At 35.4% G+C, this 115,343-nt stretch carries 87 protein-coding genes, 3 tRNA genes and 15 pseudogenes (2 of these 105 running past the window's edge); 46 read left to right on the top strand and 59 right to left on the bottom strand.

The genetic code is table 11. From position 1 onward, the window contains the following. The 3 genes in view from NL281_RS03775 to hflK are tightly spaced (at most 3 nt apart) and all read right to left on the bottom strand, a layout consistent with a single transcriptional unit that may run on beyond the window. Positions 1-701 carry the 5' end (the start) of a DegQ family serine endoprotease gene (locus tag NL281_RS03775; RefSeq protein WP_253303653.1) on the bottom strand. It extends 784 nt beyond the left edge of the window, so only the first 701 of its 1,485 coding nucleotides appear in the window; its start codon is at positions 699-701; its stop codon lies off the left edge, out of view. Between the two features lie 3 nt (positions 702-704). After that, positions 705-1,577, bottom strand: coding sequence for a protease modulator HflC (gene hflC / locus NL281_RS03770; RefSeq protein ID WP_253303652.1), 873 nt, complete (start codon positions 1,575-1,577; stop codon positions 705-707). A gap of 2 nt (positions 1,578-1,579) precedes the next feature. Continuing rightward, on the bottom strand, positions 1,580-2,617 hold the full coding sequence (hflK, locus tag NL281_RS03765; RefSeq protein ID WP_253303651.1) for an FtsH protease activity modulator HflK: 1,038 nt from the start codon (positions 2,615-2,617) through the stop codon (positions 1,580-1,582). Positions 2,618-3,049: 432 nt separating this feature from the next. On the opposite strand from hflK, the gene NL281_RS03760 reads away from it, so the two are divergent. The 3 genes from NL281_RS03760 (at position 3,050) to gpmI (ending at position 7,440) form a co-directional block, all read left to right on the top strand. Further along, a complete protein-coding gene (locus NL281_RS03760) occupies positions 3,050-4,612 on the top strand; it encodes an actin-bundling T4SS effector WalE1 family protein (protein WP_253303650.1) in 1,563 nt (520 codons plus the stop codon). Positions 4,613-5,814: 1,202 nt separating this feature from the next. Further along, positions 5,815-5,886 (top strand) — tRNA-Asn (locus NL281_RS03755). A gap of 33 nt (positions 5,887-5,919) precedes the next feature. Continuing rightward, a complete protein-coding gene (gpmI, locus tag NL281_RS03750) occupies positions 5,920-7,440 on the top strand; it encodes a 2,3-bisphosphoglycerate-independent phosphoglycerate mutase (protein ID WP_253303649.1) in 1,521 nt (506 codons plus the stop codon). Between the two features lie 39 nt (positions 7,441-7,479). On the opposite strand, the gene fabD is transcribed toward gpmI, so the two are convergent. Then, complete coding sequence (fabD, locus tag NL281_RS03745; RefSeq protein ID WP_253303648.1) at positions 7,480-8,460, bottom strand: ACP S-malonyltransferase; 981 nt, start codon at positions 8,458-8,460, stop codon at positions 7,480-7,482. A gap of 128 nt (positions 8,461-8,588) precedes the next feature. Between fabD and rpmE the strand changes: the two genes are divergently transcribed. The 3 genes from rpmE to NL281_RS03730 all read left to right on the top strand — a co-directional run bounded on the left by rpmE (position 8,589) and on the right by NL281_RS03730 (position 10,922). Next, the gene (rpmE, locus tag NL281_RS03740) at positions 8,589-8,792 is read left to right on the top strand and encodes a 50S ribosomal protein L31 (RefSeq protein WP_370274034.1); all 204 of its coding nucleotides are present in this window, start codon (positions 8,589-8,591) and stop codon (positions 8,790-8,792) included. 38 nt (positions 8,793-8,830) lie between these two features. Continuing rightward, a complete protein-coding gene (locus NL281_RS03735) occupies positions 8,831-9,625 on the top strand; it encodes an NAD kinase (RefSeq protein WP_253303647.1) in 795 nt (264 codons plus the stop codon). An 820-nt stretch (positions 9,626-10,445) separates the two neighbouring features. Beyond that, on the top strand, positions 10,446-10,922 hold the full coding sequence (locus tag NL281_RS03730; RefSeq protein ID WP_253303646.1) for a reverse transcriptase domain-containing protein: 477 nt from the start codon (positions 10,446-10,448) through the stop codon (positions 10,920-10,922). 54 nt (positions 10,923-10,976) lie between these two features. On the opposite strand, the gene NL281_RS03725 is transcribed toward NL281_RS03730, so the two are convergent. From NL281_RS03725 to NL281_RS03705, 5 genes and pseudogenes are all read right to left on the bottom strand, one after another. Beyond that, the gene (locus NL281_RS03725; RefSeq protein WP_253303703.1) at positions 10,977-12,065 is read right to left on the bottom strand and encodes an IS481 family transposase; all 1,089 of its coding nucleotides are present in this window, start codon (positions 12,063-12,065) and stop codon (positions 10,977-10,979) included. A 75-nt stretch (positions 12,066-12,140) separates the two neighbouring features. Continuing rightward, a pseudogene (locus tag NL281_RS03720) lies at positions 12,141-12,671 on the bottom strand (helix-turn-helix domain-containing protein); the annotation flags it as partial. Between the two features lie 65 nt (positions 12,672-12,736). Continuing rightward, positions 12,737-13,633: pseudogene (gene ltrA / locus NL281_RS03715) on the bottom strand (group II intron reverse transcriptase/maturase). 864 nt (positions 13,634-14,497) lie between these two features. After that, a pseudogene (locus NL281_RS03710) lies at positions 14,498-15,031 on the bottom strand (transposase); the annotation flags it as partial. Then, positions 15,016-15,174, bottom strand: coding sequence for a hypothetical protein (locus NL281_RS03705; RefSeq protein WP_253303645.1), 159 nt, complete (start codon positions 15,172-15,174; stop codon positions 15,016-15,018). The gene NL281_RS03705 and the pseudogene NL281_RS03710, both read right to left, overlap by 16 nt. Positions 15,175-15,347: 173 nt before the next feature. On the opposite strand from NL281_RS03705, the gene terL reads away from it, so the two are divergent. The 3 genes and pseudogenes from terL to topA all read left to right on the top strand — a co-directional run bounded on the left by terL (position 15,348) and on the right by topA (position 19,538). Further along, entirely contained in the window at positions 15,348-16,811 is a 1,464-nt protein-coding gene (gene terL / locus NL281_RS03695) for a phage terminase large subunit (RefSeq protein WP_253303711.1), read from the top strand. 90 nt (positions 16,812-16,901) lie between these two features. Beyond that, positions 16,902-17,000: pseudogene (locus NL281_RS09185) on the top strand (TomO hydrophobic C-terminal domain-containing protein); the annotation flags it as partial. A gap of 87 nt (positions 17,001-17,087) precedes the next feature. Then, positions 17,088-19,538, top strand: coding sequence for a type I DNA topoisomerase (gene topA, locus NL281_RS03690; protein ID WP_253303643.1), 2,451 nt, complete (start codon positions 17,088-17,090; stop codon positions 19,536-19,538). A gap of 178 nt (positions 19,539-19,716) precedes the next feature. On the opposite strand, the pseudogene trhO reads toward topA, so the two are convergent. Then, positions 19,717-20,352 (bottom strand): annotated as a pseudogene (trhO, locus tag NL281_RS03685) (oxygen-dependent tRNA uridine(34) hydroxylase TrhO); the annotation flags it as partial. Between the two features lie 1,128 nt (positions 20,353-21,480). On the opposite strand from trhO, the gene NL281_RS03680 reads away from it, so the two are divergent. Then, complete coding sequence (locus tag NL281_RS03680; RefSeq protein WP_253303642.1) at positions 21,481-23,079, top strand: ABC transporter permease; 1,599 nt, start codon at positions 21,481-21,483, stop codon at positions 23,077-23,079. 41 nt (positions 23,080-23,120) lie between these two features. Here NL281_RS03680 and NL281_RS03675 read toward each other — a convergent pair. Then, a pseudogene (locus tag NL281_RS03675) lies at positions 23,121-24,180 on the bottom strand (IS4 family transposase); the annotation flags it as partial. 71 nt (positions 24,181-24,251) lie between these two features. On the opposite strand from NL281_RS03675, the gene NL281_RS03670 reads away from it, so the two are divergent. Then, positions 24,252-25,340, top strand: a complete 1,089-nt coding sequence (locus tag NL281_RS03670; protein WP_253303703.1) for an IS481 family transposase — start codon at positions 24,252-24,254, stop codon at positions 25,338-25,340. Positions 25,341-25,350: 10 nt separating this feature from the next. Here NL281_RS03670 and NL281_RS03665 read toward each other — a convergent pair whose 3' ends face one another. The 4 genes from NL281_RS03665 to purE all read right to left on the bottom strand — a co-directional run bounded on the left by NL281_RS03665 (position 25,351) and on the right by purE (position 32,244). Further along, positions 25,351-26,130 carry a hypothetical protein gene (locus tag NL281_RS03665; RefSeq protein WP_253303641.1) on the bottom strand — a complete coding sequence of 260 codons (780 nt, stop codon included), beginning with the start codon at positions 26,128-26,130 and terminating at the stop codon, positions 25,351-25,353. A gap of 185 nt (positions 26,131-26,315) precedes the next feature. Then, positions 26,316-28,970, bottom strand: a complete 2,655-nt coding sequence (locus tag NL281_RS03660; protein WP_253303719.1) for a 2-oxoglutarate dehydrogenase E1 component — start codon at positions 28,968-28,970, stop codon at positions 26,316-26,318. 933 nt (positions 28,971-29,903) lie between these two features. Continuing rightward, positions 29,904-31,745 carry a DNA mismatch repair endonuclease MutL gene (mutL, locus tag NL281_RS03655; protein ID WP_253303640.1) on the bottom strand — a complete coding sequence of 614 codons (1,842 nt, stop codon included), beginning with the start codon at positions 31,743-31,745 and terminating at the stop codon, positions 29,904-29,906. Positions 31,746-31,752: 7 nt separating this feature from the next. After that, positions 31,753-32,244 (bottom strand): 5-(carboxyamino)imidazole ribonucleotide mutase, encoded by a 492-nt coding sequence (gene purE / locus NL281_RS03650; protein ID WP_006280351.1) that lies wholly within the window; start codon positions 32,242-32,244, stop codon positions 31,753-31,755. Between the two features lie 436 nt (positions 32,245-32,680). On the opposite strand from purE, the gene NL281_RS03645 reads away from it, so the two are divergent. From NL281_RS03645 to NL281_RS03600, 10 genes are all read left to right on the top strand, one after another. Next, complete coding sequence (locus tag NL281_RS03645; protein ID WP_010081926.1) at positions 32,681-32,977, top strand: helix-turn-helix domain-containing protein; 297 nt, start codon at positions 32,681-32,683, stop codon at positions 32,975-32,977. Between the two features lie 60 nt (positions 32,978-33,037). Continuing rightward, positions 33,038-33,445: a DNA-directed RNA polymerase subunit omega gene (gene rpoZ, locus NL281_RS03640; protein ID WP_007548528.1), complete on the top strand. Its 408-nt coding sequence runs from the start codon at positions 33,038-33,040 to the stop codon at positions 33,443-33,445. A gap of 28 nt (positions 33,446-33,473) precedes the next feature. After that, complete coding sequence (locus tag NL281_RS03635; protein ID WP_007548527.1) at positions 33,474-33,719, top strand: monovalent cation/H+ antiporter complex subunit F; 246 nt, start codon at positions 33,474-33,476, stop codon at positions 33,717-33,719. A gap of 6 nt (positions 33,720-33,725) precedes the next feature. After that, positions 33,726-34,013, top strand: a complete 288-nt coding sequence (gene mnhG, locus NL281_RS03630; protein WP_006279703.1) for a monovalent cation/H(+) antiporter subunit G — start codon at positions 33,726-33,728, stop codon at positions 34,011-34,013. Between the two features lies 1 nt (position 34,014). After that, entirely contained in the window at positions 34,015-34,542 is a 528-nt protein-coding gene (locus NL281_RS03625; protein ID WP_253303639.1) for a DUF4040 domain-containing protein, read from the top strand. After that, positions 34,535-34,954: a Na(+)/H(+) antiporter subunit B gene (locus tag NL281_RS03620; protein WP_006279705.1), complete on the top strand. Its 420-nt coding sequence runs from the start codon at positions 34,535-34,537 to the stop codon at positions 34,952-34,954. Before NL281_RS03625 ends, NL281_RS03620 begins: the two co-directional genes overlap by 8 nt. Next, the gene (locus NL281_RS03615) at positions 34,951-35,262 is read left to right on the top strand and encodes a cation:proton antiporter subunit C (RefSeq protein ID WP_006279706.1); all 312 of its coding nucleotides are present in this window, start codon (positions 34,951-34,953) and stop codon (positions 35,260-35,262) included. The genes NL281_RS03620 and NL281_RS03615 overlap by 4 nt, the downstream gene beginning before the upstream one ends. Before the next feature lie 138 nt (positions 35,263-35,400). Next, positions 35,401-37,344 carry an RNA polymerase sigma factor RpoD gene (gene rpoD, locus NL281_RS03610; protein ID WP_182319843.1) on the top strand — a complete coding sequence of 648 codons (1,944 nt, stop codon included), beginning with the start codon at positions 35,401-35,403 and terminating at the stop codon, positions 37,342-37,344. Positions 37,345-37,484: 140 nt separating this feature from the next. Next, complete coding sequence (locus NL281_RS03605) at positions 37,485-37,754, top strand: SGNH/GDSL hydrolase family protein (protein ID WP_253303638.1); 270 nt, start codon at positions 37,485-37,487, stop codon at positions 37,752-37,754. A gap of 150 nt (positions 37,755-37,904) precedes the next feature. Further along, a complete protein-coding gene (locus tag NL281_RS03600; protein ID WP_253303637.1) occupies positions 37,905-38,675 on the top strand; it encodes an SGNH/GDSL hydrolase family protein in 771 nt (256 codons plus the stop codon). A gap of 175 nt (positions 38,676-38,850) precedes the next feature. Here the strand turns inward: NL281_RS03600 and NL281_RS03595 are convergent, their stop codons facing one another. From NL281_RS03595 to carB, 3 genes are all read right to left on the bottom strand, one after another. After that, positions 38,851-39,234, bottom strand: a complete 384-nt coding sequence (locus NL281_RS03595; protein WP_253303636.1) for a hypothetical protein — start codon at positions 39,232-39,234, stop codon at positions 38,851-38,853. Continuing rightward, a complete protein-coding gene (locus NL281_RS03590) occupies positions 39,185-39,445 on the bottom strand; it encodes an IS110 family transposase (RefSeq protein ID WP_010082049.1) in 261 nt (86 codons plus the stop codon). Before NL281_RS03590 ends, NL281_RS03595 begins: the two co-directional genes overlap by 50 nt. Positions 39,446-39,821: 376 nt before the next feature. Then, a complete protein-coding gene (carB, locus tag NL281_RS03585; RefSeq protein ID WP_253303635.1) occupies positions 39,822-43,196 on the bottom strand; it encodes a carbamoyl-phosphate synthase large subunit in 3,375 nt (1,124 codons plus the stop codon). 171 nt (positions 43,197-43,367) lie between these two features. On the opposite strand from carB, the gene NL281_RS03580 reads away from it, so the two are divergent. Beyond that, positions 43,368-43,517, top strand: a complete 150-nt coding sequence (locus NL281_RS03580; RefSeq protein ID WP_253303634.1) for a WPE palindromic element domain-containing protein — start codon at positions 43,368-43,370, stop codon at positions 43,515-43,517. Between the two features lie 132 nt (positions 43,518-43,649). Here NL281_RS03580 and NL281_RS03575 read toward each other — a convergent pair whose 3' ends face one another. Next, on the bottom strand, positions 43,650-44,405 hold the full coding sequence (locus NL281_RS03575; RefSeq protein WP_182319884.1) for an SDR family oxidoreductase: 756 nt from the start codon (positions 44,403-44,405) through the stop codon (positions 43,650-43,652). Next, positions 44,392-45,207 carry a YihY/virulence factor BrkB family protein gene (locus NL281_RS03570; protein WP_006279712.1) on the bottom strand — a complete coding sequence of 272 codons (816 nt, stop codon included), beginning with the start codon at positions 45,205-45,207 and terminating at the stop codon, positions 44,392-44,394. Before NL281_RS03570 ends, NL281_RS03575 begins: the two co-directional genes overlap by 14 nt. Before the next feature lie 135 nt (positions 45,208-45,342). Here NL281_RS03570 and NL281_RS03565 point away from each other — a divergent pair, with 135 nt between their 5' ends. Then, entirely contained in the window at positions 45,343-45,663 is a 321-nt protein-coding gene (locus NL281_RS03565; protein WP_015589492.1) for a TrbC/VirB2 family protein, read from the top strand. 809 nt (positions 45,664-46,472) lie between these two features. On the opposite strand, the gene recF is transcribed toward NL281_RS03565, so the two are convergent. The 3 genes from recF to NL281_RS03550 all read right to left on the bottom strand — a co-directional run bounded on the left by recF (position 46,473) and on the right by NL281_RS03550 (position 49,653). Beyond that, positions 46,473-47,552, bottom strand: coding sequence for a DNA replication/repair protein RecF (gene recF, locus NL281_RS03560; protein WP_182319834.1), 1,080 nt, complete (start codon positions 47,550-47,552; stop codon positions 46,473-46,475). A gap of 16 nt (positions 47,553-47,568) precedes the next feature. Then, complete coding sequence (gene bcp / locus NL281_RS03555; protein WP_006279715.1) at positions 47,569-48,036, bottom strand: thioredoxin-dependent thiol peroxidase; 468 nt, start codon at positions 48,034-48,036, stop codon at positions 47,569-47,571. A gap of 189 nt (positions 48,037-48,225) precedes the next feature. Next, entirely contained in the window at positions 48,226-49,653 is a 1,428-nt protein-coding gene (locus NL281_RS03550; protein ID WP_209473279.1) for a sensor histidine kinase, read from the bottom strand. A gap of 65 nt (positions 49,654-49,718) precedes the next feature. On the opposite strand from NL281_RS03550, the gene NL281_RS03545 reads away from it, so the two are divergent. From NL281_RS03545 to NL281_RS03530, 4 genes are all read left to right on the top strand, one after another. Next, on the top strand, positions 49,719-50,894 hold the full coding sequence (locus NL281_RS03545; protein WP_155969393.1) for an aspartate aminotransferase family protein: 1,176 nt from the start codon (positions 49,719-49,721) through the stop codon (positions 50,892-50,894). Between the two features lie 14 nt (positions 50,895-50,908). Next, complete coding sequence (rimM, locus tag NL281_RS03540; protein ID WP_006279718.1) at positions 50,909-51,415, top strand: ribosome maturation factor RimM; 507 nt, start codon at positions 50,909-50,911, stop codon at positions 51,413-51,415. Between the two features lie 62 nt (positions 51,416-51,477). Beyond that, positions 51,478-52,044, top strand: coding sequence for an elongation factor P (efp, locus tag NL281_RS03535; RefSeq protein ID WP_006279719.1), 567 nt, complete (start codon positions 51,478-51,480; stop codon positions 52,042-52,044). Positions 52,045-52,052: 8 nt separating this feature from the next. Next, positions 52,053-52,751, top strand: coding sequence for an inositol monophosphatase family protein (locus NL281_RS03530; protein ID WP_182321100.1), 699 nt, complete (start codon positions 52,053-52,055; stop codon positions 52,749-52,751). Here the strand turns inward: NL281_RS03530 and hemA are convergent. From hemA to htpG, 3 genes are all read right to left on the bottom strand, one after another. Then, positions 52,743-53,945, bottom strand: coding sequence for a 5-aminolevulinate synthase (gene hemA / locus NL281_RS03525; RefSeq protein WP_253303633.1), 1,203 nt, complete (start codon positions 53,943-53,945; stop codon positions 52,743-52,745). The two genes, NL281_RS03530 and hemA, sit on opposite strands and share 9 nt — an antisense overlap. Before the next feature lie 64 nt (positions 53,946-54,009). After that, complete coding sequence (locus NL281_RS03520; RefSeq protein ID WP_253303632.1) at positions 54,010-57,249, bottom strand: host RNA manipulator TomO; 3,240 nt, start codon at positions 57,247-57,249, stop codon at positions 54,010-54,012. Between the two features lie 38 nt (positions 57,250-57,287). Further along, positions 57,288-59,183: a molecular chaperone HtpG gene (htpG, locus tag NL281_RS03515; protein ID WP_182309722.1), complete on the bottom strand. Its 1,896-nt coding sequence runs from the start codon at positions 59,181-59,183 to the stop codon at positions 57,288-57,290. Between the two features lie 284 nt (positions 59,184-59,467). Here htpG and NL281_RS03510 point away from each other — a divergent pair, with 284 nt between their 5' ends. Further along, positions 59,468-59,695: a hypothetical protein gene (locus NL281_RS03510; RefSeq protein ID WP_253303631.1), complete on the top strand. Its 228-nt coding sequence runs from the start codon at positions 59,468-59,470 to the stop codon at positions 59,693-59,695. Positions 59,696-60,910: 1,215 nt separating this feature from the next. Here the strand turns inward: NL281_RS03510 and ispH are convergent. Next, complete coding sequence (gene ispH / locus NL281_RS03505; protein ID WP_253303718.1) at positions 60,911-61,840, bottom strand: 4-hydroxy-3-methylbut-2-enyl diphosphate reductase; 930 nt, start codon at positions 61,838-61,840, stop codon at positions 60,911-60,913. A 20-nt stretch (positions 61,841-61,860) separates the two neighbouring features. Between ispH and NL281_RS03500 the strand changes: the two genes are divergently transcribed. Then, complete coding sequence (locus tag NL281_RS03500) at positions 61,861-63,705, top strand: peptidoglycan D,D-transpeptidase FtsI family protein (protein WP_253303717.1); 1,845 nt, start codon at positions 61,861-61,863, stop codon at positions 63,703-63,705. Between the two features lie 2 nt (positions 63,706-63,707). Here NL281_RS03500 and NL281_RS03495 read toward each other — a convergent pair whose 3' ends face one another. Continuing rightward, on the bottom strand, positions 63,708-64,016 hold the full coding sequence (locus NL281_RS03495; RefSeq protein WP_039963709.1) for a hypothetical protein: 309 nt from the start codon (positions 64,014-64,016) through the stop codon (positions 63,708-63,710). A gap of 225 nt (positions 64,017-64,241) precedes the next feature. Between NL281_RS03495 and NL281_RS03490 the strand changes: the two genes are divergently transcribed. Next, positions 64,242-65,330 carry an IS481 family transposase gene (locus NL281_RS03490; RefSeq protein ID WP_253303703.1) on the top strand — a complete coding sequence of 363 codons (1,089 nt, stop codon included), beginning with the start codon at positions 64,242-64,244 and terminating at the stop codon, positions 65,328-65,330. A gap of 64 nt (positions 65,331-65,394) precedes the next feature. Here NL281_RS03490 and elbB read toward each other — a convergent pair whose 3' ends face one another. Next, entirely contained in the window at positions 65,395-66,102 is a 708-nt protein-coding gene (gene elbB, locus NL281_RS03485; protein ID WP_022626165.1) for an isoprenoid biosynthesis glyoxalase ElbB, read from the bottom strand. A gap of 136 nt (positions 66,103-66,238) precedes the next feature. Here elbB and NL281_RS03480 point away from each other — a divergent pair, with 136 nt between their 5' ends. Continuing rightward, positions 66,239-67,204, top strand: coding sequence for a hypothetical protein (locus NL281_RS03480; RefSeq protein WP_253303630.1), 966 nt, complete (start codon positions 66,239-66,241; stop codon positions 67,202-67,204). Positions 67,205-67,360: 156 nt separating this feature from the next. Beyond that, on the top strand, positions 67,361-67,498 hold the full coding sequence (locus tag NL281_RS03475) for a hypothetical protein (protein WP_253303629.1): 138 nt from the start codon (positions 67,361-67,363) through the stop codon (positions 67,496-67,498). A gap of 44 nt (positions 67,499-67,542) precedes the next feature. On the opposite strand, the gene NL281_RS03470 is transcribed toward NL281_RS03475, so the two are convergent. The 7 genes and pseudogenes from NL281_RS03470 to ubiH all read right to left on the bottom strand — a co-directional run bounded on the left by NL281_RS03470 (position 67,543) and on the right by ubiH (position 74,826). Further along, positions 67,543-68,094: a 5-formyltetrahydrofolate cyclo-ligase gene (locus tag NL281_RS03470; RefSeq protein ID WP_155968432.1), complete on the bottom strand. Its 552-nt coding sequence runs from the start codon at positions 68,092-68,094 to the stop codon at positions 67,543-67,545. Beyond that, complete coding sequence (locus tag NL281_RS03465; protein ID WP_015589476.1) at positions 68,078-68,698, bottom strand: ferredoxin reductase domain-containing protein; 621 nt, start codon at positions 68,696-68,698, stop codon at positions 68,078-68,080. Before NL281_RS03465 ends, NL281_RS03470 begins: the two co-directional genes overlap by 17 nt. 103 nt (positions 68,699-68,801) lie before the next feature. Continuing rightward, positions 68,802-69,947 carry a SurA N-terminal domain-containing protein gene (locus NL281_RS03460; protein ID WP_253303628.1) on the bottom strand — a complete coding sequence of 382 codons (1,146 nt, stop codon included), beginning with the start codon at positions 69,945-69,947 and terminating at the stop codon, positions 68,802-68,804. A 184-nt stretch (positions 69,948-70,131) separates the two neighbouring features. Next, positions 70,132-70,222 (bottom strand) — tRNA-Ser (locus tag NL281_RS03455). A gap of 111 nt (positions 70,223-70,333) precedes the next feature. Beyond that, a pseudogene (locus NL281_RS03450) lies at positions 70,334-71,506 on the bottom strand (transposase). A gap of 106 nt (positions 71,507-71,612) precedes the next feature. Beyond that, a pseudogene (gene ltrA, locus NL281_RS09180) lies at positions 71,613-72,710 on the bottom strand (group II intron reverse transcriptase/maturase). A 964-nt stretch (positions 72,711-73,674) separates the two neighbouring features. Continuing rightward, positions 73,675-74,826: a 2-octaprenyl-6-methoxyphenyl hydroxylase gene (gene ubiH / locus NL281_RS03440; RefSeq protein ID WP_253303627.1), complete on the bottom strand. Its 1,152-nt coding sequence runs from the start codon at positions 74,824-74,826 to the stop codon at positions 73,675-73,677. Positions 74,827-74,999: 173 nt separating this feature from the next. On the opposite strand from ubiH, the gene NL281_RS08455 reads away from it, so the two are divergent. Both NL281_RS08455 and NL281_RS03435 read left to right on the top strand, forming a co-directional pair. Next, a complete protein-coding gene (locus NL281_RS08455) occupies positions 75,000-75,128 on the top strand; it encodes a hypothetical protein (protein WP_256437790.1) in 129 nt (42 codons plus the stop codon). 24 nt (positions 75,129-75,152) lie between these two features. Then, the gene (locus NL281_RS03435; protein ID WP_253303324.1) at positions 75,153-76,109 is read left to right on the top strand and encodes an IS5 family transposase; all 957 of its coding nucleotides are present in this window, start codon (positions 75,153-75,155) and stop codon (positions 76,107-76,109) included. A gap of 146 nt (positions 76,110-76,255) precedes the next feature. Here NL281_RS03435 and NL281_RS03430 read toward each other — a convergent pair whose 3' ends face one another. Both NL281_RS03430 and NL281_RS03425 read right to left on the bottom strand, forming a co-directional pair. After that, complete coding sequence (locus NL281_RS03430; RefSeq protein ID WP_253303197.1) at positions 76,256-77,425, bottom strand: IS4 family transposase; 1,170 nt, start codon at positions 77,423-77,425, stop codon at positions 76,256-76,258. Positions 77,426-77,811: 386 nt separating this feature from the next. Further along, positions 77,812-78,661, bottom strand: a pseudogene (locus tag NL281_RS03425) (IS630 family transposase); the annotation flags it as partial. Between the two features lie 468 nt (positions 78,662-79,129). Here NL281_RS03425 and prmC point away from each other — a divergent pair. Next, positions 79,130-79,969 carry a peptide chain release factor N(5)-glutamine methyltransferase gene (prmC, locus tag NL281_RS03420; RefSeq protein WP_010962305.1) on the top strand — a complete coding sequence of 280 codons (840 nt, stop codon included), beginning with the start codon at positions 79,130-79,132 and terminating at the stop codon, positions 79,967-79,969. Between the two features lie 164 nt (positions 79,970-80,133). On the opposite strand, the gene NL281_RS03415 is transcribed toward prmC, so the two are convergent. The 8 genes from NL281_RS03415 to NL281_RS03380 all read right to left on the bottom strand — a co-directional run bounded on the left by NL281_RS03415 (position 80,134) and on the right by NL281_RS03380 (position 88,330). Beyond that, positions 80,134-80,982, bottom strand: a complete 849-nt coding sequence (locus NL281_RS03415; RefSeq protein WP_253303626.1) for a P44/Msp2 family outer membrane protein — start codon at positions 80,980-80,982, stop codon at positions 80,134-80,136. A 121-nt stretch (positions 80,983-81,103) separates the two neighbouring features. Further along, the gene (locus NL281_RS03410) at positions 81,104-83,107 is read right to left on the bottom strand and encodes a type IV secretory system conjugative DNA transfer family protein (protein ID WP_077188467.1); all 2,004 of its coding nucleotides are present in this window, start codon (positions 83,105-83,107) and stop codon (positions 81,104-81,106) included. A 30-nt stretch (positions 83,108-83,137) separates the two neighbouring features. Further along, positions 83,138-84,130, bottom strand: coding sequence for a P-type DNA transfer ATPase VirB11 (gene virB11, locus NL281_RS03405; protein WP_010962302.1), 993 nt, complete (start codon positions 84,128-84,130; stop codon positions 83,138-83,140). 1 nt (position 84,131) lies between these two features. After that, the gene (locus NL281_RS03400) at positions 84,132-85,574 is read right to left on the bottom strand and encodes a TrbI/VirB10 family protein (protein ID WP_253303625.1); all 1,443 of its coding nucleotides are present in this window, start codon (positions 85,572-85,574) and stop codon (positions 84,132-84,134) included. Positions 85,575-85,590: 16 nt separating this feature from the next. Next, entirely contained in the window at positions 85,591-86,391 is an 801-nt protein-coding gene (gene virB9, locus NL281_RS03395; RefSeq protein ID WP_174525402.1) for a P-type conjugative transfer protein VirB9, read from the bottom strand. After that, a complete protein-coding gene (locus NL281_RS03390) occupies positions 86,378-87,058 on the bottom strand; it encodes a VirB8 family type IV secretion system protein (RefSeq protein ID WP_151807683.1) in 681 nt (226 codons plus the stop codon). The genes virB9 and NL281_RS03390 overlap by 14 nt, the downstream gene beginning before the upstream one ends. Positions 87,059-87,130: 72 nt before the next feature. Then, on the bottom strand, positions 87,131-88,213 hold the full coding sequence (locus NL281_RS03385; RefSeq protein WP_065094641.1) for a GTP cyclohydrolase II: 1,083 nt from the start codon (positions 88,211-88,213) through the stop codon (positions 87,131-87,133). A 29-nt stretch (positions 88,214-88,242) separates the two neighbouring features. Further along, positions 88,243-88,330, bottom strand: a tRNA-Leu gene (locus tag NL281_RS03380). 190 nt (positions 88,331-88,520) lie between these two features. Here NL281_RS03380 and NL281_RS03375 point away from each other — a divergent pair. Next, entirely contained in the window at positions 88,521-89,786 is a 1,266-nt protein-coding gene (locus tag NL281_RS03375; RefSeq protein ID WP_253303624.1) for a metallophosphoesterase family protein, read from the top strand. A gap of 27 nt (positions 89,787-89,813) precedes the next feature. Here the strand turns inward: NL281_RS03375 and dnaA are convergent, their stop codons facing one another. Next, the gene (gene dnaA / locus NL281_RS03370; RefSeq protein ID WP_010962298.1) at positions 89,814-91,196 is read right to left on the bottom strand and encodes a chromosomal replication initiator protein DnaA; all 1,383 of its coding nucleotides are present in this window, start codon (positions 91,194-91,196) and stop codon (positions 89,814-89,816) included. Between the two features lie 326 nt (positions 91,197-91,522). On the opposite strand from dnaA, the gene NL281_RS03365 reads away from it, so the two are divergent. Continuing rightward, positions 91,523-92,260: a type I glutamate--ammonia ligase gene (locus NL281_RS03365; RefSeq protein WP_006279775.1), complete on the top strand. Its 738-nt coding sequence runs from the start codon at positions 91,523-91,525 to the stop codon at positions 92,258-92,260. Between the two features lie 9 nt (positions 92,261-92,269). On the opposite strand, the gene NL281_RS03360 is transcribed toward NL281_RS03365, so the two are convergent. Both NL281_RS03360 and NL281_RS08450 read right to left on the bottom strand, forming a co-directional pair. Next, on the bottom strand, positions 92,270-92,833 hold the full coding sequence (locus tag NL281_RS03360) for a hypothetical protein (protein WP_253303623.1): 564 nt from the start codon (positions 92,831-92,833) through the stop codon (positions 92,270-92,272). A gap of 135 nt (positions 92,834-92,968) precedes the next feature. Further along, on the bottom strand, positions 92,969-93,103 hold the full coding sequence (locus tag NL281_RS08450) for a hypothetical protein (protein WP_256469397.1): 135 nt from the start codon (positions 93,101-93,103) through the stop codon (positions 92,969-92,971). Positions 93,104-93,281: 178 nt separating this feature from the next. On the opposite strand from NL281_RS08450, the gene NL281_RS03355 reads away from it, so the two are divergent. The 3 genes and pseudogenes from NL281_RS03355 to NL281_RS03345 all read left to right on the top strand — a co-directional run bounded on the left by NL281_RS03355 (position 93,282) and on the right by NL281_RS03345 (position 97,937). Beyond that, positions 93,282-95,696, top strand: a complete 2,415-nt coding sequence (locus tag NL281_RS03355) for an efflux RND transporter permease subunit (protein ID WP_253303622.1) — start codon at positions 93,282-93,284, stop codon at positions 95,694-95,696. Positions 95,697-95,886: 190 nt separating this feature from the next. Further along, positions 95,887-96,783 (top strand): annotated as a pseudogene (ltrA, locus tag NL281_RS03350) (group II intron reverse transcriptase/maturase). 65 nt (positions 96,784-96,848) lie between these two features. Then, positions 96,849-97,937, top strand: coding sequence for an IS481 family transposase (locus NL281_RS03345; RefSeq protein WP_253303703.1), 1,089 nt, complete (start codon positions 96,849-96,851; stop codon positions 97,935-97,937). Positions 97,938-97,971: 34 nt separating this feature from the next. Here NL281_RS03345 and NL281_RS03340 read toward each other — a convergent pair. The 4 genes and pseudogenes from NL281_RS03340 to NL281_RS03325 all read right to left on the bottom strand — a co-directional run. Beyond that, positions 97,972-98,158: pseudogene (locus NL281_RS03340) on the bottom strand (IS4-like element ISWosp8 family transposase); the annotation flags it as partial. 106 nt (positions 98,159-98,264) lie between these two features. Next, positions 98,265-99,362, bottom strand: a pseudogene (gene ltrA, locus NL281_RS09175) (group II intron reverse transcriptase/maturase). Positions 99,363-100,269: 907 nt separating this feature from the next. Continuing rightward, the gene (gene fsa, locus NL281_RS03330; protein ID WP_155968460.1) at positions 100,270-100,911 is read right to left on the bottom strand and encodes a fructose-6-phosphate aldolase; all 642 of its coding nucleotides are present in this window, start codon (positions 100,909-100,911) and stop codon (positions 100,270-100,272) included. A gap of 361 nt (positions 100,912-101,272) precedes the next feature. Then, on the bottom strand, positions 101,273-101,458 hold the full coding sequence (locus NL281_RS03325; protein ID WP_006280029.1) for a hypothetical protein: 186 nt from the start codon (positions 101,456-101,458) through the stop codon (positions 101,273-101,275). A 139-nt stretch (positions 101,459-101,597) separates the two neighbouring features. Between NL281_RS03325 and NL281_RS09170 the strand changes: the two are divergent. After that, positions 101,598-102,700: pseudogene (locus NL281_RS09170) on the top strand (IS3 family transposase). A gap of 480 nt (positions 102,701-103,180) precedes the next feature. Here NL281_RS09170 and folD read toward each other — a convergent pair. The 5 genes from folD to NL281_RS03290 form a co-directional block, all read right to left on the bottom strand. Continuing rightward, on the bottom strand, positions 103,181-104,059 hold the full coding sequence (folD, locus tag NL281_RS03310) for a bifunctional methylenetetrahydrofolate dehydrogenase/methenyltetrahydrofolate cyclohydrolase FolD (protein ID WP_155968464.1): 879 nt from the start codon (positions 104,057-104,059) through the stop codon (positions 103,181-103,183). Next, positions 104,043-104,618: a UbiX family flavin prenyltransferase gene (locus NL281_RS03305; RefSeq protein WP_038249916.1), complete on the bottom strand. Its 576-nt coding sequence runs from the start codon at positions 104,616-104,618 to the stop codon at positions 104,043-104,045. The genes folD and NL281_RS03305 overlap by 17 nt, the downstream gene beginning before the upstream one ends. Further along, entirely contained in the window at positions 104,611-104,877 is a 267-nt protein-coding gene (locus tag NL281_RS03300) for a DUF2312 domain-containing protein (RefSeq protein WP_010082293.1), read from the bottom strand. The genes NL281_RS03305 and NL281_RS03300 overlap by 8 nt, the downstream gene beginning before the upstream one ends. A 13-nt stretch (positions 104,878-104,890) precedes the next feature. Beyond that, complete coding sequence (locus tag NL281_RS03295) at positions 104,891-106,174, bottom strand: HlyC/CorC family transporter (protein ID WP_253303620.1); 1,284 nt, start codon at positions 106,172-106,174, stop codon at positions 104,891-104,893. An 88-nt stretch (positions 106,175-106,262) separates the two neighbouring features. Next, complete coding sequence (locus NL281_RS03290; RefSeq protein WP_253303619.1) at positions 106,263-107,441, bottom strand: aspartate aminotransferase family protein; 1,179 nt, start codon at positions 107,439-107,441, stop codon at positions 106,263-106,265. A gap of 275 nt (positions 107,442-107,716) precedes the next feature. Here NL281_RS03290 and NL281_RS03285 point away from each other — a divergent pair, with 275 nt between their 5' ends. The 3 genes and pseudogenes from NL281_RS03285 to NL281_RS03270 all read left to right on the top strand — a co-directional run. Then, positions 107,717-108,889 carry an NADH-quinone oxidoreductase subunit D gene (locus NL281_RS03285; RefSeq protein ID WP_253303618.1) on the top strand — a complete coding sequence of 391 codons (1,173 nt, stop codon included), beginning with the start codon at positions 107,717-107,719 and terminating at the stop codon, positions 108,887-108,889. An 882-nt stretch (positions 108,890-109,771) separates the two neighbouring features. Beyond that, a pseudogene (gene ltrA / locus NL281_RS09165) lies at positions 109,772-110,869 on the top strand (group II intron reverse transcriptase/maturase). A gap of 106 nt (positions 110,870-110,975) precedes the next feature. Further along, a pseudogene (locus tag NL281_RS03270) lies at positions 110,976-112,138 on the top strand (IS4 family transposase); the annotation flags it as partial. Positions 112,139-112,354: 216 nt separating this feature from the next. On the opposite strand, the gene ygfZ reads toward NL281_RS03270, so the two are convergent. Further along, complete coding sequence (ygfZ, locus tag NL281_RS03265) at positions 112,355-113,161, bottom strand: CAF17-like 4Fe-4S cluster assembly/insertion protein YgfZ (protein WP_253303617.1); 807 nt, start codon at positions 113,159-113,161, stop codon at positions 112,355-112,357. Positions 113,162-113,347: 186 nt separating this feature from the next. Between ygfZ and NL281_RS03260 the strand changes: the two genes are divergently transcribed. Then, entirely contained in the window at positions 113,348-113,629 is a 282-nt protein-coding gene (locus NL281_RS03260) for a co-chaperone GroES (protein WP_173862895.1), read from the top strand. Positions 113,630-113,729: 100 nt separating this feature from the next. Then, positions 113,730-115,343 carry the 5' portion of a chaperonin GroEL gene (gene groL, locus NL281_RS03255; protein WP_253303616.1) on the top strand. It continues 36 nt past the right edge of the window, so 1,614 of the gene's 1,650 nt are visible here — the first part of the coding sequence; it begins with the start codon at positions 113,730-113,732; its stop codon lies beyond the right edge, outside the window.

The raw sequence follows: 115,343 nt of genomic DNA, 5'->3' as shown, positions 1-115,343 counted from the left end.
GAGTTACCCCTATTAATTGCAGCATCAGTTTGAATAAATTCATTCATAGTGCCAATACTAATGTCCCTGGACCTTGCAGATATAATTCCTGTGCTTACAGAGCCACCCAAACCAAATGGGTTACCTATTGCCATAACCGTATCACCAACCCTTGCTTTATCAGAATCACCAAATGCAACAGAAGAAAGATCTTTGTCGGAATTAATCTTAAGCACAGCAAGATCAGTTCTTGCGTCATAGCCTAAAACTTCTGCTTTGAAATAAGTATTATCGTTCATAGTAACTGTGATATCTTTGGCGTTTTTAATAACGTGATAATTGGTTACTATAGTTCCACCTTTATCTATAATAAACCCAGAACCAAGCAACACCACCTCTCTGTTAACACTAGGGCCCCTATCCATAAAAAACTGATCAAAGTGCTCAAAAAACTCTCTAAAATCATCAAAAAAATTATTTCCTGGCATAGATGGAACTCTAGTTCTGCTGTTATTTTCTTGTTTGATGATTTGTTCGCTTGAAATATTTACAACCGCAGGAATGAGTTCTTCCACTAAATCGGCAAGTCCTTGATTACAGTTGCATGCAGTAGTGCTAGCATCAACGACCTTTTTTGCATTCCAATCAAACATATTAGCATACGAAGAAAACGCAATTAGAAAATATGCAAATATAGATAAAATAAATGCCTTACTTTTCATAAATTATTTCCATCCTTTATTTAAAATATCTAAAAAGTTATTGTTTGGTGAAAGTACAAATTTAGTATTATTTTCGGCAAATGATTTACTGTAAGCACTCATAGAGCGATAAAAGTTAAAGAACTCTTCATCAACTTTAAATGCCTCATTATAAATCCTAGTTGCTTCAGCATAACCACGACCCCTTATTTCATACGATTCTTTTACTGCACTGGAGATAATTTCCCTCTTTAATTTATCAGCTTTTGATCTAATTTCCTGCCCCGCTTGCTCTCCTTCTGCTCTAATTTCTTTTGCTTCTTTTTCTCTTTCAGTTTGCATACGGCGAAATATTGCAGAACTATTTTCTTCTGGTAAATCTGCTCTCTTAATTCTTACATCTATTATTTCTATGCCAAATTTTTCAGCTTCAGAATAAACTCCACGCTGAATCAACTGCATAACCTCTGATCTTTTTTCATTCAACAAACTAATCAACGAAAATCTGCCTATATTTTCTCTTATGTGTGCTTCTATAATCGGATATAATCTTCTAACCAGCCCTGATTCATTCCTCACAGCCTGGTAAAAAGTAACAGGATTCGTTATTTTATATTTTGCATACGCATCTACTATAATACGTTTTTGATCTGCAGTTATCACTTCTCTTGGAGTTTTGTCAGGACTTAAATCTAAAACTCTTTTATCAAGAAACTCTACACTATTTATGAATGGCAACTTAAAATATAAGCCACTTTCCCTAACATCCCTTACAACTTTACCCAGTTGTATAACTATTGCTTGCTTTGTTTCTTGCACAACAAATATTGAATTAGATAAAACAATCAATAAAACAACAAATATAGAAACAAAAACAATTTTAATATTACTACTCATGGTTATTTCCCTAAATTTGTAAGAGGTAAATAAGAAAACATACCTTTCAGATCATCAGTTACAACAACTTTGTCTACCTTACTGAAAATATTTTCCATAGTTTCAAGATAAATACGATTCTTAACGAGAGAAGGATTCTGTCTATATTCCTCATAAAGAGATAAAAAGCGATTTGCATTACCTTTTGCTTCATTTATTACTTCATTCTCATATGCCTCTGCATCTAGTTTTATCTTTATCGCTTCACCCTTTGCTCGAGGTACAATATCATTACTATAAGAATATGCTTCGTTTATAGTACGCTCTTTATCTGCACGAGCACTTTGCACATCTCTAAATGAGCTAATTACTTTTTCTGGTGGATCGATTTTTTTCATTTGGACAGATAAAATTTCTATGCCCATTTGGTATCCATCAAGAATTTGTTGTAATAAAATTCTGGTATCTCTGGAAATTTCGGCTCTCCCTTGACCTTCCAGTGCAAAAGAAATCGTATTCTTACCTATTATCTCCCTCATAGCACTTTCAGCAGCGTTTTTAACGCTTAAACCAGGTTGATGGTCCCGCACTTTGAATAAATAGTCCTTAGCATCTCTAACGCGCCACTGAATTTCGAAGTTAACGTTGACTATATTTTCATCTCCGGTAAGCATAACACCTTCACCGCGATCTGTATCTCGCCCATAAGAACTACTTACCCCAATTTCTTCACGATTTACCTCCTTAACGTTCACTTTAAAAACCTTGCCAATAGGGTAGGGGAAGTGATAACGCAAACCAGGTGTTTCCGTATTAGAATATTTACCAAAGGTAAGTTCTATACTTTCCTCACTAGGATGGACAATATAAAAGCCAGTGCAAGCATAGAACAGCAAAATAATGAAAATGATGAAATAAGGTTTTTTGCCCCTGTTTCTGGTTAATCCATTAAGAAAGAACCTTATATCAGATACAGCTTTACTTAAAATATCTTCATTATTAGGAGTTTTGTTCCCTACCGGTTTCTTTCCCAAATTCCAAGGATTATTCTCATCAAACATAATGATTGATTCTATAGTTAATACGCTAATATTACTCATCTTATAAGAAAATGCAAAACTATTTTATTTACAAATTAATTATCGGAGCGAAGGACATGATCATACACTTCCTTTTCCCTATGTAATATGGTCGATTCTACAGAATTTTCCGGTTTTTTTTTAATTCCTTATTGTCACTCTTTAAGTGCACTACGTCTTCGTGAAAATGGAAATGATAGCTGAATAATAAAACCATTATTATTAAAGTTATAACAGCCAAAAAGATGAGTGTTCTTTTTCTATACCTCATAAATGCTGCAGCTTCTTGACCTAATTTTCCACACTATCAAAAAACACGTCAAGCGAAATTATTTGAAGACAAATAAATACTGGCAATCAATTTAACACTAACTTAAGAATCAAGGAATACAATTATAATATATTTAATTAATAGTGAGGTTTAAAATGTCACATAATGAAAAAAATTCAAATTCTGTTGGAACTCAACAAAACCAACCAGAAGATAGTTTTGATTTGAATAAAACGATGCAAAATCTACCAAATTCAGATATTGCTAATGATCCCAAGAAGCTAAAAGAAAGAATTACTGACCTGTTAAAAGGGGATACAGAATTCTCTAAGATGAAACAAGGAGATAAGATTCTTGTAGTAAGTGCAGCAAGTGGATTATTTACGGCAGTACTACCACTTTTGGCAGTTGGTGCAACACTTGCTATACCAGGTGCTATAGTTGGTCTTGCTTTATATTTCGCTGTAAAAGTCGCTGTAAAAACAGTTCAATCTGGATATAAAGGGCTCAAATGGTCAGCAGAAAAAACAGTTGATGGGGCGAAATATACTGCCGAGAAAGTTAAGGACGCGTCAACATACGCTGCAGGAAAAGCAAGAGAAGGTTATCATTCAGTAAAAGGAGCTATAAGTTCTGTGGGAAAGGCAGCAAAAGAGGGAACTGGTGCTACGTTAGGAAAAATGGGGCGCAGTTTAAGTAATTTAAGTGAAAGTATGTCTAGTTTAGATGCCATCCCATATTCAACAGGTAACGAAGGTCAAACTGTTGTTTTGAAAACAGAAGAAAAAACAAGGAATTTCAATAGTGTAAAGGAGATGCTTATTAAGGAAGTTCTTGGAGACAAAGCCGTGAATAGCTCTGCTTTAACTAAGGAAATATTTTCTAAGCTGGGAGAAAAAATATTAGAGAAAGCTTATTCTGTTGATGGTCAATCAGGTTTCCAAAAGGACCAGTTGATCAACCGGTTGAAACAGCAAGTAGATTTTGTCAATAAGTTAGACGCTAAGAAGTTGCAAAATTTGTTATCTAAAGATAATAACAATCTTTATGAAATTTTCTCTGACTATCACGATGAAATTAAGAGGATTGTTAAAGAGTGCAAAATAGAGCATAAACTTTCTAACTCTATAGAGAACCTTAATAAAGTGGCAGGAAAGTATAGTATCAGAAAAGGTGCAACGCAATCTATTGAAAACAGCTTGTCAAAAAGCAGTTCACTAGATTCTGTAAGGACTGATAGTACAGAGCCACCTATAAAAGTAGGAAATAGTCGTTTTTACGTTGATACTCCTACTCCAATTGAGAATACTAATAAAACTGCAACAATAGGAGGAAGACCAGGAGTTGCACGACGTGGTAGTACTGGCAACCTTACTAGGGTAGGAACTCCAGAAGTACCAACTAGAAGTGCCTCATTGACTAACTTGAATGAGTTGAATGCATCTTCACAGAATTCTCTCAGTGAAGAGTTTGGCAGTAATCCTATTAGGGCGGATAATGAGGTCTGGTACGATGCTGTTACTACATTACCGGATAAAGGAACTCTAACTCGCAGTAATTCTATTGATAGTGGCATGGGTTCTGGTTCTTCTACGCCAAAGAAGCTGAGTCTTTCTTTAGATGACTTAAGTCTAGAAAAGCCTCGTACGTATAAGTCTGAGGTTCACATTAGTCTACAGCAGCCTGAAGTTACAGCTAGTAAGTAGCATAAACAAAACTACTTACTTTCTCCAAAAGGATGTTACTAATTGAGTAACATCCTTTTTTGTTTTTAAACTATAGAAAAATCCTAGATCCCAGCGGTATGCGTACAACCGTATGAACATTGTGATTTCTCTGCTAGGAAAGGTGTCATCCCAGTGCTTGACACTGGGATGGCTTTGTTGCATCGCTAGCTATGATGGATTAAAGATAAAAAAGGTGGAGAATATCAGTAGCTTATTATTCTGGTATTTATAACAAGAACGGTCAGTGAATACCTAAATTTGAGTAAAAGAAATTTCACTACCACTCACTAATCCGGCTAAAATTCAAGAATTTCAATGCTTTAGCTATTTTCAATAGAATTAAATTTATTAATATAAATAACAAATTACTATTCTTAAATTTGATCAGATTGATTGCAAAAAAACAAGATTTTCAATAAGTTGCTTATAATCCTAATTATAGTTAGCCTTTCATAAGTAGCGATGCAACAAAGCCCACTGGGATCCAGGTTGCTCACAAGCAAACTAGCATAGAAAGTGGTTACAACGTTTCCGATGAGATTGCAGAAAGGCTGGATCCCAGTGTCAAGCACTGGGATGACACCCTCCTAGTAGAAACGCTTTTGTAATTGCAACATTCGTGCAATCTTTAGCCATAAACATTAAGAAATTTACCAAATAAAAAAAAGGCAAAAGAAGCCCCGTGGTGGTTGGCTATTTACTATGTACTAAAATATCGGCGTTTTTTTTATTCTAAAACGCTTGATTAAGAGCGATTTAGCTGCTTTTAACTTGCAACTAACCTACACCGCAAGTGTTTAAGAAATTTACTAAGCAGGAAAAAAGGCAAAGAAACCCCGTAGTAGCTAGCATTCAAATTCTCCCTTGTCAATTTGACGTTTTTTGCTGTCTTAAACGCTTTGTAAGCGCGTTTCGGCTTATATAGGTAAAAACCCAGAAATTTTTAAAGACATGCGATGCACGTAGTGCGAAAAATTAAACATGAGACGCCAAATACCCTAAGTTTTTTGTCATTAACCTGCACAGATTGCGAAGATAAATAAATAGCTTCAGTTTCATGATAAGAGGGCTGGCGGAGTTTGTCAAGTAAGTTTTTTCGTTTCTGTGACCAGTTGGACTTAAAGTCTACACAAAAAACGTTTACAACCAACGTTCAACATGGTAAATTAAAAACGGTTTATTCCTCGGTAGCTCAGTGGTAGAGCAGTTGGCTGTTAACCAATTGGTCGCTGGTTCGAATCCGGCCCGGGGAGCGTTTCTCTGTGAAATTCTAGTGTTGATTTTATATGAACATTAAATCAGTGGTTTTATGTATACTAGATGGCTGGGGAAATGGAATAGAGAATAATAAATACAACGCTATCAGCAACGCAAATCCACCCTGTTGGCAATATATTAGCTCTAATTATCCAAAATGCAGTTTATCCGCCTGTGGAGCTGATGTGGGGTTACCTGGTGGTCAAATAGGTAATTCAGAAGTTGGCCATATGAATATTGGCAGTGGTAGAGTAGTAATGCAAAGCCTTCAGCGCATTAATCAAGAGATTGGAACAATAGAAAACAATGTAAATCTACAAAGTTTTATTAATGATCTAAAAAGTAAGAACGGAGTATGCCATATAATGGGATTGGTGTCCGATGGTGGTGTTCATTCGCATCAAAAGCATATTTCAACTTTAGCAAATAAAATATCACAGCATGGAATAAAAGTGGTGATACATGCATTTTTAGATGGCAGAGACACATTGCCAAATTCAGGAAAAAAATGCATTCAAGAATTTACAAAGAGTATAAAGGGAAATGACACAAGAATTGCTACTGTTTCTGGGCGTTACTATGCTATGGACCGTGACAACAGGTGGAAGAGAACAATCGAAGCTTATGAGGCTATCGCATTTGCAAAGGCACCTTGTCATGATAATGCAGTATCGTTGATTGATGAAAATTATCAAAATAACATAACTGATGAGTTTATTAGGCCCGCAGTAATAGGTGACTATCAAGGTATAAAACCAGAAGATGGAGTGCTGTTGGCTAACTTTCGTGCTGATCGAATGATACAATTAGCAAGTATTTTGCTTGGCAAAACAGATTACGCTAAGGTAGCAAAATTCTCTTCAATTTTAAGTATGATGAAGTATAAAGAAGATCTCAAAACTCCTTATATTTTTCCTCCTACTTCTTTCGCTGATACTCTAGGACAAACAATAGAAGACAATAAATTACGACAATTACGTATCGCCGAAACCGAGAAATACGCTCATGTGACTTTCTTTTTCAATTGTGGAAAAGAAGAACCTTTCTCTGGTGAAGAAAGAATACTCATTCCCTCACCAAAAGTTCAAACTTACGATTTGCAGCCCGAAATGTCAGCCTTCGAGCTCACAGAAAAGCTTGTAGAAAAAATTCACTCCCAAGAATTCGCACTGATAGTTGTAAATTACGCTAATCCTGATATGGTAGGGCATACAGGTAATATAAAAGCAGCCGAGAAAGCTGTGCTAGCTGTAGATGATTGTCTTGCGAAAGTGCTGAATGCTGTTAAAAAGTCAAGCAACACCGCATTAATTGTTACTGCAGACCATGGTAACGTGGAATGTATGTTCGATGAAGAAAATAATACACCTCATACAGCACACACTCTAAATAAAGTGCCATTTATTGTGTCTTGCGATAATCTAAAACTAAGAGACGGAAGGTTATCTGACATTGCCCCTACTATTTTACAGCTACTTGGAATTAAAAAACCAAACGAAATGACAGGCAGTTCGTTGATTTCTTGCATTACCCTCTGTCATTCCAGCTAGGCAGCGTTATGCACCGGAATGACATCAAATAGATGTGTTTTAACTTAATCCAACTTTTAAATTTTTCGCTGTTAGTACTAATGATTCATTAAAGAAGCTGTCAATATCACCAATACTATCTATATTTTTTGTACTGATAGATTGGTCAATTCTTTTGACCAAATTAGATAAAACTTTATTAGGGCCAATTTCAACAAATTTGTTAATGCCACGGCTTGACATATACAAAACCATTTCTCTCCATTTCACTCTGCTTACAACTTGCTTGGCGAGTAAAGTTTTTATAACTTTGGGATCACTCTCCTCTTTAGCTGTAACATTTGATATCAAAGGAACTATAGGACGGGTTATTTTAATACCCTTCAAAAACTCCAAAACTTTTTCATCAGCAGGTTTCATAAGAGATGAATGAAAAGGCCCACTAACCTGTAATTTAATTAGTTTCCTCACACTCGAGTTTTTGAATAAATCGGGTAACATTTCAAGAGCTTCTCTAGTGCCACTTATAACCACTTGTCCGCCACCGTTATCGTTTGCAATTTCACAAATTCCGTCAATTTGAACTGATTTCAATATATCTTCCACTTCATTTATCTCTGCTCCAAGCAACGCAACCATTCCGCCTTTACATTTCAGTGAAGCTTCATGCATTGCTTCGCTGCGAACTTTCAGCAGCTTGATTGCAGACTCAAGCGTTAACGCTCCTGCAGCACACAGCGCTGTATATTCGCCAACTGAATGCCCACAAACATATTTAACATTGTGATCAGTGAAAAGAGATTTGCCAAACACATGCTCCATAACACGTAGCATTGCAATTGATACTGCCATTATAGCTGGCTGAGCGTTTTCTGTAATGGTTAATTCTTCAATAGGACCGTTGAAGATTAAATGAGACAGCTTTCTACCCAATATGCTATCTACTTCATTAAATACTTGTCTTGCAACGGAAAACTCACTATATAAGCTCCTTCCCATTCCTACAAACTGAGAGCCCTGACCAGGGAAAGCGAAAATCATGATAACTATTATTTATTCCTTATTGAGTATAACATTTTATCTATTTTTTGTCAATATTTTAGAATAATGATTGACTTAGTGAATTAAGTTCACTAGAATATTAACTGACTAAAAGTTTATAAGCAACAATGAATTATCATAAAATTATTATAGTTATGACAGACGGTCGAGAGTTTGAAACTCGTTCCACTTATGGAAAGGAGGGAGACAGGGTAAAGCTTGATAGAGATCCTCTTACTCACCCTGCATGGACTGGAAGTTTGACAAGCGGGTCAGCAAGTAAAACTAGCAAATTAGCTAAGTTTAACGATAAATATGGAAGCATTTTCTAATTTTCCTCCTCTTTAAGTTTTAGAGAGTTTACTGAAGCATGCATAAATACAAAAATATAGGCTATGTTGCTTCTCCATCACCAAAGTCCCAGGAAGTATCTAAACTATTAAAGAAACTTAATTTTATCAATATAACAGAAGAAAATAAGTCCGAAATCGATCTATTGATAGTTATTGGCGGTGATGGCTTTATGCTACGCACCTTACATAATTACGTTATAGAAAACAAAAACACACACGTATACGGAGTAAACACTGGCAATGTTGGGTTTTTGATGAATAAATGCTTTAGCTGCAGTGAAGATTTAATTGATCATATAGAGCATGCAACTTCAACTCAGTTAACTTTGCTAAAAATGGAAGCAACAGACACAAGTGGCAAGAGATATCATTACATAGCAGTAAACGAAGTATACGTTTTTAGAAAAGCGAACCAAATAGTAGAGATGAATATTACTATCAACGATAAGCTAAAAGTAGAGAAATTTAGAGGGGACGGAGTAATATTATCTACCCCCACAGGCAGCACTGCATACAACTTCTCTGCCGGTGGCCCAATCTTGCCGCTAAATTCAAATTTACTTGCACTCACTTCTATCAATAGCTATTACCCAAGGCATTGGAATGGAGCGTTAATATCAAACGATACAATCGTACAAATTGACATTAACGACACAAAAAACCGTCCAGCACTTGTAGTATCAGATTACAAGGAGTTTCATAATATATCACAGATAAAAATACAAAAAGACCACGAAAACACAATAACTTTGCTTTTTGACAAAGATTACCCTCTGAATGAAAGGATCTTTGATAGACAATTTCTATACTAATAATGTATCTGTTCAGGCAATGGCGTCAACTTAAGGAAAAATATCAGCGATAGTGTATAAAATTTCTCTCTAAATTTTTTATCATTAAATTATCCAAAGAGTGCAATAAACAGCACTTTTGTTTCTGTTTTATTTCAATAAAGAAGTCTAAAATGTGTCCTTTTTAGGTGAAACATGCGTGCGCCAAGCAAAGTGCGTAAAGTCCAGTTGGTGAAAATCCAACCCAGGCAAAGCCTAGCCAGCAGGCTGGAACAAACCACTATGCTGCGTAAGGTAACGAGCGTAGTAAAGCTAGTGGAATGGACAACACAGGGTACAACGAAAGTGAAGGTATTGAGTCCCGAAATTCTCGATGTCATAGAGGTCGACACGTTGCATATAGTGGAAGACAGCAAGAAGGGTAACAATAGGGCAAGTTATCACTCACTCTATCGGGATCTGAGGCCGTATCACGTGTTGAGATGGAGTTTACGTAAACTTGGGAGATCCTTTGTATTCCTATTAAGGTACGTTGGAACAAGTCAACAAAGGCGAGTACTGACGGAAGATATAAAGGAAGTCGGACTGATTGATAGTACTCAGAGTGTGGGAAAGCCACATACAAGGGGAAGCGGTCAGCAATATAGTGACTGGTTTAGGAATTGCTATGCCAATACAACGGAGGTTGGAATAACGTGCAAAGAAAACTAAATCAGATAGCAGTAAGAGCCAGGCAAGATAAACGATTGAAATTTAATCGTTAATTCATCTGATAAACGCAGAGAATCTTGCTGAATGTTATAAAGAGCTAAAGCATAACAAAGCATGCGGTATAGACCAGGTGACAGTAGAAGCTTATGGAGAAAATCTTGAAGAGAAGCTCAACACTCTGGTGGATAGTATGAAAAGAAAGCGATATCAACCGCAACCAGTGAAAAGAGTATATATACCAAAAGCTGGAAGCAAAGAGAAACGCGGGCTTGGAGTACCGTCTACAGAAGATAAGTTAGTCCAGATAATGCTGAAGAAGATATTAGAAAATATTTATGAAGCTAACTTTCTGGATAACTCATATGGTTTTCGTCCTGGTAGAAGCTGTCATCAAGCGGTAAATGCACTAAATAAAGCAGTTATGTACAGACCAACTAACTATGTAGTAGAAGTTGATATCAAGAAATTCTTTGATAATGTCCAGCACAAATGGCTAATGAGATGCTTGAGAGAACGGATAACAGACCCAAACATACTGTGGTTAGTAAAACGATTTCTTAAGGCAGGAGTAGTCGAAGCAGGACATTATGTAAAAGACAAGACTTAATCTGACAGACAAGAATTAACTGTAAAAGACAAGACTTAATCTGACAGACAAGAATTAACTGACAGAAGAATTGAGGTAGTCAAAACTAATATCAGTCTCTTGTGTAATGCTACTAATATTTTTCTGAAAAGCAACATGTTTGCTATCAAGAAAAGTCTGCATAGGCGTCTTACCATAGCAATATTTACCTGAATGCGGTCTTGTTTCATTGTAAGAACGCAACCAATAATCAACATCAATCTGTAGACCTTCCAAAGAATTGTAGATTTTCTTTCTGAAGATAATATTGTAACACTCATCTTGCATAGTTCTATGAAACCTTTCACATATGCCATTAGTCTGTGGAGAATTGGCTTTGGTCCTAGAATGATCGATATTTTCGATTCCCAAATAAAGCTGATAAGCGTGATTTTCAGGCTTACCACAATACTCTGTTCCTCGGTCTGTAAGGATACGCAATAATGGCACATTTTGCTCATCAAAAAATGGTATCACTCTATCATTCAGCAAGTCAGCAGCAGTAATAGCCGTTTTGTCTGTATAAAGCTTGGCAAATGCTACTCGAGAATAAGTATCAATGAAGGTCTGCTGGTAGATTCTTCCTATACCTTTTATATTACCTACATAATAGGTATCTTGAGAACCCAAATAACCTGAATGTTCGGTGTCAATTTCACCATGTGCTTCTCTTTGTTCTTTAACTTTTTCTAAAGCTGCAAGTTGCTCTTCGGTTAATATAATTCCATCTTGAGCTACTTTTGCTTCCAGTGCTTTAAGTCTTTTCTTGAAAGTTTCAAGATCATTTCTCAGCCATATAGATCTCACTCCTCCCTGAGAAATTATTATACCTCTTTTTCTCAGTTCATTTGCAGCTCTTTCTTGCCCATATGCTGGAAATTCTGTTGCTATACCAATCGCTGCTCTTTCTATATCGTCGGAAACTCTATTCGCTAATAGAGGTTTTTTCTTACTTATCTCATGTAATGCTTCTTCTCCTCCATTTTCGTACAACTCTTTGAATCGATAAAATGTATCTCTTGAGTATCCCATCACTTTGCATGCTTGAGATACATTTCCTAGTTGTTTTGCTAGTTCTAATAACCCTAGCTTTGGTTTTAGTATTTTTGTTTGTATTGTACTCATTTCTAACACTCCTTTCTTTTATTATTTTATAACTTACTTTTTTAAAGTGTCAGATCAAGTCTTGTTTAATACATTTATATTACCTACATAATAGGTATCTTGAGAACCCAAATAACCTGAATGTTCGGTGTCAATTTCACCATGTGCTTCTCTTTGTTCTTTAACTTTTTCTAAAGCTGCAAGTTGCTCTTCGGTTAATATAATTCCATCTTGAGCTACTTTTGCTTCCAGTGCTTTAAGTCTTTTCTTGAAAGTTTCAAGATCATTTCTCAGCCATATAGATCTCACTCCTCCCTGAGAAATTATTATACCTCTTTTTCTCAGTTCATTTGCAGCTCTTTCTTGCCCATATGCTGGAAATTCTGTTGCTATACCAATCGCTGCTCTTTCTATATCGTCGGAAACTCTATTCGCTAATAGAGGTTTTTTCTTACTTATCTCATGTAATGCTTCTTCTCCTCCATTTTCGTACAACTCTTTGAATCGATAAAATGTATCTCTTGAGTATCCCATCACTTTGCATGCTTGAGATACATTTCCTAGTTGTTTTGCTAGTTCTAATAACCCTAGCTTTGGTTTTAGTATTTTTGTTTGTATTGTACTCATTTCTAACACTCCTTTCTTTTATTATTTTATAACTTACTTTTTTAAAGTGTCAGATCAAGTCTTGTTTAATACACTTTAAGTATTGACCACCAATCTTTAAGGTGAACTTTATTTCGGATCTTTTTCACCCATTCTTTGATTTCTTTAAGTTTTCTAGATAGATTTTCTTTCGAGGTTTTATGACCTACCATTACTCTACCTTTACGACTCCTTGTACCATAATGGGTGAATCCTAGAAAGTTGAAACTTTCCGTTTTTCGTTTCTCCCTTATTCCTTGTTGCCACTCCTTTTTGCCAAACTTTACTATTCTTGTTTTGTCTTCAGATATTTCCAGTCCAAATTTTCCTAGCCTTTGTTTCAGTGACTCTAAGAGTTCTCTAGCATCTTTTTCTCTTTCGCAGCAAATCAGGTGATCGTCTGCATACCTAACTAGCTCCATATAACCTTTAGATCTTAGCTTGAATTTCTTTTCAAACCACAAATCCAGCACATAATGCAACTATATATTAGCTAGTATAGGACTTACTATTCCCCCCTGAGGTGTGCCTAGTTCAGTTGCTTCATAATGTCCTGCTTCGACTACTCCTGCCTTAAGAAATCGTTTTACTAACCACAGTATGTTTGGGTCTGTTATCCGTTCTCTCAAGCATCTCATTAGCCATTTGTGCTGGACATTATCAAAGAATTTCTTGATATCAACTTCTACTACATAGTTAGTTGGTCTGTACATAACTGCTTTATTTAGTGCATTTACCGCTTGATGACAGCTTCTACCAGGACGAAAACCATATGAGTTATCCAGAAAGTTAGCTTCATAAATATTTTCTAATATCTTCTTCAGCATTATCTGGACTAACTTATCTTCTGTAGACGGTACTCCAAGCCCGCGTTTCTCTTTGCTTCCAGCTTTTGGTATATATACTCTTTTCACTGGTTGCGGTTGATATCGCTTTCTTTTCATACTATCCACCAGAGTGTTGAGCTTCTCTTCAAGATTTTCTCCATAAGCTTCTACTGTCACCTGGTCTATACCGCATGCTTTGTTATGCTTTAGCTCTTTATAACATTCAGCAAGATTCTCTGCGTTTATCAGATGAATTAACGATTAAATTTCAATCGTTTATCTTGCCTGGCTCTTACTGCTATCTGATTTAGTTTTCTTTGCACGTTATTCCAACCTCCGTTGTATTGGCATAGCAATTCCTAAACCAGTCACTATATTGCTGACCGCTTCCCCTTGTATGTGGCTTTCCCACACTCTGAGTACTATCAATCAGTCCGACTTCCTTTATATCTTCCGTCAGTACTCGCCTTTGTTGACTTGTTCCAACGTACCTTAATAGGAATACAAAGGATCTCCCAAGTTTACGTAAACTCCATCTCAACACGTGATACGGCCTCAGATCCCGATAGAGTGAGTGATAACTTGCCCTATTGTTACCCTTCTTGCTGTCTTCCACTATATGCAACGTGTCGACCTCTATGACATCGAGAATTTCGGGACTCAATACCTTCACTTTCGTTGTACCCTGTGTTGTCCATTCCACTAGCTTTACTACGCTCGTTACCTTACGCAGCATAGTGGTTTGTTCCAGCCTGCTGGCTAGGCTTTGCCTGGGTTGGATTTTCACCAACTGGACTTTACGCACTTTGCTTGGCGCACGCATGTTTCACCTAAAAAGGACACATTTTAGACTTCTTTGTTGAAATAAAACAGAAACAAAAGTGCTGTTTATTGCACTCTTTGGATAATTTAATGATAAAAAATTTAGAGAGAAATTTTATACACTATCGCTGATATTTTTCCTTAAGTTGACGCCATTGAGTGATCAGAGTAGACACCGTTACTGTATTTTACAGCTATGGCTTTTTTGTTGTTTATATTCAACATTACGTGCAATTTTCTCGTTTGCTCATAGCCACGATATTTTCTGTCAGTGCTATTTTCCTTGCTGTGACCAGGAGTGTTGTTGTATATACTAATTCCTGTACTGTCTATAGCAATTTCGATATCTTCCATATTATTTTTATCAATTCTGCAATCATTTATCTTAATATTAAGTTTCTTAAACCTTCTTGATGCTTGTGAATAGCTGATAACTGCCAAATCTCTTCCTATTTGTTGCAAATACCCTTTTATAAACCCGACTGTTTGTCTTAAACCAATTCTAAAGAAACTGACGATTATATGCACCAAAATCACAACTTTATCACTATAAATATAGTTGCCGCCCTGCATTTTTGGACAATTCTCGTACCAATTTTCTATGGCGTCATTGATATAACAAAAAATGCTTCCTCTTTCTTGGAGAAATTTGTTATATTCATGGCAGTTACTGACTCTCATTTTTTGTGGCATATTTTTTCTTCAACAGTTAAATGGCTATTTATAATGAATTTTGTCAGTAACTGCCAGTTCTTTTCACTTGAGCGATGCAACAAAGCCATCCCAGTGTCAGCTACTTGGATGACACCTTTGTGTTTGCATAGCTGTACAAACATTGTGATTTGAGAGCAATTTCCACAAGGGAGGATGTCATTCCAGTGCTTGGCACTGGAATCCAGACTTTATTATGCAGCCACTTGGTTGAAATTAAGTCTTCTGGATCCAAGTAGTCAAGCTACTCGGATGACAAGAAAGGGGCTACTTGGATGACATCTTTCAACATTATATCATGAACTTTCTAAAATTCATTGAACTGTGCTTTCAAACGGTGGTGCCGGGGTGTGAGTATAATGATTATCAGTATATAAAAGTCATAGCAGACAGACTTGAAGCGGCAAATGTTGGCAAAATGAGGCGAATAATATTCAATATGCCTCCGCGTTCAATGAAGTCCCTGTGCGCTAGTGTTGCGTGGCCCGCATGGATACTGGGAAATCAGCCAACTGCAAGAATAATAGTTGCAAGCTACTCTCGGCTGCTTAGCGAAAAGCACTCGCTCGATACAAGATGCATAATGCAGTCTAGTTGGTATAGAGAGCTGTTTCCAGAGGTAGGACTATCCAAAGATCAGAATACCAAATACAAATTTCAAACAGTGCAGAGAGGATACAGAATTGCAACGTCCGTTGGAGGGACGTTAACAGGTGAAGGTGGTGATTTCATCATCGTGGATGATCCACTGAGTCCCGCCCAAGCTTTGAGTGAAACGTTTAGAAAGCGTGCTACAAATTGGTTTGACCAGACTTTAGTAGCCAGGCTCAACAATAGAAAAAAAGGAGTAATTGTTCTTGTGATGCATAGGCTACATCAAGAAGATTTAACCGGGCACCTTCTCTCCAAACCGAAAAACATATGGAACCATACTTGTTTACCGATGATATCTGAAAATAAGGAGATTATCTATTCAATCAAAAAGCCAGCGCCTCCTTTTCTTGTTCCTGTCACCCGAGTAACTACAAATGAGTACAAAAGCTGGATTACAGCATCAAGTGCTAGAATGACACCACCCGTAATATTATACTCAAGAGAAGAAGGTCAGTTGCTATATCCCCTCGATGGAGGAAAAGAAGAAGTTGAGATGATAAAGGTTGAACTTGGAAGTTACGCTTTTGCTGCACAATATCAACAAAACCCTCTGCCACTTTCAAGTGGTATAATTAAACGAGAGTGGCTGAAGCGCTATAGAAATTTTTCTGATAGTCTCTCATATGTCACTCAGAGCTGGGACACTGCAGTTTCAACAAGCAGCATGAGCAACTTTAGCGTCTGCACCACCTGGACAAAAGTGGGCAATAAATTCTATTTACTCGATGTATATCGCGCAAAGCTTGAGTATCCAAAGCTTAAAGAGCAAGTTCTGTCACTAGCTGCAAGATGGACACCGCACGCAATTTTAATCGAAGCAAAAACAAGTGGTCAGCAATTGGTGCAAGAGCTAAAGACAAACAGTGATTTACCAATTATCGAAATAGTACCACATGATGACAAACTCACTCGATTTTATCAAATTGTTCCGATTATAGAGTCTGGCAAGGTTTTTCTGCCGCACCAAGCAGTATGGCTGAACGATTTTGAGTATGAGATTTTAATGTTTCCTGAAACTCGACACGATGATCAAGTGGATAGTACCGTGCAATATTTGCAGTGGGTGAGAGATAGTAGCTCTAGGGTCGCAGCTTTACGGGCATTGTGATTTGAGAGCAATTTCCACAAGGGAGGATGTCATCCCAGCGCTCCTTTTTTTGTCATGCAAGTAGCTGACACTGGAATCTAGCTTCTCGTTGCTGCTGCGATCATATACTATTGTAATGAGCCTTCAAAGTCACTTAAAAATAGCAACGTCCAAGGGTTTTCTGAAAAGGTCCCACAACCCGGTTCGTAAAATTCACAAGAACCATTAAAATATTTTTTTACTTTTCATTGTATATTTCTCAACATATTATCTTTAAGTACTAAAATAATTAACAATATGGCATTATTAATAGTTGAATCACCTGCGAAAGCAAAGACAATAGGTAAATATTTGAGTAAAGAGTTCAAAGTAGCTGCATCCTTTGGACATGTGAGGGATCTTCCAGCAAAAAACGGTTCTGTCGATCCGGATAATGATTTTGCTATAAAGTATGAAACCATTGAAAAAGCAGAAAAGTATATAAAAGAGCTAGTAAAAGCCGCAAGCAAAACATCAGATATATATCTTGCAACAGACCCAGACAGAGAAGGGGAAGCAATGGCTTGGCATGTGATAGAGACATTAAAAGAAAAGAAAGCAATCAGTAATGAAAACAACATTTATAGAGTAGTCTTTAATGAGATAACAAAAAGAGCAGTACAAGAAGCAATAAAAAATCCACGTGAAATTAATATGGATTTAGTGCGTGCACAACAAGCACGTAGAGCTTTGGATTATCTAGTTGGATTTAGTTTGTCACCACTGCTGTGGACAAAATTGTCGGGAAGCAAGTCTGCAGGGCGAGTGCAGTCTGTTGCATTAAAGATTATATGCGAACGAGAAGATGAAATTAGTAAATTTATAACACAGGAGTATTGGAGCATAAAAGCAGAAATGCAAAATAGCAAAGATGAGGCTTTTTTTGCTATGCTAAGCCACTATGACAATAAAAAGCTAGAAAAATTTGATATTAAGAATGAAGAAGAAGCAAAGAACTTAGTCAGGGAGATTGAATCAAGGCAATATGCTGTAAGCACAGTAGAACGCAAGCAAGTTAAGAGAAACCCGCTTCCTCCGTTTATTACTTCAAGTCTTCAGCAAGATGCAGTGAATAAACTGTATTTTAATGTGAAAAGTGTTATGCGCATAGCGCAAAATTTATATGAAGGTATCGATATTGGTGGTGAAACTGTAGGGTTGATAACTTACATGCGTACAGATGGGTTTCATATTGCAGATGAGGCTATAAACTCAATTAGAGGGTCAATTAAGTCATTATATGGTGATAAATATTTACCGCAGTCTCCTCGTAAATATGTAAAAAAGGTCAAAAATGCTCAAGAAGCACATGAAGCAATTCGTCCAACTGATATCAATAGAACGCCGGGTAGTATTAAGGATTACTTAACGCCAGAGCAATTTAAATTGTATGATTTAATCTGGAAAAGGACCATTGCAAGTCAAATGGAGTCGGCGATTCTTGATCAAGTGGTAGTCGAAATTAGTTCTACTGACCAGAAAGTAATTCTGCGAGCAAGTGGATCAAGTATATTCTTTGATGGTTTTTATAGAGTCTACCAAGATAACATGGAAGCCGAAAATGAAGGCCTGCTACCTGCCATGAAGGAAGGGGAAGCATGCAAGCTGATTTCAGTTGAGCCAAAACAACATTTCACTCAACCGCCACCTCGTTATAGTGAAGCAAGTATCGTTAAAAAAATGGAAGAAATCGGTATAGGTCGACCATCAACTTATGCAACAATTATTTCGGTATTACAAGATCGTGAGTACGTTTCATTGGATAGCAAAAGGTTTATTCCAAGCAGTCGTGGTAAAATCGTTACTATATTTTTAGAAACTTTTTTTCAGCGTTGTGTAGAGTATGATTTCACAGCACAAATGGAAGAAAAGCTTGATTTAATTTCAAATGGACATGCAGATTGGAAAAAAGAATTAGGCCACTTTTGGGTGCCATTTTTTGGTCATGTAAACTCTGTCAAGCAAATGACGCATGATGAAGTTTTCAGCGGCATTCACGATTTGGTAATCGATTGGTTTTGTTCAGAAGAAGGAAAAAAAGAGGTGAATACGAAATGTCCTGCTTGCTTAGGTGGCATATTGAAATTGAACTTTGGAAAAGCCGGGGTGTTTCTTGGATGTTCTAACTATCCTGAATGCAACCATACAAAAGAAATTACGGGCAGTAACGACAATTCAGAATATCCAAAAAGTTTAGGTATAGATGATATAACAAACCAAGAAGTGATGATCAAAAAGGGTCCTTTTGGACTTTATCTGGAGTTTAATAACGAGTTAAAAAAGAAAAAAACGGTTTCCATACCAAAAGATATAAATGTTAATGAGATTGATCTGAGCACCGCTACTCAGTTACTTTCCTTGCCAAAAGTAATCGGAGAACACCCTGAAACCGGAAAGGAAGTAAAAATAGGCCTTGGACGATTTGGATACTATATTTTCTATGATGGTAAATACTTTTCTCTTAAGAAAAGCTCCAAAGAGGTGCTGAATACAGAATTGAGCGAAGTTGTACAAATTATTGCAAACAGTCCACGCAAAGAGTTAAAATCTCTCGGGGTTAATGAAAAGGGAAAAGAAGTTTTTATCTGCAACGGTAGGTACGGATTCTATATAAAATGCGGTAAAACAAACGTTGCTTTGGGCAAGAGTGCAGATATTGAGAGTATAGATCTGGAGAAGGCTTTAGAGTTGATTAAGGGTAAGAAGTAGACTTCTTGCATAACCATTATCTACGTTAAAAATCAGCTTTTTTGTCATTCCAGCGTGTGACGCTGGAATCTAGAAAAAAAGAACCTGGATGCCAGTGTCTGGGCACTGGCATGACACCCTTTCTGGTAGAGGTTGCTCTCAAATCACAACGTGCATACAACTGCAGCAGTATGATGTTTTATTTATTATATCTATAACACTGAAGTTTACAATCAGAACAAACCACCTGGCCACGTGGAACTGATTTCAGTTTATCAGTTGAAACTTGATTTGAGCAGAATATGCATTTTATTGTGTTGCTTGGAGTAAGTGAGTTATCAACAGCAACTCTATCATCAAAAACAAAACACTCACCTTCCCAATTACCATTTTTATTATAAGTTTTTTCAAGGTAAGAAAGAATGCCGCCTTTAAGATGGTAAACATCACTAAATCCAAGGTTTTTCATATATGCTGTAGATTTTTCGCATCTAATTCCACCAGTGCAGTACATAGCTACTTTCAGGTCTTTACTCTCAGAAAATGACTCTGTCCACTGAGGAAACTCACGGAAACATTGTGTGTGTGGATTAATTGCATTTTTAAACTTGCCTAATTTCACTTCATACTCGTTTCGTGTATCTATTACTAAAACGTCAGGTTGAGAAGTAAAATCATCCCAATGCTCTGGATCAACATATTTACCCTTAAGGGAAATATCAAGATTGCTTACACCAAGATTCACAATCTCTCTTTTTAATTTTACCTTCATCTTGCTAAATGGTTGATATTCTGCTGCACTCTCTTTCCATGTAAGGTCCCTTAGCCTATAATCCTTACTATTACCCACAAATAAAAACATAGTATTGTATTTACTCAAATAATTTAATTTTATTAACCTGAAAGCTTATTAGATTAAAATTATTAAACTAAGAGTTATAATTTTAGCAACTAAAAGCTGTAAATTGCACCATATAAACAGTTATTTCAAGCAAAAGTTATGCCATTAAGAGCTATGCAACAAACATTTATATTTGTGGGTAATAGTAAGAATTCAACGTTGTCGCATGCAGTTTTTATTTCGTCTTTCATGTCATAATAATTAGAGAGTTCTACAAAGTGATAGAAAGTTGCAATGACGAAGCTCATGATTATTCACTTATCAACTAAGAACATGATATACAAAATTATAAAGATATTCAATAGTACGGCTGTTATAGCTAAAGTGGCTCTACAATTTGAAAAACCGTCATTCCGCTACTCGTTAGCGGAATCTATACCGCGAATGAATCCATAGCTGTACGAACATTGTGATTTGAGAGCAATTTCCACAAGGGAGGATGTCATCCCAGTGCTTGACACTGGGATGGCTTTGTTGCATCGCTAGCTATGATGGATTAAAGATAAAAAAGATAGGGAATATCAGTAGCTTATTATTCTGGTATTTATAACAAGAACGGTCAGTGAATACCTAAATTTGAGTAAAAGAAATTTCACTACCACTCACTAATCTGGCTAAAATTCAAGAATTTCAATGCTTTAGCTATTTTCAATAGAATTAAATTTATTAATATAAATAACAAATTACTATTCTTGAATTTGATCAGATTGATTGCAAAAAAACAAGATTTTCAATAGGTTGCTTATAATCCTAACTATAGTTAGCCTTTCATAAGTAGCGATGCAACAAAGCCCACTGGGATCCAGCTTTTTTGTAATTTTATTGAAAATGTTGTATAGTCGTTTGTTTACAATCAATTTTTCTGGATCCAAGTAGTCTGGGCACTGCCTTTGTGTTTGAGGCAAAACCTGCTATAACATTTAACATACTGCTTTCACAAACGAATGTTTGTACAGTTGTGGGCGGTATGACGTAGGGAAACCTTTCTTGGGTTAGCTATAATTACTGGATATCTTCAGTTTTTACATATAACATTTTAATATAAAATATAGATTCAAATTAATGTTTTTAAGAGTATTTAAAAATATATTCTTATTTTTAGTAAGCATATTATTCGTCTGCCCAATATTATTATTAATATCAATCTTATTTACAGATACAGCAAATTCCGGATGGGTAATCAGCACACTTTTCCCTGAATATATACTGAATACGTTAATTTTGATGATAGGAGTGGGGGGAATATCCTTTATATTTGGAGTAATTCCAGCTTGGCTTACCACATTTTTTTCATTTCCTGGAAGTAAAATTTTTGAGATTGCTTTGTTCTTTCCAATATCGATTCCTGGATATATAGTAGCGTTCGTCTATGTAAATACACTAGAGTTTTCAGGTCCGGTGCAGAGCTCATTAAGAGACATTTTAGAGTGGAGCAAAGGTGACTATTGGTTTCCTGAAATAAAATCCCTAGGTGGTGGAATATTAGTAATGGGATTCAGCCTATATCCATACGTTTATATGTTAGTCCGCTCAAGTCTAAAGAATGTTAGTAACTCAGTCACTATTGCGTCAACACTTGGGTTCTCCTCATTGAAGAGCCTGTTTTCTGTCATCATACCCTCCATACGCCCATCAATTATAGCTGGGTTGTCTTTGGTACTAATGGAAGTAATTACAGATTTCGGCACACCACAGTTTCTTGCTATCGATACTTTTACGACAGGAATATATCGCACCTGGTTTTTACTGCATGACAAATATTCAACTACTGTTTTAGCAGTTGCAGAGTTGATTTTCGTTGCAACACTAATAGCTATCGAAAAAAAACTACAAAAAAAAGGAATATCCTACTCTTCAATCAATACCAATTCAGATTATCACAACAAACGTAGTATAAGTGGCGCTATACCGTTGATCTTTGCTTATCTTATGTGTGTATTGCCGATATTAATAGGTTTTATTTTGCCAATGATTCCGCTCATATATTGGAGCATAGAGAAGGGGTTTTTCATATACGAAGCAAGATTCTATAACATAATAGCAAATAGCATTAGTTTATCATTTATCACCGCATTAATCTCAATTAGCATTGCAATAATGATTGGATATACGGCGCGTAAAAATAAGGTAATCAACAATATAGCGCGTCTCATTTCTTTAGGCTACGCAATTCCAAATGCAATTATCGCAATTAGTATAATAATATTTTTAAGCAGAATATCCTCTTTCATTACTCAATATGTTGTGGAAATTAGCTTAGTAGGAACTATTGGCGCATTAGTTTACTCATATTTATTCCGTTTTTTTGCTATATCTTTCAAGGCGGTAGAGTCAGGGCTCAAAAAAACACCAAATGAAATTGAGTGGACTGCATATACCATGGGTCACGGACCTATTTCCACATGTTTGAATGTTCATATCCCTCTCATCAAGAAGAGTATATTATCGGGATTTTTGCTCGTATTTATGGATACTATCAAAGAGCTCACAGCAACACTCATTATAAGACCATTTAATTTTGAAACTATATCAACTAGAATATATGAACTTGTAAGCGATGAGCGCTATAGAGAAGCTGCCCCATTTTCGTTAATAATAGTTATAATAGGCTTAATCTCTACAATAACCTTATTTACACTTGATGATAAGGATAAAAAATAAACGTAACTGTTCACACAATGGCGTCAACTTAAGAACCTTCATTAGCAAACTCTCCTAAAGACATGATGGCGTTTGGGCTTATCTACCTTATCGCGGCTATACAATCGTCCCGGTCGGATTTTAACTTTAGCGCGTATACTTGCTCTATCAAAAAGGGCTTGAAAGTTTTTTGGCGCAATAAGTACCTGATAGAGTTTCTGCCTCATTACACCAAATAAAACCGAAAAATTTAAACGATACTCAGCAATTTGATCTGGATTCCAAGGCCCTTGTGCATCACACATATGAAGCGACAATATATTACACATGACTAAGTTTGCCCAAAATTCTTGTAATACAGCCTCTAAATTTACGCCAGAAAAATTCTCTAATTCTGCACCTATTTTGAGTCGTTTATAGCACTCCTCTATATGCCACCTTAACACATAAGCTTTGCTGATATCTTCCAAAATAAATTTTACTCGGTCAAAAAGTGAAGTAATCAATACCTCTGTTTCTCAGTTGGCTAATGTCAGCACTATAACTCTTACTTTCTGTCCTTTCATTTTATTTTTTAGCTTTTCATTTTCTAATATAAAATCGAAATCTAATTCTCCAGATGCAATTCGTTCCCATAGCTTGCTATAATTTCTTTTTTGCAAGCGAAAAATAAAATCTACTTCCAAATCATAATGCTGCTGAATGAATTTTACTGAAGACGGTCGTAGATAAATAATAATCTATCTTGATTTAATGAACGCATTTGAGTAACGACTTCAGGTAATTGTTCTTCTGCTAACGTTTGCTCACCCACATTCCAAGCCGCAAGGCGAGCACTGCAAATCAGCGAAGTACATAAATCAACAAACAAATTGCCAATGGTGGCATTGTGCCTGTTGTTCCATTTGGTTTAAAGCGGCCAAACTCGGATACAATTTCCTCAGAGCTGGGTAATCTCATACCAGAACCATCTGCTGCAATAAGTCTATAGCCTCTCCAACTCAGGTTCATCCTGATAGGCTGTTTGGATGCTTAAATTCTTGAAAGCCTGTATGGCAAATCTTATACCTTGCTTTAGAAAAAGCTTGCTTTGAGGGTACATGTCAATGGCTCCATAAGTTGTATTAAACAAGACTTGATCTGACACTTTAAAAAAGTAAGTTATAAAATAATAAAAGAAAGGAGTGTTAGAAATGAGTACAATACAAACAAAAATACTAAAACCAAAGCTAGGGTTATTAGAACTAGCAAAACAACTAGGAAATGTATCTCAAGCATGCAAAGTGATGGGATACTCAAGAGATACATTTTATCGATTCAAAGAGTTGTACGAAAATGGAGGAGAAGAAGCATTACATGAGATAAGTAAGAAAAAACCTCTATTAGCGAATAGAGTTTCCGACGATATAGAAAGAGCAGCGATTGGTATAGCAACAGAATTTCCAGCATATGGGCAAGAAAGAGCTGCAAATGAACTGAGAAAAAGAGGTATAATAATTTCTCAGGGAGGAGTGAGATCTATATGGCTGAGAAATGATCTTGAAACTTTCAAGAAAAGACTTAAAGCACTGGAAGCAAAAGTAGCTCAAGATGGAATTATATTAACCGAAGAGCAACTTGCAGCTTTAGAAAAAGTTAAAGAACAAAGAGAAGCACATGGTGAAATTGACACCGAACATTCAGGTTATTTGGGTTCTCAAGATACCTATTATGTAGGTAATATAAAAGGTATAGGAAGAATCTACCAGCAGACCTTCATTGATACTTATTCTCGAGTAGCATTTGCCAAGCTTTATACAGACAAAACGGCTATTACTGCTGCTGACTTGCTGAATGATAGAGTGATACCATTTTTTGATGAGCAAAATGTGCCATTATTGCGTATCCTTACAGACCGAGGAACAGAGTATTGTGGTAAGCCTGAAAATCACGCTTATCAGCTTTATTTGGGAATCGAAAATATCGATCATTCTAGGACCAAAGCCAATTCTCCACAGACTAATGGCATATGTGAAAGGTTTCATAGAACTATGCAAGATGAGTGTTACAATATTATCTTCAGAAAGAAAATCTACAATTCTTTGGAAGGTCTACAGATTGATGTTGATTATTGGTTGCGTTCTTACAATGAAACAAGACCGCATTCAGGTAAATATTGCTATGGTAAGACGCCTATGCAGACTTTTCTTGATAGCAAACATGTTGCTTTTCAGAAAAATATTAGTAGCATTACACAAGAGACTGATATTAGTTTTGACTACCTCAATTCTTCTGTCAGTTAATTCTTGTCTGTCAGATTAAGTCTTGTCTTTTACAATTTACACTTGAAGCTTGGGGAGATTCTAACTCAGTGCTTTTTTCTTCCTGCAAAATAGAAAGCTTCAACAATTCCTTTAGAGTTAATTTTTCAAGTGTTGTATCATCTTTGTTTAAGATGTAGTCTAGCATGTTGTTTTTCTGTAAGCGATTAACAAAATATCTATCTCCCTCATTAAGAACCTCTATCTTGTTAATACAAGATAATACTAAATCCGAATTCTTTGTTGCTAAAATTCCATTCAAAAAGATATCTAATTTTGTTTTATCTTCAGTTAAGTCTTCAGCTAACCTATTTCTGATATTCTCATTGTCAAACACAATGTACTCGAGGTACGAGGAAGGCTCAATAAGTATAAAGTCCTCTAAAGGTACTAGTTCTAAACAGTTGTCAGCATAAGCAAATATTCCACACTCAGTAATACGCCCTCTTCTTCTCACAACACAGCACTTGGGAAGACTATGATACATTGATAACAAAGAAAAAAGACGTATTATACTTGTACCTCTATCTTTCATTTCCTCGAAAAGCTTCCTATCATTTATTAATTTGTGCAAAATGTAATCCATAGCAGGACCTGGTTTGCGGAAATGAAACATATTATTCTCTTCAAAAATGGCCTCAGCTAATTCGATAGATTCTTTATCCTCATCTACAAAAGCTTTTTCATTTCTATTTAACTGTATGATCTCAGCTTTGCTATCTCTGCGTAGACCAGTTCTCCTTATTAACATCTCAAATATTTTTGTATTCATATATATCCTATATTAATTAAAGTAAATATTAATATAGAATAAAAATCTTTTATATTTGCTTGAGTACCAAAAGGGTTTGATTGGTGTGATACGTTTTCTATCGCGCCTGGCTGCAGTGCCCAGCGTCAAGATCTGATGAACAATGTTCGCTTGCCAGCTTTCGCTTCAATATTTGCACAATTGTGCTAGATTCCCTGCATAACCTGCTTTAAAATTTCCTCCTGCTGCTGAGTGTGAACACTAACATAACCACATGCAGGAGATGCAGCAGCAGGTCTTGCGATACACTTAGGTCTTTTTGCTTGAATATTGAGATTGGATAACACTTCCTCTATCAATGGGTTGACAAAAAACCATCCTCCCATATTTTTTGGTTCTTCTTGACACCATATAATTTCAGCGTTCTCGTATTTCTCAAGTTCACTGCTTAGTTTATCGGCCGGAAACGGATAGAATTGCTCCAAACGTATTACTGCTATATCGTTTATTTTTTGTGCTTCACATATGTCGTAATAAACTTTACCACTGCATATTACAACTTTACGTATTTTATCATTCGAAACTAAACCTGTTCTACATTCTGGAATTACTGTGAGGAATTTTCCTTCAAAATCAGATAGGTTAGATACTGCTCTTTTGTGGCGCAGTAGCGATTTAGGTGTAAACACTACCAGAGGCTTACGAAAGTCTCTATGCATTTGTCTGCGTAAGACATGGAAGTAATTCGCCGGAGTGGAACAATTAACTACCTGCATATTATCCTCTGCGCAGAGTTGCAAAAATCTCTCTATACGTGCGGAGCTATGCTCAGGTCCCTGTCCTTCATAACCATGAGGCAGCAATAAAACTAGACCGCTTGATCGCAACCACTTTGTTTCTGCAGATGCGATAAACTGGTCGATCATAATTTGCGCACCGTTTGCAAAATCACCAAATTGTCCTTCCCAGAGCACCAGTGAATACGGAGAATCAAGACTATATCCATATTCAAAGCCCATTACAGCATACTCAGATAGTGCGCTATCTATGACCTCAAAGTGAGCTTGCTTTTCATTTATATTGTTTAGCGGAATAAATGCTTCTTCTGTTACCTGATCAACAAGCCTTGAATGACGGTGCGAGAAAGTTCCACGACCAGAGTCTTGTCCTGATAAACGCACTCCTATTCTTTCTGTGAGCAGTGATGCAAACGCAAGACTTTCGGCAGTTGCCCAGTCTATATTACTACCGGAATTTATGCTGTCTATTCTGCCATCAAGTATTTTTCTAACCTTATTGTTAATGTTAAAGCTACTTGGGATGTTGCTATTTATATGTACACCTAATTTTTTCAACTCATCTGGCGGAACACCAGAATCTGTATAGTATTCGCTCAAATCGTTCAACCTTGCCTTTCTTAATTTTGACCACACTCCACCGAACCAGTCAGCTTTTTTTGGAGTGTAAGCCGCTGATTCAGCAAGACTTTTATCTAATTTTGCCCTGAATTCACTGCGCAATTTATTTACTTCATCGCCATCTAATACTTTCTCTGCAGTCAATTTTTCTTCATACAATGTTCCAGGAGTTTTATGCTTTGATATCGCCTTATACATAAGTGGCTGAGTGAAATTCGGTTCATCACCTTCATTATGGCCATATTTGCGGTAGCACATTATGTCAATTACTACGTCCTTTTTAAATTTCTGCCTATATTCCATCGCCAGACTTGTAGCAAAACTCACAGCTCCCGGGTTATCTCCATTGACGTGAAACACTGGAGCTTCTATTGATTTTGCTATATCAGTGCAATAAAAAGAGGATCGTGCGCAACATGGGTTAGCAGTAAAACCAACTTGGTTATTAATGACAATGTGCACAATGCCATCCACTTTATAGCCTTCAATATTGCTTAAGGTTAAAGTTTCAGCAACCACTCCTTGACCGATGAAAGCCGCATCACCATGAATTGATATGCCAAGCACAGATCTTATATTCTGTTTTGCTCTTATTCTTCCAGCCAAAACCGGATTTACCGCTTCAAGGTGAGATGGATTAGGGCATAAACTTAAATGTATTTTTTTGCCACCTGAAAGTGCTCGATCAGAAGAGTAACCAAGGTGATATTTAACATCACCGGACACCTCAAGACCACTTGGGTATGCAAGATTGCCTTGAAATTCAGACAGCATTGCCGCATATTCTTTCCCCATCACTTTGGTTAGAACATTGAGTCGTCCGCGGTGAGCCATGCCAAGGACTATTTCTTCAATACCAAAAACCGTAGAATCACTAATGATTTTTTCAATTGCAACGATAGCTGATTCCCCACCTTCGATAGAAAAACGTTTATATCCAGGAAATTTCATATGGAGAAATTGCTCGAACATCTCAGATTCAATTAAGTGCCTCAGTATTTCCTTTTTATCTTGTGAACTCAGCGTATAGGTTTGATTTTCGATCTTTTCCTGCAGCCACATCCTCTCCTCATAAGAGGAGATATGCATAAATTCAAAACCGATGTTCTTGCAGTAAATATCTCTATAGATTCCAGCGTCACTTGCCGGATATAGATTCGAATATTTCTGATAATCTACTTCCTTATTCACATTGGGTGATAACGGATTAAGATCCGCAAAAAAATGACCGTAAGATCTGAAAAAATTTGCTAAACCAGAAACTGAATCATCCACCTTAGTTACATGTTGTGCACCGCAGGTCTCCGCTTTATTAACTTCTAAATTGCTTGAAAAAATTCTATACCAATCCTCCCCGATTGATTTATCACCCTGCAAATAACGGCTATACATTTCTTCCACAAATTCTGCATTATCACCATAAAGGCAGCTTAAACTCGACATAATCACTATAAAAAGTATCAAATACTTATAAGTATAACTTAAGTTTTTTAAAAAAGAACTTTTTTTGACCTTTATAAGTTAAGCTAAGACGTTCCGAGAGCTACCAGCAGCACCTTGTTTTTGGCCATTTATTGCTTGTACTGGGATCTCATTTCACTCTATAATGGCAGTGCCCCTATGATGTCATTCCAGTGCTCCTTTCTCGTCATCCCAGTGCCTATTTCTTTGTCATGCCAGTGCTTGACACCCTACTTAACCGTCATACCGCCACAAACCGTCATACCGCCGCAGTATCTCAGCCGCTAACAAGTAGCGGAATGACAACAATCCTACGTCATACCGCCGCGGCGCTAACAAAAGATCCCGCTAACAAGCAGCGGGATACTTAGGGATGACGATTATCGTTTAGTCATAAATATTTAAGAAATTTACCAAACGAAAAAAAAGGCAAAAGAAGCCCCGTGGTGGTTGGCTATTCACTATGTACTAAAATATCGGCGTTTTTTTTATTCTAAAACGCTTGATTAAGAGCGATTTAGCTGCTTTTAACTTGCAACTAACCTACACCGCAAGTGTTTAAGAAATTTACTAAGCAGGAAAAAAGGCAAAGAAACCCCGTAGTAGCTAGCATTCAAATTCTCCCTTGTCAATTTGACGTTTTTTGCTGTCTTAAACGCTTTGTAAGCGCGTTTCGGCTTATATAGGTAAAAACCCAGAAATTTTTAAAGACATGCGATGCACGTAGTGCGAAAAATTAAACATGAGACGCCAAATACCCTAAGTTTTTTGTCATTAACCTGCACAGATTGCGAAGATAAATAAATAGCTTCAGTTTCATGATAAAGGGGCTGGCGGAGTTTGTCAAGTAAGTTTTTTGTTTCTATAGCTACTTGGATGACGAGGAAGAAGCGCTTACATATTTATGGCAACCTCTTACCTCCGCTCAAAAAGTTTTTCAATATCACTGAGTTTCATTTCTATATAAGTTGGTCTTCCGTGGTTGCATTGCCCGGAATATGGGTTTTTTTCCATTTGTCTCAGCAGCTCATTCATTTCATCTAACCTCATTTTTCTACCCGCTCTAATTGATCCATGACAAGCGATAGTGGCCAATATTTTGTTCACTTTATCTTCTACTGGCAATGTATCTTCTATTTCCGTTAATCTATCAATTATGTTAATTAGCATCTCTTTCACATCTATTGCTCCCAAAATTGCAGGGATTTCTTTTACTATCACTTTATTTTCTGGTTTGATCTCAATATCAAAACCCATTTCAAATAACTTATCTTTATAGATTTCAATCATCTCCATTCCGGCTTGATTTTTGATTTCAACCGTTTCAGGAAGAAGCAGTTTTTGTCTTTTTATACTTGATTTTTGTTTTAGGCATTCATATACTAGCCTTTCGTGGGCTGCATGCTGATCGACTATAATCAATTTGTCCCTTACCTCTGCAATAATATAAGTATTATAGACCTGACAGCGTGCAAACCCGAGCGGGTGGCTCTCTATCAAATCAACTTGCTCTAACACCTTTTTTTCCAGAACCATAGTCTCCGCTTGTGGTGGAAATTTCTGTATGCCGGCATAATCAAACGATTTTGACTGTTCTGATAAGCCTTTTGCTTTTTCATTTGGAGAAGCAAATTCTTTTATTAGTTGATTTTCAAAAGGACTTGGCCTTCTTTCATAAAATTCTTTTTGAACATTAGGTTTATCAAAAGGATCTGATAATGAACCTTTCAAAAAACCCTCTATTGTATTAGTAGTACTAGCTGGAAAGGTGCCTATCCTTCTTGACAATGCTTTAATTAATCCTCTTGTCACTATCTCATATATGAGCTTCTTATTCTGAAACCTTACTTCTGACTTATTTGGATGCACATTTACATCTACTTGATCATAAGGTATCTCTAAATGTAACGCTGCAAAAGGATACCTATCGCTTGGAATAAAATCATGATATGCATACCTAACTGCGCCAATAAGTAAATTATCTTTAATTGGCCTTCCATTAACAAACGTATAGATCTGAGTTGACTTACTACGATTGACGGTCGGCTTACAAATGTGTCCCGTAAGTTTGATGCCGTCTTCTTCTTCATTAATCTCCAGAGAACTGCCCTGAAATTCTTCTTCTACCTCACACAATCTATGAAATAACGAAGTCTGCTTAGCGTATTTTAAGAGCTTTTTATTACCTGAAGTGAGAGTAAACCCTATATGATAGTTAATCATTGCTAAGTTGTTTACAATATCAACAATGCTTTGAGTTTCTGCTCTTTCGGTTTTTAGAAATTTTAGTCTATTTGGGGTAGCGAAAAACAAATCTCGTACTTCAATATGTGTCCCTTGTGATAAAGAGTAAGGAGTTTGCTCCCCTATTTTCTCTCCACCCTCATAACTTATAGACCATGCTTCATTTGCTTCTCTTGCCTTAGACGATAATTTTATCCTACTTACTGCTGCAATTGAAGGCAGAGCTTCTCCTCTAAAGCCAAGATGCTTGATTTCTATCAACTCATTGTCGCTCAATTTTGAAGTAGCATGGCGCATAAACGCAAGTTCTAAATCGTTTTTTTCTACTCCGTTACCATCATCTGTCACAATAATAAGGTTACGCCCACCACTTTCTATTTTAATCTCTATTTCTAAACTTCCAGCATCTATTGCATTTTCCACTAATTCCTTTACTACACTTGCTGGCCTTTCTATCACCTCCCCCGCTGCTATACGGTTTATGGTTTTTGTGTCTAAAAGAATTATTGCCATAGATTTATTATGAAACTGGTTTCTCTTTTACTTCTTTGGTCTGTTTCTCTCTCCACTTTTTTAACCTACCTGCAATTTCACTGTTGGAAATTGACAATATAGATACGGCAGTAATGGCAGCATTATATGCTCCATTTTCTCCTATAGACATGGTTGCAACTGGAACACCCTTTGGCATTTGAACTATAGAGAGTAGACTGTCCAGCCCATTTAATTGTTTACTATGCACAGGAACGCCGATAACTGGTAAACAAGTTAGTGACGCAACCATACCAGGTAAATGAGCTGCACCTCCTGCACCAGCTATAATAACCTTAAAACCTTCTTCTTGTGCAGATTTAGCAAAATTGAAGAGCCTTTCTGGTGTTCTATGTGCAGATATTATGAATATATCATGTGAAACTTCTAATGCTTTTAACATATCAACAGTATGGACCATAGTGGTGTAATCTGACTCACTTCCCATAATAACAGCAACATCTTTTTTTATTTTTGTCATATTCAACACAATTTTACTTACTAACTAAATAATGTTCCAGCTAAAAAGCAACAAATATTTAAATTATATTATAAATATAATATATAGAATTCTCGTTAAAATAGAAATTTTAAAAATTTAAATAAATATTTATATTAAGATATAGAGATATAAACTTCTTATGTAAGATAAATTTATAAAATAATTATTTTTGTATTTCAAGCTTTGTAATCTTAGCTTGTTCTTTCTATAAATGGTTTTTTCAGATAGACTGATGGTAAAATGGTAATTTAAAATTACTAGAAATTTGATAAAAATATTAATATATAATCAACTTAAAGTTTTAAATATTGATATCATATAATTATTGACAAGTTACATGATATTAATATCTTGGTATATTAAATATTATGTTATAATATTTAATAAAGTTAATTGATATGTGAGTGTAAGAATTATGGAAATAATATCGTTAAATAACTTAGACAGTGCAGGAATAAAAACAAAGTTGCTTTATATAATAAATAAAATTATAGAAAAAAATGCTTGGACTCAGGCTTTTGCAGCTGAGAAACTTGGTATTGATCAGCCAAAGGTATCGCAAATTAAAAATGGTAAAATAGATGGTTTTTCTTTAGAGCGATTGTTAGGATTTCTAAAAAAACTTGATCATGAGATAACAATCACGATGACAGAAAGCCAAGAAATAAAATCTGAGGCAGAAAAAGTAAAACATGAAGTTGAATCGCAATAGATACAAAGTTGACAACTTGTTTTTTGTGATATAGTATAAAACTTATTAAGGTAGTATCTTATGGCTGAGTCTATTGTAGAAAAGTGTATAGAACGGGTAAGTAACCGTTTCAAATTGGTTCTGTTGGCAAGTCAAAGAACACATGATTTAAATACAGGGGCAAGTAATCCAATTCAAGCAGCTAAGTTTAAAGGTCATAAAAATACCATAGTTTCCTTACATGAAATAGCAGGAAAACAGGTGGATACTCATGAGCTGTTTAGCCTTTTGGTAGGTAGATGCAAGGAATACATGAAAGGAAATATGAATAATGTTTACAGCAGTAATACAAGTAAGCTAGCGAATTTATTAAATTTTTCTGATAACACAGACCTTGATGCAAGTCAAGAAAGCCAAGATTATGAAGTGGATGGTGAAATAGATGATGAAATAAATGATCAAGATGGCGATGAAGAAGTATCCGTTTAGAAATCTACTGAAGTTACATAGTCTTTAAATGATTTGCATTGCTATCTATACACTGTTGTTCTGTATGAGTGTAATGTTGTGTTGCATAGTGTCTAAGTCAAATGATGTGTACAATAAGGTTTTAGCGTTCAATAATTTCTCAACGCAAGTAGTTGTACTTATAACAGCAATATCAATCATTCTGAATAATTTTTTTTTAATTGATATAGCATTGTTGTATGCTAGCGTTAGCTTTATATCAACTATAGCACTAATGAGATTAATGTTGTTTTGATAATTTATGATAGGATCCATTTTCATATTTTTAGGTATTTGTTTGATAATTATTTCAAATATAGGGGTGATCAGATTTCCTGATTTCTATACTAGGTTACATGCAGCAGGTATTACAGATTCTAGCGGTGCAACGTTATTGTTAATTGGTTTTGCTTTGCAGAATGGATTTTCAATCAATACTGTTAAAATAGTATTATTAATTTTTATAATATGGGTAGCTAACTCAACTAATAGCTATATTTTAGCGCGCACTCATTATAAAGTTAAGAAAAAAACTGTTAAAGAAGGCTAAGGTGTTAGAAATATTAAATGTAGTGTTACTTTTGTTGTTACTAACAGTTACGGTTTTTATAGTTTTCTCGCGACATTTAGTCGTAAGTGCTGTTCTAATGTGTGTATTTAGTTCACTGATTGCGCTTATATACTTAATTATGAATGCACCTGATGTTGCAATTACTGAAGCTTCTGTTGGTGCGGGGCTCAGTACAGTTTTTACGTTTGCAGCACTCTCCTTGATAAAGAATCATAAAGTAAATCTATCTCATAACCCTATAACGCTTTTTTTTATGTTATTTCTGGCTGTATGTTTGTCATATTTTATGATTCAATTGCCAGATTTTGGCAGCCACAATGCTCCGATCCACTTGCATGTTGCTCCTTATTATGTGGAAAATACCGAAAAAGCTACCGGTATTCCTAATATAGTGACAGCTATTTTGGCAAGCTTTCGTGGTTATGACACGTTTGGAGAAACTATAGTAGTTTTTACTGCTGCGCTTTGTATAACGTTGATGTTAAAAGAAGAAAAAGAAAATGATTAAAGATCCGATATTAAATGCAGTAACATTTTTGATGATACCTTTTATCATTTTATTTGGTTTATACATACAATTTCACGGTGATTACACTCCGGGTGGAGGTTTTCAAGCAGGAATAATTATTGCCTCCGGGATAATATTATATTCAATGCTATTTGGTGTATCTACAACTCTAAAAGCAATACCTTATTCTGTGATTAGATTGACTAACGTGTTAGGTATTTTAATTTATGGAGGAACGGGCGTTGCAACAACTTTACTTGGCCAAAATTTTTTATCTTATGATATCTTGTTAACCAATAATAGAACCGGTCAAAAATTAGGTATTTTTTTGGTGGAATTAGGTGTAGCATTTACTGTCTGCTCCTCTATGTTAATTATATATATAAATTTTGCTCGTAGGAAAAAACAATGACTTTATATAATTATACGATTATTATTGTATTAATGGTGCTAGGTTTATATATTATTATAAACGATAAAAATTTAATCAAGAAAATGATAGGGGTAAGCGTCTTCCAAGCATCTGTTTTGTTATTTTACATATCTCTAGGATATATAAAAAGTTCCTTGCCTCCTATATTGGTTTCAAATTTTTATTCATATAGCAATCCTATACCCCATGTTTTAATGCTTACTGCTATAGTGGTTGGAATTGCAACATTTTCAGTTGGATTATCCATAGCAGTAAAAATGGAAGAAAAGTATGGAACAATTGATTAAGACAAGTGTACATAAATTAACAGTATCTTAAACTATATGAAGTAACAAATAGCCACAAGTTAAAAGTAAAATTATAGACTTGCTCGTTGTCAGTTTGTTTGTTAATAAGAAATAAAATTATAAACTATAAAGGTAATGATGTCAACTATTAATGATGCAGAAGATAAGAAAAAAATTATCAAAGATCTGGTAACTAAGAGTATAAAAAAGGGTGGTTTTATCACCTTTGATGATATAAATGATAAATTATCAGATGAAAATTTTTCGTCTGACTTTATAGATGATGCTATATCTTTATTGCAGGATTCCGGAATTAATGTGCTTGAAAGTAGCGAAGATGAAGAAGATATTCCTTCCAACAGTGATGATAGTAAGCTTGATGATGATGACACATCGCCAAATGTTACTGCAACTTTAGTACAAAATGATGATCCAGTGAGGATTTATTTACAAGACATGAGCTCCGTAAAGCTTTTATCAAGGGCAGATGAAATCGAGATAGCAAAAAAAATTGAATCTGAAAAGCATAACATGTTACGCGCAATAATTGAAACATCAGTAACATTAAAGGTGATAAAAGTATGGCGTGATGATTTAAGTAATGGAGCTCTCTTACTGAGAGAAATTATAGATCTGGATGCAATTTATAACTCTGATTTTAATGTGGTACCCAAAGAAGAGAGTGAAGAAAGTGCTGAAGATGTTGAGGATTCTGAGGATGTTTCTGAAGATGCTGAGTACTGTAGTGATGATGAGAAAGATAGTAAAAAAAGTGATGATGAGAAAGACGGTAATAATGAAGATATAAGTTCAGTCAATTTAAATGTTTCTATTCTTGAAATGGAAAGTGACTTATTGCCAAAGGTCATAGTTGCATTGGATGAGATAATTACTTTAACAAATGAAGCGTTGATATTAAGAAAAAATTCTAAAAATTTCTCTAATGAGCTAGAAAATTTGTATAATCAAATATGGTCTATAGCATTACAAATTAAGTTAAGTGATGCTGCTGTTGCCAGAATTACACAAGAACTTTATAAGATAAATAGATCCATTACGCTTGAAGAGGCTAATCTTATTGCTGAGGCTAGAAAATACGATATCGATAGAGAAAGTTTCTATAAAGTTTATGATGACGTGCTTTTAAAGCACGAATTGAAAAAGATAAGTCTTTTAAAGATCAATGAAAATCAGTCCTCTTTTACAGGTGAATTAAAAAACAAATTTTTAAGGTTTATAGACGATAACTCTGAACATATAGCTAGTACCTTGAACGGTATTAAGCAGCATATACAGGAAGATAACGTACAAGAATTTAAGGAGCTAATCAAGAGAATACAAAAACACGAACGAGAAGTCTCTGAAGCAAAGCAAGAAATGATTAAGGCTAACTTAAGGCTAGTAGTTTCCATTGCTAAGAAGTATTCAAAAAGAGGCCTTGATCTGCTTGATTTGATACAAGAAGGCAATATTGGTCTTATGAAGGCCGTGGATAAGTTTGATTACAAACGTGGATATAAATTTTCAACTTATGGCACTTGGTGGGTAAGACAATCAATCACTAGAGCAATACCTGAGCAGTCTAAAGTAGTTAGAATACCAGTTCATATGGTGGAAATTATCAGTAAAATCAACAGAGCATTAAGAAAGATGACTCATGAGATGGGAAGAGAGCCGACGTTAGAGGAATTGAGTGTAGAACTGACAATGCCACTGGAAAGAATACGCAAAGTTATGAAAATAGCAAGGGATCCAGTAAGTCTTGAAGCTCCAACAGGAAAAGATGATAGTAGTACCTTTGGTGATTGTATAGAAGACAAGCGAGTCTCCAGGCCAGAGGATGCTGCAATACTTGCTGACTTGCGTGGCATTACAACCAATGTCCTTGCAACTTTAACACCAAAGGAAGAAAGAATTTTAAGAATGCGTTTTGGCCTTGGTAAAGATGGGAAGGAACATACCTTAGAAGAAGTAGGAAAAATTTTTAATGTAACACGTGAGAGAATTAGGCAAATAGAGGCAAAAGCACTGCGCAAGTTGAAACATCCAAGCCGTGCTAGAAAACTTAGAGGGTTCTTTTAAGTATACGTGTCAAGTTAAGAAGAAGCTGATTTTGCCCGGAAAAAGTGGAGAGCAAGTTAGGCCAAAGTTGTATAATTTCACCGCTATTTTTCTTTTTCTATGAATCTAATGAAACAACATGCTAATCTACGGTAAATATTATGACAAACAAAAATGACAATTCTAATTCAAAGTATAGAAATTTTTATGTTCTGGGTGATAGTTTATCTGATAATGGCGCAATTATTGGAATTTTAAATAACTTATCCTTTGCAAAAAGCATAAAGTTTGATGACCCTTTTTATCAAGGAAGATCTTTTAGCAATGGCCCTACTGCTGTTGAATATATAGCAAAATATTTAGATTTAGATGAATTTAAACCCTTACTATTACCCACAAATAAAAACATAGTATTGTATTTACTCAAATAATTTAATTTTATTAACCTGAAAGCTTATTAGATTAAAATTATTAAACTAAGAGTTATAATTTTAGCAACTAAAAGCTGTAAATTGCACCATATAAACAGTTATTTCAAGCAAAAGTTATGCCATTAAGAGCTATGCAACAAACATTTATATTTGTGGGTAATAGTAAGATTTAAACCTGGGTGGAGTTATTCATTTTTTGGGAGATGCCACGAACAGCAAGGTCAGAATTACGCAGTTTCATATGCAACAGCATCTGAAATTTTTGACCCTATTTTTTCTTATTTCTTCAATAAATTTCGTTTAGCTAACCAGCTAGATGCGGTAATTAAACATCATCCAGATATAGGTAAAGAAGATTTATTTTGCATCATAATCGGCGGAAATGATGTTATGGTTGCCACTGCTTATGACAATACTAAAGCGGAAGAAGTGTTGGAACAAGCAGTGAGTGAAATATGTAATGCACTTAAGGTTCTAAATGAACATGGTGTTAAGCATGTAGTTGTTGCAAACGCACCTGAAGTTGGCTTAATACCAGCTTTTAATAGAGATGAAGAAGCAAGGGAACTAGCTACAAAGCTCACGGAGAGTTTCAATGCAAAACTGGCTAAAGGCTTAGATTATATGAAGAAAAGTACAAATCTTGAAATAAAAGCATTTGATCTTAACTCTAAAATGAGAAGTATGTTTAGCGAATACAAGAGCAAAGGTTTAAATTGTCAAGATGCATGCACATCGAACATTGCAGACCAAGTTGGGAGATTTAAAGAAAATATAAAAATACTCTTAAAGTTGATATTTAAAGGGGAACTTGACGTTCACTATAACCCTGGGTGTAGCAAAGAAACACTAAAGGATTATTTCCATCCAACTGCGGAACTTCATCATGAAGTTGGTAATGAAGTGTATGAGTTGATTTGACACAGTTTTTTTGAACATATCCTTTTAAATAGTAACCAAACTGCATTCTGTGATTTTTAGCAAAACACGATCTTTCATTTGAGCTTTCTTCAATTTAAAATAAATACAGAAAATTGCTGCCTATAGCTAAACTGACTTAGATTTACCGACAATTTGAAAAACCGTCATCCCGCTACTATATAGTTATTGATATATATTTTCTTTTAAGCTCTTGGTTTTGATCGATAAATGTAATCATTTCATCTTCTAAAGTTCTAATTTGATTACGTAAAATTGCAAGAAGTTCCTCTATTTGTTTGATTATAGATGTATCAGTTACCTGTTGGATTTGGGTTTTTTGTATTTTTGCTATTTCTACAAGTTGGTTTCTACGAGATAATTTTTGTTTCAAGCAATCAATATTACCATTACTAACTGTTAAAGGAGTAACACGCATATCTGTATTATTAATATAACGTGAGATGATACTGCAGTCTATTTTATCAGTTTTTGTAGTAATACCAAGGCTTTTAGCATAGTCTCTCCCACCTTGGTTGAATGACGTACACCTCAAAACCATTGCTTAGTAAAGTATAGGCACATAATTTTTCGTATCCACCAGTTGCCTCAAGACCAATTTTGGTTACATTATGCAAACGTAAAAAGTCCAGCATTTCATCAATGGATTGTACATTGTTTTCAAATATTTTATAATGCTCAAGTGGGTGAATGTGGAGATCTAATTTACTTTTGCTAACATCAATGCCAGCAATAATGTTTGATGAATTCATAATTCCTCCGTAATAATAACATATACTGCATTTTCCAGCCTTATATACGAGCCTAAAAGCTCAATCAGTTGTTCGGAACTTTCAGTATAATAAACCAGAGAAGAGAACCTTGCTGAACAACGATTCTTATAATCAAGGGGCGTGACGGTTCCTCTTCTCTGTGTGTCTTTAATATCACTACTTTGATATTTATAAAGACCTGTTCTTAACATATAAGGGAAGTGTCCTCTAGGTAAGATTGTGGAGTATTCGTTGTAGCATTTGGCTGTTCAATTACGCTAGTTGATTCTTTAGGTATACTATTTCCTTCAAAATTTCCATCTTTTTATTATGTTCTCTTTAGCATTTTGAGAGTGAGTTATTCTAGTTTTGATATTTAAACGTTTTGTATCTGCTGTAATGATTTCACTTCCAATTTGCTATTCTTTACATATTGAATTGCAAGCACTAACGCTTTACTCCCAGAAGCTGTGGTACTGTAAGCTATATTTTGCAAAATAGCAGTTCTCCTGATATCTTTGCTATCTGAGACTGATTTCACACCTTTTGAAGTATTGATCACTAGATTTATTTTTCCATCTTTGAGCATATCAACTATGTGGGGTCTGCCTTCTCTCACTTTATTTACAGTTTGTGCAGCAATGCCATTATTATTCAGATAAGAAGCTGTACCTTTGGTTGCATATATTTCAAAACTCAGTTCTTTCAACATTCGTACAACAGGCAATATATACTCTTTATCATCATCTTTTACTGAAACCAGAGCTGCTCCTTCTGTTGGTAACTTGTATCCCGCAGCCATATGCACTTTTGCAAGTGCAGCTTCGAAAGATGAGTCAATTCCCATCACTTCTCCTGTTGATTTCATTTCAGGACCAAGTAGAATATCAATTCCCGAAAAGCGCGTGAATGGAAAAACAGCAGCTTTAACTGCAAAATGATTGAAAGGCTCGTTTTCCTGATTCAATTTTTTACCCAAAATAACTTGAGTGGCAAGTTTTGCAATAGGGATGTTAATTACTTTGGAAATAAAAGGAACTGTGCGACTAGCCCTTAGATTCACTTCAAGTATGTATACATCACTAGACCTCTTGCATAACTCGATTTCTGAAGGCAATTTTGTCGTCAAAGCTTGTCTGCGCTCCTCAAATACATTCGAGTATTCTGTGGTGCTCATCTGCATTTTTTCTAAAAATTTCTCATCACAAACAGGTTCTGCAAGAGGTCTATTCTCTTGAACAGCAAACTGAATGTTTATCAGACCTTTCACTTCTAGTGCAAGAGCTATTCTTTCAGTTTGTAGCTTAATCTCTTTTATTACTTCGTCACTCAATGTATTTGTCGGTATTGAGCATGTTGAATCACCAGAGTGGATACCAGCTTCTTCAATATGCTCCATGACCGCTGCAATGAAAACTTTTTCCCCATCACATACAGCATCAACGTCAACCTCAACTGCATTGACTAAAAATTTATCAAGAAGCAGCGATCCGTGTTCAAAAATTTTGGTTTGATTCAAGACATACTCTTTGAAGCTCTGAGTATCGTGTCTAATCGACATAGACTGACCGCCAAGGACATATGATGGCCTGACTACTAGTGGAAACCCCACCTTTTCTGCGTTGGTTAACGCTTCTTCTACTGAATGGCAGATAGAATTTTCAGGTTGTTTTAAATTAAGTTGCAAAGCAAGATTTTTAAACCTCATGCGATCTTCTGCAAGGTCAATAGAATCAAACGAAGTTCCCAAAATTTTGAAACCTCTCTCGTTAAGCACTTTGGCTAACTTTAAAGGTGTTTGACCACCTATTTGAACTATTACACCAACCAGTGTGCCATTTTCTTGCTCTTTACTTAGTATTTCAAGCACATCCTCTGCAATGAGTGGTGCAAAATATAAACGATCAGCGGTATCGTAGTCAGTTGAGACAGTTTCGGGATTACAGTTGATCATTATTGTTTCATACCCCATTTCTTTGGCGGCAGAAGCTGCATGTACGCATGCATAATCAAACTCAATACCTTGACCAATGCGATTTGGACCACTTCCTAAAATGACAACCTTTTCTCGGTCAGAAATATTCGCCTCACATTCCGTTTTATTTTCAACATCACCCTCATAGCAGCCATACATATAAGCAGTGCTCGATTCAAATTCAGCTGCACAGGTGTCTACACGCTTATAAACTTGTTTGATGCCAAATTTTTTTCTTGTTTCTTCGATTTGCTCTACTTTCTTATTGCTTAATTTCGCCAATCTTGCATCTGAAAATCCCATTTTTTTCAGCTCCAACATTTCATATGCAGTTCCAGGGAGGCCGTTTTCCTTGATTTTTTGTTCAGCCAAGATGATTTGCTGTATATTCTGCAAAAACCATAAGTCATAACCTGTAATTGAATTTATTTCTTCTATGCTAATTCCATGACGCATTGCATCAGCAGCAATCAGCAATCTGTTCGGTAGCAATTTTGCTAATTGAGATCTGATGTGATCAATATCAGTATTTTCAGAAAACACTTCATCAAGTCCCGTGAGCCCAGTTTCAAGCGAGCGAAAAGCTTTCTGCAGCGACTCATTAAAAGTGCGGCCTATAGACATTACTTCTCCCACCGATTTCATGGAGGTTGATAATTCACAATTCGTCCCCTTAAATTTCTCAAATTCAAAACGAGGAATTTTAGTGACGATATAATCAATCACTGGTTCAAATGCAGCAGGTATAACTGGAGCGCAGTCATTACGTATTTCATCGAGCGAATAGCCAATAGCAAGTTTAGTTACAACTTTTGCAATAGGATAGCCTGTTGCTTTCGAAGCAAGTGCAGAGGAGCGAGAAACCCTTGGATTCATTTCAATTACAACGAGGCTTCCATCTTCTTTAGGGTTCACTGCAAACTGAACATTTGCACCACCGGCACTAACGTCAATTTCCCTCAGCACTGCTATAGATGCATTTCTCATTTGTTGATATTCAGCATCACGCAGAGTCAAAGCAGGAGCAACCGTAATACTATCTCCGGTGTGCACTCCCATTGGATCAACATTTTCTATCGAACAGACTATTATGCAGTTATCTTTACAATCGCGGATAACTTCCATTTCATACTCTTTCCAGCCGATAATTGATTCATCTATCTGAACTTCATTTATTGGCGAAATTTTGAGAGCACTTTCTGCGATATTGAAAAACTCCTCTTTATTATATGCTATGCCACTACCTGCGCCACCAAGAGTGAATGATGAACGGATGATTGCTGGTAATCCAACGTAGTCCAAAGCCTTTTTTATTTGTTCTTGATTTTTTATAATGATACTTTTGGGATATTTCAGTCCTATTCTATCCATGGACTGACGGAATAACTCTCTATCCTCTGCTTTTTTTATTGCTTCTCTATTTACCCCTATTAATTCTACGTTGTATTTGTCTAACACTCCATCATCTGCAAGTTTTATTGCGCAATTGAGTGCTGTTTGCCCGCCCATTGTTGGCAATATTGCGTCTGGCCTCTCCTTAATTATAATTTTCTCTATGATTTCAGGCAGTACCGGCTCAATATAAGTTGCATCAGAGAATTCAGGATCTGTCATTATAGTTGCGGGGTTGGAGTTAACCAAAATGACTTTATAACCTTCACTTTTTAATACTTTACAGCTTTGCGTTCCAGAATAATCAAACTCGCATGCCTGACCTATAACTATTGGGCCTGCTCCTATTACTAATATAGATTCTATATCTGTGCGTTTCGGCATAATTACAATAACGGTCTCTATTCAAGTAATGTTACCAATCTTTCCTGTATATGTGAATTTTTATTAAACCTATTAGCTAATTACTTTTAGGCTTGACGCATAACTGTACGAACATTGCAATTTGCGTGGCAGATTCCAGTGCTTGACACACAGCTGTACAAACATTCATTTTTGAAGGTAAATTGCACAGCAAATGATGTCATTCAAGTAGCTGACACTGGTTCCTTTATGACGGCAGTGCCCAGAGGTGTCATCCCAGTGCCCAGACACTGGGATCCAGAAAACTTAACTTTAAATAAGTGGCTGCATAATAAAGACTAGATTCCAGTGTCACGCACTGGCATGACACCATAGAGGCACTGGGATGACATCCTTCCTAGTGGAGATTACTCTCAAATCACAATGTTCATACAGTTGTGGGCTTAATGGTATCTTTGCAGATACTATGGTAATTTATTCAAAAGACTTACTGAGTGGCAAGATTTCTCCTGATATGCTACAATCTTCAGAAGCAAGTTCCACAAATTTATCTGTTAGTTTATCAGGTGGCACCAATTCAGATCCAGGAAATGCCTGCTCACTACCCACAGGTCCTTCCGTGTATACAGCATTTACACATAATTTTGTATGTTTTGTCTCAGATGCATATATCTGCACCATTATTTCTAGTGCAACTTTACTTGCAGCATACGGCATCCAATATGGATAAGAGGAAGGAGAAAGTGTCACTTCTGAGGTCATGAATATCGCTCTTCCAGCATTAGACTTTTTTAGCATTGGATCTAAGTTTTTTAGTAAGTACCAATTGGCAGTAAAATTTGTATTCATTACGTTCTGTAGCTCTTCAATCTCACAGTCATGAATGGGGTTCAGTTTGCCTAAAATTCCAGCACACGCAACTAATATATCAAGTGCTCCAGATTCTGATAATTTCAGGCTTTCTATCATGTTTGTCAGTATCTTTACATTCTCAAAGTCTAAAAGATCAAGCTGAATTAGTTTCACAGAGCCTTCTTTAAATTCTTCAAGCTCTTCAATTTCATTATATAGTGGCTTGAGATTATCAAGAGATCTTGAAATCAGAATCACACATGCACCTTCTCTTATAAACCTTTTTGCAACAGCAGAGCCTATTCCACCTGAAGCTCCGGTGATTAAAGCTACTTTACCTTCTAACTTACCCATTTCTTTCTCCTTAGCGAGATCCATTGAAATATTTTAGCTGAAAATTGAATTTTGCTCCATATATAAAAATCAAACTTAGCATATAAAAAAATAGTAATGACACTACCACACCACCTAAACTTCCATATATCAAATCCAGTTGGTCAAAGGAAGCTTTTAAGTATTGCTTAAAAGCTGAAGCAGAAATCGTCCAAAGAATAACAGCTACACAAGATCCAGGAAATACGTCTGATAAATTTTGTTTTATGTTTGGTAACATAAAATATAGCCAAGAGACTACTGTGAAAAGTACAAATTCAATAAGTAAATACCTAGTATAACTTAGCCCCTGATAGGAAAAATCAATTAGCATTGGTACTAGTGTAGAAAACACTATAGTTAGAGTTATAATAAGCGTGATTACTAAAAATTGTAATATACTTAGTACTCTTCTTAATATATAAGGCGGCGAAACCGGAACTTTATAGGCCTTATTGAGTATTGTTCTAAGCCCTTCAATTGTCGATGAAGCGGTCCAAACAGCACCTACAATTGCTAAAGTTAGTAAGCTTTGCGGCGGGCCTGATATTATCTCCCTAATACGCGGCATCAAAGATGATAAAATATCCTGTGGCATGTTATCAATGATAAATACCCAGCCAATGTTGTACTGGTCTAAAAAATTTGCGAATGTTGACGCCACAGCCATTAAAACGATGAGAAAAGGAAATATTGATAACAGAATTAAAAATGATAAATACCCTGCATGCTCCACTCCATCATTATGAATTGTGTCAATCAAAGCACGATAAAGGCAATAAACGATGCTGTAAAATTTCTGTAGCACTGTAATATAGACGAACCAAGAAAAGTATTCTAAATGAAATAAAGGATACTTTTAAGCAAAAAATCCTCACCATTTACTTAAATTTAATCAAAGTGAAGGATAATCCAGCATTAAATAGAAATTATCGGAGGCGTAATGAAAAATTTTCTTCTACTTGTGGCTTTAATTCTCTCCTTTGCATTTGATGCAAATGCTGCAAATACTTTTGTTGATAAAAATGATACAACATCATCGGTGATATGCAAGATAATAGGCTATACTCACGGCATAGGTGGACCGATGATCACAATAGTGATAATTGGTGCAGCTTTGCTTGCGATATTCGGCAGAATGCCATGGCCAGCGCTTTTTGCACTCGGTGCGTTCACTGCTGTGTTTTTTGGCGCTCCTGTAGTCGTTTCAAAAATAACACCAGGAGGTGTGATTTGTAAAGACGGTGCAGTAGCGGATAAGTAATAGAAATTATTGGAGGCACAAACGTAGTTTTCTTTACTTGAAAGTGGTCAAGCTGACCACTTTCAGTGTCTATGAATACCTAATAAATTCTCTTTCTGTAATCATATCAGTTAAAGTTTAGATTCCAGCGTCACGCGCTGGAATGACAAGGCTTATCGTCATGCCGCCGCATACCGTCATACCGCGATTCATTCGCGGTATCTCATCAGCTAACAAGCAGCGGAATAACGGTTGTCGTTTAGCTATGAATATTAAGAAATTTACCAAATAAAAAAAAAGGCAAAAGAAGCCCCGTGGTTGGCTAATTACTTACATTATACTTTCAAGTATGGCGTTTTTTTATTCTAAACGCTTAATAACCGCGATTCAGCTGCTTTTAAGCCGCAACTAATCTAAATTATAAACATTAAGAAATTTACTGAGCGAAAAAAAAGGCAAAGAAACCCTAGGGTGGCTAGCATTCAAATTCTCCCTTGTCAATTTGACGTTTTTTGCTGTCTTAAACGCTTTGTAAGCGCGTTTCAGCTTATATAGGTAGAAACCTAGAAGTTTTATAAAGACATGAGGTGCACATAGTGCAAAAATTCAGCATGATTTACGCCAAATACATTAAGTTTTTTATCATTAATCCACTGCAGAGATTGCGAAGATAAATAAATAGCTTCAGTTTCATGATAAGGGGACTGGCGAAGTTTGTAAAGTAACTTTTGCATTTAATTTAAAGTAAAAAAAACAGAAATGTTTTGGTTTGAGGTTTAATTGCCGGAATTTACAATTGGGAGTTGCCTGTATGAGCTTTGAAAGAGGTACTATTCATTTGATAATTCAAAAAACTTGAAAGAATAAAGATAGCTATTGAAATTATCTTGATTTACATCAGTTATCCAAGTTTGACATTGAATACTTAACACTTCCTCCATTAACGCCTTTCTGTAATGTTTATCCAGATGAGACATTATATCATCAAGTAGAAGAAGTGGTGCCTTATTGTAATGAATACACCTTGCTTTTACACTGGATAAAATAATAGAAAGCAGTAATAACTTTTGTTCTCCAGTGGAGCACAGATTTATTGGTACGTTTCTTTTTTGACAAAAAACCCGAAAATTATCGTTATGCACACCAAAGGTTACTCTACCAGTCAATGAATCTTTTTCTCTGTTTTCCTTTAGACGATTCTGAAAATATTCTGCAGTATCGTCCAAAGTTAGCTGGCTGCTGAATTTCAAACTTGCCTTCGGAAAAAACTCACTGGAATGGTTATCAATTGTGTCTTGTAGTGTCTTTAAAACAGACGATCGCATACGTAAAATACTAACTGCATTAACGGCCATTATGTTTTCAAGACTAGAGAGCCAATTTTCGTCCAAGGTGTTCTCTCTCAACAGTTTACTTCGCTCACGTTTAGCTTTTCTGTGTTTCATGTAGCAGCAAGTGTAATTTTCCTCAAACAGTGAGACTATACGGTCTAAAAATTTTAATCTGTCACTTGGAGAATTAAGAAGAACATAGTCCATTTGTGGAATCAGCCATATTACATTGGATATCTTATACAAAGATGAATAACTCGATTGCGTTTTTCCATCAATTTGTATTAGTTTCTTATCAAAACTCTTTGCGATACCAATTGAATTAAAATCCATTCCATTAAAAAAATCATAGTGCACTACCCAATCTTCATTACTGAATCTATTTTGTATCTCACTGGCTTTTGCTTTTTTCATTCCATTGCTTTTAGCAAGCAACGAGATTGCTTCAAGTATATTAGTTTTACCAATACCGTTTTTGCCAGTTATTACAACTGAGCTATCATCTGAATCCAGTTCAAAGTTTGAGTGGCTACGAAAATTATGTAATTTCAGCTTTTTTATGTAGCAATGGGTAGCCATTAACCTATTCTTTAGTTTATATTCTCTTTACTTCTTCCAGAACCTCATCAACATGTCCACTAACTTTTACATTTTTCCAGATCTTCACTATTTTACCTTTTTTATCTATTAAAAAAGTAGTGCGTTCTATTCCCATATACTTTTTGCCAAACATACTTTTCTCTACCCAAACACCATATTTTCCCAACATTTCAGCATTCTCATCAGAAACTAAAGAAAACGGCAGAGAATATTTTGCTTTGAAGTTAGTGTGACATCTAACACTATCTTTTGATACACCAATTATCACTGTGTCAAGGAAAGAAAAATCATCTATTTTATCTCTAAAGCCTTTTGCCTCCATTGTACAACCCGGAGTATCGTCTTTAGGATAAAAATAAAGAACTACATTTTTTTTATCAAAAAATTCACTCAGTGATAAATTTTCACCAGAATCTGTTGGTAAGCTAAAATCGGGTGCATTATTTCCTACTGCTAATTCCATACCTTGCTCCATTAATAACACTTCTATCTATAGTAGTATATTGTAGTCAGAGTATCAAATTTTATATATAGCTAACAGATAAGATTCTTGATGGGGGCTTATTGATGAATTTCTGCCTACCTTCTCGGCTTGCCGCTTTTGATAAAGTGTGGTTTTCGTCTGATGTAAGGCCATATCAAATAGATCCTATTAAAAATCAATCGAATCTTCACATGTTTGTTCTTCATAAAAGAAGTTCAATGTTATCGTAGTACCAAGTTTTGCTTCACTTTTAATGTCAAAAGTTCCACCCATTAACTCTACTAATTTCTTGCTTAGCGGCAATCCGATGCCCGTACCTTCGTTTCTATACCCCGAATCTGCTTGGCCAAAAACAGACATAACTTTATATATGTCCTGCTGCATTATTCCTATTCCATTGTCATGAAACTCAATAGTTAATAAGTTTTTTTCTATATTTTCTTTTATCACCATTCTTATTAAACCATCTTTGGGAGTAAACTTGATTGAGTTTGATAATAAATTTATTATAACTTGTTTCATTCTCTTGGGATCTGCAATGACTAATAATTGTTTATTAGTCATCTCTTTTTTTAAATTAATCCCGGCTTCTTTTAATTTAGGTAATAGCATATTTACGCATGAATCCATTATTTTGTTCAGGTTAAACTTCACTTTTTCTACTGTTAAACTACTTGATTCAGCTTTAGAAAAATCGAGCACATCATTAATTAAGGTAAGTAAGTGTGTTCCTGCATTATATATATCGTCTGCATACTCCTTGTATTGAGAATTATCCATTGAACCTAAAGTTTTATTTTTGATCAACTCCGCAAATCCAATAATAGCATTAAGAGGTGTGCGTAATTCATGTGTAACGCTTGCAAAAAACTTTAGCTTGTTTGCATTTTCTTGCTCTAATGTCTCTTTTATCTGCTGTAATTCAATGTTAGTTTTATGTTGCTTGGCTAGCATTTGGGTATTAGAAAAGTGCAAATAGAACATTATTAATATTAAGATTATTAATAATAGGCCCAAAAATGTTAAAAACAGGCCATATGCTATAACATAAGAATTATTGTAGTTTCGAAGAATCTTCAAAAAAAACGACGGTTTAACGCTATTTTCATGGAATATAGGGAAAATAGAAGTTAATGTATTTCCTGTAGTATAAAATATTTCTTGGTTACTTAATAGTTTATCAATTTCATCGTTTGTAAGTAACTGTTCATAATCATAATCTTGAGTGTTAAAATTACTGAATATTATTCTGCCGTTTTGATCATACAGTATTAAGCTGAAATCCTTTACTTTGCTCACTGATTGTAATAATTCAGCACGTAGTTTTACTAGTTGGTTTATGTAGTCAAAATTTTTGTATTTAATGTGATGCTTTTCTATTAGTAAATAATGGTATTTTTTTATTATGCCATTTTCCAGTACGCTTTTTAAGTTTACACTTGAATCACGGTAAGAAGAAAGGAAATTACTCCTTAGTAAATGATTACAATATATCACACTGAATAAAATCATAAAGATCGATGAGAGTAATACAATAACTTTTGTGTATTTGTTTTTCTTCAACGCAGAAAACATCAATTTACCTAGCTTATACATATCCTTCTTATTGTGAAACAACGGTTTTTATGTTATTAATAATAAAATTTAGCATATAATATTTTATGACAATTTCTCCTATTTTGCCAGTTTATTCTCCTGTTAATATAAATTTTTCTCATGGCAAAGGTATCTACCTATATGATGTTGATGGTGAGCGCTACGTAGATTTTCACTCCGGAATAGCCGTTAGTAGCTTAGGTCACACTAATTCGCGATTAATTAGTGCTCTTAAATTGCAAGGAGAAAAATTATGGCATATATCAAATACCTATAATATACCTGCTGCCAATAATTTTGCAGAAAAATTAATAAACAACAGTTTCGCTGACACTGTATTTTTCTCAAATTCTGGATCAGAGGCAGTAGAATGTGGGCTTAAGATTGCTAGGATCTATCAAAATGGAAAAGGCAATAAAAATCGTCACAGAATTTTAACATTCCATGGTGCATTTCATGGAAGAACCTTTTTAACTTGTGCTACAAACGATAAACAGAAATTTTCTGAATTACTAAATCCCTACATTGATTGGTGTGATAACATCGAGCCCAATATTGAGAGCGTAAAGAAAGCAATTTCAAGTGGTATAGGCGTTATATTAATAGAACCAATACAAGGGCAAGGTGGTATCAAAGTAATGAATGAAGTCTTTATGAAAGAACTAAGAAAGCTGTGTGATGAAAATGACATATTGTTATTTTTTGATTGCGTGCAATGCGGTGCTGGCAGGACAGGAAAATTATTTGCATACGAACATATAGGAGTGGAACCTGATATATGTGCTCTTGCAAAGGGAATAGGCGGCGGGTTTCCGCTAGGGGCTTGTCTTGCGACTGAAAATGCTGCTAAATATATGGCGGTCGGTATGCACGGTTCCACTTTTGGTGGCAATCCGCTTGCAACCTCAGTAGGTAATGCTGTGCTCGAAGAATTGCTCAGCCCCGGCTTTTTGAAAAATGTTGAAATTAGAGGTAAATACTTAAAAAATAAACTAGAAGACTTAGCAAGTAAATTTCCAATAATAGAGGAAGTAAGAGGGAAAGGGTTAATGCTTGGAATAAAAGTGAAAGCAGACAATCAAAAGTTTGCAGAAGAGTTAAGTCATCGCGGCTTGCTTACTGTTGGGGTAACATCAGATAACGTTGTGAGAATTTTACCTCCACTCATTATCACTGAAAAAGAGATTGATGAAGGCATCGAGATTTTGACTCAATATTTATCTGAGAAATCTTCTGATTAGATACTTGCATTAATATGAACGACAATCTGGTATGCTTAGGAATTATTACCTCTCCTCACGGAATTAAAGGAGCTGTTAAAGTAAAAACCTTTACTGAAAAGCCTGAAAATATCTCCTTATATGGTAAGCTAATAAGTGGTGATGAGAATTATAAAATAGACTCAGTATCCGTCATAGGTGATAATTTAGTAATAGCTACAATAAGCGGAGTAAATTCCCGTAATGAAGCAGAGCTTTTAAGGAATAAGAAGCTATATATAGAAAGAAGCAAGTTACCAGAGCTAAATGATGAGGATGAATTTTACCAAAGTGACCTTGTAGATATGGAAGTAAGGCTGAAAAGTAATGAATTATATGGCTATGTAAAATCTGTGTATAATTTCGGCTCAGGGGATATATTAGAAATTTTAGTTATCAGCACAAAAAAACGTATTATGCTGTCTTTCACTAAAGAGATATTTCCACATATAAATATAAAGGGGAGGTATATAGTATTAAATATACCAGAATTTATTGACTAATAAAGACTTTGATATTTATATAAAGCTATTTATAATTGTAAGATCAAACTGAAAATGTAATTATGGCAGAAAGAGCTAACGATATTAGACCAGGTCAGGTGTTGGAACATAACGGCGGATTATTTTTGGTTGTAGGTATTATGCATACTCAACCTGGTAAAGGTGGTGCATACATACAAGCTGAAATGAAAAATATCAAGACCGGAGCAAAACACTATGAAAGATTTCGTTCTGATGCAACAATCAGAAGGGCAATTTTAGATGAAGAGGAATATGTTTACCTTTTCACTGAAGGAAACATTGTAAATCTTATGCATCCAAGTAATTACGAGCAAATCACTATAAATTTGGACTTATTGGGAGAAAAAAAAATTTATTTACAGGATAACATGAAAATTAAAGTTGTAGCTTATCAAGACAAAATAATTTCTGCGCATGTGCCTGATTATGTTACACTTGCTGTGAAAGAAACAGAGTCTGTTATTAAAGGACAAACTGCTACTGCTTCTTATAAGCCTGCAATTTTGGAAAACGGAATGCGCGTTAACGTGCCTCAATTTATAAAAGAAGAGGATAAAATTGTAGTATATACTCCAGGTGACAGCTATTATGAAAGAGTGAAAGAGTAAAAGGAAGAATGTCCATCTCATCACCACGAATTAATGTGATGCTTGATTCTGTGCGTAGTGCTTCCAGGCAGCTTATGCGCGATTTTAATGAATTGCAAATTTCTAATGTTAAATCAGCAGACTTCATTAATAAAACTTATTCAAAATCCAAGCAAACCATATACGATTGCTTGCACGACTACAAACGAGACTATGGGTTTATTTCCGAAGATGATACTGACCAAGAAATAAAAGATAACGGTTATACTTGGTTTATTATGCCTATAGAGGGCAGGGAGAACTTTTCTAGTTGCATGGTTTATTTTGCAGTATCAGTCTGTCTCATTCATAAAAATAAAGTTGTGGCAGCTGTAATTGATGCTCCGGCTCTTAGAGAAACTTTTTGGGCAGAAGAAAAGAAAGGTGCTTTTCTTGAGGATTTTAGATCTCGTCATATAAAAATGCGGGTGAAAAGCCGTGAAGGGGGTCTAATAGATGTAAGTGGTAATTTATTAAATAAATTGCTGCCTGGCAATAGTAATGTACGCTCCATCGGTTCAACAATTTTAGGCTTTGCGTACCTTGCAGCAGGAAGGCACAGAGGAGCAGTTTACTCTGGAGTTAACAAATATAAAGCCTTGCTCGGTAGACTTTTTCTGCAAGAAAGCGGTGGAAGGCTAACGGAAGACAACGGATTGATTATTGCTGGCGATATTAAATTAGGATAAACAGGCTACAGAGATAGACAACTTTTCGAAAACTTTTACAAGAGATTCTGTTAAATGTTCTATCATTTCATCAGTATGATAAGGTGTAGGGGTAATACGGAAACGCTCAGTTCCTCTTGGCACTGTTGGATAATTTATATGTTGAACGTATATTCCATGCTCATCAAATAATAATTTTGATGCTTTTTTGGATAACTCTGAGTTGCCAATTATTATTGGAATTATATGAGTTTCTGTTGGAATGAAGTTAATTCCTGCATTTCTCAGTGAGTTTTTTACTTTTTCAACGACTTGCTTTTGCTTTTCCCTTTCAATGTTGCTCGATTTTAGGTGCTCAACGCTTGCCTTTGCTGCCGCTGCTAAAACAGGCGACATAGCAGTGGTAAAAATAAATCCTGGAGCGGAACTTCTTATTACATCTACCAAGCTCTTTGAAGACGCTATATACCCACCCATCACTCCAAAAGCCTTTGATAGTGTACCTTGAATAACGGTTATTCTATCCATCAGACCTTCTCTTTCTGCAATTCCGCCACCATGTGAACCATACATGCCAACTGCGTGCACCTCATCCAAATAGGTAATTGCATTATGTTGATCTGCAAGATCACATATCGCTTCAAGCGGCGCTATATCGCCATCCATTGAATATACGGATTCAAGTGCTATTATTTTTGGTGTCTTTTTGTCTATAGACTTGAGTAACTGCTCTAGATGATCAACATCATTGTGTTTAAATATATGTTTTGGCCTTTTTCCTGATTTTATGCCTTCTATCATCGAAGAATGGTTCTTCTCATCTGAAAAAATTACTACATTTGGGATAACAGATGATAAAGTGCTAAGTGTTGTCTGGTTAGCGAGGTAGCCACAAGCAAAAGTTAAAGCAGCCTCTTTTTTATGCAAACAAGCTAAGGATTTTTCAAGTTCGACAACCTCTTTTGTTGTACCAGATATATTTCTTGTTCCTCCAGCACCAACAGATGAATTTTGGATAGCGGCAATTACACTCTCATTTTGTGACATTCCCAAATAGTTATTACTGCACCAGACTATTACTTCCCTATTTCTTTCATAGTCCATAATGTGGGGGAGCCTACCTGGCAATGACGCAAAGTGCGTAAATTCACGGTAACGTCCCTCATCTTTTATATCTTTTATTTTATTCAAGAATATTTCTTCGTAGTTTACCAAGTCCTTATTTACCGATAATTAACATAATTATAATAAATTATTAAATGGTAAACTACTATATTTATTATACATGTACGGCAGTAGGTACTTTCCCCGTGTTGAAAGATTTTTCAACCTCGTTGTTTTCAACTTGGCTTTTAGGTGTACAGTAGTATATAATTGCAGCGGCAACCAGACAACAAGCTCCAACACCTGCTATTATTCCTGTTGTCAGCAAGCTAACACTAAAAGCAAAATATGCAGCCGGTGCAGCAGCCCCTGCAAGTATTCCAGCTACTGCGAACGTCCATGTAGCTACGGTAGGCCACTTACTCTTTTGCGTATTTTGTGCTGCAGTAATACTTCCATTTCCTGGATTATTAGGCAGCTTGCCATTGGTTTGAGTATCATCTTCTTGTTCAGAGATTTTGTTAGCTACTGAAGACGTTGGTATTGGTTCTGGTGCAGGTTTTGGCTGCATATCTTTTTTATTATCATCCTTTTGTGACACATGCCCAGCAAGTTGAACAGGAGTTTGCTCTTGATCTTCACTCTCAGGCATATTGATTAGTTGAGCAGAATTTTGCTCATGCTCACCATTACCATCTGAAGTTTCTGGTTGTATATTTTCCAGACTGTCATTATCTTTGAACGTAGAGACCTCCTCATTATTTATTTTAGTTGCCACATGTTCTTCTTCATTAACTATATCCTGAATTGGAGAGCTGCTGCCAGAACCTGAAGGAATTACAACATATTCGCTGCTAGGGTTTGAAGGAGTGCCACTATGCTCATCACCACTCACAGAACTCTGTAGTAAAAGTGGTTGTGTATCTTGATCACCTTCAAGCTGGAAACTATTCTCACTTGAAGAAGCATTAGGCGTTTCAGGTGTAGTTGGTTGAACAGATAGTACAGTATTGCTTGGATTAGCAGACTGCTTGCCATTGATTTGAGCACCATTTTTCTTATTTTTTTGTAGGGTTAAAAAAGCTACTACTTTATCCTTAAAGGGACCTTCTTGACTTTTCGCGTATTTTAGTACAGAATCACGATTGTCAAACGTCAGGACATTTTTAAATTCCTCTTCTAAGTTTAAGTTATCATTACCTTTGCTTATAATTTCACTAATCTTTTTTCTAACAAAACTAGCAAGTAGCGTAACACCTTTTTTTTTGCTTCTTTTACCCATTTTACCCTCCTCACAATTATTGCCAATATGCTCCTCTTTTGAGTCCTCTTCATTATTCATAATATTTTCTCGTCTGTCCACAATATTTTCTTGTGGCTGCTTACTGCCAGTACTTTCAAGTTCTGGATTTTCTGATAGAATGTCACTTGTTATAACTGGAATTTCTAATTCACCTGCAACGTTATGACTTCTTTTTCGCATTGTAAAAGTTCCAGGAGCTTGGTACATTTCATCCCACAAATCTTGACGTTCATGATAGGGACATCCTTGCACATCAATAGAAAATTGCAGAATATTTCTAATTTGCATTAAACTGAATATTAGATCAATATTCTTTTGACGTTTATTGTCTTTTGGATCTTTAGTGTATTCATCATACACTATGCAAGCAGTCTGAACTAATCCATTTACAATACCTGGAAGACGGCTGTTATATTCACGTAAAGCTTCAGATTGCAATAATTTGTTTTCCTTTTCCAGATCTTCTATGCGCTTTTCTATGCTAGATTTAAAAATCTTACACTCCTCTTGAAAAATTACGTTAATTGCACCCTCTTCTGTGTATAAGTAACATACTTCCTTGACTAAGGAGTAATCTTCTTGGCCTATTGAGTAGTGTGTTGCATTTTTCAGTATATTCTGTATGACCGGCCTAATCACTTGCTCATTATGTGATACGTTTTGATGGATTTCTTTAGTGTAAAAAAGCACCTCGACTATAACGTCTGTGTTTGTGTATTCAACATTAGACAATGCAATGAGGATTGATTCGTGTATGTTATCAAATTCGTTATTTTTAAATTTTTGATTGAGATAGCCGATAACATCATTGCTGCATTTAGCACATTTTTCACACAAGTGCTCGATAAATGCAATATTACCAGCATCCAATGCAGTTTTCAGAATTAAATCATAAATTTCTTTTCTGCCACGAGCTCCTATGTTTTTCAGGATTTGTTGCCTTAGTATTGTAATAACTTTATCATCTGCAAATGCTTGTTCATATACATCGTAAATGGCACGATCTGCACTATTAGTGTATCGTTTGCACAGGTATTCAATGACAGATGTGTGTTCCTGGCTTATCGCAGTTTCTAACAAGGTAGCAAAGCTCTTTTTTAATAACTCTTCTGTTGAGGCTTTTTTAGTTAGCTCATTAATATATCTTTCAAATGCATCTAGCACTATCGTGATGAATTCTTCATTTTTGATCAGAGACGCTGTTTCAAGCACACCATACAAAGGATCAGGTTTACTTGTTTTTAACACTTGTCCAAAATCTCTTAAAACGTATTCGACAAAAACTGCATTTAATAATTCTTGCTCTTTTCTTAATGCTATAACTGAGAAAAAGCCAATCTTATTGGATTGGCCAAGTTGTATGGATTGATCTTTTAATTTATCATAAATCCCATCAGTATCATGGAATCTTCCTATAAAAGCTTTAACGTATTCTTGACCACCAACAAGTACAGGTAAAAGACTTAAATTTCCTTCAGCAAAAAGTATGTCCTGGTATTTTTCTGTCAGTTTGTTATTAGCTGCGATTGCTAATAGTACCAACTCTTTTGCTGAATAATCATACTTGAAACCCTCTTGATCAAATTTATATTGTGATAGTACATTTGAATATATATGTTGATGGTTGCTTCCGTTTTGTAACTCCAAATTAAGTTGATTTGAACAGAAATCTTTGAGATTTTCATTATCCAGCGTAATAGACCTGCCTTCATAATCTTCAATATTTTGTACAACCTTGTCTAATTCTTCACAATTATCTTCTTGTATAGCTTGATTTAAGATATTTATAATCTCAGCAAAAGTTAAGTTTTTAGGAATGATACCATATGAATCTTCATCTTTTAACTCTACAGTAAACGACCTATCACAACCATCAGGAAAGTTTGCAAGTATTGCATTCTCTAAACTTAGATCTTCAGGGGGTGTGCTACATGGAGTAGCTGGTATCTCTTGACTTTCGCTATCTAAAACTTCAAACTCTTCTTCAATACCTGAATCTTCAGAATCTGGTTTTTCAAAACCATGCCAACTTTTGATTAATCTTTCAGAATTTGATTGGCCCTGTGAAGTTGTATCTTGTGATACAAAGTCTCTAAAATTGGAACCAAACATGTTTTACCTCCTAACTAGCAGCTAAGCTAAGTATAGCATTAAACAGAAATCTTGCCAAGCAAATTATTCAGTCTCTTAGCAAAGCTGCTCGCGTCATCCATCTCTTCGCCTTCCACGATGCAAGCTTGGTAAAACAATAAGTGAACCATGTCCTCCAATGTTGGGTTTTCACCACTTTCAGCATAAGATTTCATTATACTCTTTATTACAGGATGCTTAGTGTTAATTTCAAGCACCTTTGGCGTGCGGTAATTTAGCTGCTTTTGTTCACGCAAAAAACGCTCCATGCGAAGATCCATAGCACCTTCATCAACCGCTAGGCATACGGGACTATCAGTCAATTTTTTGGAAATTTTTACGCTTTTTACTGAATCTCCGAGCACTGTAGTAAAATATTGCAATATAGTTTCCTCAGTTTTTTCTTCATTCGATTTGTTTTCTTCATTTTTCTTATCTTCTTCTGAAGAGAATTTTTCCAAATCAACATCAGCGCGAGTCACAGACTTAAACTTTTGATCTTTATATTCATGAATTACACTAGTCCAGAAATCATCCACTGGATCAACGAACAGAAGAACCTCCAGCCCTTTACTGACGAACCCCTCAAGTTGCGGACTGTTTTTCACTGAATCGAGGCTATTTCCGGTGAGATAATAGATATGTTCCTGCTCAGGCTTCATTCTGCTTATATAGTCATCAATGCTGACTAATTTCTCATCACCAGTACTATGAAATCTGCAAATTGAGAGTAGTGCTTCTCTCTCATCAGTTGGCATAGCTTCACAAAGACCTTCCTTTAAAACTGCACCAAAATTGGTCCAGAATTTTGTATATTCCTCTAAATTCTCTTTTGCTTTTTTACCGAGCTCTGATATCACACGCTTAGTGAGAGATTTTCTGATCTGCTCAACAACACGATTATTCTGCAGCGTTTCTCTGCTGATATTAAGAGGCAAGTCCGGTGAATCAACCACGCCTTTCAGAAAACGCAAGTATTGTGGTATAATCTGTACGTTATCTTCAGTGATAAATACTTTATTTACATATAACTTCACAGAGCAACGTCTATCTGGATGGAATAAATCAAAAGGTTTTATAGAAGGAACATAAAGCAAATTTGTATATTCTATTGCACCTTCATTTTTATTATGCAATATCATCCAGGGCTCCCCGCCAACGTGAGCAACACTGCGGAAAAAATCGTTGTGCTCCTCTTGAGTAACGTCATTTTTTGGCTTAGTCCAAATTGCAGCCTTACTGTTTAACTTTTCACTTTTTCCTTCTTCGTCTATAAATTCAACAGGAAAATTTATGTGATCAGAGTAAGTAGTGACAATATTTTCAACACGAAATTTATCTAAAAACTCGTTTTCTTCAGGATGCATAATGAGCGTAATTTTGGTTCCGCGAGGGACTTGATTATCTGACTTGCTGATTGAATATTCCCCATCTCCTTTGGATTGCCAGATCCAAGACTCCTCTTCTCCAGCTTTTCTCGATTCTACTATTACTTCTGATGCAACCATAAAGCTTGAGTAAAAACCAACACCAAACTTCCCAATCAGCTCCACAGTTTGGCTTGAATCCTTGCTATTCTTAATCGCATCCAAGAACTTTTGCGTACCAGAGCTTGCAATTGTACCAAGATTGTCTATTAAATCCTGTCTATTCATTCCAATGCCATTATCAGTGATATATAGCTCGTTCTTATCTTTATTGGAGCTGATAGTGATTTTTAATTCGTCACTCAAATCTAGCAAATTAGGGTTTAGTTGAGATTCATAGCGCAACTTATCACATGCATCTGATGCATTTGATATTAATTCACGCAGAAAAATGTCTTTATTGGTGTAAAGTGAATGAATCACTATATTCAGTACTTTCCCTACCTCAGCGTCAAATTTTAAATTTTCAGTTTCTTGTACATTATGCATTTTGAGCTCCATTATTTGCCTACTACCCTAATAATTTAAGTATTGAATCACGATCTTTCAAGGTCACGTACACCAAAATTAATGTCTTACTATTACCCACAAATAAAAACATAGTATTGTATTTACTCAAATAATTTAATTTTATTAACCTGAAAGCTTATTAGATTAAAATTATTAAACTAAGAGTTATAATTTTAGCAACTAAAAGCTGTAAATTGCACCATATAAACAGTTATTTCAAGCAAAAGTTATGCCATTAAGAGCTATGCAACAAACATTTATATTTGTGGGTAATAGTAAGAATTAATGTGGGTGTAGTTATTATGACACCCAATTTATGGGATCTCTTGCATAACAAACTTTTGGCAGCGCATTGGATGAAACGAAAAACTTCCTTGACACCCTTCGCCAGCCCCCTTATCATGAAACTGAAGCTATTTATTTATCTTCGCAATCTCTGCAGTGGATTAATGACAAAAAAACTTAATGTATTTGGCGTAAATCATGCTTAATTTTTTGCACTATGTGCACCTCATGTCTTTATCAAATTTCTAGCTACACAAGCTGAAATACGCTATTTAAAACATCAAAAAACGCCAACTTAAAAAATGGATAGTGAATAATTAGCTACCCTAGGGTTTCTTTGCCTTTTTTTCTGTTTAGTAAATTTCTTAACGTTTATAATTTAGATTAGTTGCGGCTTAAAAGCGGCTGAGTCACGGTTATTAAGCGTTTAGAATAAAAAAACGCCATACTTGAAAGTATAATGTAAGTAACTAGCCAACCATCGGGCTTTTTTTGCCTTTTTTTTCGCTTGGTAAATTTTTTAATACTTAGATTAGTTGCAATTTAAGAGACCAGAAATGGTCAGTGCTTGGCACTGGAATAACGTCCTCCTTTGTTATCCCAGTGCCCAGACACTGGGATCCAGGAAACTTAATTGCAAGTAATGCATTGGATTTGGTGAGTATGGGTTTTATGTTATAGAATGAAACACTTTTGGTGAATTTGTAAAGAAAACTGGATCCCAGTGTTTGGGCACTGGGATGACACCATTCTTTTTCCTGGATTCCAGACTGGAATGACACCATTTGTTGTGTTTAACAAAGTTCGTACTTAGCTTCATATTAGCCGTAAATATTTAAGAAATTTACCAAACGAAAAAAAAGGCAAAAGAAGCCCTGGGGTTATTATCCGCTTTAAAATATTGGCGTTTTTTATGTTTTAAACGCTTGACAAGCGAAATTCAGCTGCTTTTAATTGCAACTAACTTACGCTGCAAATGTTTAAGAAATTTACTAAGCAGAAAAAAAGACAAAGAATCCCCGAGTTAGCTAGTCTTTTACTATCTCTGTCGAGTATTGGCATTTTTTGATGTCTTGTAACGCTTTATAAGCGCGTTCAGCTTATTTAGATAAAAATCTAGATGTAGATGAAGTTTTGTAAAGACATACAATATCTATATACTGCAAAAAATTGAACATAAGACGCCGATACATTAAGTAATCCTTACCTTTTAATCTGCAGATTGGCGAAAGCAAATACAATAGCTTCACTATCATGATAAGGGGGCTGGCGAAGGGTGTCAAGTAAGTTTTTTCGTTTCTATTTCCAATAAAAGTTCGTTATATGGTTATGCAAGAAGTCTAATGAATCGCGGCATGACGTCTTAGCTATAGATGCTGGTTTGTGTGATTTCAAGAGAAGCTTAGTAGATAAGTTGTGTTTTAAACCAGATTCGGTATTTTAAACTGAACATTTTCAATAATACCACCTGGCATAACTGAAACTTCTACATTCATGCTTACTTTTAGGTAGTCTATTAATTCATCAACTAATATGTCAGGAGCGGAAGCACCTGCAGTGATTCCTATCTTTTCTACGCCCTGAAACCAGCTTTTATTCACACAGCTGTAATTATCAATCAAGTAGGCTCTTTTTCCTCTGGCAGTGCACAGATCTAATAAGCGGTTTGAATTTGAGCTATTTTTACTTCCTACAACTAATACCATGTCTACAATTTCAGCTAGCTTTTTAACAGCATTTTGTCTGTTTTGCGTTGCATAGCATATGTCCTTTAAATCTGGACCTGTTATGCCTGGAAACCTTAATTTCAAGGCAGCAATAATGTCACGGGTATCGTCGATGCTTAACGTAGTTTGTGTAACATAAGACAAATTATCTGGATCTTTAACCTTTAAATCATATACATCCTGCAAAGTTTGCACTAAAGTGATAGGATTGTTTACTCTTCCCCTAATTCCCTTAACTTCTGGATGGTTTTCATGCCCAATGAGAATTAATTCTTTACCACTGTTTTCATACCTTTTTGCTTCTTTATGCACTTTGCTGACTAAAGGACATGTTGCATCAATCACTTGAATACCCTTTCTTTTTGCCTCATCTTCTATATTTTTTGATACTCCGTGCGCGCTGAAGATCAGTATTCCTTCATTATCTTCAATTTCCTCGATACTGCTTACAAAAACCACTCCTTGTTTCTTAAAGTCCTCTACTATATATTTATTGTGAACAATTTCGTGTAGCACATAAACTTGGCACTCGTTTTTATATTTTTCTAAAGTAATAGCTAATATGTCCACAGCTCTTTTTACCCCGGCACAAAAACCTCGTGGTTCAGCTAAGATGATTTCCATTTTTGTCAAATCAAGTAAATATGCAAGCATTACTTAAAAATAAGCTCCGCTCACTGTATTTTATAGTACCACTATTTATATTTTATATAATAATTATTTTTCGCATATTCTCTTTCACATTTGATCAACTTACTACTTCAGAAAATTTTAGAAAAGATAATATAGTACATAAACAACCCGATATTTTAGATAGAAATGGAGTAGTAGTAGCAACAAATGTGCCCACAACATCACTATATATAGATGCAACCAAAGTAAAGAATCCGGAAAGTATAGCAGCACAACTGTGTTCTACTTTGCATGACCTCGAATACAAGAACTTATATAGAGTACTTACTTCAGAAAAGAAATTTGCTTGGATAAAGCGGCACTTGACTCCAAAAGAATTACTAGCGATCAAAAACGCTGGTGTACCAGGAGTAAATTTTTATGACGACATAAAGCGTATATATCCTCACAGTAATTTATTTTCACACGTGCTTGGTTATACTGACATAGATGGCAACGGTATTGCAGGAGTTGAGGCATATATAAGTAAAAACAAACAACATTCTGTTATCCAAGTACCTGATATACAGTTGTATGAATGTTGCAACTTGAAAGCAATTCCTGCACAACAATTCCCCACACAACAGATGGTGTCATCCCAGTGCGTGACACTGGGATCCAGATATAAAAATACTGACAAATTACGTGATGAACAACGGATTCCAGAAACATATGTCAAAAACAATGTTTGTGATGAAATTGCGCATAAAACTGGATTCCAGTGTCAGTGCACTGGAATGACACCAGACCAAGCTTCTGCACAATCTTCTGTCATCCGACAGGGATGGTCACGCTCTGCTGATCAATATGTTCAACTATCCTTAGATACACGAGTGCAAAGCATAGTGCATGAAGAGCTAACTAAAGCTGTAAGCAGATATCAGGCACTTGGCGGAGTAGGAATTGTTTTAAATGTGAGAAATAGTGAAGTCATCTCGATGGTCAGCCTACCTGATTTTAATCCCAACTTACAGAATAAGGCAGAAGACGTACAAAAGTTTAATCGCGCCAGTCTTGGGGTATATGAGATGGGGTCGGTATTAAAATACTTTACAATAGCCGCAGCGCTTGATGCGAACGCTACAAAAACTAGCGATTTATATGACGTATCAACACCAATCACCATTGGAAAGTATAAAATTCAGGATTTTCATAAATCTAAAATTCCAAAAATTACTGTGCAAGATATATTTGTAAAATCATCCAACATTGGTGCAGCAAAAATTGCAGTCAAACTAGGTATTGAAAAACAGGTAGAATACTTTAAAGCTATGAAGCTATTTTCTCCTTTGAAAATAGAAATACCAGAAAAATCCACACCGATAATCCCGGATAAATGGAGTGAAAACACTTTAATAACAGCATCTTATGGTTATGGCATAGCTGTAACTCCTATACATCTTGCACAAACTGCAGCAGCATTAATCAACAATGGGATATTTCATAACGCAACCTTGATGTTGAATAAAAGAAGTATAGGAGAGCAAATTATCTCAAGAAGAACTTCCAGGGAAATGAGAAAATTATTACGTGCAGCAGTAACAGATGGCACTGGCAGAAAAGCAAAAATAAAGGCATATTCAATAGGAGGAAAAACTGGATCGGCGGAAAAAGTTGTAGATGGTAAATATAGCAAAGATGCAAACATAGCATCATTTATAGGAGTGCTAACTATGCTTGACCCAAGGTACATAGTGCTAATTGCTATTGATGAGCCTCAAGGGATGCACCATACCGGGGGAGTAATTGCTGCGCCTATAGTAAGAAACATTATAAATAGAGTAGCACCTATACTAAATGTTACACCTGAGATGTAAAATTATGATTGCTTTACTATAATTTCAAATTTATCATTACCAAAATCCTTATTAATATACCAAGAACCATCATCTTTAGTTACAAATTCAAGACCTTTAAGGTCTTTTTTTATTGTCTTTCCATTTTGACCATCAATAGCGATATTAATATCGAATGTAATAATGTCTAGATTTATCATAGCTTCTTTCCCGCTGCACGAATTTAGACTGAACTTGCCTAACATGACATCATTAAAACTCACTTCCCCTGTATAGACATCACACTGACCGTCCACACAACACGTAGTTTCAATATAGAAAAGATCTGACATACAAAATACCTTAAAAAAAAGAACTAAACATACATGGCCACTACACCACACCGCTAACAAGTAGTAAAGCGTCGATAAACCTAAGTTACTTTAGCTACGTAGCCATAATACAGCTAGAAATGTAAAATTCAACGGTTAATTGTGTGATTAATTGTATTAAACAAGACTTGATCTGACACTTTAAAAAAGTAAGTTATAAAATAATAAAAGAAAGGAGTGTTAGAAATGAGTACAATACAAACAAAAATACTAAAACCAAAGCTAGGGTTATTAGAACTAGCAAAACAACTAGGAAATGTATCTCAAGCATGCAAAGTGATGGGATACTCAAGAGATACATTTTATCGATTCAAAGAGTTGTACGAAAATGGAGGAGAAGAAGCATTACATGAGATAAGTAAGAAAAAACCTCTATTAGCGAATAGAGTTTCCGACGATATAGAAAGAGCAGCGATTGGTATAGCAACAGAATTTCCAGCATATGGGCAAGAAAGAGCTGCAAATGAACTGAGAAAAAGAGGTATAATAATTTCTCAGGGAGGAGTGAGATCTATATGGCTGAGAAATGATCTTGAAACTTTCAAGAAAAGACTTAAAGCACTGGAAGCAAAAGTAGCTCAAGATGGAATTATATTAACCGAAGAGCAACTTGCAGCTTTAGAAAAAGTTAAAGAACAAAGAGAAGCACATGGTGAAATTGACACCGAACATTCAGGTTATTTGGGTTCTCAAGATACCTATTATGTAGGTAATATAAAAGGTATAGGAAGAATCTACCAGCAGACCTTCATTGATACTTATTCTCGAGTAGCATTTGCCAAGCTTTATACAGACAAAACGGCTATTACTGCTGCTGACTTGCTGAATGATAGAGTGATACCATTTTTTGATGAGCAAAATGTGCCATTATTGCGTATCCTTACAGACCGAGGAACAGAGTATTGTGGTAAGCCTGAAAATCACGCTTATCAGCTTTATTTGGGAATCGAAAATATCGATCATTCTAGGACCAAAGCCAATTCTCCACAGACTAATGGCATATGTGAAAGGTTTCATAGAACTATGCAAGATGAGTGTTACAATATTATCTTCAGAAAGAAAATCTACAATTCTTTGGAAGGTCTACAGATTGATGTTGATTATTGGTTGCGTTCTTACAATGAAACAAGACCGCATTCAGGTAAATATTGCTATGGTAAGACGCCTATGCAGACTTTTCTTGATAGCAAACATGTTGCTTTTCAGAAAAATATTAGTAGCATTACACAAGAGACTGATATTAGTTTTGACTACCTCAATTCTTCTGTCAGTTAATTCTTGTCTGTCAGATTAAGTCTTGTCTTTTACAGATTAATAGAGAAGTCTTATTTAGTACACCTTATAGGAATGGCTGTTTAGTTTTTTTGTTAATCTTTTTTACCATGCTGTCAATCATATGCTTTATCCCTTGATATACAGAGTATGTACTTTCGTCGCTACGCATATAAGCAGAACAGGAAAATACATTATGTTCTTCGTCTTCTATTGATAACTCTGTATCGCATTTTATGTGCTCGCCGCCAAGCCTTTCTATCAACTGTTCTCTGTCATCTCCTATAGTTACCTTAACCTTACTTTCTTCTTTACCTATCTTGCTACTTAAAATTGAAACAATGATGGCTGGAGATATGCATATCGCTCCTATTGGCTTTTTTGTAACAAAAAATTCTGAAACTAATCTTTCAAATTCAGGCATTACTGTCACCATGTCTTTACTTTCAGCTAAGTCAGATAAATTTTTCGCAACCCCGTATCCACCAGGTACAACTAGCATGTCAAAATTTTCAGCTTTGGCTTCTTTTAAGTCATATATTTCGCCTCTTGCGATTCTTGCTGCTTCTACAAGTACATTCCTTTTTTCTTTTGTTGCCTCTTTTGTTCTATGATTCATAACTTGTGTGATATTGATATCAGGTGCAAAGCATTTAACATCCACTTCCTGCTGATCAAGCACAAGCAAACTTAAAACCGCTTCTCTTACCTCTGCACCGTCAAGGTGACCACACCCTGATAAGACCACAGCAGCTTTTAATTTTTTTTCACCCATAAAGTACCTTGATTTCATATAATCTAGATATTTTAATACAAATTCTATATTTGGAAAGGGGTATGTTATATCAATTATAATATAATTAATGATTAGTATGTATAATTAGGCATATTTATAATCAACGAAGCTGAATATGGAATCTAGCAATAGTATGTTTTTTGACACTGACTATCCAGAACTAAGAAAAGCTATTTCAGATATAATAGAAAGTATTGCACAATCCTCACAAGAGGGGAAAAAAGAGTTATTTACAACCCTATCAGAACAAGTTAAAGGGATGAACCTCAAAGATTTAGGTTTAGCGATTAATGACCAAGGCTTGCAAAAGGAGGTCAACAAAGAATTATTTATAAAATTCATTGAAGAAGCGCTTGAAGGTTTAACTTCTGAAAATGTTGACTCAAAAATAATAGAAGAGGCGTTAAAATCTGTTAATCAGCAAGCAATAAGTAATGTTATAAATAATAATAAAGGTCCACTGGACAATCTAGTCAATTATTTTAAATCAGCATCTGCAAATAAAAAAATTGGAATAGCTTCTGCCGTAATGGTATTAGGAGCAGCATTTTCTCCGCTTATTGTGCTTGCTACATTAATAGCGCTTGTGGCTATTGGAGCACGTTATGTAGGAATAGGTATAGGAAAGGCAGGGGAAAAAATAAAAGAAGGTGCGATTGATGCAGGAAAAGCAGTGAAAAGTTTATCTAAAAATTTAGGGGATAAATTGCCTGAGGTTGGGCCAAAAAAAGATAACTTTAGTAAATTATACAACAGTTTGGCTCAAGAGATTATAGGCTATAATATGTCCGAAGAAGGTGAAAAAATAAAAAACGCCCAGAGTAAAGCAAAGGTCATAGGCATGCTCCGAAGTAAAGAGCAACTAGCAGCTATAAAGGGGTTAATAAGTGATGGAGTTATTAAAAATTTTTCAGAAGATGACATGAAAAAGCTTAGAGAAAAAGGTACTAGTACTTATGAAAGTGATAAGGAAGCACTTGAGGAACTTATGGAGAAATTTCAATCTAAAATTATGGCCATTGGTGAGGGTAAAATACTTACTATTACCCACAAATATAAATGTTTGTTGCATAGCTCTTAATGGCATAACTTTTGCTTGAAATAACTGTTTATATGGTGCAATTTACAGCTTTTAGTTGCTAAAATTATAACTCTTAGTTTAATAATTTTAATCTAATAAGCTTTCAGGTTAATAAAATTAAATTATTTGAGTAAATACAATACTATGTTTTTATTTGTGGGTAATAGTAAGGGTAAAATAGAGGAGGTAGAAAAAATTGTTGATGAGAAAGTTGCAGCAATGAAGCCATCTTCTCACTTAGGTATTTCAAGTGCTGCACGAGTGAGTGAAGGAGGAATCACAGGACCAAGTTGATGCATTTTTTTACGCAAAAATTACTATCAGAAAGTGGGGTTACGCTACTCCTTTTTATCCACTTTTTTGAGCAATCCACTTCCACATCTAACACACATCTCAGTGATTATAATATCCAATTTTTGATCATGTTTTTCTACAGGTAAATCTTTACAATATTGTTTCTCATAGGCTACACCTATAAATATTTTTCCAAGTGGCCGCAGTTTTTCTATCATTGTATCATACCAACCACCGCCAAAACCCAATCTATTAAAATGATCATCAAAAGCAATAACAGGAGTAATGATTGTGTCGGGAATTACATCTTCATTTGTTTCGTTCCATTCCTCAAATTTTAGTAACTTATTTTTATTAGGAATTGCTACTTTATAATCTAAATCGAGTAAACTATGCATCAAAGGCACAACATCTATTTCCTCATCCATTGGAATGTAAGCTGCTATTGTTTTGCCTTTAACGTAGCTTAAGTTCTGATTAAAGAGATTAATAAGGGAATTTGCCGCATAACTGGAATAACTTTCATCAATATCTTTTCTTATAGCTCTATATTGCTCTCTTATTTCCTTTTTGTGCTGTTTAATATCTTTGAACATGATCTATCCATTTTGCAGTAAGTTTTTCTTGTAAACTATTTTGCTTCAAGCGCTCACTTAAAAAGTCAAAGTCAATAAACTCCATATCCTGGTCTTGATTACTGCAACTATAAACAAAACTTCTTTCTCCTGTTTCCTTATTTATATGTTGCTGAACACATTGAGCACAGATTTCTTTCATCATACACTGCATAGGAGAATTAACTGACGATATTGCTATATGACTTGACTTCAGATATGGCTTTAAAATTGTTTTTCTAGCTTCATTCACAGCTTTCATCATTTTATCAGAACCAATAGTGATAATTTTATCTATAACGTTCAAATTAATACCTAATCTTCCTTGTTGATAAGAGACTATTGCATCAACTATATTACCATGAAAGGATTTATCTTGATCTCTGCTTGTTTCTATCAATCCTTCTTCACATGCCCAAACTACTGCATTTGATGCACGCTCTATCAGTGCTCGTTTAAATACATCACTTAACTTCTTATAGCCAGCGAAGTACAAAACCTTGTTATTATTTTCAAGACATGCCTTCCCTATCGAAAATAACACTGCATTTCCAACTCCACCACCAATTAGCATTATATTCTTCATGTGCTATTTTAACTACATTTGTTCAAATTTTTTGAAATTTTATAGAACAAAGTAATTTATATAGTTCTATACACAAAGACAGAGACAAGGATACTCTCTGACTTCAACTATACCGATAACTGATAGCTGCATTTTTACGCATATCATCTAATAACAAGTTGCTTTGTATCATAATCTTTTGTTGGTACATTTTCTGTTTGATTGCTTCTATACCCGCTACATTACTCTTGATATCACACAACATCATCAACTTTGCAGTGCCATTTTCTCTCAATTCTACTATTTCATTCACACTTGTTTTACTAAATAAAATCTGTAAATCAGGATTTAAATCTCGCATTTTTATTTCAAATTCTTTTGCGTTTGGCAGCTTAAAATTATCTGCTAATTTATCAAAATTTAAACAATTAACTTTTTGCTCCTTGAGATTATCTAATAAACTTTCTGAACCTTCAACCACAATCTGTTTTAATTTTAAAGTGCTTTCCAGCAGTGCATGATTAAGTTGTACTTTATCTATTACTTTTATAACGGAGTAACCTTCACTGAAACTGAATGGACCTGCTATGTCGCTGGTTTCTAATCCTTCTAAAACGCTCTTGAGTTTTCCTTTTAGCTGACTTAAATTAACTGTTGCTTTACGCATCTTTATTGGAGATTCTGGGTTATTACTGTTGCGTAATTTTTTTACTAAATCTTCAGCTATACCATAAACGTCCTTGTCTTTTTGATCAGGAATTATAAACTCTTGGAACGTGATAAGATAATCCGGCTTTTCTGTTTGCCTTTTTACATCATCTACTTCTTTATCGCTTATATTAATAAATGGCACAATTCTTACTTCAATAATTTTGCTCCACAGTAACTGACATTTTATTTGTTTTCTTAAAATACCAAGATCTATATTATGCTTCTCTATGTATTGATCAACTTCATTAGCCTTAAGTTTAAAACTTTGGGTTAAAAATAACATAATAGCATTATCTAACTCCTCGTTGCTCAATTTTATATTCAGCCTCTGTGCTTCATTGATAATGATAATTTCGTCTATTAGCTCCCTAAGCACTTGAGGCTTTGCTTCTTTTTGATTAACACTTTGAGTGCCAAACAATGAATTTATAAAGTTGATGCGTTTTTCGATATCTAAATTTGAAATTGGTTCACCATTTACATCTGCAACAATTTCAATCTCGATTGCAAGCAACCTAAGTGGCAACACTATCAACAGTAAAATTAGTATTTTATACATACAAGTAAAGTTGTTTAGTTAATAACCAATTCTATAATAAATACTGAGTCAATGCTAGCCAACTTTTTAATAGTGATCTCAGTGACAATGGAAATAAAAACCATTGCAACAAAATCAGGTACGCTGGTAAATAGGCTAAAAACATGCTAATATAGCGAATTTAAACCGTGCTAAAAACAGTATACGGAAGGAGAGGGATTCGAACCCTCGATACGACTTTTGGGTCGTATAACGGTTTAGCAAACCGCCGCCTTCAGCCGCTCGGCCACCCTTCCAAATTTAGAACCTAAAGATTATATAATACCAAGACCTCTACCACCTGTCTAATGCTTTTAATTGCAATATTTGTATCTGTTCAGACAATGACGTCAACTTAAGAACTTTCATTAGCAAACTCTCCTAAAGACATGATGGCGTTTAGGCTTATCTACTTTATTGCGGCTGTCCCGGTCGGATTTTAACTTTAGCGCGTATACTTAAAAAGGGCTTGAAAGTTTTTTGGCGCAATAAGTACCTGATAGAGTTTCTGCCTCATTACACCAAATAAAACTGAAAAATTTAAACGATACTCAGTAATTTGATCTGGGTTCCAAGGCCCTTGTGCATCACACATATGAAGCGATAATATATTGCACATGACCAAGTTTGCCCAAAATTCTTGTAATACAGCCTCTCCAGAAAAATTCTCTAACTCTGCTCCTACTTTGAGTCGTTTATAGCACTCCTCTATGTGTCACCTTAACACATAAGCTTTGCTCCAAAGTCTCGGTCAAAAACTCTGTTTCTCAGTTGGCTAATGTCAGCACTATAACTCTTACTTTCTGTCCTTTCATTTTATTTTTTAGCTTTTCATTTTCTAATATAAAATCAAAATCTAATTCGCCAGCGTTCCCATAGCTTACTATAATTTCTTTTTTGCAAGCGAAAAATAAAATCTACTTCCAAATCATAATGCTGCTGAATGAATTTTACTGAAGACGATCATAGATAAATAATAATTTCTTTTGATTTAATGAACGCATTTGAGTGATAACTTCGGGTAATTGCTCTTCCGCCAACGTTTGTTCACCTATATTCCAAGCCGCAAGACGAGCACTACAAATCAGCGAAGTACACAAATCAACAAACAAATTGCCAATGGTGGCATTGTGCCTGTTGTTCCATTTGGTTTAAAGCGGCCAAACTCGGATACAATTTCCTCAGAGCTGGGTAATCTCATACCAGAACCATCTGCTGCAATAAGCCTATAGCCTCTCCAACTCAGGCTCATCTTGATAGGCTGTTTGGATGCTTAAATTCTTTAAAACCTGTATGATAAATCTTATATCTTGCTTTAGAAAAAGCTTGCTTTGAGGGTACATGTCAATGGCTCCATAAGTTCACATTCTATTCCCAAACTTTTTTTAACTAACTTTAAAATCATAGAAAATACTGCCGAAAAAGGAAGTTTTCTTGTTCGTGTAAAACTCAACACAATGGATTCTCTGAAAAGCTTTCGAGTATATTATATTTTTAATTTGTAGAATAAAATTTTTTCCTTTTTGTTTGGTAGAAGTCATAGTTTTAAATCCTCCTGATTAAGTTTTATCGCTATGACTCCCCCACCAGAACCGTGCTTGCAGCTTTCCCGCACACGGCTCCACAATGTAGTATTCACAGCATTTCCTATTTTGTATATAATGAGTAGCATATTCTTGGTTTTGGTAATGGATTAACTTGTAGATAGTGTATAAATTGCTTTGAATTCATACTCTTCTTCTGACTACGTCGGTTTATCCATTTATACGCTAGCTTGATTACCCGCCAGAAGAATTTATTCAACCACCGGTAATTTCCGCTAACTCCGAAGTAGTTATAGTGTCCTGTTAGTTTTGCTTTAAGTATTGACCACCAATCTTTAAGGTGAACTTTATTTCGGATCTTTTTCACCCATTCTTTGATTTCTTTAAGTTTTCTAGATAGATTTTCTTTCGAGGTTTTATGACCTACCATTACTCTACCTTTACGACTCCTTGTACCATAATGGGTGAATCCTAGAAAGTTGAAACTTTCCGTTTTTCGTTTCTCCCTTATTCCTTGTTGCCACTCCTTTTTGCCAAACTTTACTATTCTTGTTTTGTCTTCAGATATTTCCAGTCCAAATTTTCCTAGCCTTTGTTTCAGTGACTCTAAGAGTTCTCTAGCATCTTTTTCTCTTTCGCAGCAAATCAGGTGATCGTCTGCATACCTAACTAGCTCCATATAACCTTTAGATCTTAGCTTGAATTTCTTTTCAAACCACAAATCCAGCACATAATGCAACTATATATTAGCTAGTATAGGACTTACTATTCCCCCCTGAGGTGTGCCTAGTTCAGTTGCTTCATAATGTCCTGCTTCGACTACTCCTGCCTTAAGAAATCGTTTTACTAACCACAGTATGTTTGGGTCTGTTATCCGTTCTCTCAAGCATCTCATTAGCCATTTGTGCTGGACATTATCAAAGAATTTCTTGATATCAACTTCTACTACATAGTTAGTTGGTCTGTACATAACTGCTTTATTTAGTGCATTTACCGCTTGATGACAGCTTCTACCAGGACGAAAACCATATGAGTTATCCAGAAAGTTAGCTTCATAAATATTTTCTAATATCTTCTTCAGCATTATCTGGACTAACTTATCTTCTGTAGACGGTACTCCAAGCCCGCGTTTCTCTTTGCTTCCAGCTTTTGGTATATATACTCTTTTCACTGGTTGCGGTTGATATCGCTTTCTTTTCATACTATCCACCAGAGTGTTGAGCTTCTCTTCAAGATTTTCTCCATAAGCTTCTACTGTCACCTGGTCTATACCGCATGCTTTGTTATGCTTTAGCTCTTTATAACATTCAGCAAGATTCTCTGCGTTTATCAGATGAATTAACGATTAAATTTCAATCGTTTATCTTGCCTGGCTCTTACTGCTATCTGATTTAGTTTTCTTTGCACGTTATTCCAACCTCCGTTGTATTGGCATAGCAATTCCTAAACCAGTCACTATATTGCTGACCGCTTCCCCTTGTATGTGGCTTTCCCACACTCTGAGTACTATCAATCAGTCCGACTTCCTTTATATCTTCCGTCAGTACTCGCCTTTGTTGACTTGTTCCAACGTACCTTAATAGGAATACAAAGGATCTCCCAAGTTTACGTAAACTCCATCTCAACACGTGATACGGCCTCAGATCCCGATAGAGTGAGTGATAACTTGCCCTATTGTTACCCTTCTTGCTGTCTTCCACTATATGCAACGTGTCGACCTCTATGACATCGAGAATTTCGGGACTCAATACCTTCACTTTCGTTGTACCCTGTGTTGTCCATTCCACTAGCTTTACTACGCTCGTTACCTTACGCAGCATAGTGGTTTGTTCCAGCCTGCTGGCTAGGCTTTGCCTGGGTTGGATTTTCACCAACTGGACTTTACGCACTTTGCTTGGCGCACGCATGTTTCACCTAAAAAGGACACATTTTAAACTTCTTTGTTGAAATAAAATAGAAACAAAAGTGCTGTTTATTGCACTCTTTGGATAATTTAATGATAAAAAATTTAGAGAGAAATTTTATACACTATCGCTGATATTTTTTCTTAAGTTGACGCCATTGGCTGAACAGATACATTCGTCATCCCGCTACGTGTTAGCGGCCAAGATACCGCGGCGGTATGACGTGGGAAACCTGACTTGCATTAGCTATAAAATAGTGATTTATATAAATCCCATAGCATGCCGAATGAAGCGTTTTTTGAGGAAATTTGAATTTTCAACTGCAATCAAGCCAAGATTTCTTAGTGCTTTAGCGCAGAATATTCTGTTGGAAAACATCCTATTTAATCCATCAGTTGCAAGCGCCATTGTAAAATTATCAAAGTATCTGTTACGTGAAATTTTCTTTAATAAATAACTACTGCCAACATCAGTACCAGCCGCTTTTGCAGCAACTACGTGCTTTATAACACTTTCTACATCTCTAATTCCAAGATTAAGCCCTTGACCTGCAACTGGATGAATTGAATGTGCTGCATCGCCGATAAGCAAAACTCTACCCTTATATAACTTTTTTGCAAAAGCAAAACTTAAAGGATAAAGTTTTCTTTCACCCTCTAATTTTATCTCTCCTAAATAAGAACCAAATCTTTTTTTAAGCTCTATAATAAATTCTTCTTCAGACAGATCCATTAGCATTTTTGAAATTTCAGATTTTTCTGTCCAAACTATCGAAGAAGTATAGCCACCCTTCATCGGTAGAATTGCAAATGGACCGCCAGGGAAAAAACGCTCCACAGCTAAGTTTTGGTGATGCAGTTCATGCTTTACATAAAATACTATGCTACTTTGTTTATAGTCAAATTTCACTGTCGGTATAGAAAATAACTCTGGTAATTTAGAGTTTTTGCCTTCAGCGCAGATAAGTAGCGATGATATTAATTCCTGGTTATTATCAAGAATCACTTCCACATATCCTGAATCACAAGCAATTGTTTTATAGGAATGTGGAGAGTATATATTCAGTTTATTTAGAAAATTATTGTTGATTGCATTCCATATAGTAGCATTGTTGATAACATAACCCATTGGCTCTTCGCTAACCATTTTATGATTGTAATGCACAGTAATTGGGCTATCTCCATCTAATACGCATATATCAAGTATAGGTTCAGCTTCACTCTCCACAAACTGCCAAATCCCTAACTTTTCCAATATTTTTTTCGAGCCTTGAGAAACAGCAAATGCTCGATTGTCATCAATTACACGTGGTAGACTATTTTTTTCAATCACAGCTACAGAGTCACAACTGAGGCCAATTGCAGTAATAAGACCAAGCAACCCACCACCTGAAATGATTACATCATAATTCATTTTATTTATCTAAAATTATATTCTATCTATTTTAAAAATAGTTTAAACAAACTTTATATATAAATTAAATTTTTTAGATCCCAGTGTCAGCTACTTGGATGACATCTAAAGACACTCCACCTTGTCATTCCAGCACGTAACGAACAACTGTACGAACATTTTGCGAAGGCAGTATGTTAAATGCTATGGCCGGTTTTGCCTCAAACATAAAGGTGTCATCCCAGTGCTTGACACTGGGATGGCTTTGTTGCATAGCAACTGAAAAAATCTGGTGGCTACTGACAAAATTCATTATAAAATAGCCATTTAACCTTGAAAGAAAAAATATGCCACAAAAAATGAGGGTCAGTAACCATAGCGAATATAACAAATTTCTAGAAAAAAGAGGAAATATTTTTCATTATATCAACGAAGCCATAGAAAAGTGGTACGAGAATGGTCCAAAAATACCAGGTGGCAACAATATTTATAGCGATAAAGTTGTAATTTTGGTGCACATAATAACTTGTTTATTTAGAATAGGCCTGAGGCAAACAGTTGGGTTTATAGCAGGATACCTTGAGCAAATTGGGAAAAATTTGCAAGTTATCAGCTATTCACAATCATCAAGAAGGTTTAAGAAACTCAATATTAAGATCAATGATTGCAGAATTGATAAAAATAATATGGAAGATATCGAAATTACTATAGACAGTACAGGAATTAGTATATACAACAACACTCCTGGTCATAGCAAAGAAAATAGCGAAGATAGAAAGTATCGCAGCTATGAACAGACAAGAAAATTGCATGTAATGTTGAATACAAACAGCAAAAAAGCCATAGCTGTAAAATACAGTAACGGTGTCTACTCTGATCACTATGGAGCTTGTGATTTGCTAAAAGAAGTCGATTTTCAGTATGTCATAAAAGTACTATATGCAGATAGGGCATATGACAGAGAAAAGCTCTATAAGCTGTGTAATCAATATGGTATAAAAACGAAAATTCCTCCGAAAAACAACGCAGCAGAGCATCCAAAATTGGATTATATGCTTGATAGAAATGCCGCTATTCAGTTAATGAAATTACATGGTGAGAATGGTATAAAAAGATGGAAAGAAGAAGTAAATTACGGAAAAAGATCGTATATTGAAGGATTTTTCTCAAGGTTGAAGCGAATATTTGGGTTTAGTTTTAGGAGCAAATCTGAGATTAATCGTGAGAAGGAACTGCTACTCAGGTGTTATTTGCTTAACAAATTTACTGAAATAGGCATGGCTAAGTTTGAGATAGCTTCATGAATTTATTGTACGTTACCTACTATCCGAAGAGCGATACAACAAAGCCATTCCAGTGTCAAGCACTGGAATGACACCGTCTTGGATGGAAACCAGTGTTGGCTACTCGGATGACATCATAGGGGCGCTGGGCATAAGTGTTGAAAGTATCAAAAATAACGTGATATGAGATGATCAACGGCATGTAAATTACCTCCCGACAGTAAAACAATCGAACGTATAAAAGAGTCATTTAGATCCAATGTGAATTGCAGTAATGCTATTTTGAACCCATGTAGATTATTTTTGATTTTATAAACAAGAAATAACAAAGCCGTAATAATAATCATGTAAATATACACCTTCATGCCATTCATAGTATGGCTTAAAAAGTGCTTATATCCAAGATTTTGCTTTATAAATTTAAAGAACACTTCTATATCCCATCTGCGCCTATATAGCTCTGTTACTTCATAAGCTGGCATTTCAAACAAGTTTGTCAAAAACCATATTTCATCTCCAATTTTATTTCTGATTTTTATTAGCCGTAGATCATGCTTTTCTGCCACTTTACCTCGTGCACGATAAAGATTAACTATTATATCTTCTAAAATCTCTGATCCATCCGATTTTTGTTCTCTTATAACTTTGTTCCTGCTTATAACATCATGTTTTCTTCCTACTTTAACTCTTGTGATAAATTTGTACTCCTTTTCATCAAATTCGGCAAAAGTTCCAACTTTTCTGATTCCTCTATCAAATAATAAAATATCCTCTTTTTCAACTTTAGCTTCATTAATTGCTCTCACTAATGCTATATCTTCACTACTTTCTTCTTGTCCTTTACAAAATCTTATACTTGTCGGCAATTGATCCTTTAATCCTACACTCACTTTAACTTGACTGTCGTTACTTTTACCGCCTATTTTTAGCCCATCTTTTATGAGATATCCCGATAAATTTATGATCGTCGAATCAAACTTATGTAAGTTATTTGATGTTTTTTGGGGTAATAGCTTTTTAATCTTGCTCATCAAATCAATATATACTCCCTTAAAATATTCTGGATTTATAACTTTTAACCTTTTTGACAAACCACTGTATGTTACTGTACTTTTATCGCTATTCTTATCCATTATACACCTGTTTATTACCATTTCTAGCGCTCTTAGGCTTGTTTTTTGCCCCATTAATATTAACTTCATTAGACCTTTAAATATAATCTTGCCCAACAATTTAGTATTACATTTATCTACTTCACTTAATTTTCCTAGCCTTTCTAAATCCTCATCTTTTATTAAATTTAGTACTCTTTCTATTTGATCCATTATTGCCTCCATTTTCTTGCAATAATAGTTCTTTATGTCTTTTTTGTGTTACTTTCAACACTTATGCCATTTATCCCCTAAGCCATCTGTATATTGCACGCTTGTACTTGTTTCTATCATTTTGATCCTAAATTATTTAGCTTACTCACTTTTTACATTTGTGGGTAAAAGTAAGGATTTAGCTCTTACTATTACCCACAAATATAAATGTTTGTTGCATAGCTCTTAATGGCATAACTTTTGCTTGAAATAACTGTTTATATGGTGCAATTTACAGCTTTTAGTTGCTAAAATTATAACTCTTAGTTTAATAATTTTAATCTAATAAGCTTTCAGGTTAATAAAATTAAATTATTTGAGTAAATACAATACTATGTTTTTATTTGTGGGTAATAGTAAGGATTTAGCTCAGGTGAGTACGGAGGTAGGTATATAATATCGATATTTTTAGGTACCTTTAAATTTTTTGACCTATGCCAACTAGCACAATCCATAACAAAAAAAGCCTCTCGTGTTTCTAGATATTGCGACATCTGCTCAAGAAATATGTTCATGCAATCAGTGTTGACATTTGGTGCAAATAAGCTAGAACTCTCTCCATTTCTAGGATTAACCGCACTATAGAGATAGAAATTTTGCCTACCTAATTTTGTTTTAACCTGTGTTCTAATCCCCTTTTTAAACCACCCATGTCCAACCTTTGAATGTGTGCCAAACCGTGATTCATCAAAGAAAAATAGCTCTTTTTCTGGATACTTGCTAATAGCTCCATTGAGATTTTTTTTTGAATTCCTCTTGTTTGCTTTTATCTTGTCCATTATGAACTGGTCTTGGTGTAATATATGAGAATTTCATCTTTTGCATATAGCGGTGTACTGTAGATTTGCTGATATTTAATCTGAACTTTTCCTGGATTCTTATTCTCATTTCTTTAATGGTAATATTAGGATTTTCTTCTATCCACTCTTCAATTTGCTGTAGTTGAACCTGATTTAATTTAGTTTTTCTACGGCGTTGTGGAGGAGCAAACAGTTTTTCTTCTCTGCCAAATTTCAAGAGTTTTACCCACGAAGTTAGTGCGCTTCTTGAAATGCAATATATTTTTGCTACAGCCGTTATACTGTACTTTTTTGCTGCAATTACAGCATTTAGTTTTTTTGAAACATATGCATTATTCCTTACTTTCTTCAGCATTTCTTTTGCTGATTCTACTACTTTTTCATCCAATAATTTTGATCTTAATGCCATTTATACCTCAACTATTTTACTTACTTCATTATAGCTTTTCTTCCATCTTTGTCCATCTGTTTGCCGTGTAATGGGAATTGGTATTACAAGCAAACTTTTCTGGATCTCAGTGTCTGGGCACTGGGATGACAGGGGAGGGAGGCTACTTGGATGACACCATTCTTTTTCCTGGATCCAAGTAGTCAGGGCACTGGGATGACAGGAGAAGGTACTAGGATGACACCCTGACCTCGTCGTCCCGCTACGTGTTAGCGGAATCTAGAGATACCGTGACGGTATGACGTAAAGCTCGCATTAGCTATACTTTTATGCTCACCAACTTAGCTGGATCCAAGTAGTCAAGCTACTTGGATCTGCAAATTGCAATGTTCGTACAGCTGCGTGCTTGACACTGGGATTTAGTGCAGCTACCCTAAACTGGAAGCTCATCTTGCTATTTTTGGCTGAAAGAAACATATTTTTAGAATAATGAAAACAATCAGCACTTTAATTCAAGAAGGATCGGAGTTATTATCGTCACATAAAGTTGAATCACCACATTTAGATTGTGAAATCATCATGCAGCACGTACTTGGAGTGGAAAGATCATTTATAATTGTGAACCATGCTGATCAAGTGCCGATGGAGAAAGAACTTTTATTTTGGAAATTAACAAAAAAAAGAGCGGAAAGATATCCAATATCGCAAATAATAGGTAATCGTGAATTCTGGAGTAAAAATTTTATAGTTAACCAGCATGTTTTAGATCCAAGGCCAGATAGTGAAACAATAATCCTAGCAGTGTTAAAATATTACCCAAACAAAAAACAGAAACTAAAAATTGCAGATTTTGGTACAGGCACAGGTTGTTTATTGATATCCGTACTTAGTGAGTATGAATATGCTGTTGGCGTCGGTTTTGAAAAAAGCTTGGAAGCATATAAAGTTGCCTATCAGAACACAAAAAAACATGATCTTCTCAGCAGAGCCAAAATATTTCCAAGTTCGTGGACAGAGTGCAGAGGTTCATTCGATCTTATAATCAGTAATCCTCCATATATTAAAAGAAGCAAATTGAAAGACTTGCAAGCTGAAGTGCAAAAGGAACCAAGAATTGCCCTTGATGGTGGTATTGATGGTTTGAGCTGTTACTTGAGCATTTTTCCAATATTGAGAAAGTGCCTTAAAAAAAATGGGTTTGCGATATTGGAGATAGGTGAAGATCAAAGCAATATTGACAAAATAATCCCCTCATACGAATTAGCTTTTCAGGAATATGTATATGACTTAGCGGGAATGAAGAGATGCATTGTTGTGAAAAGAACATAGCTAATGTTTTTTTGCCTTCATCCCATATTATCCTATATCATCCCAGTACCCTCTACCTAGTCATCCAAGTAGCGTGACTACTTGGATCTATATTTAACTAGATCCTATGGTCAAGCCATAGGACGACAGGAACGGTTTTATGCATTTTTTAAAGGGCAACATGTTTAAGCTTTGCTGGCAAAATGGAAAGTAAGACCAGCCTCTATACCGTGTGTGTGAAATAGTTGATTACCTATATTTATTTCCTCAGTTACTTTGCTACCTGAGCTAGGATTAAGCTTCTTTTTTTTATCATTATTAGGGTCGTCTACCACTTGTCCTAACCTTTTTGCTGTAAGCTTAATATCGCTACCAATAGCACCAAAACCTCTATATCCGATATGCATATTTACATCTTCGTTTATGCGATAGTCAAAGCCAGCTTTTAATTGACCTGCGGGTCTTATTGACGGTTTTTCAAACATCGTCATTCTTGTTGCACCGATCCCAATACCAACGTAAGGAGAAAAAGAGAAACGGTCACTTTTCCAATGATGATAAACATTTGCCATTACAGATATGTTCTCAATTTGGTCATGACTAACTGCAGCACTATAGAGATAAGTTTCTTTATTAGGATCCTCACCAGTCTCCTTTAGGTATGAAACAGTTATTTGGCTACTTGTTAAACCAATATTATCCACTTTTACAGAAGAATACATCCCTTCCAATTCAGCCCTATAGCTGTTGTTACCCAATTCTCCTGTGTAACCAAATGCCACATTTGCAGCAAAAGGTGGATTATAATCTCCTTTATACTCACTTAGTGACTGACCTTCTGTGTTCTGAGCACCCCTGTCATTTATAGACAAATTTTTGATACCTGTAGTGCTTGTTTTTAGTACGCTTGTGTTATTTAAATATTGACCGTAATACCCACTACCAAAGTAAAACCCTTCTGTTTCACTTGCAAAAGATTGTTGTGACAACAATAAAGCAAATGCTGTAACCGCTAATGTTTTTTTACTAATCATTATTACTCCCCTAGTTAAAATAGCTAATCTAATACTAATTAATTAAAAATGGCTTAATATGAAAAACCTAATTATTTGCATAACTTGCACTTTTCTGAGCTAAAAATAGGCAAAGTTAACCTTACTTCTCGTCATTTTTTAATTTATCCTCATCTTCAAATTCATCCTCCTCTTCTTCGTCATCAAACCCATCATCGCTCCTATCCTCATCTTCCTCGTCATCATCTTCAAACTTATCGTCGATATCTTCATCATCAATATCTTCGTCTGCAAATTCATCTGATTCATCATATACTGCATCTTCGGTTTTAGTTTCAGCAGGATAATCAACTGAATTAGGTCCCTCAAGAACATTATTCCCCTCGTTATTAACCTTATCTTTGCTCGCAGCGGCAGAAAGAACTTTGTTTGGGTCATATGGTTCTTGTGTAGGCACACGAGTTTGTTTGAGCAGCCTTCTTGTGAAGGTGGTATCACTGTAGTACAAAATTTTCTTTGATTTAATTGGGTAAGTCGACTCTATTAAAATTATCTGATCGTCACGTGGCAACATAATAACTTCTTGAGGCAATAGCAATGCTCTCTGTATTTCAGAGATATGTAATGACCTTGAAGCAGGATTTAAATCTAAAAATTTAGGCTTATTCAACGATTCTTGTTGTACAGTTTTGTTTCCTATAAGTTGCGATATTAAATTAGCTGTTTCAATATTATTGGCTGCAAAAGTTATTCTGTAAGTCGAGTTTGACAAAAAGGAGTTCATCCCTGCTTCTTCGTATATTCCTTTGAGCTGCTCAGTATCTTGAACAATTAAGAATAACCTAACTCGATAACCACGAAAATATGCAATACCTGTTTGAAATTGCTCCATTTTTCCAAGTGTAGGAAACTCATCCATTAAAAACAATACGCCATAAGGCTCGTCATCCGATGGCAATTTTCTACATAAAAACTCAGTTGCCTGTTGGTAAAAAACCTGCATTAAAGGCCTGAGCCTAGTCAAGTTGTCAGGAGTTAAACCAACATAAACTGTAATTTTCTTCTTTTTAAAATCTAGAATATTAAAATCACTTGACGCAGTTGCAGTATCAATCAATGGGTTTGCCCACAATTCAAGTGATGAGTTCATGGTTGATACAACACCTGACCTTTCTTTATCAGCTTTTTGTAAAAAAGCTGCAATATTCATATATGCTACAGGGTGTAGTATTTTACCCATTGTATCAAGAGCAACAGCAAGATTATAAACCACGTCATCACTACGCATCGTACGCACAACTTCACCAAAAGATTTAACTTTCTCTGGTGCAGCAAGTAAGTATAATACCACTCCAACAAATAAGCTTCTTGCTTCATTCTGCCAAAAGTCTTGTTCAGGCATGATTAGGTTAGCTATTTTCTGCACATCGTCAACCATCTGCCCAGGTTTTTCACTAATCCATTGTAATGGATTGTAACAGTGACTTATTCCATCTGGCTGCGCTGGATTCCATACGTATACTTTTTGTCCTTGTCGTTCTCGCCAACCACTTGTTATTTCATAGTTTTCTAATTTTATGTCGTGTACAATTACCGAGTCAGTCCAAAATAATAAATTAGGAATTACAAAGCCAACACCCTTACCAGAACCTGTAGGTGCAAATAACAATGCATGCTGAAACCCATCAGAAATGAAGTATCCTCTTTTATCTTTACCAAGCAATAATCCCTTTTTGCTTCTTAATCCTGCTTTTCGTATGTCTTTCTCTGATGCCCACTGCGAATCTCCATGAAGTGATTCCTTCTTTTTAAATGGTCGCCACTCAATTATCCTTTCTCTTAAATTCCATAAGATAATCATTAAAACAATGATAGGCAGTGCAGAAGATATAATTAATGTGATTTTGAGCTCAAGGCTATATAACTCTGGATGATGCCAACAATATTGTATATGATCAAAAATCGTTGGCCAAAGAGCTTGAGGGAAAGGCGTCAAACTAGGATTAATTGCCTTAAAATCCACAGCATCCGGACCATCAGCAAACAGAACAAACAATATACCAGATAGATAGAAGCAAAACTCAAGTACGCTAAAAGCTACTACACCTCCTATGAGAATATTACGTAGGTGATTTCCATTACTCATAAACTACTCTTCCTTAACTTATGTATAAATTTAAGCATTTTCGCTCGCAGATCTAGTAAATAATATCTCAGAAATGCTTCTTTTGCCCCCACCGGTTCTTTTTAGCTGAATAACAATATCAATCACATTTCTAATGTATGGTATAATTTGGTCTGGAGGAATGCCAAGGTTTGCTTGCATAACCATCAGTTTTATTTGCTCAAGGGCCATTGTTGGACTATCCGCATGAAGGGTTGATATTGATCCAGGGTGACCAGTATTTATCGCCCTGAGAAAACTAAAAGCTTCCGCTCCACGGAGCTCACCAACTATTATTCTGTCTGGCCTTAAACGTAAGCACGCTTCTATCAAATCTTGAGTGGTTACTTTTGCTCTGCCCTGCCCTCCTTTAGAGGCAATTAGATGGACTTTATTGGGATGATCGTTCAAAACGATTTCCCTTGCATCCTCAACAGTAATAATTCTTTCCTCATCTGGAATAGCACGCAAAGTAGCATTAGTAAAAGTAGTCTTACCAGTGGAAGTTCCACCACTAATTATAATATTTTTCTTACTTATTACAGCGTATTCTAAAAACTCTTTTATTTTTTTTTGCCTTAACAGTAAATCCAAATGACGGTCAACTGGATTATCAGTTGCTTCTGTAACAGTTTCAGAAAAAGCCCCCATTTTTTCGTAATCATCGAGTGCTAATTGCATGCTAGAAGGCTTACGAATCGACATGACTACTTTATCAGGCTCACATGCTGGCGGAAATACTATCTGTATACGATAACCATTTGGTAATGTTGCCGAAAGTAACGGCGCTTCTTCGCTAAGTTTTTGTTCTGTAGCTTGAGCAATCAGTCTGCCAAGAGATTTCAAATGGTTAAGATCGAATACTTCTAATTTTTCACACCTTATTTCACCGCGATTTTCAATCCATACTTCCTTTGGCTTATTTATTGATATTTCATTTACGCCTTCTTCTTGAAATATGCCTTGTAATGGCTCCAAATATGTATCAAGTGCAGCATAGTTCATTTCATTGATTTAATATTGCCTGTGGAGGAAATACTATATCTTGGTTAACAAATACTTTCAATGCAGTGCCTTGATCAACATAAATAGTTGGTTTTTTATCTGTATATCTGCCCACTACATCCCGCATATCTTTAGAAAAATCCTCGATTGATTTCCCGATTGCTTCATCATAAACAGACTTGCTTTTTCTTTGAATTTGTTCTAACAGTTGATTTACAATTTCCAGGCTTATATTTACCTCGTCTTCTTCAATTCCTAGTGCTTTTGCTATTTCCTCTTTCATTATTTTTAGTAAATCTTGTCTGCTTTTGGCACTCCGAATTCTTCCGATAGCCCCAAGGCCTAATTTCCATTTGTCACTAGATATCTTCTTTTCTGGGTCAATAATGAGTTGGAGAGAAGAAAAATCTATTTTGGTTGCAGTGATAGACTTTACTGCATCTCTGACAGTTAGCGTATCAACAAGATTAGAAGCCTTTTGCCCTATAACAGCAGAACCAATCGAAACACCAGCAAGTGTCACTGAAGAGAATAACGCACTTACTATTTTGTTATCAACTATTCCTGCTATTCCTGCTCTACCAAGCTCGTCAGTACTAAGTGATGAGATTGCAATATCTATTCCATGTGGCAGAATCACTCTATTCCAGTTTATATTTACACGAGATTTAGCAACATTCGAGTCAAATGAATAACTGCCTATCAATCTTGAGCCTTTAGGTATTAAAACTGTATCACCAGTTTCCGCATAAACATCTCTACTCACCATAGCACGCAGCATTCCTTGCAGATCAGAGTTTATTGCAGTTTCAAGAACAGCATCAATAATTTTACCTTGAGTAATCATTAAACCAAGCTTTCCTACCCTGGTAGCTTTGCTCGATTGTGCTGAAGTGTCGGATAAAATAGCATCAGCAGCCTTGTTCTCTCCACTACCACCTGAAATTGTTAACATTTGTGCACTACGTCTGTCTCTAGGATAACCGCCACCCCCTATTGTAGGAAATGAGGTAGGTAAATTGCCCATAACATTACTAGAAGGAAAATTTTGCTTTGGCAAAATAGGTATATTTGACGCAGAAGTTTCTTTTGGTTTCTCTTCTTCTTTTTTAATTTGTTTTATTTCTGGTACGATCTGTGGTGTAGGAAGAGGAGGTAAGGGTGGTAAGGAATCGGTTATTATTCTTTCAGGAACCATTACATTATCTGGAACTTGTTCCAACTTTCCTTTCAATTCTTGAACGTTTTGCTTTGTTTCCTCTTTTTTAATAACTTCTGAACCCTCTTTATGAGAAGGACTAAAATAGAGATAATACACTCCACCAACCAGAAGTACTAAAATAATGACCATCAATGCCCTATGACCTTGATTAGAGCCAACTGTTACTACCTTATTCTCTATTTCTGATTCATCTTCTGAATTGTTACGCCTTTCTTTATTCATATTGCATGTACCACAGCTAAAGTGACCTATTTATAATTTCAACTTCACCATCTTCATAACGCATAAATAGCTTTTTATGTACTCCTTTTATTATAACATAATCATCAAATAACAGCCTTTTACAAGGTTTATCCTCCCCTTCTACAAAAACCTGAGGTATTTTATTATTATTTCTAAATTTTAAATAGGTTAAATAACCATCATCAAATAACTCGATCGGAACTATATCCGCATTACCACCTTCATCAATATATGTATAATTGTACTTCGTATCATTTTCTTGTATTATTTTTTCTAGCTTGTCTGTAGTATATTGCATTTGAGTAGGTAAAGAAACCTCATCTAAATCAACATCAAATTCACCTTCTTCTTGAGGATAATAAAAACGTACTACGTAAGATATATCCTTTTCAGCAGAATAATCGTGATCCACTTTCTTAGCATCAGTATCCGGGTATTTATCGTAGTTTGGCCTTGAGATTAAATCAAAAATGTAATTTCTTTTTTTAGTTGTCGTAATAATCATGTTAGTGCGACTACTAACTTCAAATGGCATGATAAGCAATTTATTGTCATAAGGATTAATTTTCCAACTTGATGCATCACCAACAGCGATATTTTTAACTTTTTCTCCTTCCGCAAATTCAATATAAGAATAGTAACCCTGACTAAAAACCACCGTAAATACTTCATTAGGGCTATACACAAAAGTCTTTATTCTACTATCTACAGAAATAGGCTCATTATAATTAATGGATGCGTTTAAATTGCCACTGACAAGTAAAGCTAAAACTAATAATATCCTATACATATTCATCATCTACTCTATATGAAATAACTTGAAATCCTAATGGGTTAATATATCTTTGCTGATCATCCATTTCAAGCGATGCATATCTATATGACATAATAACTATCTTATTTTTTCTCGTAGAACTTCCATCTTTCCGTGTAAATTCCACAAAAAATCTCACCTGAAGAGCATCGTTACCCAACTTTTGAATTGAGCGAATTTTAAATTCACTTTTGGTATCTGAATATAAATTAAAAAGATCATCCATATTCTGCGATCCTACATAATTTCTAAATTCATTATACACATTAGGTGAGGAAAACAACCTCACCTTTGTATAATAGTTATAATTATAATGATATGGATCAAAAACCTCCCTTGCTTTTATATACTCTGAAATAAAATAATCGTTTAGCGCTTCATCTGCAGAATACTGTTTTACTGTGACAGGATCAACCAATTGCACTATTCCTGATTTCTTGTCAATTTCTATAACAAATGGCTCAATAGTGCTACTTGTGCTAATTTTAAATATGACTAATATGCTGATAGAGATCGTTGCTAATAATATTAATGCAAATAAAAGTAGAATATTCCTTTGAGCAATAACTGTGCTGTAGCGGTTTGAATTCCAATTTATATCCTTATCTAAGGATTCAGTATTTTTTTCTCGCTTAAAAAATCTTAGCATTTTAGTATTCCTAAAAACCTTAACTTATGTTAATAAACATAGCAAATTAACAAAGTAGTTACAGCAAAAAAGCTAAAAAACTCTTAATCTATGGCCTAATTTACCAAACTTTGTCTCCATATATGAATCGTTATATTTATTACGTTCCACAATAAGTGGTAGACACTTTGTAACTCCTATACCACTACTTTCCAATTCTGACAATTTCCTATCATTGTTTGTAAGTAATTGGATTTTGTTAATGTTCAATTTCTTAAGCATTTTAGCTGCAACAGCAAAACTCCTTTCATCATCTTCAAAACCCAATGTTCTATTTGCATCAACAGTATCAAGATTATGTCCTCTTTGCATACTGTACGCTCTTAACTTATTAGTTAAACCAATGCCCCTTCCATCTTGCATCAAATACAATATAATACCACTTCCAGAGTCAGCTATCATTTGAATTGCTTGATGTAACTGACTTCTGCAATCGCATGACAAGCTATCTAACAAGTCACCCGTATAACACGAAGAATGAATTCTTACTAATGGTTCGCCATCTTTATCTGGATTGCCAATGATAATTGCATGATGTTCTCTTCCACCACTTTCGGTTCTATAAGATATGATATTTACTTCTTGAGTCTGTTTTAAAAATAATGATGTTTTGCACACTTCATATACATCCTGATTTTCTTGAAAATTATTTATGAATGACGTGTCCAGTGCAATAACGTCATTTTTCTCGCACCAATTTCGCATTTCATGATTATTCTCAAAAGTCATATCAGCCACTAACGCGTATGGCAATAATTCTGAGAACTTAAGCAAGGCAATAGCACATTCATCTATTGTCTTTGAGCATTGCAACTCTTTTATGCAATCTTCCTTTGAACAGTTTATTAAATGGAGCAGTTCATCAAAATTATTCACCAACAGACGTTTGCTGTTATGTTCTTTATTCTGAGATATGTATTTTACCTTACTTGAAGTTAAAGTAACATATACATTGCTTGATATAAGCTTGTATTGATTAAATAAATCTCTTTCTAAAGCCTCAGCAGCAGCAAACAATAGGTAATTACTTTCATCATATATTACAATTGGCCGACCGCGCCTGATTTCGCTGATAGCTCTTTCTACCTTATTGCTACTCTGATTTCCTATAAACATTTTTACCCATATTAAACAGCGATAAAAACTGGTGCGGCCGAGAAGACTTGAACTTCCAAGGCCTTATGAGCCACAGCGACCTCAACGCTGCGTGTCTACCAATTCCACCACGGCCGCACTATATTCTAGTTTTTATATAATTATTTTAAATTACTTAATCATTTTAGAATTTTTCATCTAGAGTGTCAATCTGATACTAGAATAATTTAGAAATTGTTTGTATAATTTGATTATGAATTTTGTGATTATAAATTTTAATCATTTAAGATAACCTTACTACTAATTTTTAACTTAGGTTTTTATACAAATGAATATAGCTAATATCTTTATTTTTTTAGCTCTCTCTCTTATAACTAGCTTTCATTTCGTCCATGCACAAATATTATACACATGGTCTCAAGTTATCCCAGAAAATAAACTAAGCATACGCGCAATTACGGACAATGACATGTGTCCCATTGTTTATGTTGATGGCAAGGAAACAGAAATGCTGAATCGCAGCTCAATTAACAATGGTGATCATAACGAAACAGTTTGTGAACTGACAGTACAAACAAGTGCCAAAGACGTTAGTATTGAGGATCTACGGGTTCCTATATTACCAAAAAAGGTTAATAAAATTGCTTTCATTGGTGACACGGGCTGTAGAATAAATATGTTATTTCAGCAGGAATGTAATTCGGTAGATAGCTGGCCTTTAAAAAAAAATTTAGACTCAATTGCCCTTCATAAACCAGATTTAATTATCCATGTTGGTGATTATCATTATAGGCAAACAAGATGTAGAAATACAAAAAAGTGTGGCGATATTTATGGATATAATAAAGAAGCTTGGTACGCTGATTGGTTTGAGCCTGCAAAGGATATTTTATCACAATCCCCTTTCCTTTTTGTTCGTGGAAACCATGAGAGTTGTGATAGAGCTTATGAAGGATGGTTCAGGTATTTAGATTCATACCCCTTTTCGTCTGAAAAATGTGGAAACTTCGTTTCTAGTTGGTCCTTAGATGCTGGACCGATGAAATTTTTTATCTTCGACTCTTCATCCGGTGAGGATATTTTTACAACCCAAAGCACAATTGATGCTTTTGAAAGGCAATTTGATAAATTGATACAAGATAAGCCCACGTGGTTTTTAACTCATAAACCACTTTGGAGATCTCCAAAAAAAGAATTTTTGACATTAAAAAGCCATGGCAATCTTACACAAATTGAAGCTTTTGGGGATAGATTTCCAAGCAATGTTACTACCATAGTTTCCGGCCATATTCATATAGCCCAGATTTTATTAATGGATAATGTTCCAGACCAGATTATAGTTGGAAATGGCGGTTCATTACTACACGCTCAAGATCAAGAACCTGTTTATCAAAATGTAGAATTTGACTATTCAAATGGTAGAAACTACTTAGCACACGAAGTTAGAAACTTTTTCGGCTTTGGCTTTGCAATACTAAACTTAGATGATCACAAATTTACCTTCTATAACCAAGATAATAAGGAAATGTATTCTGCGAAGCTAACAGAAGATTTTAAACTTAAACGGATTAAAACTATAGTCGATTCATTTTAGGATTTGTTATTAGCTATTTTAAAAACGCTACTTAAACATTTTTTTTAATCGATTGATTTCATCAGCAAATTTTGAGTCGGTCTTTATAAAATTTTCTACTTGTTTTACTGCATGTATAACAGTAGCATGGTCTCTGCCACCAAAGTTTCTCCCAATATCTGGTAGGCTTTTTTGCGTAAATTTTTTGGCAAAATACATAGCTATTTGTCTTGGCCTTGCAAGACTGCGAAGCCTTCTATTGGATTGCATATCTGCAACCTTTATATTGAAAAATTCAGCTACTTTCTTTTGTATTTCTTCTATTGTGACTGACCTATGATTTGACCTAAGAAGATCGATTAGGGTTTCACTAGCTGATTCTACCGTCATACTTCTTCCAATTAATGAGGTATGGGTAACCTTATTTAATGCTCCTTCTAATTCTCTTATATTAGATTTTATGTTCCTTGCTAAAAACTCTAGGACATCTTTCGGAACATACATATTCATCTGCTCCACTTTTGCCTGCAATATACCAAGCCTCAATTCAAAAGTTGTTTCATTAATATCTGCCACCAACCCCCAACCGAGTCGTGATTTTATTCTTTCTTCCACTCCATCAAGATCACTAGGAGACCTATCAGCTGATATAACCAATTGTTTATTTTGGTCTATCAATGCATTGAAAGTGTGAAAAAATTCTTCTTGTGTACTATCTTTACCACTGATAAATTGCACATCATCTACCATCAATACATCTACTGATCTAAATTGCTCTTTAAATAACATAATATCTTTGCTTCGCAGCGCTGTAATATATTGGTACATGAATTTCTCTGCTGATAAATACACCACTTTTCTTTTTGCTGATGGGGAATTGACTATGTGCCAAGCTATAGCATGCATTAGATGTGTTTTACCAAGTCCCACTCCACCATATAGAAACAAAGGATTGCTGCCTAATATTGGATCTATAGATTCTGCCACACGCTTTGCCGCCGTAAATGCTAATTCATTTGGCTTTCCCACTACAAAATTATCAAAGGTGAACCTTGGATCCAGCGGCGAACCAAGATTATGATTACTTTCCTCTCTGTTTTTTAGTATAACATTAAAATTTGAATTCCTCTCCTCAATTACTTGAATATCAATAGAACGTATACTTTTATCTTCGCTTTGCCATAATGATAATATTTTTTTCATGTAATGAACTGTAATCCACTCTTTTATAAACCTTGTTGACACGGATAAAAGAACTTCCCCATTTCTGCTACTGACAAATTTTAGTGAACTCAGCCAGCTATTATATGTTGCTTCTCCATAAAGATTATAAAGACAATTTTGGATTTTTTCCCAAGTAACATTGTGATCCGTTACTGTAATAATCTGATCAAAAAACATAGTAGAAACCTTAGGGCTAGTTAAGTTCATATACCACACCAAGAAAAAAGCAATAATTAGAAAAATACAAGATAATCAATAGCTTACTGCAAAATGAAAAGCTAATACTACTTAATACATACTAAAAATTATGGTGATTTTTTGATGGGTTGTAAAGGGTATAAAAACATTAAAATTGATCATTTTTATTTCAAAAAAATGAAAAATTTGTAAATGTCGCTTGTATCGAGGATTAGAAGCATGCTATTAAAAACAGTAATACATTATGTATAAATAAGATGTTAAATTTACTGGCAAATAAGTAAAGTATTCATATAAATATAGCTAACCTAATATAGATTTACTGAAGCAAATTTATGATTATATTAAGTAATTTGAGTTGTTATGCTGTATTCGGTATTGAACTAGAGTTTTACATTGAAGGAATAGAAAAAGAATACTTATTTCTGAATAGCATCAAAAATAAAATAGCATCTCTTGAATTTTCTTGCGAGAAGGAGAATTCTACACATCAGTATGAGATAAAAAGTGGTTGTTATACGAACTCCGACAATTTAATTAAGCATTTTGAGTTAGCAAAACAATCACTTACTGAAACAGCACAAAAACTAGGTGGGAATATTTCTTTTAAAGCAAAGCCCTATTTGGATAGAGCAGGCAGTGCATTAAATGTGCATGTTAATCTCGTGAATTCAAATAACGATAACTTATTTTATATCAATGAGCAAAAGTACAGTGACTATCTGATTCATAGTATTGGTGGATTATGTGCAATGATGAAAAAACATATGTTGTTTTTTGCTCCAAATGATGATTCATATTTAAGATTTCAGTACCCGGATATTCACACTCCAACTACGATTAGTTGGGGAATAAATAACAGAACTGCTGCAATAAGAATTCCCTATTTTGGCAACGATTCCAAAAGATGCCGCCTAGAGCACCGTGTTCCTGGAGCAGATTGCAACCTTGAAAAAGTACTCACAGCAATAATTGAAGGTATAGTTTTTGGTATAGAGAACAAAATTGCTCCGCCAAATAGAGTGTATGGCATTGCATCTGATCCTCAATATAAGATGGAGAGTTTGATATAGCAACTACATCTAAAACCCTAACCCGTTAAATGGCTGTTGGATAATTGGCTGTTTTAGCACTTCCCTCACATCATTATTTACATTCCCGCACTGTAATAGCCACTCTGCAGGAGATAGTTTTCTCTCAGGTTTAGATTCTATACTAATATTTGCACTTGGTCTTTCAGGAAGTGGATTACCAAGCGCATCCATGTGTTTAGGTAAAGGTTCCATAACAATATTTGTAGCACTAGAAACGGAATGACTATCTTTAGTATCAGCGCTTTTAGAAAGTGAATTACCTTTGAAATCCATATGTTTAGGTAGTCCATTTTTCATTTCTTCTTCTGCTCTTTTATTTTTTAATTCTTCTTCTAGCTCAGTTTCAGTTCTTTTTGGTTCTTTTACGGTATCTTTTTCTTCACCTTCATCTTCTGAAACACGAGTAATTTCAGCTTTAGTTCTTATTTTATGAATCAGCGAAAGTAATAAGTAAGTAACTGCAGCAGCAGAAACGATAATGGCTATCTTTGCGGCAATGTGGATTGCTGTTAAAAATATTAAAGCTGATAAAGCTCTTACTATTACCCACAAATAAAAACATAGTATTGTATTTACTCAAATAATTTAATTTTATTAACCTGAAAGCTTATTAGATTAAAATTATTAAACTAAGAGTTATAATTTTAGCAACTAAAAGCTGTAAATTGCACCATATAAACAGTTATTTCAAGCAAAAGTTATGCCATTAAGAGCTATGCAACAAACATTTATATTTGTGGGTAATAGTAAGGATAAAGCTCCAGCTAATCCAGACACAATAACTTTATTTTTGCCTTTTGTTATATTTAGAATTGCCACCATCATAATAACCTCTCAAATACTGTTCTAGAATTATTATACAGGAATTTTCTTATACTTGCAATTTTGCGAAAATTTTAATTATTTGCATAAAGTTTTAAAGCTACACAAGGATTAATTAATATGCAATGTATCTCGACTATAATATTGTACAAACACACATATTCAGCTAACATTCAACATGCAGAGCTTACTCATAGAGCGAAACAGGGCGGTGGTATTATTACTTATAGTAATTTTTATCTTCGGTTCATACGTTTATGTAAAAATGCCAAGGGAAAGCAATCCTGATATACAGATTCCTATAATCAGCGTGTTTGTTGGACTTCCTGGGATTTCTGCTCAAGATAGTGAAAAGCTATTAGTGCTTCCTATAGAAAATGAACTAAGATCCATCGAAGGTGTAAGAGAATTGAGAGCTTTTGCAACTAATGATGGTGCTCACATGATACTCGAATTTGGAACAGAGTATGATAACAAAGAAGTGCTCGATAATGTCCGTTCAAAGCTTTCAAACATAAAATCGAAGTTACCTGTTGAAGCGGAATCTCCAATAATAAATGAAATAAACTTGAGTCTATTTCCCATATTAAATGTTGGCTTAATTGGTAATCTGCCAGAAAGAGCCTTAACTGAAATAGCACGCAAGTTAAAGAAAGAAATAGAATCTCTGCCAAATGTTCTCAAAGTTGAAGTGGCAGGTATTCGTAAAGAAACAGTAGAAGTTATAATTGAGCCCACAGTTCTAACAAAATATAACATTCAATCAAACGAAATATTCCAAGCTATATCAAGCAATAATAGACTAGTGGGAGCTGGGTCACTGGCCGGTAAATATTCGATTAAAATATCAGGGTTATTAAAAGATATAGAAGATATTATGAATATTCCTATTAGATCTCAAGGCGATGCAGTTTTGAGAATCAAAGATATAGCAAAAGTATACCCTAGGTTTGAGGATCACCAAGGATTTGCTCGCATTAATGGATTACCTAGTGTCATGCTAGAAATTTCAAAACGTAACGGAAAAAACATAATAGACACAGTAAATCAAGTAAAATACTTAATGGATAAGGCAAAAGATCAATTACCTGAAAATTTAAAAGTGGTGTACTTAAACGACCAGTCAAAAAACGTCCGCGATGTGCTTGATGACTTGGAAAACGGCATAATATTTGCTGTGTTGTTAATATTGATCATAATGATGCTTTCTATGGGAACAAGGATTGCTATTCTTGTGGCACTCTCGATACCCGGTTCCTTTCTCATTGGGATAATAGCTCTTTACTTTATGGGTATAACCTTAAATATCGTTGTGCTCTTCAGTTTAATTATGGCTGTTGGCATGCTGGTTGATGATGCAATTGTGATCAGCGAATATGCCGATAGAAAGATGATCTGCGGAATGGATAAAGTAGAAGCTTTTTACACTTCAGTTCGTGATATGTTTTATCCGGTTCTATCATCAACGTTAACTAAATTAGCAGTGTTTTTTCCTCTATTATTCTGGCCTGATACTGTTGGTAAATTCATGCAGTACATACCAATTACAATAATTCTAACTTTGACTGGATCGCTCATTATGGCTTTGGTTTTTATACCAACACTTGGTGCAATATTTGGTAAGCCTTCGATAACTTCAAAAAAAGAAATAAAAAAAATGAGTGCTATAGAAAGTGGTGAAATAAAAAATGCTGGGCCTATAATAAGAGCTTACGTACGCATGCTAGAGAAGGTTTTGGATCATCCTAAAAAATTCGTATGTGCTACTGTATTCGTTTTGTTTTCATTTAGTATGCTGTACTTTACTTTTGCTCCTGGAGTAAAGTTTTTTCCGAAAGTGGATTCAGATAATATTTTAATCAGTGTTAAAGCAAAAGAAAGCTTAGCAGCCAAAGAACGAGATCTGATACTCAAAGAAGTGGAAGAACGCATTTTGAGCATTGAAAAAGAAATTCATGTTTCTTATGCTAGATCAGGAGCATTTTCAGACAACGTTATCGCCAGAATACAACTAGAACTTATGGATTGGCGCTTCAGGCGCAAAGCTAAGCACATACTAAATGATATAAGGAGCAGTGTGCGTGCGCCAAGCAAAGTGCGTAAAGTCCAGTTGGTGAAAATCCAACCCAGGCAAAGCCTAGCCAGCAGGCTGGAACAAACCACTATGCTGCGTAAGGTAACGAGCGTAGTAAAGCTAGTGGAATGGACAACACAGGGTACAACGAAAGTGAAGGTATTGAGTCCCGAAATTCTCGATGTCATAGAGGTCGACACGTTGCATATAGTGGAAGACAGCAAGAAGGGTAACAATAGGGCAAGTTATCACTCACTCTATCGGGATCTGAGGCCGTATCACGTGTTGAGATGGAGTTTACGTAAACTTGGGAGATCCTTTGTATTCCTATTAAGGTACGTTGGAACAAGTCAACAAAGGCGAGTACTGACGGAAGATATAAAGGAAGTCGGACTGATTGATAGTACTCAGAGTGTGGGAAAGCCACATACAAGGGGAAGCGGTCAGCAATATAGTGACTGGTTTAGGAATTGCTATGCCAATACAACGGAGGTTGGAATAACGTGCAAAGAAAACTAAATCAGATAGCAGTAAGAGCCAGGCAAGATAAACGATTGAAATTTAATCGTTAATTCATCTGATAAACGCAGAGAATCTTGCTGAATGTTATAAAGAGCTAAAGCATAACAAAGCATGCGGTATAGACCAGGTGACAGTAGAAGCTTATGGAGAAAATCTTGAAGAGAAGCTCAACACTCTGGTGGATAGTATGAAAAGAAAGCGATATCAACCGCAACCAGTGAAAAGAGTATATATACCAAAAGCTGGAAGCAAAGAGAAACGCGGGCTTGGAGTACCGTCTACAGAAGATAAGTTAGTCCAGATAATGCTGAAGAAGATATTAGAAAATATTTATGAAGCTAACTTTCTGGATAACTCATATGGTTTTCGTCCTGGTAGAAGCTGTCATCAAGCGGTAAATGCACTAAATAAAGCAGTTATGTACAGACCAACTAACTATGTAGTAGAAGTTGATATCAAGAAATTCTTTGATAATGTCCAGCACAAATGGCTAATGAGATGCTTGAGAGAACGGATAACAGACCCAAACATACTGTGGTTAGTAAAACGATTTCTTAAGGCAGGAGTAGTCGAAGCAGGACATTATGAAGCAACTGAACTAGGCACACCTCAGGGGGGAATAGTAAGTCCTATACTAGCTAATATATAGTTGCATTATGTGCTGGATTTGTGGTTTGAAAAGAAATTCAAGCTAAGATCTAAAGGTTATATGGAGCTAGTTAGGTATGCAGACGATCACCTGATTTGCTGCGAAAGAGAAAAAGATGCTAGAGAACTCTTAGAGTCACTGAAACAAAGGCTAGGAAAATTTGGACTGGAAATATCTGAAGACAAAACAAGAATAGTAAAGTTTGGCAAAAAGGAGTGGCAACAAGGAATAAGGGAGAAACGAAAAACGGAAAGTTTCAACTTTCTAGGATTCACCCATTATGGTACAAGGAGTCGTAAAGGTAGAGTAATGGTAGGTCATAAAACCTCGAAAGAAAATCTATCTAGAAAACTTAAAGAAATCAAAGAATGGGTGAAAAAGATCCGAAATAAAGTTCACCTTAAAGATTGGTGGTCAATACTTAAAGTGTATTAAACAAGACTTGATCTGACACTTTAAAAAAGTAAGTTATAAAATAATAAAAGAAAGGAGTGTTAGAAATGAGTACAATACAAACAAAAATACTAAAACCAAAGCTAGGGTTATTAGAACTAGCAAAACAACTAGGAAATGTATCTCAAGCATGCAAAGTGATGGGATACTCAAGAGATACATTTTATCGATTCAAAGAGTTGTACGAAAATGGAGGAGAAGAAGCATTACATGAGATAAGTAAGAAAAAACCTCTATTAGCGAATAGAGTTTCCGACGATATAGAAAGAGCAGCGATTGGTATAGCAACAGAATTTCCAGCATATGGGCAAGAAAGAGCTGCAAATGAACTGAGAAAAAGAGGTATAATAATTTCTCAGGGAGGAGTGAGATCTATATGGCTGAGAAATGATCTTGAAACTTTCAAGAAAAGACTTAAAGCACTGGAAGCAAAAGTAGCTCAAGATGGAATTATATTAACCGAAGAGCAACTTGCAGCTTTAGAAAAAGTTAAAGAACAAAGAGAAGCACATGGTGAAATTGACACCGAACATTCAGGTTATTTGGGTTCTCAAGATACCTATTATGTAGGTAATATAAAAGGTATAGGAAGAATCTACCAGCAGACCTTCATTGATACTTATTCTCGAGTAGCATTTGCCAAGCTTTATACAGACAAAACGGCTATTACTGCTGCTGACTTGCTGAATGATAGAGTGATACCATTTTTTGATGAGCAAAATGTGCCATTATTGCGTATCCTTACAGACCGAGGAACAGAGTATTGTGGTAAGCCTGAAAATCACGCTTATCAGCTTTATTTGGGAATCGAAAATATCGATCATTCTAGGACCAAAGCCAATTCTCCACAGACTAATGGCATATGTGAAAGGTTTCATAGAACTATGCAAGATGAGTGTTACAATATTATCTTCAGAAAGAAAATCTACAATTCTTTGGAAGGTCTACAGATTGATGTTGATTATTGGTTGCGTTCTTACAATGAAACAAGACCGCATTCAGGTAAATATTGCTATGGTAAGACGCCTATGCAGACTTTTCTTGATAGCAAACATGTTGCTTTTCAGAAAAATATTAGTAGCATTACACAAGAGACTGATATTAGTTTTGACTACCTCAATTCTTCTGTCAGTTAATTCTTGTCTGTCAGATTAAGTCTTGTCTTTTACACATAAGTTCACATTCTATTCCCAAACTTTTTTTAACTAACTTTAAAATCATAGAAAATACTGTCGAAAAAGGAAGTTTTCTTGTTCGTGTAAAACTCAACACAATGGATTCTCTGAAAAGCTTTCGAGTATATTATATTTTTAATTTGTAGAATAAAATTTTTTCCTTTTTGTTTGGTAGAAGTCATAGTTTTAAATCCTCCTGATTAAGTTTTATCGCTATGACTCCCCCACCAGAACCGTGCTTGCAGCTTTCCCGCACACGGCTCCACAATGTAGTATTCACAGCATTTCCTATTTTGTATATAATGAGTAGCATATTCTTGGTTTTGGTAATGGATTAACTTGTAGATAGTGTATAAATTGCTTTGAATTCATACTCTTCTTCTGACTACGTCGGTTTATCCATTTATACGCTAGCTTGATTACCCGCCAGAAGAATTTATTCAACCACCGGTAATTTCCGCTAACTCCGAAGTAGTTATAGTGTCCTGTTAGTTTTGCTTTAAGTATTGACCACCAATCTTTAAGGTGAACTTTATTTCGGATCTTTTTCACCCATTCTTTGATTTCTTTAAGTTTTCTAGATAGATTTTCTTTCGAGGTTTTATGACCTACCATTACTCTACCTTTACGACTCCTTGTACCATAATGGGTGAATCCTAGAAAGTTGAAACTTTCCGTTTTTCGTTTCTCCCTTATTCCTTGTTGCCACTCCTTTTTGCCAAACTTTACTATTCTTGTTTTGTCTTCAGATATTTCCAGTCCAAATTTTCCTAGCCTTTGTTTCAGTGACTCTAAGAGTTCTCTAGCATCTTTTTCTCTTTCGCAGCAAATCAGGTGATCGTCTGCATACCTAACTAGCTCCATATAACCTTTAGATCTTAGCTTGAATTTCTTTTCAAACCACAAATCCAGCACATAATGCAACTATATATTAGCTAGTATAGGACTTACTATTCCCCCCTGAGGTGTGCCTAGTTCAGTTGCTTCATAATGTCCTGCTTCGACTACTCCTGCCTTAAGAAATCGTTTTACTAACCACAGTATGTTTGGGTCTGTTATCCGTTCTCTCAAGCATCTCATTAGCCATTTGTGCTGGACATTATCAAAGAATTTCTTGATATCAACTTCTACTACATAGTTAGTTGGTCTGTACATAACTGCTTTATTTAGTGCATTTACCGCTTGATGACAGCTTCTACCAGGACGAAAACCATATGAGTTATCCAGAAAGTTAGCTTCATAAATATTTTCTAATATCTTCTTCAGCATTATCTGGACTAACTTATCTTCTGTAGACGGTACTCCAAGCCCGCGTTTCTCTTTGCTTCCAGCTTTTGGTATATATACTCTTTTCACTGGTTGCGGTTGATATCGCTTTCTTTTCATACTATCCACCAGAGTGTTGAGCTTCTCTTCAAGATTTTCTCCATAAGCTTCTACTGTCACCTGGTCTATACCGCATGCTTTGTTATGCTTTAGCTCTTTATAACATTCAGCAAGATTCTCTGCGTTTATCAGATGAATTAACGATTAAATTTCAATCGTTTATCTTGCCTGGCTCTTACTGCTATCTGATTTAGTTTTCTTTGCACGTTATTCCAACCTCCGTTGTATTGGCATAGCAATTCCTAAACCAGTCACTATATTGCTGACCGCTTCCCCTTGTATGTGGCTTTCCCACACTCTGAGTACTATCAATCAGTCCGACTTCCTTTATATCTTCCGTCAGTACTCGCCTTTGTTGACTTGTTCCAACGTACCTTAATAGGAATACAAAGGATCTCCCAAGTTTACGTAAACTCCATCTCAACACGTGATACGGCCTCAGATCCCGATAGAGTGAGTGATAACTTGCCCTATTGTTACCCTTCTTGCTGTCTTCCACTATATGCAACGTGTCGACCTCTATGACATCGAGAATTTCGGGACTCAATACCTTCACTTTCGTTGTACCCTGTGTTGTCCATTCCACTAGCTTTACTACGCTCGTTACCTTACGCAGCATAGTGGTTTGTTCCAGCCTGCTGGCTAGGCTTTGCCTGGGTTGGATTTTCACCAACTGGACTTTACGCACTTTGCTTGGCGCACGCATGTTTCACCTAAAAAGGACACATTTTAGACTTCTTTGTTGAAATAAAACAGAAACAAAAGTGCTGTTTATTGCACTCTTTGGATAATTTAATGATAAAAAATTTAGAGAGAAATTTTATACACTATCGCTGATATTTTTCCTTAAGTTGACGCCATTGCCTGAACGGATACGCCAATTTTTATGTTCATTTGTAACCGTTTATTATTTTACACCCCAGTCTTTTTCAAATATTGCTAGCCCTTGGTCAGTAAGTGGGTGATTAATTAATTGTCTAAGTACTTTTGCTGGCACAGTAATTGAATCAGCACCAAGCCTTGCAGCTTCTATTACATGCGCTGGGCTTCTCACTGATGCAACAAGAACTTTAGTATCAAAACCGTAATTAGAATATATAGTACATATATCTTCTATTAGCGATAAGCCATCATAGCTTATATCATCAAGGCGACCAACAAAGGGGGAAATAAAACAAGCACCGACCTTAGCGGCAAGCAGTGCTTGTCCAGGAGAAAAACATAATGTGATGTTAACAGGTATTTTATGCTCTGTCCATAACTTTTTACAAGAAATTAATCCTTCATGTATAAGAGGTAATTTGATCACAACATTATCAGCAATTTTTGCTAAATTCAGACCTTCTGTGATCATCTCTTCATGGCTATCTGCAACAACTTCAACACTAACAGGCCCTTTTATAATAGAGCATATTTCACGCACTAAATCCTCGTATTTATCTTTACGCCCGGACTTTGCTATTAAAGAAGGATTAGTTGTTATGCCGTCAATGAACTCCTTTAGTTCTTTAATTTCATTTAAATCAACGCTATCAAGAAAAATTTCCATATTAATCTCCTATAAAAAAAATACCCTTGCAAAATCTTGTCATCCTACCGCTTGACTTACAACCGTATGAACTTCCTGCGTTGTAAACATCAAACGGCCGATAACACAACTGTACAAATATTGAGACATAAGAGTAATTTGTACCAAGAAAAAAGATGTCATCCCAGTGCCCAGACCCCTTAGACAATGTACCATCTTTTGATTTTGTCCATTCTGGGCGGGGTTTTCAAGTTCTTTGATCTTAAATACTACATCTACTTTATCAAGATCAATGTTGACTTCTTTTACTAATGTCCTAATAAGACTACGTTTGGCTTGCCAATCTAGGTCCGATTTAACACTAGAATAAAAGCCCTTTATGCTATTTATAATAAGATTCATTTTCTGCCGTATTCCCTTTTACCTTTTTCTTCTCTCCTTTAATCTCTTTTAAACGTTCCTTCATTTTTTTTATTGCCTGCTTAAAGTCTTCCTTACTTATAGTTAGTGCATACTTTGTTGCCGTAAAAACTTCTGGTACCCAAACAATTGTAATAAGTATACACAATCTTTGTCAACTATTTTCGGCACTGGTATATAAATCCAATTCTCTTCATCTGTACTATAAATAGAGTGACCTTACCCAGAAAAAGTGGAGAGAAAGAAAGGAGTTTTTTCGGGTAAAATAAAATTTTGGAGGATTAGAAATGGCAAGAGAATATACGGCAGAATTCAAATTGGAAGCTGTTAAGCTGGCAAATGAACAAAGAAAGGTAGGTCAACCAGTTGCAAAAGTAGCAAGAGATCTAGGAATAAGGGATAGTGTATTAGGAAAATGGATGAAGAAATATAACGAAAAAAAGTCAGCGGCAAATGCATTTCCAGGTAGAGGTAACATGGCTCCTTACGACAAAGAGAGGTTTGATTTACAAAGCAAGAGTAACAAGGGAAAGAGACATTTAAAAAAAAGCCCTGGCCAGTCAAAAAGAGTAAAATATTTTTTTATAAAAGAGCATAGTAACTGCTATAAAGTACAGGAATTATGTAGGATTTTCTGCTAGTGGCTACTATAAGTGGACCACAAGGAAAATAAGCAGTAGAGAATCAGCAAATAAAGAGTTATTAGCAGATATTCAAAAAATATATCAAGCTTCTAAATGTAGATATGGAGCTCCTAAAATTCATGCTGAATTAAAGGCTTTGGGTAAAAGTTGCAATTTGAAAACGGTGCAAAGTATTATGCAGAAAAATGACATCAGGGCTATACTGAGAAGAAAGTTTAAAATTAAAAAACAACAAACAGATAATAGAGCTGTAGCTCCCAATATACTAGATCAAAACTTTATTGTTGATCAACCAAATAAAGTATGGGATTACTTACATCAAAACCAAGGAGGGATGGCTATATTTGGCAGCAATAATTCTCACGTATGGTAGTTAATGAGTAGTGCAATAAATAAACAATTGGTTATGAACTCTTTATTAATGGCCATTAATAGGCGTAAACCTGTTAAAAATCTACTGCTGCACAGTGACCAAGGTTCACAATATACTGCGCAAGGGTATCAATATCTCTTAGCTGTAAAGAATATAGATGAGTAATAAAGGCTGTTGTTACGACAATTCTGTTGCAGAAAGCTTCTTCAGTTCTCTAAAAAGGGAGTTACCAATAGACACCTCTCGGCACTCTAAACAGCATATCAAAACTGCTATATTTGAATATATAGAAATTTTTTATAACAAACAACGTAGACACTCCACTATTAACTATTGCATTCCTGAGCATTTTGATTCATCACTCTCTTTGTGAAAAACATTCCAAACTTTCTCTCCACTTTTTCTGGGTAAGGTCAGATACTATAAACTATAAAAAAATTTCTCCGATAGTTCATATAGCAAGTAAATTCACAAAATGAAGACTATTATTTTTATTACAGGTGTATCTACGGTTGGAAAATCAAGTTTGGCTCATATATTAGGTTCAAAGCTTTTTATGCCTAGAAACTTTGCAATTCCACTAACTATAGCTAACCCAAGAAAGGTTTCCCTACGTCATACCGCCGCGGTATCTCAGCATAGATTCCGCTAACGAGTAGCGGAATGACGAATTTGTTGTTTTTCAAATTGTAGGTAAACCTAAGCCACTTTAGCTATACTTGTAGAGAAAAAAGAATAGATGATGATCCTAAATATTTAATAAATTTGACTACTGAGGAATTTCAAAAATCTCAATTTTTTATTAATTGTGATATGGTACATTCTATCTTCATATAGCTTTCCTCTTCATACCTCAACTAATGAAATCAGAAGCATCAACTCCCTTTTGCAAGCAAGCAGCAATAACAGTGTTCATCATTAGAAATGCAATGGTCATTGGGCCAACGCCCCCGGGTACTGGGGTCATAGCTTTGGCTTTCCCTTTTATTCCCTCAAAGTCAACATCACCTACAAGCTTTCCTACGTTAACGCTATTTATGCCAACATCGATCACTATTGCACCTTTCTTTATCCAGTCTGCTTGAACAAAATTTGGCTTTCCGACTGCTGCAACTACTATATCCGCTTTAGAGCAATATTCAGCTAAATCCTTGCTTTGTGAATGCAAGATGGTGACAGTGCAGTTTTCTTGCAATAGCAGGTAAAACATTGGCTTGCCCACGATATTTGACCTACCAATTACCACTGCGTTTTTACCGGAAAGGTTCTCTTCAATTGACTTAATTAAATGCAAAGAACCTTTAGGAGTGCAAGGTATAAGGCAGTTTTTTTCACCTTTAACTAATTTGCCAACGTTTTCATCATGAAAGCCATCTACATCTTTTTCAACACTTACTGTGTTAATTACTCTGCTTGCACTAATATGATTTGGTAAAGGCAATTGCACTAAAATGCCATGCACAGATGGATCTTCATTTAATTCATTGATTTTTTCAATTAATTCATCTTCTGAAATATTATCAGGCAAAACAATGGTCTCAGAACTTATGCCTATTGATTCTGCTTTTTTCTGTTTGTTGCGAACATAAACCTGACTTGCTGGATTGCTGCCCACGAGAATTACTTTCAGGCAAGGAAAAATGTTATACTCTCTCTTTAAAATATCAATTTTTTGTGATAGCCTCTCACATAGATCATTTGCTATTTTTTTACCATCAATAATAATTGTCACTTCCTTGCCACTCCTTAAAGTCGGGTAATTTGATATCAAATAAATCCAATACTTTGCCAACAGAATGATTAATAATATCATCCAACGATTTCGGTTTAATATAAAAAGCAGGCACTGGTGGAGCAATAATTGCTCCCATCTCCGTTAATTTTAACATATTTTGTAAATGCCCAAGATGCAGTGGTGACTCTCGCACCATAAGAACTAACTTTCTTCTTTCTTTTAGCGTTACATCTGCAGTCCTTGTCAATAGATTGGAAGTAACACCTGATGCGATTTCAGACATTGTCTTCATAGAGCATGGTGCTACAATCATCCCTGAGGTTTTAAATGAGCCGCTTGCTATTTTTTCTCCTATCTTTTCTTCAGAATAGTAAAAATCTGCAAGCGATGTAATATCTTCAAGTTTTTCTTTAATCTCGTGAGCTAAAGTTATTTTCCCAGCACGACTTATCACTAAATGAGTTTCATAATCGACGTCTTTCAACGCTTCTAAAATACGCACACCGTAAATAGAACCAGATGCTCCACTTATTCCAATTACAATTCTGCTATTCACTTAACTCTTCTTCGTAGCTCATTCCCAATGCACGTTTATAGGTATCAAGCAATATTTCTTGTTCCTCTCTGTCATCATCATCCATCTTCCTCAGCCTAATAATTTGTTTCATCACTTTTATATCCCAACCTTCATCTGCGGCTTTTGCATATACATCACGAATGTGATCTTGCACATCCCTCTTTTCTTGTTCAAGTTTTTCGATTCTCTCTATGTAACCCTTCAACTCTTCAGCCGTTATTTTTACTGTATCTTCCATGAAACTCCACTAATTAATTGCTGCCACTAATATTACCAGTTTTTACTTGCACTTCAACAACAGTAATAATATTTTCATCTTTTTTTAAAATCTTAAAGCGAAAACCATACATGGAAAACTCCTCGCCTTCGTCAGGAATGCGCTCTATTTCATTTACAATCATACCTGCTAGAGTTGTAGCTTCTTCATCAGGGAGATTCCAGTATAACTGCCTGTTAATGTCCCTAATAGTAGATTTTCCTTCTATGTGATACATATTATCAGATATTTTCTTTATAAAATTCTCCGTAATCAAATCATGTTCATCCGAAATTTCTCCAACTATTTCTTCCAGTATATCCTCAAGAGTTACAATTCCCTGCAGTGCTCCATACTCATCAATAACAAATGCAAGGTGTTTCCTGTTCTTACGGAAGTTGTGAAGTTGCACGCTGAGCGGTGTACTTTCTGGTATGAACCAAGGCCTTGACATAACTTGGGTAATGTCAACTTCTTCCGCTTTATTATTCTTTTCACGCAAAGCATTTATTAGAGCTTTCACGTGAATTACACCTACAATGTTATCTGGTTCCTTCTGCCATAAAGGTACTCTACTGTGACTGCTGGTTAAAATCTCTCTTATTAACTCTTCTTTATTCCGATCTATATCAAGAGAAAATAGGTTTCTTCTATGGGTCATAATTTGTGATATCTCTGTCTCAGCCAAATCAAGTATGCTGCTTAGCATATCTAAATCCTGTTGCAACATAGTTCCTTCACTGCGGTGAAGAGTAATCATATTACGCATTGCATCCGCTGCAGATATCACTTCCTTATCTTTATGCAGCCCACATAATTTTAGGATGAGGTTAACAATAAATTGAATACCTAGTGTCAATGGAGAAAAAATCTTTACAAAAAACAATACAAAATAAGCAGAAAATGATGCAAATTTTTCAGGATTTTGAATAGCATAAGTTTTTGGTAGAACTTCGCAGAACAATAAAATACAAAATGTCATTATAATTGTTGATAGGAGAATGCCCTCATTTCCAAAAAGATTGATAAATATTGCTGTAAATAAAGCAGAGCAAGTAATATTAATAATTGTATTGCCGAGCAATACCGTTCCTATTGTCAATTCTTTCCTATTTAATAAGCGATCTATTACCCTGGCTTTTTTGTTACCGTCTAGCTTTAGCTTATTAACTCGAGAACGGCTAATTGAGGTTAAGCCTATTTCTGCTCCTGAGAACAAAAACGATAAAACTAACAAAACAAAAATTGCTGATGATACTAAGACCAATAACCAATCCATTAAAGTACGATGTTATTGTGATAAAAAATAAAATTAATTTTACATGTTATGAGAGGCATTTGCAAGCCTGAATTTATATTGCCGAATTTTATATACCTTTAATCTTAAAAAACAAATCATAAAGCATATTACACGCTGCGTTCACATGCTCATCCTCAATGATAAGTGGTGGGGTTACCCTTACTACTTTGTTGTTTAAAACCCTAGTTATTATTAAACCTTTATCAAGAGATCGACTAATAATTTTATCAGTTACAGGAGTTGCTAGTTCTATTCCCATTAGTAACCCTTCTCCACGAACTTCTAAAATCATCTCAGGAAATTCTTTAGCTAAAAGCAACAGCTTTTCTTTTAAATCTTTACTAATTTTTTTAACATGATCAAAAAAGCCTTCTTTTAGCATTATATCGAGCACTGCATTACCAACAGTCATGGCAAGTGGATTGCCACCATAGGTTGATCCATGAGTTCCTGGAGTGATTGCTTCTGCTATATAATCTTTCACTAAACATGCAGCTAAAGGAAAACCGTTACCCATAGCTTTTGCACAGGTTAGCATATCAGGTTCAATGCCGACATTTTGATAATGAAATAAAGAACCGATGCGTCCATATCCGCACTGCACTTCATCAAAGCACAAAATTATTCCTTGAGCTTTTGTTATTTCCCTTACTTTTTGAAGATATTCTACGTCTAGTGGATATACTCCACCTTCGCTTTGTATGGGCTCTAAAAATACAGCAGCTATTTCATTGTTGATTTTTTCTTCTAATGCTTTAATGTCATTTCTTGGCACTTTATCAAAACCAGAAAGGAGCGGAGCAAAACCTTCGCGTGATTTTTCATTGCCTCCAGCAGAAATTGCAGCAATACTGCGGCCATGAAAGCCTCCTTCAATTGTAATAATACGATTACGTTTTGCTTGCCCTTTTGAATAAAAGTAACGACGAATAAACTTAATTGCAGCTTCTGTTGCTTCAAGCCCACTTGAGCAGAAAAAAACTTTATCTGCAAAAGTAAGGGTTGTTAAACGCTCGGCAAGCCTTTCTTGCTCGGGAATAGTGAAAATGTTAGAGCAGTGCCATAATGAGCTCGATTGCTCTTTCAGCTTATCTGTAATGTATGGATGACAATGCCCTAAAGAAGTTGTAGAAATACCTGCAGCAAAATCTAAATATTTTTTACCATCTTTATCAAAAAGATATGCCCCTTCTCCCCTGACTATAGGAGTGTCAAGTCTATTATACGCATTAACAACATGATCCATTTTATAAGTATTGTGGTATTATCTATACTATACCTGAAATGAATCCATTAACACAAAGCTTTTCCTTTAACCTCTTATGCTACTTCAACTAAAAATTTGGCTAATGCAAACCTTTTTTGTCATTCTATAGCTAAAGTGACTTGGTTTTACCAACACTTATTAGCCATTGTAAAAGTTTTTGTTTCTATTGAATGATAGTTGTAGCCTATGCAAGAAGTTTATTGACTTTGAGCGCACTTTAGCCTATACAATTTTAATATCTTAAACTACTGGACATGCCCGATCTAAAGACAATGATGTTAAATTTTGGACCTCAGCACCCAGCTGCACATGGAGTGTTGCGTCTTGTTTTAGAGATGGATGGTGAAGTGATCGAGAGGGCAGATCCCCATATTGGGCTTTTGCACCGCGGTACTGAAAAATTAATAGAACATAAAACGTATCTTCAAGCTTTGCCTTATTTTGATCGCCTTGATTACGTATCACCAATGTCACAAGAGCATGCATATTCACTTTGTGTGGAGAAATTGTTGCAATGTGAAGTGCCAATTAGGGCAAAGTATTTACGTGTCTTGTTTTGTGAACTGACGAGAATACTAAATCATTTACTGAACGTTTCTTCTCAAGCACTTGATGTTGGAGCAATGACCCCTCTTTTATGGCTCTTTGAAGAAAGAGAAAAAATACTGGAATTTTACGAAAGAGCTTCAGGTGCAAGGTTTCACGCAGCTTACATCAGGCCAGGTGGAATTGCAGCAGATGTTCCAGAAGATTTGATTGAGGATATTGCAAAGTTTATAGAGCAATTTCCAAAATATATAGACGATGTTGATGAACTTTTAACAGAAAATAGGATATGGAAGCAACGCACTGTAGGAATTAGTGAAATATCAATTAAACAGGCACTTGATTGGGGCTTTAGTGGCCCAATGTTGCGCGCTGCTGGGCTTGCTTGGGATTTGCGAAAAAGCCAGCCATATGAGATATATGATCAACTAGATTTTGATATACCGATCGGCCAAAATGGCGACTGTTATGACCGTTATCTAGTTAGAATGGCAGAGATTAGGCAATCTATCAGTTTGGTGAAGCAGTGCATAGAGAAAATGCCTGAAGGGCCAATAAAAACTGAAGATAGAAAAATTTCTCCACCGTCAAGAGCAGAGATGAAAAAATCTATGGAAGCTCTGGTTCACCATTTTAAGCTCTATTCAGAAGGATATCACGTACCAGAAGGTGAGGCTTACGCAGTTGTTGAGGCACCAAAAGGTGAGTTTGGAGTGTATATAGTTTCAGATGGTACCAATAGACCTTATAGGTGCCGAATAAGAGCACCTGGCTTTGCGCATTTACAAGCCTTAGACTTTATGGCAAAAGGACACATGCTTGCTGACGTTGCAGCAATTATTGGCTCACTCGATATAGTTTTTGGTGAGATTGATAGGTAATCATTGGTACCCGTTCAGGCAATGGCGTCAACTTAAGGAAAAATATCAGCGATAGTGTATAAAATTTCTCTCTAAAACTTTTACCATTAAATTATCCAGAAGCCGCAGGAAACAGCACTTTTGTTTCTATTTTATTTCAACAAAGAAGTTTAAAATGTGTCCTTTTTAGGTGAAACATGCGTGCGCCAAGCAAAGTGCGTAAAGTCCAGTTGGTGAAAATCCAACCCAGGCAAAGCCTAGCCAGCAGGCTGGAACAAACCACTATGCTGCGTAAGGTAACGAGCGTAGTAAAGCTAGTGGAATGGACAACACAGGGTACAACGAAAGTGAAGGTATTGAGTCCCGAAATTCTCGATGTCATAGAGGTCGACACGTTGCATATAGTGGAAGACAGCAAGAAGGGTAACAATAGGGCAAGTTATCACTCACTCTATCGGGATCTGAGGCCGTATCACGTGTTGAGATGGAGTTTACGTAAACTTGGGAGATCCTTTGTATTCCTATTAAGGTACGTTGGAACAAGTCAACAAAGGCGAGTACTGACGGAAGATATAAAGGAAGTCGGACTGATTGATAGTACTCAGAGTGTGGGAAAGCCACATACAAGGGGAAGCGGTCAGCAATATAGTGACTGGTTTAGGAATTGCTATGCCAATACAACGGAGGTTGGAATAACGTGCAAAGAAAACTAAATCAGATAGCAGTAAGAGCCAGGCAAGATAAACGATTGAAATTTAATCGTTAATTCATCTGATAAACGCAGAGAATCTTGCTGAATGTTATAAAGAGCTAAAGCATAACAAAGCATGCGGTATAGACCAGGTGACAGTAGAAGCTTATGGAGAAAATCTTGAAGAGAAGCTCAACACTCTGGTGGATAGTATGAAAAGAAAGCGATATCAACCGCAACCAGTGAAAAGAGTATATATACCAAAAGCTGGAAGCAAAGAGAAACGCGGGCTTGGAGTACCGTCTACAGAAGATAAGTTAGTCCAGATAATGCTGAAGAAGATATTAGAAAATATTTATGAAGCTAACTTTCTGGATAACTCATATGGTTTTCGTCCTGGTAGAAGCTGTCATCAAGCGGTAAATGCACTAAATAAAGCAGTTATGTACAGACCAACTAACTATGTAGTAGAAGTTGATATCAAGAAATTCTTTGATAATGTCCAGCACAAATGGCTAATGAGATGCTTGAGAGAACGGATAACAGACCCAAACATACTGTGGTTAGTAAAACGATTTCTTAAGGCAGGAGTAGTCGAAGCAGGACATTATGAAGCAACTGAACTAGGCACACCTCAGGGGGGAATAGTAAGTCCTATACTAGCTAATATATAGTTGCATTATGTGCTGGATTTGTGGTTTGAAAAGAAATTCAAGCTAAGATCTAAAGGTTATATGGAGCTAGTTAGGTATGCAGACGATCACCTGATTTGCTGCGAAAGAGAAAAAGATGCTAGAGAACTCTTAGAGTCACTGAAACAAAGGCTAGGAAAATTTGGACTGGAAATATCTGAAGACAAAACAAGAATAGTAAAGTTTGGCAAAAAGGAGTGGCAACAAGGAATAAGGGAGAAACGAAAAACGGAAAGTTTCAACTTTCTAGGATTCACCCATTATGGTACAAGGAGTCGTAAAGGTAGAGTAATGGTAGGTCATAAAACCTCGAAAGAAAATCTATCTAGAAAACTTAAAGAAATCAAAGAATGGGTGAAAAAGATCCGAAATAAAGTTCACCTTAAAGATTGGTGGTCAATACTTAAAGCAAAACTAACAGGACACTATAACTACTTCGGAGTTAGCGGAAATTACCGGTGGTTGAATAAATTCTTCTGGCGGGTAATCAAGCTAGCGTATAAATGGATAAACCGACGTAGTCAGAAGAAGAGTATGAATTCAAAGCAATTTATACACTATCTACAAGTTAATCCATTACCAAAACCAAGAATATGCTACTCATTATATACAAAATAGGAAATGCTGTGAATACTACATTGTGGAGCCGTGTGCGGGAAAGCTGCAAGCACGGTTCTGGTGGGGGAGTCATAGCGATAAAACTTAATCAGGAGGATTTAAAACTATGACTTCTACCAAACAAAAAGGAAAAAATTTTATTCTACAAATTAAAAATATAATATACTCGAAAGCTTTTCAGAGAATCCATTGTGTTGAGTTTTACACGAACAAGAAAACTTCCTTTTTCGGCAGTATTTTCTATGATTTTAAAGTTAGTTAAAAAAAGTTTGGGAATAGAATGTGAACTTATGGAGCCATTGACATGTACCCTCAAAGCAAGCTTTTTCTAAAGCAAGATATAAGATTTGTCATACAGGTTTTAAAGAATTTAAGCATCCAAACAGCCTATCAAGATGAGCCTGAGTTGGAGAGGCTATAGGCTTATTGCAGCAGATGGTTCTGGTATGAGATTACCCAGCTCTGAGGAAATTGTATCCGAGTTTGGCCGCTTTAAACCAAATGGAACAACAGGCACAATGCCACCATTGGCAATTTGTTTGTTGATTTGTGTACTTCGCTGATTTGTAGTGCTCGTCTTGCGGCTTGGAATATAGGTGAACAAACGTTGGCGGAAGAGCAATTACCCGAAGTTATCACTCAAATGCGTTCATTAAATCAAAAGAAATTATTATTTATCTATGATCGTCTTCAGTAAAATTCATTCAGCAGCATTATGATTTGGAAGTAGATTTTATTTTTCGCTTGCAAAAAAGAAATTATAGCAAGCTATGGGAACGAATTGCATCTGGAGAATTAGATTTCGATTTTATATTAGAAAATGAAAAGCTAAAAAATAAAATGAAAGGACAGAAAGTAAGAGTAATAGTGCTGACATTAGCCAACGGAGAAACAGAGGTATTGGTTACTTCACTTTTTGATCGAGAAAAATTTACTTTGGAAGATATCAGCAAAGCTTATGTATTAAGGTGGCATATAGAGGAGTGCTATAAACGACTCAAAATAGGTGCAGAGTTAGAGAATTTTTCTGGCGTAAATTTAGAGGCTGTATTACAAGAATTTTGGGCAAACTTAGTCATGTGTAATATATTGTCGCTTCATATGTGTGATGCACAAGGGCCTTGGAATCCAGATCAAATTGCTGAGTATCGTTTAAATTTTTCAGTTTTATTTGGTGTAATGAGGCAGAAACTCTATCAGGTACTTATTGCGCCAAAAAACTTTCAAGCCCTTTTTGATAGAGCAAGTATACGCGCTAAAGTTAAAATCTTACTATTACCCACAAATAAAAACATAGTATTGTATTTACTCAAATAATTTAATTTTATTAACCTGAAAGCTTATTAGATTAAAATTATTAAACTAAGAGTTATAATTTTAGCAACTAAAAGCTGTAAATTGCACCATATAAACAGTTATTTCAAGCAAAAGTTATGCCATTAAGAGCTATGCAACAAACATTTATATTTGTGGGTAATAGTAAGCTTAAGACTTCAACGTCTTAACGCACCTAACTCCATCTGCATATAAATTTGCATGGCTCTTTCCAGTATTAAGCAATGCAAATCCAATGTTGTCTACACTAGAGCGCAGTTCCCCTATTTCCTCATTGTTTTCATTTGTCACTTTAGTGCCAATATCTGGAAGTGCGTTATCCCCCTCAACAAGGTAAAGTTTTCTTCTGAATATTTCTTGTCTGCTCATTCGATTTACAACTTCCTGACCTATATAACACCCCTTATTAAAGCTTATACCGTTTACCTTATCGATTAAAAATTGCAGCGGAAACGATGAATTCTGCACCATATCTTTCGCTCCATCTGGAACGAGATTTTGAATTCTGACTTTTTCATACTGAGTAAAATCCCCAACCGGCTCTTTTATTTCATCTTTATGTATGATCCTCATTCCTAGCAGCTTGTGCCTTGGATCTTGAAAAATAACTTGTGACTTACCACTACACTCCGCCAACTTAGTATTAAACAAAACTCCAACCTTATATAGTGCGCTAACGTCTTTAATCTTCACTCTCAAGTAAGTTTTAAGCAAATCCAGTTTCTCGATTATTTGCTGCAAGTGCATGTTTTCGCACTCTAAGAGGGTGTATTTACCATATTCAATAAGAAAAAAATCATATAGATATTTTCCCTGAGGGCTAAGCAATAAAGAGTAAATGGCTTTTTGGCTATCCAACTTATTAATATCATTGGTTATAATACCCTGCAGAAAATCTTTAGTGTCAGGCCCATATAGCACTATCACACCACGACTTAAAAATGGTATATAACTCATGAAATCTCTATAAATAAATCTAAATTCTATTATATAACATTAGGCTCTTTTAGAAACTGCTTTTGGCGTGCATATTTTATAATGGCGTGCATATTTTACAAGCTCCAGCCCTTGAAATCTAACTTACGAGTATATATATATAAACTTATAAGTTAATTTGTTGATGAGGAAAAACAAATGTCAAGTATAAGTTTAAATGTATTAGATGATAGCGTGCTGATCAAGCCTATTAGCGAAGAAAAGCAAGGTGGAATTGTGCTTCCATCAAGTGCTGAAAAGAAACCTACTAAAGGTGAAGTTATAGCAATTGGTGAAGGTTCACGCAATTCAAGTGGCGAACGCGTAACTTTAACTGTGAAAGCTGGTGATAAAGTGTTCTATCGCCAATGGGCTGGTACAGAAATAGAACATAATAATGAGAAGCTTATCGTGATGAAGGAATCCGATATACTTGCTGTCATTAAGTAGCAGTCTTTATTTTACTAAACTGAAACAAAGCGCAACATAGCGCATTGTAAATGATTTTATTATAGTTTTCTAAATTTTTTATTAACAAGAGGTGATAAAAATGACTAATGTAGTAGTATCAGGTGAGCAGTTGCAAGAAGCCTTTCGTGAAGTTGCAGCAATAGTGGATTCAACGGTAGCAATAACTGCAGGACCTAGAGGAAAAACAGTAGGGATTAATAAGCCCTATGGAGCACCAGAAATTACAAAAGATGGTTATAAGGTGATGAAGGGTATCAAGCCTGAAAAACCATTAAACGCTGCGATAGCAAGCATCTTTGCACAAAGTTGTTCTCAATGTAACGATAAAGTTGGTGATGGTACAACAACGTGCTCAATACTAACTAGCAACATGATAATGGAAGCTTCAAAATCAATTGCTGCTGGAAACGATCGTGTTGGTATTAAAAACGGAATACAGAAGGCAAAAGATGTAATATTAAAGGAAATTGCGTCAATGTCTCGTACAATTTCTCTAGAGAAAATAGACGAAGTGGCACAAGTTGCAATAATCTCTGCAAATGGTGATAAGGATATAGGTAACAGTATCGCTGATTCCGTGAAAGAAGTTGGAAAAGAGGGTGTAATAACTGTTGAAGAGAGTAAAGGTTCAAAAGAGTTAGAAGTTGAGCTGACTACTGGCATGCAATTTGATCGCGGTTATCTCTCTCCGTATTTTATTACAAATAATGAAAAAATGATCGTGGAGCTTGATAATCCTTATCTATTAATTACAGAGAAAAAATTAAATATTATTCAACCTTTACTTCCTATTCTTGAAGCTATTGTTAAATCTGGTAAACCTTTGGTTATTATTGCAGAGGATATCGAAGGTGAAGCATTAAGCACTTTAGTTATCAATAAATTGCGTGGTGGTTTAAAAGTTGCTGCAGTAAAAGCTCCAGGTTTTGGTGACAGAAGAAAGGAGATGCTCGAAGACATAGCAACTTTAACTGGTGCTAAGTACGTCATAAAAGATGAACTTGGAATCAAGATGGAAGATCTCACGCTTGATGATCTTGGTACGGCTAAAAATGTTAAAATTACTAAAGATAATACCACAGTTGTCAGCGAAAATAGCGATTCTGACAGTGTGAAAGCTAGAATCGAGCAGATTAAATCTCAAATTGAAACTTCAACTTCTGATTATGATAAAGAAAAGCTAAGAGAACGTTTAGCGAAATTATCAGGTGGCGTTGCTGTGCTCAAAGTTGGTGGAGCAACTGAAGTGGAAGTTAAAGAACGTAGAGATAGAGTCGAAGATGCGCTGCATGCAACAAGAGCTGCAATTGAAGAAGGTATAGTTCCAGGTGGTGGAGTTGCGCTTCTTTATGCTTCATCTGTTCTCGACAAATTAAAAGGTGCAAGTGACGAAGAGCAAATAGGCATAAACATTATCAAGAAAGTTCTCAGTGCTCCAATTAGAAGGTTAGTTAAAAATGCTGGTCTTGAATCTGCTGTTATAATTGACTATTTGATTAAGCAGAATGATAAAGAGCTTATATACAACGTTGAGGCTATGAATTATGCTAATGCGTTTACAGCTGGTGTGATTGATCCAGCAAAAGTGGTGCGTATTGCTTTTGAAACAGCGGTATCTGTTGCGAGTGTGCTGATAACTACTGAATCTATGATAGTTGATGTACCAAGCAAAGAAAATGCTTCATCTCCTATG

It is taken from the genome of Wolbachia endosymbiont of Phyllotreta cruciferae, assembly GCF_918697765.1.
Lineage (GTDB): Bacteria > Pseudomonadota > Alphaproteobacteria > Rickettsiales > Anaplasmataceae > Wolbachia > Wolbachia pipientis.
The sequence above is the reverse complement of the archived record's forward strand: the minus strand, read 5'-3'. Positions and strand labels throughout refer to the sequence as shown.

Excerpts from the sequence above, each read along its gene's own strand:
- hflC (WP_253303652.1), bottom strand. The coding sequence starts at position 1,577 with ATGAGTAGTAATATTAAAATTGTTTTTGTTTCTATATTTGTTGTTTTA.
- hflK (WP_253303651.1), bottom strand. The coding sequence starts at position 2,617 with ATGTTTGATGAGAATAATCCTTGGAATTTGGGAAAGAAACCGGTAGGG.
- gpmI (WP_253303649.1), top strand. The coding sequence starts at position 5,920 with ATGAACATTAAATCAGTGGTTTTATGTATACTAGATGGCTGGGGAAAT.
- fabD (WP_253303648.1), bottom strand. The coding sequence starts at position 8,460 with ATGATTTTCGCTTTCCCTGGTCAGGGCTCTCAGTTTGTAGGAATGGGA.
- rpmE (WP_370274034.1), top strand. The coding sequence starts at position 8,589 with ATGAATTATCATAAAATTATTATAGTTATGACAGACGGTCGAGAGTTT.
- NL281_RS03735 (WP_253303647.1), top strand. The coding sequence starts at position 8,831 with ATGCATAAATACAAAAATATAGGCTATGTTGCTTCTCCATCACCAAAG.
- NL281_RS03725 (WP_253303703.1), bottom strand. The coding sequence starts at position 12,065 with ATGAGTACAATACAAACAAAAATACTAAAACCAAAGCTAGGGTTATTA.
- NL281_RS03705 (WP_253303645.1), bottom strand. The coding sequence starts at position 15,174 with ATGTTTGTACAGCTATGCAAACACAAAGGTGTCATCCAAGTAGCTGAC.
- terL (WP_253303711.1), top strand. The coding sequence starts at position 15,348 with ATGAACTTTCTAAAATTCATTGAACTGTGCTTTCAAACGGTGGTGCCG.
- topA (WP_253303643.1), top strand. The coding sequence starts at position 17,088 with ATGGCATTATTAATAGTTGAATCACCTGCGAAAGCAAAGACAATAGGT.
- NL281_RS03680 (WP_253303642.1), top strand. The coding sequence starts at position 21,481 with ATGTTTTTAAGAGTATTTAAAAATATATTCTTATTTTTAGTAAGCATA.
- NL281_RS03670 (WP_253303703.1), top strand. The coding sequence starts at position 24,252 with ATGAGTACAATACAAACAAAAATACTAAAACCAAAGCTAGGGTTATTA.
- NL281_RS03665 (WP_253303641.1), bottom strand. The coding sequence starts at position 26,130 with ATGAATACAAAAATATTTGAGATGTTAATAAGGAGAACTGGTCTACGC.
- NL281_RS03660 (WP_253303719.1), bottom strand. The coding sequence starts at position 28,970 with ATGTCGAGTTTAAGCTGCCTTTATGGTGATAATGCAGAATTTGTGGAA.
- mutL (WP_253303640.1), bottom strand. The coding sequence starts at position 31,745 with ATGGCAATAATTCTTTTAGACACAAAAACCATAAACCGTATAGCAGCG.
- purE (WP_006280351.1), bottom strand. The coding sequence starts at position 32,244 with ATGACAAAAATAAAAAAAGATGTTGCTGTTATTATGGGAAGTGAGTCA.
- NL281_RS03645 (WP_010081926.1), top strand. The coding sequence starts at position 32,681 with ATGGAAATAATATCGTTAAATAACTTAGACAGTGCAGGAATAAAAACA.
- rpoZ (WP_007548528.1), top strand. The coding sequence starts at position 33,038 with ATGGCTGAGTCTATTGTAGAAAAGTGTATAGAACGGGTAAGTAACCGT.
- NL281_RS03635 (WP_007548527.1), top strand. The coding sequence starts at position 33,474 with ATGATTTGCATTGCTATCTATACACTGTTGTTCTGTATGAGTGTAATG.
- mnhG (WP_006279703.1), top strand. The coding sequence starts at position 33,726 with ATGATAGGATCCATTTTCATATTTTTAGGTATTTGTTTGATAATTATT.
- NL281_RS03620 (WP_006279705.1), top strand. The coding sequence starts at position 34,535 with ATGATTAAAGATCCGATATTAAATGCAGTAACATTTTTGATGATACCT.
- NL281_RS03615 (WP_006279706.1), top strand. The coding sequence starts at position 34,951 with ATGACTTTATATAATTATACGATTATTATTGTATTAATGGTGCTAGGT.
- rpoD (WP_182319843.1), top strand. The coding sequence starts at position 35,401 with ATGTCAACTATTAATGATGCAGAAGATAAGAAAAAAATTATCAAAGAT.
- NL281_RS03605 (WP_253303638.1), top strand. The coding sequence starts at position 37,485 with ATGACAAACAAAAATGACAATTCTAATTCAAAGTATAGAAATTTTTAT.
- NL281_RS03595 (WP_253303636.1), bottom strand. The coding sequence starts at position 39,234 with ATGGTTTTGAGGTGTACGTCATTCAACCAAGGTGGGAGAGACTATGCT.
- NL281_RS03590 (WP_010082049.1), bottom strand. The coding sequence starts at position 39,445 with ATGAATTCATCAAACATTATTGCTGGCATTGATGTTAGCAAAAGTAAA.
- carB (WP_253303635.1), bottom strand. The coding sequence starts at position 43,196 with ATGCCGAAACGCACAGATATAGAATCTATATTAGTAATAGGAGCAGGC.
- NL281_RS03575 (WP_182319884.1), bottom strand. The coding sequence starts at position 44,405 with ATGGATCTCGCTAAGGAGAAAGAAATGGGTAAGTTAGAAGGTAAAGTA.
- NL281_RS03565 (WP_015589492.1), top strand. The coding sequence starts at position 45,343 with ATGAAAAATTTTCTTCTACTTGTGGCTTTAATTCTCTCCTTTGCATTT.
- recF (WP_182319834.1), bottom strand. The coding sequence starts at position 47,552 with ATGGCTACCCATTGCTACATAAAAAAGCTGAAATTACATAATTTTCGT.
- bcp (WP_006279715.1), bottom strand. The coding sequence starts at position 48,036 with ATGGAATTAGCAGTAGGAAATAATGCACCCGATTTTAGCTTACCAACA.
- NL281_RS03550 (WP_209473279.1), bottom strand. The coding sequence starts at position 49,653 with ATGTATAAGCTAGGTAAATTGATGTTTTCTGCGTTGAAGAAAAACAAA.
- NL281_RS03545 (WP_155969393.1), top strand. The coding sequence starts at position 49,719 with ATGACAATTTCTCCTATTTTGCCAGTTTATTCTCCTGTTAATATAAAT.
- rimM (WP_006279718.1), top strand. The coding sequence starts at position 50,909 with ATGAACGACAATCTGGTATGCTTAGGAATTATTACCTCTCCTCACGGA.
- efp (WP_006279719.1), top strand. The coding sequence starts at position 51,478 with ATGGCAGAAAGAGCTAACGATATTAGACCAGGTCAGGTGTTGGAACAT.
- NL281_RS03530 (WP_182321100.1), top strand. The coding sequence starts at position 52,053 with ATGTCCATCTCATCACCACGAATTAATGTGATGCTTGATTCTGTGCGT.
- NL281_RS03520 (WP_253303632.1), bottom strand. The coding sequence starts at position 57,249 with ATGTTTGGTTCCAATTTTAGAGACTTTGTATCACAAGATACAACTTCA.
- htpG (WP_182309722.1), bottom strand. The coding sequence starts at position 59,183 with ATGCATAATGTACAAGAAACTGAAAATTTAAAATTTGACGCTGAGGTA.
- ispH (WP_253303718.1), bottom strand. The coding sequence starts at position 61,840 with ATGGAAATCATCTTAGCTGAACCACGAGGTTTTTGTGCCGGGGTAAAA.
- NL281_RS03500 (WP_253303717.1), top strand. The coding sequence starts at position 61,861 with ATGCAAGCATTACTTAAAAATAAGCTCCGCTCACTGTATTTTATAGTA.
- NL281_RS03495 (WP_039963709.1), bottom strand. The coding sequence starts at position 64,016 with ATGTCAGATCTTTTCTATATTGAAACTACGTGTTGTGTGGACGGTCAG.
- NL281_RS03490 (WP_253303703.1), top strand. The coding sequence starts at position 64,242 with ATGAGTACAATACAAACAAAAATACTAAAACCAAAGCTAGGGTTATTA.
- elbB (WP_022626165.1), bottom strand. The coding sequence starts at position 66,102 with ATGGGTGAAAAAAAATTAAAAGCTGCTGTGGTCTTATCAGGGTGTGGT.
- NL281_RS03480 (WP_253303630.1), top strand. The coding sequence starts at position 66,239 with ATGGAATCTAGCAATAGTATGTTTTTTGACACTGACTATCCAGAACTA.
- NL281_RS03470 (WP_155968432.1), bottom strand. The coding sequence starts at position 68,094 with ATGTTCAAAGATATTAAACAGCACAAAAAGGAAATAAGAGAGCAATAT.
- NL281_RS03465 (WP_015589476.1), bottom strand. The coding sequence starts at position 68,698 with ATGAAGAATATAATGCTAATTGGTGGTGGAGTTGGAAATGCAGTGTTA.
- NL281_RS03460 (WP_253303628.1), bottom strand. The coding sequence starts at position 69,947 with ATGTATAAAATACTAATTTTACTGTTGATAGTGTTGCCACTTAGGTTG.
- ubiH (WP_253303627.1), bottom strand. The coding sequence starts at position 74,826 with ATGAATTATGATGTAATCATTTCAGGTGGTGGGTTGCTTGGTCTTATT.
- NL281_RS08455 (WP_256437790.1), top strand. The coding sequence starts at position 75,000 with ATGTTAAATGCTATGGCCGGTTTTGCCTCAAACATAAAGGTGTCATCC.
- NL281_RS03435 (WP_253303324.1), top strand. The coding sequence starts at position 75,153 with ATGCCACAAAAAATGAGGGTCAGTAACCATAGCGAATATAACAAATTT.
- NL281_RS03430 (WP_253303197.1), bottom strand. The coding sequence starts at position 77,425 with ATGGAGGCAATAATGGATCAAATAGAAAGAGTACTAAATTTAATAAAA.
- prmC (WP_010962305.1), top strand. The coding sequence starts at position 79,130 with ATGAAAACAATCAGCACTTTAATTCAAGAAGGATCGGAGTTATTATCG.
- NL281_RS03415 (WP_253303626.1), bottom strand. The coding sequence starts at position 80,982 with ATGATTAGTAAAAAAACATTAGCGGTTACAGCATTTGCTTTATTGTTG.
- NL281_RS03410 (WP_077188467.1), bottom strand. The coding sequence starts at position 83,107 with ATGAGTAATGGAAATCACCTACGTAATATTCTCATAGGAGGTGTAGTA.
- virB11 (WP_010962302.1), bottom strand. The coding sequence starts at position 84,130 with ATGAACTATGCTGCACTTGATACATATTTGGAGCCATTACAAGGCATA.
- NL281_RS03400 (WP_253303625.1), bottom strand. The coding sequence starts at position 85,574 with ATGAATAAAGAAAGGCGTAACAATTCAGAAGATGAATCAGAAATAGAG.
- virB9 (WP_174525402.1), bottom strand. The coding sequence starts at position 86,391 with ATGAATATGTATAGGATATTATTAGTTTTAGCTTTACTTGTCAGTGGC.
- NL281_RS03390 (WP_151807683.1), bottom strand. The coding sequence starts at position 87,058 with ATGCTAAGATTTTTTAAGCGAGAAAAAAATACTGAATCCTTAGATAAG.
- NL281_RS03385 (WP_065094641.1), bottom strand. The coding sequence starts at position 88,213 with ATGTTTATAGGAAATCAGAGTAGCAATAAGGTAGAAAGAGCTATCAGC.
- NL281_RS03375 (WP_253303624.1), top strand. The coding sequence starts at position 88,521 with ATGAATATAGCTAATATCTTTATTTTTTTAGCTCTCTCTCTTATAACT.
- dnaA (WP_010962298.1), bottom strand. The coding sequence starts at position 91,196 with ATGAACTTAACTAGCCCTAAGGTTTCTACTATGTTTTTTGATCAGATT.
- NL281_RS03365 (WP_006279775.1), top strand. The coding sequence starts at position 91,523 with ATGATTATATTAAGTAATTTGAGTTGTTATGCTGTATTCGGTATTGAA.
- NL281_RS08450 (WP_256469397.1), bottom strand. The coding sequence starts at position 93,103 with ATGGTGGCAATTCTAAATATAACAAAAGGCAAAAATAAAGTTATTGTG.
- NL281_RS03355 (WP_253303622.1), top strand. The coding sequence starts at position 93,282 with ATGCAGAGCTTACTCATAGAGCGAAACAGGGCGGTGGTATTATTACTT.
- NL281_RS03345 (WP_253303703.1), top strand. The coding sequence starts at position 96,849 with ATGAGTACAATACAAACAAAAATACTAAAACCAAAGCTAGGGTTATTA.
- fsa (WP_155968460.1), bottom strand. The coding sequence starts at position 100,911 with ATGGAAATTTTTCTTGATAGCGTTGATTTAAATGAAATTAAAGAACTA.
- NL281_RS03300 (WP_010082293.1), bottom strand. The coding sequence starts at position 104,877 with ATGGAAGATACAGTAAAAATAACGGCTGAAGAGTTGAAGGGTTACATA.
- NL281_RS03295 (WP_253303620.1), bottom strand. The coding sequence starts at position 106,174 with ATGGATTGGTTATTGGTCTTAGTATCATCAGCAATTTTTGTTTTGTTA.
- NL281_RS03290 (WP_253303619.1), bottom strand. The coding sequence starts at position 107,441 with ATGGATCATGTTGTTAATGCGTATAATAGACTTGACACTCCTATAGTC.
- NL281_RS03285 (WP_253303618.1), top strand. The coding sequence starts at position 107,717 with ATGCCCGATCTAAAGACAATGATGTTAAATTTTGGACCTCAGCACCCA.
- ygfZ (WP_253303617.1), bottom strand. The coding sequence starts at position 113,161 with ATGAGTTATATACCATTTTTAAGTCGTGGTGTGATAGTGCTATATGGG.